General features: G+C 71.8%; 84 protein-coding genes and 1 pseudogene (1 of these 85 only partly in view). 58 read left to right on the top strand and 27 right to left on the bottom strand.

Annotated elements, in window-relative coordinates; genetic code table 11:
- A protein-coding gene (locus ACGFYV_RS17870; protein WP_393879330.1) for a DUF899 family protein crosses the window boundary here: on the bottom strand, nucleotides 1-645 show its 5' portion. The gene continues 138 nt to the left of window position 1, outside the view; only the first 645 of its 783 coding nucleotides appear in the window; its start codon is at nucleotides 643-645; the stop codon falls past the left edge of the window.
- A gap of 216 nt (nucleotides 646-861) precedes the next feature.
- Entirely contained in the window at nucleotides 862-1479 is a 618-nt protein-coding gene (locus ACGFYV_RS17865; RefSeq protein ID WP_393879329.1) for a TetR/AcrR family transcriptional regulator, read from the bottom strand.
- 177 nt (nucleotides 1480-1656) lie between these two features.
- Here ACGFYV_RS17865 and ACGFYV_RS17860 point away from each other — a divergent pair, with 177 nt between their 5' ends.
- The 7 genes from ACGFYV_RS17860 to ACGFYV_RS17830 all read left to right on the top strand — a co-directional run bounded on the left by ACGFYV_RS17860 (nucleotide 1657) and on the right by ACGFYV_RS17830 (nucleotide 11417).
- Nucleotides 1657-3117 carry an APC family permease gene (locus ACGFYV_RS17860; protein WP_393879328.1) on the top strand — a complete coding sequence of 487 codons (1461 nt, stop codon included), beginning with the start codon at nucleotides 1657-1659 and terminating at the stop codon, nucleotides 3115-3117.
- Nucleotides 3118-3166: 49 nt separating this feature from the next.
- Nucleotides 3167-4846 (top strand): amidohydrolase, encoded by a 1680-nt coding sequence (locus tag ACGFYV_RS17855; protein WP_393879327.1) that lies wholly within the window; start codon nucleotides 3167-3169, stop codon nucleotides 4844-4846.
- Nucleotides 4847-5033: 187 nt separating this feature from the next.
- Nucleotides 5034-6962 carry a maleylacetate reductase and hydroxyquinol 1,2-dioxygenase domain-containing protein gene (locus ACGFYV_RS17850; RefSeq protein WP_393879326.1) on the top strand — a complete coding sequence of 643 codons (1929 nt, stop codon included), beginning with the start codon at nucleotides 5034-5036 and terminating at the stop codon, nucleotides 6960-6962.
- Nucleotides 6963-6978: 16 nt separating this feature from the next.
- The gene (locus ACGFYV_RS17845; protein WP_393879325.1) at nucleotides 6979-8787 is read left to right on the top strand and encodes an FAD-dependent oxidoreductase; all 1809 of its coding nucleotides are present in this window, start codon (nucleotides 6979-6981) and stop codon (nucleotides 8785-8787) included.
- A 36-nt stretch (nucleotides 8788-8823) separates the two neighbouring features.
- Entirely contained in the window at nucleotides 8824-9582 is a 759-nt protein-coding gene (locus tag ACGFYV_RS17840) for a CoA transferase subunit A (RefSeq protein WP_393879324.1), read from the top strand.
- A complete protein-coding gene (locus ACGFYV_RS17835) occupies nucleotides 9579-10208 on the top strand; it encodes a CoA transferase subunit B (protein ID WP_393879323.1) in 630 nt (209 codons plus the stop codon). Before ACGFYV_RS17840 ends, ACGFYV_RS17835 begins: the two co-directional genes overlap by 4 nt.
- An 18-nt stretch (nucleotides 10209-10226) precedes the next feature.
- Nucleotides 10227-11417: a thiolase family protein gene (locus tag ACGFYV_RS17830; protein ID WP_393879322.1), complete on the top strand. Its 1191-nt coding sequence runs from the start codon at nucleotides 10227-10229 to the stop codon at nucleotides 11415-11417.
- 542 nt (nucleotides 11418-11959) lie between these two features.
- On the opposite strand, the gene ACGFYV_RS17825 is transcribed toward ACGFYV_RS17830, so the two are convergent.
- On the bottom strand, nucleotides 11960-12847 hold the full coding sequence (locus ACGFYV_RS17825; protein WP_393879321.1) for a helix-turn-helix domain-containing protein: 888 nt from the start codon (nucleotides 12845-12847) through the stop codon (nucleotides 11960-11962).
- 264 nt (nucleotides 12848-13111) lie between these two features.
- Here ACGFYV_RS17825 and lpdA point away from each other — a divergent pair, with 264 nt between their 5' ends.
- Nucleotides 13112-14524, top strand: a complete 1413-nt coding sequence (gene lpdA, locus ACGFYV_RS17820; protein ID WP_393879377.1) for a dihydrolipoyl dehydrogenase — start codon at nucleotides 13112-13114, stop codon at nucleotides 14522-14524.
- 267 nt (nucleotides 14525-14791) lie between these two features.
- Here lpdA and ACGFYV_RS17815 read toward each other — a convergent pair whose 3' ends face one another.
- Nucleotides 14792-16084, bottom strand: a complete 1293-nt coding sequence (locus ACGFYV_RS17815; RefSeq protein ID WP_393879376.1) for a hydrolytic protein — start codon at nucleotides 16082-16084, stop codon at nucleotides 14792-14794.
- Nucleotides 16085-16364: 280 nt separating this feature from the next.
- Between ACGFYV_RS17815 and ACGFYV_RS17810 the strand changes: the two genes are divergently transcribed.
- From ACGFYV_RS17810 to ACGFYV_RS17795, 4 genes are all read left to right on the top strand, one after another.
- Nucleotides 16365-17072 carry a response regulator transcription factor gene (locus tag ACGFYV_RS17810; protein ID WP_393879375.1) on the top strand — a complete coding sequence of 236 codons (708 nt, stop codon included), beginning with the start codon at nucleotides 16365-16367 and terminating at the stop codon, nucleotides 17070-17072.
- Nucleotides 17073-17211: 139 nt separating this feature from the next.
- Complete coding sequence (locus tag ACGFYV_RS17805) at nucleotides 17212-20379, top strand: hypothetical protein (RefSeq protein ID WP_393879320.1); 3168 nt, start codon at nucleotides 17212-17214, stop codon at nucleotides 20377-20379.
- Complete coding sequence (locus ACGFYV_RS17800) at nucleotides 20376-21080, top strand: DUF4255 domain-containing protein (protein WP_393879319.1); 705 nt, start codon at nucleotides 20376-20378, stop codon at nucleotides 21078-21080. The genes ACGFYV_RS17805 and ACGFYV_RS17800 overlap by 4 nt, the downstream gene beginning before the upstream one ends.
- The gene (locus tag ACGFYV_RS17795; protein ID WP_393879318.1) at nucleotides 21077-23278 is read left to right on the top strand and encodes an ATP-binding protein; all 2202 of its coding nucleotides are present in this window, start codon (nucleotides 21077-21079) and stop codon (nucleotides 23276-23278) included. The genes ACGFYV_RS17800 and ACGFYV_RS17795 overlap by 4 nt, the downstream gene beginning before the upstream one ends.
- Nucleotides 23279-23326: 48 nt before the next feature.
- On the opposite strand, the gene ACGFYV_RS17790 is transcribed toward ACGFYV_RS17795, so the two are convergent.
- On the bottom strand, nucleotides 23327-25630 hold the full coding sequence (locus ACGFYV_RS17790; protein ID WP_393879317.1) for a DUF4157 domain-containing protein: 2304 nt from the start codon (nucleotides 25628-25630) through the stop codon (nucleotides 23327-23329).
- A 263-nt stretch (nucleotides 25631-25893) separates the two neighbouring features.
- Here ACGFYV_RS17790 and ACGFYV_RS17785 point away from each other — a divergent pair, with 263 nt between their 5' ends.
- The 14 genes and pseudogenes from ACGFYV_RS17785 to ACGFYV_RS17720 all read left to right on the top strand — a co-directional run bounded on the left by ACGFYV_RS17785 (nucleotide 25894) and on the right by ACGFYV_RS17720 (nucleotide 39286).
- Nucleotides 25894-27444 (top strand): phage tail sheath family protein, encoded by a 1551-nt coding sequence (locus ACGFYV_RS17785; RefSeq protein ID WP_393879316.1) that lies wholly within the window; start codon nucleotides 25894-25896, stop codon nucleotides 27442-27444.
- A gap of 35 nt (nucleotides 27445-27479) precedes the next feature.
- Nucleotides 27480-27920, top strand: a complete 441-nt coding sequence (locus tag ACGFYV_RS17780) for a phage tail protein (RefSeq protein ID WP_393879315.1) — start codon at nucleotides 27480-27482, stop codon at nucleotides 27918-27920.
- Entirely contained in the window at nucleotides 27917-28438 is a 522-nt protein-coding gene (locus tag ACGFYV_RS17775; RefSeq protein WP_393879314.1) for a hypothetical protein, read from the top strand. Before ACGFYV_RS17780 ends, ACGFYV_RS17775 begins: the two co-directional genes overlap by 4 nt.
- On the top strand, nucleotides 28435-28593 hold the full coding sequence (locus ACGFYV_RS17770) for a DUF6760 family protein (RefSeq protein ID WP_393879313.1): 159 nt from the start codon (nucleotides 28435-28437) through the stop codon (nucleotides 28591-28593). Before ACGFYV_RS17775 ends, ACGFYV_RS17770 begins: the two co-directional genes overlap by 4 nt.
- A gap of 2011 nt (nucleotides 28594-30604) precedes the next feature.
- Nucleotides 30605-31444 (top strand): hypothetical protein, encoded by an 840-nt coding sequence (locus ACGFYV_RS17765; RefSeq protein WP_393879312.1) that lies wholly within the window; start codon nucleotides 30605-30607, stop codon nucleotides 31442-31444.
- A gap of 105 nt (nucleotides 31445-31549) precedes the next feature.
- Complete coding sequence (locus ACGFYV_RS17760; protein WP_393879311.1) at nucleotides 31550-31975, top strand: phage tail protein; 426 nt, start codon at nucleotides 31550-31552, stop codon at nucleotides 31973-31975.
- A complete protein-coding gene (locus ACGFYV_RS17755; RefSeq protein WP_393879310.1) occupies nucleotides 31975-32694 on the top strand; it encodes a LysM peptidoglycan-binding domain-containing protein in 720 nt (239 codons plus the stop codon). Before ACGFYV_RS17760 ends, ACGFYV_RS17755 begins: the two co-directional genes overlap by 1 nt.
- Nucleotides 32691-34517: a VgrG-related protein gene (locus ACGFYV_RS17750; RefSeq protein ID WP_393879309.1), complete on the top strand. Its 1827-nt coding sequence runs from the start codon at nucleotides 32691-32693 to the stop codon at nucleotides 34515-34517. The genes ACGFYV_RS17755 and ACGFYV_RS17750 overlap by 4 nt, the downstream gene beginning before the upstream one ends.
- Before the next feature lie 148 nt (nucleotides 34518-34665).
- Nucleotides 34666-34983 carry a PAAR domain-containing protein gene (locus ACGFYV_RS17745; protein WP_393879308.1) on the top strand — a complete coding sequence of 106 codons (318 nt, stop codon included), beginning with the start codon at nucleotides 34666-34668 and terminating at the stop codon, nucleotides 34981-34983.
- On the top strand, nucleotides 34983-35405 hold the full coding sequence (locus tag ACGFYV_RS17740) for a GPW/gp25 family protein (RefSeq protein ID WP_393879307.1): 423 nt from the start codon (nucleotides 34983-34985) through the stop codon (nucleotides 35403-35405). Before ACGFYV_RS17745 ends, ACGFYV_RS17740 begins: the two co-directional genes overlap by 1 nt.
- Nucleotides 35405-37489, top strand: coding sequence for a putative baseplate assembly protein (locus ACGFYV_RS17735; protein WP_393879306.1), 2085 nt, complete (start codon nucleotides 35405-35407; stop codon nucleotides 37487-37489). Before ACGFYV_RS17740 ends, ACGFYV_RS17735 begins: the two co-directional genes overlap by 1 nt.
- Nucleotides 37486-38073, top strand: a complete 588-nt coding sequence (locus ACGFYV_RS17730; protein ID WP_393879305.1) for a phage tail protein — start codon at nucleotides 37486-37488, stop codon at nucleotides 38071-38073. Before ACGFYV_RS17735 ends, ACGFYV_RS17730 begins: the two co-directional genes overlap by 4 nt.
- A 4-nt stretch (nucleotides 38074-38077) precedes the next feature.
- A pseudogene (locus tag ACGFYV_RS17725) lies at nucleotides 38078-38143 on the top strand (zinc-ribbon domain-containing protein); the annotation flags it as partial.
- A 423-nt stretch (nucleotides 38144-38566) separates the two neighbouring features.
- Nucleotides 38567-39286, top strand: coding sequence for an NADase-type glycan-binding domain-containing protein (locus ACGFYV_RS17720; RefSeq protein WP_393879374.1), 720 nt, complete (start codon nucleotides 38567-38569; stop codon nucleotides 39284-39286).
- 30 nt (nucleotides 39287-39316) lie between these two features.
- Here ACGFYV_RS17720 and ACGFYV_RS17715 read toward each other — a convergent pair whose 3' ends face one another.
- Nucleotides 39317-41701, bottom strand: coding sequence for an ATP-binding cassette domain-containing protein (locus ACGFYV_RS17715; RefSeq protein WP_393879304.1), 2385 nt, complete (start codon nucleotides 41699-41701; stop codon nucleotides 39317-39319).
- Nucleotides 41702-41939: 238 nt separating this feature from the next.
- On the opposite strand from ACGFYV_RS17715, the gene ACGFYV_RS17710 reads away from it, so the two are divergent.
- The 4 genes from ACGFYV_RS17710 to ACGFYV_RS17695 all read left to right on the top strand — a co-directional run bounded on the left by ACGFYV_RS17710 (nucleotide 41940) and on the right by ACGFYV_RS17695 (nucleotide 47000).
- Nucleotides 41940-42440: a helix-turn-helix transcriptional regulator gene (locus ACGFYV_RS17710; RefSeq protein WP_393879303.1), complete on the top strand. Its 501-nt coding sequence runs from the start codon at nucleotides 41940-41942 to the stop codon at nucleotides 42438-42440.
- 10 nt (nucleotides 42441-42450) lie between these two features.
- Nucleotides 42451-42882 carry a VOC family protein gene (locus ACGFYV_RS17705; protein ID WP_393879302.1) on the top strand — a complete coding sequence of 144 codons (432 nt, stop codon included), beginning with the start codon at nucleotides 42451-42453 and terminating at the stop codon, nucleotides 42880-42882.
- A 190-nt stretch (nucleotides 42883-43072) separates the two neighbouring features.
- Entirely contained in the window at nucleotides 43073-44617 is a 1545-nt protein-coding gene (locus ACGFYV_RS17700) for a M1 family metallopeptidase (protein ID WP_393879301.1), read from the top strand.
- 349 nt (nucleotides 44618-44966) lie between these two features.
- On the top strand, nucleotides 44967-47000 hold the full coding sequence (locus ACGFYV_RS17695; protein ID WP_393879300.1) for an N-acetylmuramoyl-L-alanine amidase: 2034 nt from the start codon (nucleotides 44967-44969) through the stop codon (nucleotides 46998-47000).
- A 216-nt stretch (nucleotides 47001-47216) separates the two neighbouring features.
- On the opposite strand, the gene ACGFYV_RS17690 is transcribed toward ACGFYV_RS17695, so the two are convergent.
- Entirely contained in the window at nucleotides 47217-48836 is a 1620-nt protein-coding gene (locus ACGFYV_RS17690; RefSeq protein WP_393879299.1) for an amidohydrolase, read from the bottom strand.
- 44 nt (nucleotides 48837-48880) lie between these two features.
- Nucleotides 48881-49516 carry a TetR/AcrR family transcriptional regulator gene (locus tag ACGFYV_RS17685; RefSeq protein WP_393879298.1) on the bottom strand — a complete coding sequence of 212 codons (636 nt, stop codon included), beginning with the start codon at nucleotides 49514-49516 and terminating at the stop codon, nucleotides 48881-48883.
- Between the two features lie 91 nt (nucleotides 49517-49607).
- Here ACGFYV_RS17685 and ACGFYV_RS17680 point away from each other — a divergent pair, with 91 nt between their 5' ends.
- From ACGFYV_RS17680 to ACGFYV_RS17670, 3 genes are all read left to right on the top strand, one after another.
- Nucleotides 49608-51131 (top strand): purine-cytosine permease family protein, encoded by a 1524-nt coding sequence (locus ACGFYV_RS17680; protein ID WP_393879297.1) that lies wholly within the window; start codon nucleotides 49608-49610, stop codon nucleotides 51129-51131.
- Between the two features lie 128 nt (nucleotides 51132-51259).
- Nucleotides 51260-51619 carry a DUF779 domain-containing protein gene (locus ACGFYV_RS17675; RefSeq protein ID WP_393879296.1) on the top strand — a complete coding sequence of 120 codons (360 nt, stop codon included), beginning with the start codon at nucleotides 51260-51262 and terminating at the stop codon, nucleotides 51617-51619.
- Between the two features lie 75 nt (nucleotides 51620-51694).
- Nucleotides 51695-52933 (top strand): phosphodiester glycosidase family protein, encoded by a 1239-nt coding sequence (locus ACGFYV_RS17670; protein WP_393879295.1) that lies wholly within the window; start codon nucleotides 51695-51697, stop codon nucleotides 52931-52933.
- Nucleotides 52934-52938: 5 nt separating this feature from the next.
- On the opposite strand, the gene ACGFYV_RS17665 is transcribed toward ACGFYV_RS17670, so the two are convergent.
- The 5 genes from ACGFYV_RS17665 to ACGFYV_RS17645 all read right to left on the bottom strand — a co-directional run bounded on the left by ACGFYV_RS17665 (nucleotide 52939) and on the right by ACGFYV_RS17645 (nucleotide 57281).
- Nucleotides 52939-53133, bottom strand: coding sequence for a hypothetical protein (locus ACGFYV_RS17665; RefSeq protein WP_393879294.1), 195 nt, complete (start codon nucleotides 53131-53133; stop codon nucleotides 52939-52941).
- A 135-nt stretch (nucleotides 53134-53268) separates the two neighbouring features.
- Complete coding sequence (locus tag ACGFYV_RS17660) at nucleotides 53269-54351, bottom strand: acyl-CoA dehydrogenase family protein (RefSeq protein ID WP_393879293.1); 1083 nt, start codon at nucleotides 54349-54351, stop codon at nucleotides 53269-53271.
- Entirely contained in the window at nucleotides 54348-55529 is a 1182-nt protein-coding gene (locus ACGFYV_RS17655) for an acyl-CoA dehydrogenase family protein (RefSeq protein ID WP_393879292.1), read from the bottom strand. The genes ACGFYV_RS17660 and ACGFYV_RS17655 overlap by 4 nt, the downstream gene beginning before the upstream one ends.
- A complete protein-coding gene (locus ACGFYV_RS17650) occupies nucleotides 55526-56497 on the bottom strand; it encodes an NADPH:quinone oxidoreductase family protein (RefSeq protein WP_393879291.1) in 972 nt (323 codons plus the stop codon). Before ACGFYV_RS17650 ends, ACGFYV_RS17655 begins: the two co-directional genes overlap by 4 nt.
- Before the next feature lie 199 nt (nucleotides 56498-56696).
- The gene (locus ACGFYV_RS17645; protein WP_393879290.1) at nucleotides 56697-57281 is read right to left on the bottom strand and encodes a helix-turn-helix domain-containing protein; all 585 of its coding nucleotides are present in this window, start codon (nucleotides 57279-57281) and stop codon (nucleotides 56697-56699) included.
- A 65-nt stretch (nucleotides 57282-57346) separates the two neighbouring features.
- On the opposite strand from ACGFYV_RS17645, the gene ACGFYV_RS17640 reads away from it, so the two are divergent.
- The 8 genes from ACGFYV_RS17640 to ACGFYV_RS17605 all read left to right on the top strand — a co-directional run bounded on the left by ACGFYV_RS17640 (nucleotide 57347) and on the right by ACGFYV_RS17605 (nucleotide 65218).
- Complete coding sequence (locus ACGFYV_RS17640; RefSeq protein WP_393879289.1) at nucleotides 57347-58309, top strand: NAD(P)/FAD-dependent oxidoreductase; 963 nt, start codon at nucleotides 57347-57349, stop codon at nucleotides 58307-58309.
- Between the two features lie 29 nt (nucleotides 58310-58338).
- Nucleotides 58339-59877 carry an ATP-dependent DNA ligase gene (locus ACGFYV_RS17635; RefSeq protein ID WP_393879288.1) on the top strand — a complete coding sequence of 513 codons (1539 nt, stop codon included), beginning with the start codon at nucleotides 58339-58341 and terminating at the stop codon, nucleotides 59875-59877.
- Entirely contained in the window at nucleotides 59874-60347 is a 474-nt protein-coding gene (locus tag ACGFYV_RS17630; protein WP_393879287.1) for an NUDIX domain-containing protein, read from the top strand. Before ACGFYV_RS17635 ends, ACGFYV_RS17630 begins: the two co-directional genes overlap by 4 nt.
- A 76-nt stretch (nucleotides 60348-60423) precedes the next feature.
- A complete protein-coding gene (locus ACGFYV_RS17625) occupies nucleotides 60424-61809 on the top strand; it encodes an NADP-dependent succinic semialdehyde dehydrogenase (protein ID WP_393879286.1) in 1386 nt (461 codons plus the stop codon).
- A gap of 25 nt (nucleotides 61810-61834) precedes the next feature.
- Nucleotides 61835-62068, top strand: coding sequence for a DUF6213 family protein (locus tag ACGFYV_RS17620; RefSeq protein WP_393879285.1), 234 nt, complete (start codon nucleotides 61835-61837; stop codon nucleotides 62066-62068).
- Nucleotides 62069-62248: 180 nt separating this feature from the next.
- Entirely contained in the window at nucleotides 62249-63313 is a 1065-nt protein-coding gene (locus tag ACGFYV_RS17615) for a type III polyketide synthase (RefSeq protein ID WP_393879284.1), read from the top strand.
- Nucleotides 63310-64596 carry a cytochrome P450 gene (locus ACGFYV_RS17610; protein WP_393879283.1) on the top strand — a complete coding sequence of 429 codons (1287 nt, stop codon included), beginning with the start codon at nucleotides 63310-63312 and terminating at the stop codon, nucleotides 64594-64596. The genes ACGFYV_RS17615 and ACGFYV_RS17610 overlap by 4 nt, the downstream gene beginning before the upstream one ends.
- A 7-nt stretch (nucleotides 64597-64603) precedes the next feature.
- On the top strand, nucleotides 64604-65218 hold the full coding sequence (locus ACGFYV_RS17605) for a cupin domain-containing protein (RefSeq protein ID WP_393879282.1): 615 nt from the start codon (nucleotides 64604-64606) through the stop codon (nucleotides 65216-65218).
- 84 nt (nucleotides 65219-65302) lie between these two features.
- Here ACGFYV_RS17605 and ACGFYV_RS17600 read toward each other — a convergent pair whose 3' ends face one another.
- Nucleotides 65303-66529 carry an acyl-CoA dehydrogenase family protein gene (locus tag ACGFYV_RS17600; protein ID WP_393879281.1) on the bottom strand — a complete coding sequence of 409 codons (1227 nt, stop codon included), beginning with the start codon at nucleotides 66527-66529 and terminating at the stop codon, nucleotides 65303-65305.
- A gap of 227 nt (nucleotides 66530-66756) precedes the next feature.
- On the opposite strand from ACGFYV_RS17600, the gene ACGFYV_RS17595 reads away from it, so the two are divergent.
- Complete coding sequence (locus ACGFYV_RS17595; RefSeq protein WP_393879280.1) at nucleotides 66757-67401, top strand: TetR family transcriptional regulator; 645 nt, start codon at nucleotides 66757-66759, stop codon at nucleotides 67399-67401.
- Nucleotides 67402-67557: 156 nt separating this feature from the next.
- Here the strand turns inward: ACGFYV_RS17595 and def are convergent, their stop codons facing one another.
- Nucleotides 67558-68112, bottom strand: coding sequence for a peptide deformylase (gene def, locus ACGFYV_RS17590; protein ID WP_393879279.1), 555 nt, complete (start codon nucleotides 68110-68112; stop codon nucleotides 67558-67560).
- Nucleotides 68113-68263: 151 nt separating this feature from the next.
- Between def and ACGFYV_RS17585 the strand changes: the two genes are divergently transcribed.
- From ACGFYV_RS17585 to rocD, 8 genes are all read left to right on the top strand, one after another.
- On the top strand, nucleotides 68264-69502 hold the full coding sequence (locus ACGFYV_RS17585) for a MurT ligase domain-containing protein (protein WP_393879278.1): 1239 nt from the start codon (nucleotides 68264-68266) through the stop codon (nucleotides 69500-69502).
- Nucleotides 69503-69523: 21 nt separating this feature from the next.
- The gene (locus tag ACGFYV_RS17580) at nucleotides 69524-70252 is read left to right on the top strand and encodes a type 1 glutamine amidotransferase (protein WP_393879277.1); all 729 of its coding nucleotides are present in this window, start codon (nucleotides 69524-69526) and stop codon (nucleotides 70250-70252) included.
- A gap of 181 nt (nucleotides 70253-70433) precedes the next feature.
- The gene (locus ACGFYV_RS17575; RefSeq protein ID WP_393879276.1) at nucleotides 70434-71459 is read left to right on the top strand and encodes a 6-phosphofructokinase; all 1026 of its coding nucleotides are present in this window, start codon (nucleotides 70434-70436) and stop codon (nucleotides 71457-71459) included.
- Between the two features lie 150 nt (nucleotides 71460-71609).
- Nucleotides 71610-72560, top strand: a complete 951-nt coding sequence (locus tag ACGFYV_RS17570) for a cytochrome c oxidase assembly protein (protein WP_393879275.1) — start codon at nucleotides 71610-71612, stop codon at nucleotides 72558-72560.
- A 71-nt stretch (nucleotides 72561-72631) separates the two neighbouring features.
- Complete coding sequence (locus ACGFYV_RS17565) at nucleotides 72632-72799, top strand: hypothetical protein (protein WP_107117972.1); 168 nt, start codon at nucleotides 72632-72634, stop codon at nucleotides 72797-72799.
- 145 nt (nucleotides 72800-72944) lie between these two features.
- Complete coding sequence (locus ACGFYV_RS17560) at nucleotides 72945-73430, top strand: Lrp/AsnC family transcriptional regulator (RefSeq protein WP_393879274.1); 486 nt, start codon at nucleotides 72945-72947, stop codon at nucleotides 73428-73430.
- Between the two features lie 165 nt (nucleotides 73431-73595).
- The gene (gene ddaH, locus ACGFYV_RS17555; RefSeq protein WP_393879273.1) at nucleotides 73596-74408 is read left to right on the top strand and encodes a dimethylargininase; all 813 of its coding nucleotides are present in this window, start codon (nucleotides 73596-73598) and stop codon (nucleotides 74406-74408) included.
- Nucleotides 74405-75625, top strand: coding sequence for an ornithine--oxo-acid transaminase (gene rocD, locus ACGFYV_RS17550; protein WP_393879272.1), 1221 nt, complete (start codon nucleotides 74405-74407; stop codon nucleotides 75623-75625). The genes ddaH and rocD overlap by 4 nt, the downstream gene beginning before the upstream one ends.
- A gap of 75 nt (nucleotides 75626-75700) precedes the next feature.
- Here the strand turns inward: rocD and hutH are convergent, their stop codons facing one another.
- Both hutH and ACGFYV_RS17540 read right to left on the bottom strand, forming a co-directional pair.
- A complete protein-coding gene (gene hutH, locus ACGFYV_RS17545; protein ID WP_393879271.1) occupies nucleotides 75701-77362 on the bottom strand; it encodes a histidine ammonia-lyase in 1662 nt (553 codons plus the stop codon).
- A gap of 247 nt (nucleotides 77363-77609) precedes the next feature.
- Nucleotides 77610-78563: a PDR/VanB family oxidoreductase gene (locus tag ACGFYV_RS17540; protein ID WP_393879270.1), complete on the bottom strand. Its 954-nt coding sequence runs from the start codon at nucleotides 78561-78563 to the stop codon at nucleotides 77610-77612.
- A gap of 278 nt (nucleotides 78564-78841) precedes the next feature.
- Here ACGFYV_RS17540 and ACGFYV_RS17535 point away from each other — a divergent pair, with 278 nt between their 5' ends.
- Complete coding sequence (locus ACGFYV_RS17535; RefSeq protein WP_393879269.1) at nucleotides 78842-80047, top strand: cytochrome P450; 1206 nt, start codon at nucleotides 78842-78844, stop codon at nucleotides 80045-80047.
- A 125-nt stretch (nucleotides 80048-80172) separates the two neighbouring features.
- Here the strand turns inward: ACGFYV_RS17535 and ACGFYV_RS17530 are convergent, their stop codons facing one another.
- Nucleotides 80173-80970, bottom strand: coding sequence for an IclR family transcriptional regulator (locus ACGFYV_RS17530; RefSeq protein WP_393879268.1), 798 nt, complete (start codon nucleotides 80968-80970; stop codon nucleotides 80173-80175).
- 481 nt (nucleotides 80971-81451) lie between these two features.
- On the opposite strand from ACGFYV_RS17530, the gene ACGFYV_RS17525 reads away from it, so the two are divergent.
- From ACGFYV_RS17525 to ACGFYV_RS17515, 3 genes are all read left to right on the top strand, one after another.
- A complete protein-coding gene (locus ACGFYV_RS17525) occupies nucleotides 81452-81982 on the top strand; it encodes an ATP-binding protein (protein WP_393879267.1) in 531 nt (176 codons plus the stop codon).
- Between the two features lie 8 nt (nucleotides 81983-81990).
- Nucleotides 81991-82974, top strand: a complete 984-nt coding sequence (locus ACGFYV_RS17520) for a sugar-binding transcriptional regulator (RefSeq protein WP_393879266.1) — start codon at nucleotides 81991-81993, stop codon at nucleotides 82972-82974.
- Between the two features lie 93 nt (nucleotides 82975-83067).
- Nucleotides 83068-83748, top strand: coding sequence for a LuxR C-terminal-related transcriptional regulator (locus ACGFYV_RS17515; protein ID WP_393879265.1), 681 nt, complete (start codon nucleotides 83068-83070; stop codon nucleotides 83746-83748).
- An 80-nt stretch (nucleotides 83749-83828) separates the two neighbouring features.
- Here ACGFYV_RS17515 and ACGFYV_RS17510 read toward each other — a convergent pair whose 3' ends face one another.
- A complete protein-coding gene (locus ACGFYV_RS17510) occupies nucleotides 83829-84374 on the bottom strand; it encodes a flavin reductase family protein (protein ID WP_393879264.1) in 546 nt (181 codons plus the stop codon).
- Nucleotides 84375-84455: 81 nt separating this feature from the next.
- Nucleotides 84456-87095, bottom strand: a complete 2640-nt coding sequence (locus ACGFYV_RS17505; RefSeq protein ID WP_393879263.1) for a tetratricopeptide repeat protein — start codon at nucleotides 87093-87095, stop codon at nucleotides 84456-84458.
- A gap of 326 nt (nucleotides 87096-87421) precedes the next feature.
- Here ACGFYV_RS17505 and ACGFYV_RS17500 point away from each other — a divergent pair, with 326 nt between their 5' ends.
- Nucleotides 87422-88666, top strand: a complete 1245-nt coding sequence (locus ACGFYV_RS17500) for a cytochrome P450 (RefSeq protein ID WP_393879262.1) — start codon at nucleotides 87422-87424, stop codon at nucleotides 88664-88666.
- 61 nt (nucleotides 88667-88727) lie between these two features.
- On the top strand, nucleotides 88728-89051 hold the full coding sequence (locus ACGFYV_RS17495) for a 2Fe-2S iron-sulfur cluster-binding protein (protein WP_393879261.1): 324 nt from the start codon (nucleotides 88728-88730) through the stop codon (nucleotides 89049-89051).
- A gap of 53 nt (nucleotides 89052-89104) precedes the next feature.
- Here ACGFYV_RS17495 and ACGFYV_RS17490 read toward each other — a convergent pair whose 3' ends face one another.
- The 6 genes from ACGFYV_RS17490 to ACGFYV_RS17465 all read right to left on the bottom strand — a co-directional run bounded on the left by ACGFYV_RS17490 (nucleotide 89105) and on the right by ACGFYV_RS17465 (nucleotide 94991).
- Complete coding sequence (locus tag ACGFYV_RS17490) at nucleotides 89105-90166, bottom strand: BTAD domain-containing putative transcriptional regulator (RefSeq protein ID WP_393879260.1); 1062 nt, start codon at nucleotides 90164-90166, stop codon at nucleotides 89105-89107.
- A 366-nt stretch (nucleotides 90167-90532) separates the two neighbouring features.
- Complete coding sequence (locus ACGFYV_RS17485; RefSeq protein WP_393879259.1) at nucleotides 90533-91285, bottom strand: class II glutamine amidotransferase; 753 nt, start codon at nucleotides 91283-91285, stop codon at nucleotides 90533-90535.
- Between the two features lie 122 nt (nucleotides 91286-91407).
- Entirely contained in the window at nucleotides 91408-92226 is an 819-nt protein-coding gene (locus ACGFYV_RS17480; RefSeq protein WP_393879258.1) for an amino acid ABC transporter permease, read from the bottom strand.
- Nucleotides 92227-92408: 182 nt separating this feature from the next.
- Nucleotides 92409-93056 (bottom strand): amino acid ABC transporter permease, encoded by a 648-nt coding sequence (locus ACGFYV_RS17475; RefSeq protein WP_393879257.1) that lies wholly within the window; start codon nucleotides 93054-93056, stop codon nucleotides 92409-92411.
- Between the two features lie 6 nt (nucleotides 93057-93062).
- Nucleotides 93063-94013 carry a glutamate ABC transporter substrate-binding protein gene (locus ACGFYV_RS17470; RefSeq protein ID WP_393879256.1) on the bottom strand — a complete coding sequence of 317 codons (951 nt, stop codon included), beginning with the start codon at nucleotides 94011-94013 and terminating at the stop codon, nucleotides 93063-93065.
- 186 nt (nucleotides 94014-94199) lie between these two features.
- Nucleotides 94200-94991 (bottom strand): amino acid ABC transporter ATP-binding protein, encoded by a 792-nt coding sequence (locus tag ACGFYV_RS17465; protein WP_393879255.1) that lies wholly within the window; start codon nucleotides 94989-94991, stop codon nucleotides 94200-94202.
- A gap of 125 nt (nucleotides 94992-95116) precedes the next feature.
- Between ACGFYV_RS17465 and ACGFYV_RS17460 the strand changes: the two genes are divergently transcribed.
- Complete coding sequence (locus ACGFYV_RS17460; RefSeq protein WP_393879254.1) at nucleotides 95117-96040, top strand: LysR family transcriptional regulator; 924 nt, start codon at nucleotides 95117-95119, stop codon at nucleotides 96038-96040.
- Between the two features lie 89 nt (nucleotides 96041-96129).
- Here ACGFYV_RS17460 and ACGFYV_RS17455 read toward each other — a convergent pair whose 3' ends face one another.
- The gene (locus ACGFYV_RS17455; protein ID WP_393879253.1) at nucleotides 96130-112830 is read right to left on the bottom strand and encodes a hypothetical protein; all 16701 of its coding nucleotides are present in this window, start codon (nucleotides 112828-112830) and stop codon (nucleotides 96130-96132) included.
- Between the two features lie 597 nt (nucleotides 112831-113427).
- Here ACGFYV_RS17455 and ACGFYV_RS17450 point away from each other — a divergent pair.
- Nucleotides 113428-114105, top strand: a complete 678-nt coding sequence (locus ACGFYV_RS17450) for a hypothetical protein (protein WP_393879252.1) — start codon at nucleotides 113428-113430, stop codon at nucleotides 114103-114105.
- The last annotated feature ends 1238 nt before the right edge of the window (nucleotides 114106-115343 follow it).

Raw genomic sequence — 115343 nt, 5'->3', positions numbered from 1 at the left:
GCCCTTGGGCCAGCCCTCGGGCGTGTCCTCCCATGCCTCGCCGCGCCCGTAGGGCGTCATGTCGAGCAGGCCGAGGGATCCGTTGACCCGCTCGCAGCCGCGTCCTGTCGTGGAGTAGGTGAGGAAGGCGCGGTCGCCCTCGCGCAGGAAGCAGGTGAGGTGACCCATTCCGTCGCCGACCGGCGCGTCCACGTCACGCACCGAGTACCAGGGCTGGGTGTAGCCCATGAACGCGACGTAGGAGGCCACCTCTTCCCAGCGGCCCGTGGTCAGGACGGCGAACGAGACGCCGCGGGCGTGGAGATAGTCCGCGTCCTTCAGGTGCCAGGCCGCGGTGGTGCAGCCCTCGCACTGGCCCTGGTGCGGCGCGCCGTCGTACCACATGTGCTTGTAGACCACGAGTTCGTCACGGCCCTCGAACAGGTCCAGGAACGGGACCGGGCCGTCGGGGCCGACGACCTCGACCGTCCCGTCGAACTCCACCATCGGCAGCCGGCGGCGGGCCGCGGCGATGGCGTCGCCCTCACGGGTGTGGGCCTTCTCCCGGACCAGCAGCTCGTCCCTGGCGGCCTGCCAGGTGGCCTGGTCGACCACGGGCGGGCGGCCGGGCAGCGGGGTGGTCGGGGCGTCCGGCGTGGTGGTCATGGTGTCCTCCGTGGCGTCTCGTGCCGGGCAACGTCTACGACGTTCTGCGACGGTCACGGGAAAGGACTGGCGACCCGGCCGAAACTCATCGCGGAGTTCCCTCCCGACGGCGCTACGGTCGCCGAGCGGGGTGAGCCCCCGCCCGGCCTCGGTGGGCGGTCCACGAGGTGTTCCGGCCCGGGGAGCCGCTCCGCCCCGTCACGGACGGCGCGCGGGTCACCGCGCCGGCAGCGTGATGCGCCGGACCGCCCGGCGGGCCGTGTCGAGGACCGTGTCGCGGGTCGCGCCGGCCAGGGAGAGGACGACGCGGGTGCTCAGGCCGTCCAGGAGGGCGAGGATCTCGTCGGCGGCGGCGGGGACGTCCTGTTCGGGGAGGGCGAAGCGGCCCTGGCGTGCGCCTCTGGTCAGGAGGGTCTCCAGGTCGCTCTGCCAGGCGCGGTCGATCGCCTCCTGGGCCTGGAGCAGCTCCGGGTTGCCGGCCGTGCGGGCCCAGAGTTCGACCCACAGCATCCACCTGGGGTCGCGGGGGCCCTCCGGGAGGTAGAGGGCGAGGAAGTCGTCGAGGCGGCGCACGGCGGTGGTGCGGCGGGCGAGGAGGGCCTCTCGTATCCCGCCGAGCCGGTCCTCGCTCCAGCGCAGCGCGTCGAGGAGGAGCCGGTCCTTGCTGCCGAAGTAGTACAGGATGTGCCCGCCCGAAGTGTCCAGGCGCTGGGCGAGTTTGGACATGGTGAGGGCGGCGAGACCGTTCTCGGCGATGGCCCGCATGGCCTCTTCCAGGATGCGTTCCTGGGCGATCTCTCCGTCGCGTCGTCTGCGTGTCACTTCTGCGGCCACGCATCGCAGCCTACCCAGTGATCGGCTCGTCGCCGCTCGCCCGTCCCCCTCCCCGGGGCCGCCGTTTCCCGCCGGGCTCTTGACACCGCCGGAGGGTTGCCGCATTTTGAATGGCGTTCAATCACTTTGAACGCCATACAAACTTCTCCTGCCTCGCCCAGCAAGGGACGCACGCCCATGACGCACCCCCCTGCATCACCTCCCGACAGAGCTGCCGGGTCCGCGGCCACCGCGCCACCGGCCGGACGTGAACGATCCGGCACCGCGGGAAGCGCGGAGCCGCCGTCGGCCGGCCTGGCCCGCGTGCTCGGTCCGGTGGGCGCCGTCCTGCTCACCCTGTCGTGCATCACCCCCGCCTCGTCCCTGTTCATCCTCGTCCCCGAACTGTTCGCGGGTCAGGGCACGGGCGCACCGCTCACGATCGCGGTCGGCATCGTCATCTCGATCGCGGTGGGCGCGTGCTACGCCGAGCTGGGCACGCTGACGCCGAGTTCCGGCGGTGAGTACGCGATGGTGGACGGCCTGCTCGGGCGCTTCCTGGGCTGGCTCACCTTCATGATGACCATCGCCATGCTCGTGGTCATCCCGCCGGTCATCGCGCTGGGCACCGCCGACTACCTGTCCGACATCGTGCACATCGACCCGCAGGTCGCCGGGTGCGCGGTGATGCTCGTGGCCACCGCGACCGCCGTCCTGGACATCAAGTCCAACGCCCTGGTCACCGGCGTCTTCCTCGCGCTGGAGCTGATCGCGGCGGCCGTGGTCGCGGTGTTCGGTTTCGCCCACACGCAGCGCCCCTGGTCGGTGCTGGTCCACCCGGAGGTGCACCAGGCCACGGCGGGGCAGTCCACGTTCACCGTCGCCGTGATGGTCTCCGGCCTGGCCGCCGCGATGTTCGTCGTCAACGGCTTCGGCACCGCGTCCTACCTCGCCGAGGAGATCCGCGACCCGCGCCGCAACGTCGCGCGCACCGTCTTCTGGTCGCTCTTCCTGGGCGCCGCGGTCATCATCGTGCCCTCGGTCGCCGCCGTGGTGGGCACCGGGTCCACCGCGGAACTGTCCACGTCGACCTTCCCCGACATGGTGCGCGCCTGGGCCGGCAGCACGCCCGCCACCCTCATCGACCTGTGCATCGCCCTGGCGATCCTGAACGCGGTGATCGTGATGGTGCTGCAGAACGCGCGCGTCGTGTACGCGTCCGGCCGTGACCTGGCCTGGCCCGCCGCGGCCAACCGCGCCCTGACCCGCCTCCACCCGCGGTTCGGCTCCCCCTGGGTGGCCACCCTCGCGATCAGCCTGCCCGGTGCCGCGCTGGCCTACTTCGCGGACCTGACGACGCTGTACGAGGCCACGGGCGCCATCCTCGCGGTGGTCTACGTGCTGATCGCGCTCGCCGCGCTGGCCGCACGCCGCGAGCGCCACCGCTCGAAGCCCGCGTGGCGCATGCCGCTGTGGCCGCTGGCGCCCGTCGTGGTGCTCGCCTCCGTGGGCTACGTGCTCTACGAACAGGCCGGACGCGACCTGGCCATCACCGCGGCAGTGATCGTGATCGCCGCCCTCTACTACGTCCTCTACCTGCGCAGGCGTCCGCACGACCGCTGGCGGGTGACCGCACCGGCACCCGAAGAGGACTGCTGAGTCCCGCCACCGCACGCCTGACCTTCCCCACGCATTGTCTGGAGAACCCGTGACCTCCCCCGCCCCCGCCCTCACCCCCGCCCCCGCCCCCGCCCCCGCCGACCTGGTGCTGCGCGCCGCCCGTGTCCACACCGTGGATCCCGGCCTGCCCGAGGCCGAGGCCCTCGCCGTGACGCGGGGCCGCATCGTCTGGGTCGGCGACGACGCCGGCGCGGACGCCTGGATCGGCCCGGACACCGAGGTGATCGACGCGGCCGGCCGGCGCGTCCTGCCGGGCTTCGTGGACGCGCACAACCATGTCCGTCTGGGTTCCGACGAGGCGTGCGTCCAGCTGGCCGGGGCCCGTTCCCTTGAGGAGATCGGCGCCCGGATCGCCGCCTGGCGCGAACAGCACCCGGACGCGCAGTGGATCGAGGCCGAGGCGTTCGACTACTCCGTGTTCCCCGAGGGCCGTATGCCACGGGCCGAGGACCTGGACGAACTCACCGGCGACACCCCGGCGTTCGTGCTGAGCTACGACGTGCACACCATGTGGGTCAACACCGCCGCCATGGCCCGCCTCGGCATCGACCGCACCTCTCACGAACTGCCGTTCGGCACCCCGGAGAAGGACCCGGTCACCGGTGAACCGACCGGTTTCGTCCGGGACTTCGCGGTGCGCGGCCTCTCCCGCGCGGGCCACCGGGCGCTGCGGGAGCTGGGCGTGCCGTGGGCCTCGCCCGAGCGGCAGTACGGCCGTCTGCTGCGCAGCCTCGACGACGCGACCCGCTTCGGCATCACGACCATCGTCGAGCCGCAGAACTCCCTTGACGACCTGGAGCTGTTCACCCGGGCCCGCACCGAGGGCAGGCTGCGTTCGCGTCTGGTGGCGGCGCTGTTCCATCCGCGCGGGACGAGCGACGCGGAGCTGGAGGAGTTCGCCGAGGCCGCGCGCCGCTTCGACGACGAGTGGCTGCGCGTGGGACCGCTCAAGCTGTACATCGACGACGTGGTGGAGCCGCGTACGGCCGCGATGCTCGAACCGTACTCCGGCTGCCACCGGCACAGCGGCGAGACCTTCTACCAGCCCGAGGAGTTCGCCGACCTGCTGGCGAAGCTCGACGCACGCGGGTTCCAGTGCTTCGTGCACGCCACGGGCGACCGGGGCATCCGTACCGTGCTGGACGCGGTGGCGCACGCCCGGGAGCTGGTCGGTCCCCGCGACGCCCGCCACCAGGTGGTGCACGTCGAGTGCTGCGACCCGCAGGACGTGCCGCGCTTCGCCGAGCTGGGCGTGGTGGCCTGCATGCAGCCGCGCCACTGCGCGCCGGAGATCGCCGGGCCGGGTCAGGACTGGGCGCACAACGTCGGCCCGGAGCGCTGGCACAAGGCCTGGCCGATGCGCAGCCTCCAGGAGAAGGGCGCGACCCTGGCGTTCTCCAGTGACTGGAACGTCGCGGAGATGGACCCGATGGTGGGCCTGTACACGGCCGTCACGCGGCGCCCGCTGGGCGGGGGCGAGGCGTGGATGCCCGAGGAGACCGTGGACGTCGAGACCGCGGTCCACGCGTACACGATGGGCTCGGCGTATGCCAACTTCCTTGAGGAGGAACGCGGTTCCCTCACGGTGGGCAAGGTCGCCGACCTGGTCGTGCTCTCCCGTGACGTGCTCGCCGTCGAGCCGGAGGAGATCCCGGGCACGGTGTGCGAGATCGTCATGGTCGGCGGTGAGGTGGTCCACCGCGCCTGACGTCACCCGGGCCGAAAACCCGGCCCTCTGAACCCGGCCCGCCCCTCGTCCGCAGGGGCGGGCTGCGGTGTACGCGTGTTTCGTGCAGCGCGGCGCGTGCTTCGTGCAGGAATTTCCGCGGGTGTCGTTCGCATACTCGGTGGTCAAGGATCGACCAGCCCCGGATGACACGCGGAGGCACAGTTCCATGCGGACGTTCGTCTACACATCCCACCCCTCGCGGGTGGTCTTCGGTGCCGGAACGGTCGGCCGCCTCGGCGAGGAGGCCGGGCGGCTCGGCTGCTCCCGGGTACTGCTGCTGTCGAGCCCGCCCCTCGCGGCGGCCTCCGCCAGGGTCCGCGAGGCGCTCGGCGACCTCGTGGTGGCGGAGTTCGACGGCGCGGCCATGCACACGCCGGTGGAGGTGACCGAGCGGGCTCTGCAGGTGCTGGGGGAGTCCGGGGCGGACGGTATCGTCGCCGTGGGCGGTGGCTCGACCACCGGCCTGTCGAAGGCGCTGGCCCTGCGCACGGGCCTGCCGCAGGTGATCCTGCCGACCACCTACGCCGGCTCCGAGGTGACCCCCGTGCTCGGCGAGACCCGCGACGGACGCAAGGTCACCCAGTCGTCCCCGGAGATCCTGCCCGAGACCGTCGTCTACGACGTCGACTTCACCCTCACGCTTCCGCTGCCCATGTCGGTCACGAGCGGCGTCAACGCGCTCGCCCACGCCGTCGAGGCCCTGTACTCCGCCGACGCCAACCCGGTCACCGACCAGCAGGCGCTCGACGCGATCTCCCGCATCGCGCGGGCGCTGCCGCGCCTCGCCGCCGACCCGGCCGATCCGGACGCCCGCGCCGACCTGCTGCACGCGGCCTGGCTGGCCGGTACGTGCCTGGCCACCGTCGGTATGGGCCTGCACCACAAGCTGTGCCACACCCTCGGCGGCAGCTTCGACCTGCCGCACGCCGAGACGCACACCGTCGTCCTGCCGCACGCCATGGCCTACAACGCGCCCGCGGTCCCCGACGTGATGCGCCGCATCGCCGACGCCCTGGGCGTGCCCGACGCGCCGAGCGGCGTGTACGACCTGGTGGCCTCCCTGGGCGGTCCCACCTCGCTGCGCGACCTCGGCATGCCCGAGTCCGGCCTCGCCCGTGCGACGGAGCTGGCCACCTCGACGCCGTACCCGAACCCGCGCGAGCTGACCACCGAGGGCATCGCGGAACTGCTGGCCGGCGCCTGGCACGGTCGCCGTCCCGAGGGTCCCCCCTCCACGGAGGCGAAGCTCGCCCGGCTCACCGAACAGGTCGTGGCGAGTTTCGCGCACGCCCCCGACCCGCGGGTGCGCACCCTGCTGAGCGATCTGGTCCGGCGTCTGCACCCCTTCGTCGCCGCCAACGACGTCACCGACGCCGAATGGCAGTACGCCATCGACTTCCTCACCCGGACCGGCCAGATCTGCGACCCGACGCGTCAGGAGTTCGTGCTGCTGTCGGACACGCTCGGTGTGTCGAGCGCCGTGGATCTGCTCACCAACTCCCGTACGCCCACCACCACTCCGTCCGCGGTGCTCGGTCCCTTCTACGTGGAGGGCCCGCCCGAGACCGCGCACGGCGACGACATCTCCGGCGGGCTGCCCGGCACTCCGCTGTGGGTGGACGTGCGGGTCACGGACACCGAGGGCGAGCCGATCAAGGACGCGGTCGTGGACGTGTGGCAGTCCAACAAGGACGGCTTCTACGACGTCCAGCTCCCGGAGCTGGAGGGGCCGGTGCTGCGCGGCAGGCTGCGCACCGACGCCGCGGGCCGGATCGCGTTCTGGTCCATCCTGCCCTCGGAATACCCGATCCCGGGCGACGGGCCGGTCGGGCAGATGCTCGACGCCGTCGGGCGCCACCCCTACCGGGCGCCCCACCTCCACTTCATGTTCGACGCGCCCGGCCACCGCAGGCTCGTCACCCAGCTGTTCGTGTCGGGCGGTGCCTACCTGGACAGCGACACCGTCTTCGGCGTGAAGGACGAACTCGTCGTCGACTTCGCGCCGGGGACCGGCCCCACCCCCGACGGCCGCACGGTCGAAGGCGAGTGGCGCCGTCTCGAATACACCTTCCGCCTCGCCCCCCTGGCCGGATGACCGAGGAGCGCCTCCTATGTCCATCACCGAAACGCATGACACGCATGACATGCACGACAAGCACGACGAGCACGACACGTACGACACCGACGTGCTCGTCGTCGGCAGCGGCCCCGCCGGCGGTTCCGCCGCGCTGCTGCTGGCCACCTACGGCATCCGCACCCTGCTGGTGACGAAGTACGGCTGGCTGGCCAACACCCCGCGGGCCCACATCACCAACCAGCGCACCATGGAGGTCCTGCGCGATCTCGGCGTGGAGTCCGAGGCTCTGGCCCACGGCAGCCCGTCCCACCTCATGGGCGACACGGTGCTGTGCACCGCGCTCACCGGGTACGAGATCGGCCGGATCCGCAGCTGGGGCACGGGACCGGAGACGGCGAGCGAGTACACGTCGAAGAGCCCCAGCGAGATGATCGACCTGCCGCAGACCTACCTGGAACCGATCCTGGTGAACAACGCGGCGGCCCGCGGCGCCAAGGTGCGCTTCGACACGGAGTTCCTCAGCTTCACCCAGGACGACAGCGGCGTCACGGCGCTGCTGCGCGACCGGGTCCGCGGCGACGAGTTCACCGTACGGGCCCGCTATCTGATCGGCGCGGACGGCGGGCGCAGCGCGGTCGCCGAGCAGCTCGGCCTGCCCTTCGAGGGCCGTATGGCCAAGGCCGGCAGCATGAACATCGTCTTCAAGGCCGACCTCGCCCAGTACTGCGCGCACCGGCCGAGCGTCCTGTACTGGGTGCTCCAGCCCGGGGCGGAGACCGGCGGCATCGGCATGGGCCTGGTCCGCATGGTCCGGCCGTGGAACGAATGGCTGCTGGTGTGGGGGTACGACATCGAGCAGCCGCCGCCGGAGGTGGACGAGGAGTCCGCGCGGAAGATCGTGCGCGACCTCGTCGGCGCCCCAGACCTGCCGGTGGAGATCACGTCGACGTCGTTGTGGACGGTCAACCACGCCTACGCCTCCGCCTATTCGTCGGGGAGGGTGTTCTGTGCGGGCGACGCCGTGCACCGTCATCCGCCGTCCAACGGGCTCGGCTCCAACACGTCCGTGCAGGACTCGTACAACCTCGCCTGGAAGCTCGCGATGGTGATCCGCGGTGAGGCCGGACCGGAGCTGCTCGACACCTACACCGCCGAACGGGCCCCCGTCGGGAGGCAGATCGTCGAGCGCGCCAACCTCAGCCGGGACCAGTTCGGCCCGATCTTCGAGGTGCTCGGCATCGGTGGCGGCGGGGGTCACGAGGACATCGCCGAGGGGATCGCGGCGATCGGCACGCCGACGCCCGAGGGCGCCAAGAAGCGGCGCCTGCTGGAAGAGGCGATCCACCTCAAGAACTACGAGTTCAACGCGCACGGCGTCGAGATGAACCAGCGCTACGCGTCCTCCGCAGTGATCCCCGACGACGGTCCGGCCGAAGTGTGGGAGCAGGACCGGGAGTTGGTGCAGCAGCCGACCACCCGGCCCGGAGCGAAGCTGCCGCACGCCTGGCTCGTCGACGAGCAGGGCGAGCGCCTGTCCACGCTGGACGTCGTCGGCGGCGGCAGGTTCACCGTGCTGACCGGGCTTGCGGGCGGCGTCTGGGAGACGGCCGCGACCGCGTGCGAGGCGGAACTCGGCGTGCCGCTGCGGGTGGTGCGCATCGGTGACGACAACTGCCGTGACGCGTACGGCGAGTGGAGCCGGGTCGGGGAGATCGCCGAGGACGGCGTGCTGCTGGTGCGCCCGGACGGCTGCGTGGCCTGGCGCCGCTCCGGCGCACCGGAGGACGCACACGCGGCGCAGGACGAACTGCTCGGCGCGCTGCGCCGGGTGCTGGCGCGGTAGCGGACAGCGGCAACAGCGGCAGGAGAGAGAAGCGGGATGGACAAGGTGATGGCCACGGCCGCGCAGGCCCTGGCGGACGTGACGGACGGACGGTCGTTCGCCGTCGGCGGCTTCGGGCTCAGCGGTGTCCCCGAGGTCCTCATCGGCGCCCTGCACGAGAACGGGGCGAGCGGCCTCACGGTCGTGTCGAACAACTGCGGTGTCGACGGCCGCGGCCTCGGCATCCTGCTGGCGGCGGGCCGTATCGCCCGGGTGACGGGCTCGTACATCGGCGAGAACAAGGAATTCGCCCGGCAGTACCTCGCGGGCGAGCTGGAGGTCGAACTGACGCCGCAGGGCACGCTGGCCGAGCGGCTGCGGGCGGGCGGTTCGGGGATCCCGGCGTTCTACACCACGGCCGGCGTCGGCACGCAGGTGGCCGAGGGCGGGCTGCCCTGGCGTTACGCGCCGGACGGATCGGTCGCCGTGGCCTCGCCGCCCAAGGAGGTGCGCAGCTTCGACGGCGTGGAGCACATCCTGGAACACGCCATCACCACCGACTACGCGCTGGTCAGGGCGGCGCGCGGGGACCGGCACGGCAATCTCGTCTTCCACCGTGCCGCCCGCAACTTCAACCCGCCGGCGGCCATGGCCGGCCGCATCACCGTGGCCGAGGTGGAGGAACTGGTCGAGCCGGGCGTGCTCGGTCCCGACGAGATCCATCTGCCCGGGGTGTTCGTGCAGCGGGTCGTGGCGCTGACCCCCGAACAGGCCGCCGACAAGGCGATCGAGAAGAGGACGGTGCGCGAGCGATGAGCTGGACCAGGAACGAGATGGCGCGGCGCGCCGCGAGCGAGCTGCGGGACGGCGACTACGTCAACCTCGGCATCGGACTGCCCACCCTCGTGGCCGACTTCCTGCCCCCGGGCATCGACGTCGTCCTGCACTCGGAGAACGGGCTGCTCGGCGTCGGGCCGTACCCGGCGCCCGACGAGGTCGACGCCGACCTCATCAACGCGGGCAAGGAGACCGTGACCGTCCTGCCCGGGGCGTCCTTCTTCGACTCCTCGCTCTCCTTCGGCATGATCCGCGGCGGTCACATCGACACCGCCGTCCTGGGCGCGTTCCAGGTATCGGTCCACGGTGACCTGGCCAACTGGGCGGTCCCCGGAAAGATGATCAAGGGGATGGGCGGGGCGATGGACCTCGTCCACGGCGCCGGGCGGGTCGTCGTCCTCATGGAGCACCTGACGAAGGACGGCACGTCCAAGGTCGTTCAGGAGTGCACGCTGCCGCTCACCGGGCGGCGCTGCGTGGACCGGATCATCACCGACCTGTGCGTCCTCGACATCACCCCCGACGGGCTCGAACTGGTCGAGACCGCACCGGGTGTGACGGTCGATCAGGTCGCCGCGCTGACCCCCCTCACCCTCTCTCGTTAGACCCGCTGGGAGCATCCGATGATCGAGCGACCCCGTGACGTGTACGTCGTCGACGCCGTCCGCACCCCCTTCGGCCGTTACGGCGGCGCCCTGGCCGGCGTACGCCCCGACGACCTCGCCGCCGGTGTGCTGCGCGCCCTCGTCGGGCGCAGCCCCGGCCTGGACCCGGCGCGCATCGACGACGTGCTGCTCGGCAACGCCAACGGAGCGGGCGAGGAGAACCGCGACGTGGCGCGTATGGCCCTGCTGCTCGCCGGGCTCCCGGTCACCGTGCCCGGCGCCACGGTCAACCGGCTGTGCGGATCCGGCATGGAAGCCGTCGTCCAGGCGGCCCGCGCCGTCGCGCTCGGTGACGCGTCCGTCGTCGTGGCGGGCGGTGTCGAGTCCATGAGCCGCGCGCCCTTCGTCCTGCCGAAGCCCGAGCGGGCCTTCCCGGCGAAGGACCAGCAGCTGTACTCGACCACGCTCGGCTGGCGCATGGTGAACCCGCGGATGCCGGCGGAGTGGACCATCCCGCTCGGCGAGAGCGCGGAGCTGGTGGGCGCCAAGTACGCCGTCACGCGCGCGGAACAGGACGCGTTCGCCCTGGCCAGCCACCGCAACGCCGCACGCGCCTGGCGCGAGGGCCTGTACGCGGGGGAGATCGTTCCCGTCGAGGGGGTGGACCTGGCCCGTGACGAGGGCATCCGGGACGACACCTCCCTGGAGGCCCTGGCCAAGCTCAGGCCGGCCTTCGTCCCGGACGGCACGATCACGGCCGGCAACGCCTCGCCGCTCAACGACGGGGCGGCGGCGCTGCTGCTCGCCGACGAGGACGGGCTCGCGGCGATCGGGCGCGAGCCCCTGGCCCGGATCCGGGCGGCCGCGGTGACGGGCATCGAGCCGCAGTACTTCGGGCTCGGCCCGGTCGACGCCGTCCGCAAGGTGCTCGACAAGGCGGCGGTCGCCCCCGGCGACCTGCACACCATCGAGCTGAACGAGGCCTACGCGGCCCAGGCGCTGGCCTGCCTCGCCGCCCTGCCGGAACTCGACCCCGGCGTGGTGAACCCCCGCGGCGGCGCCATCGCCATCGGCCACCCCCTGGGCGCCTCGGGCGCCCGCATCACCGGCGCCGTCGCCCACCAACTGGCCACCGCGGGCACCGGCACGGGCCTGGCGGCCCTGTGCATCGGAGTGGGGCAGGGGATGGCGCTGGTCCTGGAGCGGTGAGGTGGGCCCCGGGGGTGCCGGACCGGACGCTGGGGCCCCGAGGGCCCCAGGGCCTGGGGTACTCGGGCGCTCGGCGTTGGGGCACTCATGCACTCGGAGACCGGGGCACTCGGGCGCCGGGCCGCCGGCGACGCGAGGCCGCCGGGCCGCCGAGCGGGCGGCACACCGGGGACCGGAGCACCGAGCCGAGAGCAAGACACCGAACCGGGACCGGAGCACCAAACCGAGAGCAAGACACCGAACCGGGACCGGAGCACCAAACCGAGAGCAAGGCGCCGAACCGGGACCGGAGCGGCGAGTCCCGGCCCGGACACCAAGCCGCGACCCAAGACACCGAACCCCGGCCCGGACACCAAGCCGCGGCCCAGGACACCGAGCCCCGGCCTGGACACCGAGCCACGACCCAGACACCGAGCCGAGAGGCCAAGACATCGAGCCGGGGCCAGGACGTCGAGCCGGGGCCAGGGCGTCAAGCCAAGGCCCGTTTCCGGGGACCGTACCCCGGCGCAGCGCTTCGACAAGCTGGGCCGGGGCCGGCCTGCTCAGCCGGCGCGGCGCAGCGCGGCCGGGGTGGTGCCCAGGCGGGTGCGCATGACGCGGGTGAGGTGTTCCTGGTGGGAGAAACCACAGGCGGCGGCCACGTCGGCGATGGGTTCGGAGCCGGTGCGCAGCATCCGGCAGGCGCCTTCGAGGCGCAGGTTGAGCAGGAACTGGTGCGGTGAGCGGCCCGTGCTGGCCCGGAACCTGCGCGTGAACTGGCTCGGGCTCAGCGCGGCCGCGGCGGCGAGGTCGGCGATCGGCAGCGGCTCGGCGAGGCGCTGCTCCATCAGCTCGCGGACCGCGGCGAGCTGCCGCTCGGACAGCCCGGACAGCCCGGACAGCCCGGACGGGTCCGGCGCGGGCGCGCTCGCGTCGGCGCCGTGGCGGCGTACGAGCTGTGCGGCGAGCATCCCGGTCAGCTGGTCGGTGTACGTGCGGGCCGACGGCTCCCAGGTGCGCACGGTGCCCTCCAGGGCGAGCATGAGCTGTTCCGTGAGCGGATCGCTGGTCCCGAGTTCCTCGGACAGTTCCACGGGCCGCCCGTCGTTCGCCTCGCGCAGCGCCTCGTCGGCGAGGTAGGCGTGGATCGTCTCCAGCGGGCCGCCGAGCTCGACGTCCAGGGCCCGGCCGGCCGGCTGCAGGAAGAGGCCGCCGGACGGGACCGTCCGGGTGCGCTTGTCCGCGCCCTGCCCCCGGCCGACGGTGACGGGGCCACTGAGGTGCAGGATCACCAGGTGGGTGGGGGCGGGTCCGAAGGCCGCGTGGTAGGGCTGCTCCTCCTGCGCGGAGAGATACAGCCGGTCCCAGCCGAGTCCGGAGCTGCTGCGTCGGGTGCGGACACCGGGCCGTTTCAGCATGCCGACCGTGTCGGCCAGACCGAGTTCCGTCATGGTGCGACCTCCTCACGACACCCCACTTTGTTGAAGGATAAACCAGAAGGGAGGCGGACGAGAAGCGCCGGGAACCCGCCGGTTAAGATCACGCACGCCCAGGGGCCCGCTGTTTGCCGACGACGGCCGACGGGGAACCCTGGCCGGAGTCCGGACGCGACCGGGCCGTGACCCTCCGTACCCCTGCCCCACCCACGGCCCCGGCAGCGACACAGCCCGACGACACAGCCGAACGACACAGGCCAAAGGGAAGAGGCTTCCATGGTGGACGAGCTGAGCGACCGCTTCGACGTGGTGGTACTCGGTGCCGGCCCCGGCGGCTACGTCGCCGCGATCCGCGCCGCCCAGCTGGGCAAGCGCGTCGCCGTCGTCGAGCAGAAGTACTGGGGCGGCGTCTGCCTGAACGTGGGCTGCATCCCCACCAAGGCCCTGCTCCGCAATGCGGAGCTGGCGCACGTCTTCACCCGCGAGGCCAAGACCTTCGGGATCCGTGTCGACGGACAGGTGTCGTTCGACTACGGCGAGGCGTTCCGCCGCAGCCGCAAGGTCGCCGACGGCCGGGTCAAGGGCGTGCACTACCTGATGAAGAAGAACAAGATCACGGAGATCGACGGCCACGGCACCTTCCTCGACCCGCACACCCTCCAGGTGTCCGGCTTCGACGGCGAGACCCGCACCATCGGCTTCGACCACTGCGTGATCGCCACCGGCGCCACCCCCAAGCTGCTGCCCGGCACCCGCCGCACCTCCCGCGTGGTCACCTTCGAGGAGCAGATCCTCGCCGAGGAACTGCCGCGGTCGATCATCATCGCGGGCGCCGGCGCGATCGGCGTCGAGTTCGCCTACGTCCTGCACAACTACGGCGTGAAGGTCACCATCGTCGAGTTCCTGGACCGCCTCGCCCCGCTCGAAGATGCCGAGGTCTCCGCCGAACTCGCCAAGCAGTACCGCAGGCTGGGCATCGACGCGCTCACCTCCACCCGCGTCGACGCCATCGACGAGTCGGGGCCCCAGGTCCGCGTCACGGTCACCGGCAAGGACGGCTCCCAGCAGGTCCTGGAGGCCGACAAGGTCCTCCAGGCCATCGGCTTCGCCCCCAACGTGACCGGCTACGGCCTGGAGAACACCGGCGTGCGCGTCACCGAGCGCGGCGCGATCGACGTCGACGGCCGCTGCCGTACGAACGTCCCGCACCTCTACGCGATCGGTGACGTCACCGCGAAGCTGATGCTCGCGCACGCGGCGGAGGCGATGGGCGTGATCGCCGCCGAGACGCTCGCGGACGCGGAGACCATGGAACTCGACTACGCCATGATCCCGCGGGCCACCTTCTGCCAGCCCCAGATCGCCAGCTTCGGCTACACCGAGGAACAGGCCCGGGAGCTGGGCCACGACGTCAAGGTCGCGAAGTTCCCGTTCACCGCGAACGGCAAGGCGCACGGCCTGGGCGACGCCACGGGCTTCGTGAAGCTGATCAGCGACGCGACGTACGGCGAGCTGATCGGCGGTCATCTCATCGGCCCGGACGTCACCGAGCTGCTGCCCGAGCTGACCCTGGCCCAGCGGTGGGACCTCACCGTCCACGAGGTGGCCCGCAACGTGCACGCCCATCCGACGCTGGGCGAGGCGGTCCAGGAAGCGGTGCACGGCCTGGCGGGGCACATGATCAACCTGTGACGCGGGGCCGCCGTCGCCGCCCGGACCGAGCCGGTCCGGGCAGCTGGGCGCGCGGACCCTCGACCGACGCGGATGAGCCATTTCTGAATGGTCGTCAGACCCTGGACCACGCCGGTGCGTTCACCCGCGGAAGACGTCTTCCCTGGATCCCGCGGGCCGAACAGCGCCTTCGCCTCGCATACGCCGCCGGGTCGCCTTTCGGACAGATTGGAAGCCCCCTCTTTCCCTGGCGTCCCGCCCGGCCAACGATGTGGTGGAGACAGTCACTCACTGCTGGGCGTCGCTGAGCACTCCGCTCACGTTGAGGACCTCGTGGCATCTCCGTGCCTGCCGGCCGGTGGCCGGTGTGCCCGGCTTCGCACAGGTCACCTTGACCGTGACGGTGGCGTTCTCGGGGATCTTGATGGGGGTGACCCAGTGATAGTCCTGGTTGCGGAAGGTCTCCAGTGCGATCGTGGTGATCTTCCGGTCTCCGAAGGTGATGGTCATCACCCCTTCGTCGCCCTGGAAGTTGGCGACGACGATGTCGGTGACCCCGAAGATCGTGCCGGCCGGCACCACGTAGGTACCGGTCTTCGTCTGCCCGGCGTCGGACTGCAGATCGATCGTGGCCGAGCTCTGCTGCGCCCCGGCGAGTTCTCCGCCCCCGCCCCCACCGCCGCCGGATCCGGAGCCCCCGGGCGCAGCCGAGCTCTGGCCGCCCGGTTGGCTTCCCGTGCCCGTACCCTGGCCCGGTCCGGTCCCCGGCGTGGCACCGTTCTGGGATGCGCCGGGCGTGGGCCGCGGATGGACAACCTTGTCAGCCGCCTCCCTGGCCGCGCTGCGCACCGCCGGGCGGACCAGCGCGAACCAGGCCACCAGCAGCGCGATGACGGCCGCGAGCAGTGCCAGCAGCCACTTCGGGAAGACCGGGATCTGGACGAACTCGGCTTCCAGCGGCGGTCGTACGAGGATCTCGGGCCGCCCGGAGTCCTCCGTGGCTTCGGAGTCGGCGGCGCGGACGGTGAACGGCCAGACCACGGGCCTGCCGAACCAGACGGGTTTTCCGGTGCGCACCCGCAGCCGGGTCTGCGCCGACTCTCCTGGTTCCAGCGTGAGTTCGGCGGGCGCGAACCCGAACCGCAGTTCCTCGCCCGCCTGTTCAGGGGTGAAGGTCACCCGGGCGGGGGTGTTGCCCTCGTTGCGCACGGCCGTCCGGTAGCGGCCTCGCAGCCAGCCGCGCCGGCGGCGCGGGGCCAGTTCGGTGCGCAGTTCACTGAACGCCTCGACGTGCACGGTGGTCTCGGGCACCCGGACGGACTCGGGGTGCTCGGCGGGCAGCACCCGGACGCCCAGAGGCACGTCGCCCGCGCGGACCCGCGGGGAGCGCGGCGGGTTCAGGAGGACGGTCACCGTCTCGGAGGTGCCGGGATACAGGGAGACCCGCTCGGGTTCCACGGTGGCCCAGGCCGCGCAGTCGCCGACGACCTCAAGTGTGTAGGCCTCGACGATGTCGCTGTCGTTGCGGACGGTCAGGCTGGTCGAGGCCGTACCGCCCGGCGTCACCGTCACGGCCGGCATGTCGAGGCCGGGGGCTCCGGGGCCGAAAGGGGCTGCAGATGGCGTCACGCCACGACGGTAGAGCCGGGTACGGGGCGCGACGAGAGGTGCGAGGGCAACGCGCGGGCAGTCGCCGTGCCCCGAACGGTCGAGGCCGACTCCCCTGAGAGGACAGCCAGTTGATGCCGTCACGCACGGCGCGTGGCCCGCCGGCCGGGCGGCGGTCTCCTCACACCCCCTCTGCGGACTCTTCGAGAAATGGGAACCCAGCATGTCCGGCTCCGCGACAGAGACCCCGTTCATGTTCATCAGCGCCCCACGTCCCACCACGTCCGTCCGGGCGGCGTCCGTCCGGGCCGCGTCGGGGCGCGCTCCCGCCGCCGGCCCGCACCGGGTGACCGTGGCCGTCTACGCCCAGGACACGGTCCTGCACATCGGTGTCGTCCATCAGCTGCGCCAGCGCCCCGAGGTCGAACTGGTCGGTGACGGCGAGGCGGACCAGGCCCGTACGTCGCTCGTGGTCGTCGACGCCGTGGACGACGAAGTGATCGCCCTGCTGCAGCGGTTGCAGCGCAACTCGGCCACCCGCACGGGTCTGGTCGTCGGCACGTTCGACTCCGCGGCGCTGGAGCGGGTGATCGAGTGCGGTGTCGCGGCGGTGCTGCGGCGCGTCGAGGCGGACCAGGACCGGCTGCTCCACCTGGTGCTCGCGATGGCCAACGGTGAGGGTGTCCTGCCCGGTGACCTGCTCGGCAAGTTACTCACCCACGTCGGCAGCCTGCGGCGCTCGACGCTCGATCCGCGTGGTCTGTCGATGTCCACGCTGACCGCGCGCGAGGCGGACATGCTGCGCCTGGTCTCGAAAGGGCTCGACACGGCAGAGATCGCCCAGAAGACCTCGTACTCCGAACGGACCGTCAAGAACGTGCTGCACGAGGTCACCACGCGTCTCCAACTGCGCAACCGGGCGCACGCCGTCGGCTACGCGCTGCGCAACGGACTGATCTGAGGGCTGCCCGTCACCCGGGCGCTGCCCTAAAGCGCACCCCGCGCTTCCCCTGGCACGGCCCCGCCGCCCTGCCGCGCACCGCGCGTGCGCCGCATGGTGGCGGGGCACACCCCTGTGTTCCGAGACTGCGAGGTGGACCGTGAACGGCACCGCTGGCCCCGGCGGGCGACGCCGACCGGGAAGATTCGGCGCGTCGTTGCTCCTGCTGGTCCCGCTGCTCGCGGTGACGGCGGCCTCGGGGCCGGGCAGCGCCGCGCCAGGCCCCCGGGCCGCCGACGAGTCCGCCGGCCGGATCGCCTACGCGGGCACCGGGCACCGCAGTCTGGGCCGGGTGGCCACCACCACGTCCAGCGAGCCCCTGTTCGGGGCGGGCCCGGCGCACAACGACATCCAGCCGGCCGCGCTGGGGGACACGCTGGTGTTCGCGAGCCGCCGCGACGGCAAACGTCCGCAGATCTACCTGCGCGCCCCCGACGGGTCGGTGCGCAGGCTGACCGCCGACCGGGACGCCGCGCGTCCACGGCTGACCCCGGACGGCTCGGCGGTGGTGTTCGACTCGGCGGAGCCGGGCGGCCCGGACGGGAAGAAACAGCGCGACCTGTGGCTGGTGCGCACCGACGGCACCGGCCTGACCCGGCTGACGGACACCCCGTACGACGAGCAGAGCCCGACCGTCTCACCGGACGGACAGCGCCTCGCCTACTCCTGCGACGCCGATCCGTCGGCAGGGCCGCAGATCTATGTACGGCCGCTCGCCGGGGGCACCGCGGAACCGGTGACCGGCGCGCTCGGCGGCAGGGCGACCGAACCCGTGTGGAACCCGGTGGACGACGCGGCCCACCGGGACCTCATCGCGTACACGTACACCGCCACCGCCGACCCGGCGACGGGCCCCCGGCTGCGGGTGACGGGCGGGGCGGCCGGGGACGAGCCGCTGCTCGCGGGCGTCCAGGCGCAGTGGCGGACCCACGGGGCAGCCTGGCTGCCCGACGGGGACGGGGTGCTGTTCCTCAGCCCGGACGTCACCTGTGACTGCGAGGGCGACTGGGACCATGTGTTCCGGGTGCCGGCGCACTCCGGGGAACTCCCGCGGCTGGTGCTCAGCGAGGACCGCGCCGTCGGCTCTCCCACCTGGCTCGGATCGCTGGACGGCGGGCAGGCGGTGGTGGAGCGCACCTCGGCGTCCGGCCCGCACGTGGTGACGCTCCAGGACGTCCGGCCGGACGGCGGCGACCCGCGCGACCTCGGGCTGACGATCCTGAACGAGGACCCGGCCGCCGACACCGAGACGGATCCGACGAAGGATCCCCTGTTCAACCCGGCGCCCGGCTTCGACCCGTGGACCGAGCGGCAGAACTACACGCCCGACGGCCGCCGCATCGTGGTCACCCGGTTCGAGGACGGCCCGGCCGGGCGGATCGAGCGGATCTGGACGGTCGACGCCGACGGCTCGAACGCGGCGCCGATGCCGCTGGCCGGGCGCGGGCCAGGGGACTGGGACACCGACCCGACGTTCTCCCCGGACGGCAAGTACCTTGCCCTCACACGGACTTCGCCGGGCGGTGTCGGCTCCGCCTCGGGGCCCGGCCGTATCCTGATCGCCGATGTCGCCACCGGCGCGATCCTCCACGAGATCGTGCCGCCGGCCAGGCAGCAGACGGGCCGTGACGCCCAGCCCACCTGGTCCTCGGACGGCACCACGCTGGCGTTCACCCGCACCCAGGTGATCGACGGGGCAGGCGGCAACAAGCACATCTGGACCGTGCCGGTGGACGCCCTCGACCAGCAGCGCGACCTCAGCGCGGCGATCTGTCCGGGCCGGTGCACGGTCATCGACGACAGCCCCACGTTCTCCCCGGACGGCCGCCTCGTCGCGTTCAACCGGAAGAACGGCGCCGGCCTGGTCGACGAGCGCAACGGCCTGCTGCTCACCTCGGTGTCCGGCGCCGGCTGCCGGGTGCTGCTGCCCGAGGCGGCCCGGGGCACCGCCGACGGCTGCCACCAGGAGTTGCCCGACACGACGGTCACCGGCCCGCACCAGCCGCGCGACGCGGCCTGGGCGGCGGACGGCCGCACGATCGTCTACAGCGCCCGCGACGACCAGCCCGCCAACTGCCCTGAAAAGCTGTACCGGTTGAACGTCTCCACCGGTCATGTGTCCCCGCTCACCACGCAACTGCCGGGGCGTCAGAAGGAACCCAGTATCCAGCAGTCGGTCAACCTTGCCGTGCACGCCCCGGACGCGGTGCCCGCGGTCACCGTGGGCACCTCCCGGGACATCCGGGTCGACGTGGTCAACAACGGCCCGGCCGCCTCGCCGGGCACCCGGCTGACGATCGCTCCGCCGTCCGGCGTCACGATCACCGGGATCCGTCACCCCGCGGGCACCTGCGACGCCGCCTCCCTCCAGTGCGACATCGGGGTGGTCGCGCCCGGCGCCACCGTGCCGGTCACCGTCACCCTGACCGGGCTCACCCCCGGGAACCAGCCGGTGGACTGGACGGTCACCGGCAGCGTCGTCGACCCGGAACCCGGCGACAACAGCACCCGGACCGTGGTGCCGGTGCGCCCGGCCGCCCCGGCGCCCACTCCGAGCCCCACTCCGAGCCCCACCCCGCCGGCGCCCCCGCCTCCCCCGCCGCCCCCGCCTCCCGCGCCGAAGGCGGGCCCCGGCGTCCGGGTCAGCGCCCAGCCCGACCCCGGGTACGTCGGCGGCCGGGTCGTGGTGACCTACACCGTGCGCAACGGACAGGGCGCGCTCGCGACCGGGCTGCGGCTGCGCGTCGGGCTGCCCGCCGGCATCCCGGACGCCGGGCAGCCGCCGGGCTGCGACGCCCAGTGGGTGTGCGCGCTGCCGGACCTGGCACCGGGGTCCCGTGCCGTCGTACAGGTGGTGCTCTCCCCCGACCGGGCCACGACCGGCCGCGCCACCGGCGTCCTCACGACCACCGGGACGGACGCCGACCTGGGCGACAACACGGCACGCACGACGGTGCGCATCCTCCAGCCGCGGATCGTCGCCGTCCCGGCGATCGGCAAGCCCGGCTTCGTCACCTCGGTGCGCGGCAAGGACTTCCCACCCGGGGTGCCCGTGCGGTTCACCTGGAAGCCGGGGATCACCGCCGCCGCGGCGCCGACCGCGCCGAAGCCGGACGGCACCTTCATCGGCCAGTTGCTCATCCTGACCAAGGACCAGACCGGACCGCGCACCATCACCGCGCGCGGCCCCGGATTCTCCCCCGTGAAGACGGACTTCCTGGTGGTGACCGGCAGCGTGCAGCCGCCCGACGAGGTGACCCGCCGGTGATCCACGAGGTCGACGAGGCACTGCGCGGGCTGCTCGCCGGGTCCGGACTGGAGGCGTCCGGCGTCGAGATCGTCTTCGACGCGCCCACCCGCGACTGGGCGGCCCGCCGCAACGCCCCCACGGTCTGCGCCTTCCTGTACGACATCCGGGAGGACGTCACCCGGCGCGGCAGCGGCGCGGGCGAGGTCCACGACGCCGACGGGTACGTGGTGGCGCGGCGCACCCCGCCCCGCTGGTTCGAACTGACCTACCTGGTCACGGCGTGGGCGAGCCGCCCGCAGGACGAACACCGGTTGCTCTCGCAGGTGTTGTCCACGCTGGTCGCCACGGACGCGCTGCCCGCGCGGCTGCTCACCGGCACGCTCGCCGAACTCGGCCTGACCGTGTCCCTGGACACCGCGGGGGTCGGCGCCGACGCACCCACCGCGTCCGACGTGTGGTCGGCGCTCGGCGGTGAGCTGAAGGCGTCGCTCGGCGTGCGGGTGCGGGCGCCGCTCGCCGGGACGGGCAGCGCCGCCGCGCCGCCGGTGACCGAGGGGCTCGAGGTCCGCGCCGCCGACGCCCGGCAGGGCGGGGATCCGGCGCCGGGGCGCCGGCTGCGGTACCGGGAGGCCGGCGATCCGGGCCCGGACGGCTTCGCCGGTCCGCGCGAGCGGCCCCCGGCCCCCGCCCGCCGCCGCAGGGGAGGACGGCAGCCATGACGGACATCGCCGACGTCGTCACCGCCGCCCCGGCCGATCCCCTGTGGTCCCGGCTGCGGCGCGTCGAGGAGCGGGTGCGGTACGCGGTCGCGGCCCGCCGCGCAGTCGATCCCGACCCCGACGACCCCTACCGGGGCCAGTACCTCTCCCCCGAGGCGGTGCAGCGGATCCTGGACACGCCGGGCGGCCTGGATGCGTCGGGTGGCCTGGACGTGCCGGGCGGCCTGGACACGGCGGGCGGCCTGGACGTGCCGGGCCGCGATCCGCTGCCGGTGCCGGTGCCGGTGCCAATACCGGTGCCGTCCGGGTCCGTGCTCGGCACGCTCGCCGAACGGTTCGCCCTCTCCTCACTGGACACGGATCTGCTGCTGGTCGCGGTGGCCCCCGATCTCGACGCCCGGTTCGAGCGCCTCTACGGCTATCTCAACGACGATCTGACACGCCGTCGGGCCACCGTCGGGCTGGCCCTGGAACTGTGCGGGGCCCCCGCCGCGTCGGCGGCCCGGTTCCGGCTGGCCCCGGGGGCACCGCTGGTCGCGGGCGCTCTCCTGGAGGTCACCGAACCGGAACGGCCTTTGCTGTCACGGGTGTTGGCGGTCCCGGACCGGGTCACCGCCCATCTGCTGGGCGACGCGCGGCCGGACGCCCGGCTCGCCGGGGTGCTCGGCGAGGCCGCCGCCGACCCGACGGCCGAGCCGGCCGACGTCCGGCGGGCAGCGGCGGCGGCCCGCTCGGGCACGGGCCTGGTGCACCTGCCCGACCGGGGCGGCGACGCGCCGGGCCTCGCCGTCGCCGCCCTGCGCACGGCCGGGCTGCGTCCGCTGGTCCTCGACACGGCCGCACTCGCCCGGCGCTCCCGCGACGTTCCCGCGCTCGCCCGGGTGGCCGCGCTGGAGGCCCGGCTCACCGGGGCGGGCGTCGTCCTCGGCCCGCTGGAGGAGCTGCCCCCGGAGCCCGCCGAACGGGCCCGTGCCATGGGCGAGTTGTGCGACGCACTGCGCGGCATCCCCCTGTTCACGCACGGCACGGTCGGCTGGGATCCCGCCTGGTCCGCCGACTCCCCGGTCGTCCTGCCGGTCACCGCGCCCTCCCCCGCCCGGCGGACGGCACGCTGGCGGCACGCCCTCGACCTCGCCGGCGCCCACCCCCTCGCGGACGCGGACGGAGACAGAGACGCCGGTGCCCACGGGGACGGAGACGGGGACGCCGGCGCGCTCGCCGAGGCGGTCGCCGCGCACCGCCTCGACGGCGGCCAGTTGCGCCGCGCCGCCGGCGCCGCCGTGCGCGCCGCCGCGCTCGCGGGCCGCCCGGTCACCGCCGACGACCTGCGGTCCGCCGTACGGGCGCAGAACGGCGCCGGGCTCGCCCGGCTGGCCCGCAGGGTCGAGCCGGGCGTCGGCTGGGACGATCTGGTGCTTCCGCCGCCGACCCACCGCCGGCTGCGCGAGCTGGCGGTGCGGGCCCGCCACCGCGACCAGGTGCTCGGGCAGTGGCGGATGCGGCCGGGCGGCGGCCGGGGGCGCGGTGTGATCGCGCTGTTCGCGGGCGAGTCGGGGACGGGTAAGACCATGTCCGCGGAGGTGGTCGCGGCGGACCTCGGGATGGACCTGTACGTGGTCGACCTGTCCACGGTCGTCGACAAGTACATCGGGGAGACCGAGAAGAACCTGGAACGGATCTTCACCGAGGCGTCCGCGGTCAACGCGGTGCTGCTCTTCGACGAGGCCGACGCGATCTTCGGGAAGCGCTCGGAGGTCAGGGACGCGCACGACCGGCACGCCAACATCGAGTCGGCGTACCTGCTCCAGCGCATGGAGTCGTTCGACGGCATCGCCGTGCTGACCACCAATCTGCGGGCCAACCTGGACGAGGCGTTCACACGGCGGCTCGACGTCGTGGCGGACTTCCCGGTGCCCGACGCGAGTCGGCGGCTGGCCCTGTGGGAACGCTGTCTCGGGGACCGGCTGCCGCGCGCCGCCGACCTGGACCTCGGCTTCTGCGCCGAGCGCTTCGAACTGGCCGGCGGCTCCATCCGAGCCTGTGCGGTGAGTGCCGCCTACCTCACGGCGGAGTCCGGACAGCCGCTCACCATGCGGCAGTTGGTGACGGCGGTGGCCCAGGAGTACCGCAAGCTCGGACGCCTGGTCCTGGAGAGCGAGTTCGGCCCCTGGACGCGGGACGTGCTGAGCGAGGGGTGAACGGGCCTGTGCGGCACCCGAGTCGCCGCATGGCCGCCACCCGCGAGGTCAGCGGTCGAGGTCCATGGTCTCGGTGGCGGCGAGTGATCCATAGGTCATCGCGGCCGGTGTGGCGTTGAGGTCCTGCACGGCGTCCCAGATCTGCTTGCTGACGTCCGTGGGGACCGTCGCCAGGTTGGCCTTGCGAGCCTCGTCCATGACCGTCTTGAACATGGGCCACAGCTGCCCCTCGTGGGTGGCCCGGGTGGTGAGCCAGCGCATCTCGACCGGGGCGCCCTTCTGACCGCCGATGTGCGGGACGATCTCGGCGTTGGGCTCGTCCGGCGCCGGCAGCGCCTTGCCCGGCGCGATCACCGGGAAGTCCTCCTTGCCGTTCAGGAGGCTGTCCAGCATGTCGGCGGTGTTGTCCGCGCCCGTCTTTCCGGTGCCGTACACCGGGTGGTCCGGATTCGGCGTGTTACCGGGGTAATGTGCCATCCGCGCCGTCCAGTACGTGGGCCCGGTCTGCGGGATGTTGGTGTGCATCCATTGCGCGAGCGCCCTGACGCCCTCGACCGGGACGTCCCGCTCCCGCAGTTTCCCGGTGGTGGCCTGATTCCTGATCGTGCCGAGGTTCGCCAGCTTCAGCAGGAACGGAACGGCGTTCTTGGTGGTCGAGTTGGCACCGCGCATGCCGGACTCCACCAGGGCGCTGCCGATGGCGTACGACAGGCCGAGGGCCAGGGTGCCGGTCAGCGCCTCCTGGTCGCCGTTGTCCAGGCCGGGCAGGAGCGTGGGCACGATCTCGGAACGCAGTTGGGGCACCATTCGGTTGACGGTGTCGGCGGCCTCCTGCCAGGCGTCCGCCACGTGCGCGTTCTGGGGCTTGCGCCGGGACGCGTGGCTGACGCCCGTGGCCTGGAAGCTGTACAGCGAGGGCAGTCCGGAGGGCAGGACGCCCAGCGTGGCCTGGATGTACAGCTCCCACTTGACGTCGGACTGGTATCCCTCGATCGCTTCCCGCACCTGTGGGCTGTTGAACCTCTCGGGGCCGAGCCAGTCGGCGAGAGCCCTCAGCGGGGTGCCGGTCGCCGCCTTCCGTGCACCCGGCACCCTGAGGATCCGCTCCTTCGGCTGCTGGCGGAAGATCTCCGCGACGTGCGCCTCGATGCGTTCGGCGAGCTGCTTCGCGGCGGTGTCGGAACCGGGCGCCATCTCGTCGATGGGGTCGGTGACGTACTCCAGGTTGCTCATCGTCGACAAGGGGTGCCCGGTCACGACGGGAGCGCCGTCGCCGTCGGTGAGTCCGGCGAGAACGGCGTGCAGGGCCCGGACCCGGCGGCCCAGCGCGTTGTGGTCGGTGAGGATCCGCAGGTTCGGCTCGGTCATGACGGTCTCGCCGTAGGGCAGCCCGCCGTGGAAGAAGGCACCGAGGTCGCGGGCGGGCTGGCGCCCCTCGATCGGGTGGAGACCGGTGGGCTCGTGGTCGCCGTAGCTCGGCACGCTCAGCTCGGTCTCGAAGCCGACGAGGCGCTGGACGGCGGCCGTGTCCGCCACGCGGGCGGTCGGCGTCCGGTCCGGGACGGCCTCCGCCTCCGACTCCGCCTCCCGGGCGTGCTCGTCCACGGCGCGGGCGAGTCGGACCGGGCCGGACATCACCCGCCGTGCGTTGGCCTCGGCCTCCCGCTCGAAGCGGTCGGCGGGGTCGCTGACGCGCAGCCCGTCGCCGTGGTCGGTGCCCGCGACCGGGCCCTTGCTCTGCTGGACGACATGGGTCAACTCGTGGGCCAGGGTGAGCTTGTCGCCACCACCGGCGCCGATCACCACGTGACTGCCGGAGGTGTAGGCGCGGGCGCCGATGGCACGGGCCGAGCGGGCAGCGGCGGCCCCCGTGTGCACGCGCACACCGGAGAAGTCGGCGCCGAGCCGGGACTCCATCTCCTGCCGTACCGGCACGGCGAGCGGGGCGCCGGCGGAGCGCAGCACCTCGCGCACGCCGGCGGCGGACGGGTCGGACGCGGACGGGTCGGACGCGGACCGGTCGGACGCGGACCGGTCGGACGCGGACTGGATGACGGGGCGTTCGGGCGCGGAGTCGATGACGGCCCGTTCGGGCGCCGACTCGGTGGCGGGCCGTTCGGGCGCCGACCCGGTGACGGGCCGTTCGGGCGCCGACTCCATCGCGGTCCGGCGCCCGATCATGGCGGACGCGGCGGCGTTGCCCGCGGTCCGCTGTACGGCGCGCAGCACCTCCGCCGTGAGCGGCGGTGGCACGGCCGCACCGGCGGAGGGTGTCCGGCGGGGCACGGCACGGGCGCCCGGCGTGCCCTCCCGGGTGCCCGTACGGTCGGTGCGCTGCCTGGATGTCTGCACCCTGCCTCCTTCACGGCACCACCGCCGCGGCCCACGGCACGCCGGTCGTGTCCCTCCAGTGGACTGCGCCGGACGCAGGGGTGTCCAGGTTCGTGCGGGCAGGACGGGTCGCCGACGCGGGCGACCGTTCGGACCGTCCGGGCGCCCGTCGAGGCAGTCTGGTTGCCCCCGGGCAGGTCCCAACGCCCCTGTCGCCGCGCCCGACCCGCCTCGGACACTCGGCATCGACGCAGGTGACCCCCGTGGAACGTGAAGGAGCGAGCATGCCGACGTACCTCACCCCAGGCGTGTACGTGGAGGAGGTGCAGTCCGGTGCCCGCCCGATCGAGGGGGTCGGCACCGCCATCGCCGCGTTCGTCGGTTTCGCCCCGTCGGGGCCGTTCCACGAACCGACCCTGGTCACCAACTGGGACCAGTACAACCAGGTGTTCGGCGGCTTCACCGAGGGCACCTACCTCGCGCACGCCGTGTACGGCTACTTCTCCAACGGCGGCGGCGCGGCCTACGTGGTGCGGATCGGCGGCGACGGCGGGGCCTCCGCCACCGGCCGGGGGGATGCCCCCGAGGTGCGGGCCCCCGAAGCGGTGACGCTCGGCGGTCTCCGGATCACGGCCAGGCCCGGCGCCACGGGTGTGTCGGTGGAGATCGCCGACGCGGACGGCGAGACCCCGCCGGAGGACCGTTTCAAGCTGCTGGTCCGCCAGGGCGACCAGGTCGTCGAGACGTACGACGTCTCCACCCGCAAGAACGTCAAGGGCTACGTCGTCACGCAGTTGCGCGCCTCGAAGCTGATCGAGGTCACCGAGCTGCGCGACGCCTCCCACACCCGGCCCGCCGCCCAGACGGTCGCGGTGCCCGACGCGCCCGCCTCGCCCGCGCTGCCCGCGTCCGGCGCGGCGGCCCGGATCGACCCGGCCGAGTACGTCGGCGACGCCGCGGCCCGCACCGGCTTCGCCGGGCTGGAGGCCATCGACGAGGTCACCATGGTCGCGGTCCCCGACCTGATGGGCGCGTACCAGCGCGGTGACATCGACGCCGAGGGGGTGCGCACCGTCCAGCTCGCGGTGATCTCGCACTGCGAGCAGATGGGCGACCGGGTCGCCGTCCTGGACACCCCGCCCGGTCTCACCGCCCAGCAGGTGCGGACCTGGCGCAACGACGAGGCGGGCTACGACTCCCGGTACGCCACGCTCTACTACCCCTGGGTGCGGGTGTTCGACCCGGCGGCCGGCCACAACACCACGGTCCCGCCGAGCGGTCACATCGCCGGCGTGTGGGCGCGCACCGACGCCGAGCGCGGTGTGCACAAGGCGCCCGCCAACGAGGTGATCCGGGGCGCGGTGGACCTGGAGCTGCGGCTCAGCAAGGGCGAGCAGGATCTGCTCAACCCGATCGGCGTGAACTGCGTGCGCGCCTTCCCCGGGCGCGGCATCCGCGTCTGGGGTGCCCGCACCCTGTCCTCCGACCCGGCCTGGCGCTACCTGAACGTGCGGCGCCTGTTCAACTACCTTGAGGAATCCATCCTGTTGGGCACCCAGTGGGTGGTCTTCGAGCCCAACGACGACCGGCTGTGGTCCAGTATCCGGCGCAACGTCACCGCCTTCCTCACCGAGGAGTGGCGCCGGGGCGCGCTCTTCGGGCGCACCGCCGACGAGGCGTTCTACGTGAAGTGCGACCGCGACAACAACCCGCAGGAGTCCATCGACCAGGGCCGGGTCGTCTGCGAGATCGGCGTCTCGCCCGTGAAGCCCGCCGAGTTCGTGGTGTTCCGGCTGGCCCAGTTCTCCGACAGCACGAGCCTCATCGACGAGTGACCCGCGGGTCGGTCAAGGAAAGGTGACAGAGACTCATGGCAGAGGGCGATGCGCTTTCCACCCACGTCTTCGGCGTGCAGCTGGGCGGATACCTGGTCGAGTCGATCCAGGAGATCAGCGGGCTGAGCGTCGAGGAGGAGGTCGTCGAGGTCCGTCAGGTCAGCTCGGACGGCAAGCAGATCATCCGCAAGCAGCCCGGCGCCCGCCAGGCCGGTGAGATCACGATCACCCGGGGACTCGACCAGAGCAGCGAGTTCACCAAGTGGATCAAGGAGACGCTCAACAACGGTGCCGTCGACACCGCGCGGCAGAACCTGACCATCGAGATCAAGGACACCCAGGGCGAGACGGTCCGCCGTATCCAGCTGATGAACGGCTGGGCCTCCAAGTGGGAGGGCCCCTCCCTCAAGGCCGGCGAGTCCGCCGCGGCCACGGAGTCCGTCACCATCGTGTTCGAGGAGATCGTCGTCGAATGAGGCGCCGCACCGTCACGGCGGGCAACCTGGACGAGATCCTGGAGATGACCGCACCCGGACCCGCACCCGCCCAGGGGCTCGCGCGGGAGGCCGCGCAGCCGCCTGCCCCGGCCCCGACCGGCCGCCCCGCGACACCCCAGGACCACGGACTGCGCACGGAGTTCGAGTTCGAACTGCCGCGCGGGTACGTGGACGAGGCGGGCACGGTGCACCGGCACGGCGCGATGCGGCTCGCCACCGCCCGGGACGAACTGCGCCCGCAGATCGATCTCCGGGTCAAGGAGAACCCGGCGTATCTGAGCGTGGTGCTGCTGAGCCAGGTGATCACCCGGCTCGGCGCCGTCACCGACGTCCACGCCGGGATCGTGGAACGGATGTACGCCACCGATGTCGCGTTCCTCCAGGACTTCTACCGCCGTGTCAACAGCGAGGGGCACACCCGCGCGGCGGTGACCTGCCCGCACTGCGAGGGAGCCTTCGAGGTGGACCTCTCGGGTGGGCGCCTGGGGGAATCGTGACGTACGCGCTCCCCCGACTGCGGGAGGAGATCGCGTACGTCGCCTACCACTTCCACTGGCAGCGCGAGGAGATCCTGGACCTCACCCACGCCGAACGGCGGGAGTGGGTGGCCGAGATCGCCCGTATCAACACCCGGATGAACGAGGGCGGTTGAGTTCATGGCATGGCGGGACAGACTGCTGCGCCGGCGGTCCACCACGGCGAACCCGGCCGCCCGGCCCGCGCCGGGTGCGCCCGGCTCCCCGGGCGTGCCGGACTCCCCCACCGTGGCCGATTCCCCCGCCCCGCGTCCGTCCGTGCCGGCCGACTGGGACGGAGGCTGGCGCCGTACGCCGCCGCCGACGCTCACCGTGGCCCGCGCCCCGATCGGCGTCAGCGACGGCCTCGTGTTCCGGTCGGGCCTCGCCTCCTGGCAGAACCCGTCCTTCGACGCGGGCCTCGGCCACGCCCTGCTGCCCACCGCCCCCATCGGCCTGGTCCACGGCGTCACCCACCCGGCCACGGCCCACCCCGTGCAGCGCTCGGACGGCGGGCCCCTGCTTCTGCGGGCGGTGCGGCCGTATGCGGAGGAGACGGGCGCCGAGGCCGAGGAGATGGGCACCGAGGTCGCGCCCACGCGCGATCCGCGGTCACCCTCCGCTCCGTCCGCCACTTCTTCCGCCACTCCTCCCTCCGCAATGAACTCCGGTGCTCTAAAGGGCAGTTACGGCAGTCCGCAGGGCGGCGGCAGCCCGGTCCTCGTCGCCCGGCCGGCCTCCGCCGCGACTGCCACACCCGGTCCGGCCGCGGGGAGCGGTACGGCCACTCCTCCTTCGGTGCAGCGCTCGGGCCCGACTCCGCCCGGCCGTGCGGAGGGGGACGCCGGCCCGGTGGTCCGTCCCACCGACTCCGGGCGGCCGACGGCGGCACCGGAGATCCCGGTGGTACGGCGGATCGCCGTGGTCCCGAACTCCTCGGACGGCGGGGCTCCGGCCCGAGGCTCGGCCAGGGACGCGTCCGGCGTCCGTACGCCATCACAGGCCGGCGGCACCTCGCGCACGAGCGCCTCGGCGCCGAGCGGCGCCGCACTGCCGGGTGCCGCACGTCAACGCTCCACCGCGGCAGGCGAGTCGGGAGCCGTGCAGGCCCACGTCCAGCGGGCCCCTGCCGTCCGCCCCCGACCGTTGAGCCCCTCGCTGACGGTCGCCCGGCGGACGACCGGTCCGGCACGCCGCATCACGGTCCTGCGCCCCGACGTCCGATCCGGCGGTTCCCCGGACGTCCCCTCCGGCACAGGACCCGTACGACACACAGAACCCTCGGAACCCACGACCGCCACGACCGCCACGACCGCCACGACCGCCACGACCGCCACGACCGCCGCGACCGCCGCGACCGCCGCGGGAGCCTCTCCGACGTCCCCGCCACCCGCACAACGCGCCCTCTCCCGGACACAACCGGCCACCCGGGCACCCCTGGGCGCGCCCATGACCGAACTCCCGCCCACTGCACGACCGTTGGCTCCCAGTGGCCCCCCGGCGCCCGAGGCCACAGCCGACGCTCGACGCACGACGGGACCGGCGCTGCCCATCATCCAGCGTCAGGCGGCGGTCCCCGGCTCGGGGGAATCCCGCGATGCGGGCACGGCGGCACCTCCAAGGAGCGGGGCGAGACCGGCATCGCCGACCGTTCCCGCGCCGACGCGCCGGGACACAGCACACGGCACGTCCGGAGCCCGCGCCCGTGGCGGCCTGGGGGCACCTCTTCCCGCGCTGCCACCGACCGCGCTGCCACCGACTGCGGGACCACCAGCCCCGGGGCCACCTCCCGGGAGGGCCCCCGACGTCCAGCGCACGTCAGACGTCCGGGACGCACGGACACGCGCGGACGGTACGGCCGCGACAGGTACAGGTCCGCTCGACGGGTCCGCCCGTACCGCACCCCTGCTCGGCGCGACGAACTCGGCGCGCCCCGGACCAGCGGTCAACTCCGCTGTTCCCCCGGGGAGTTCCGCGTCCACCGAAGCAACCCCGACCGCCCAGTCAGGCATCTCACCCGCCGCCGTACAACGCCTGCCCCTGCACGAGCACCCGGCGCCGGCGGCGCCCACCAGCACGCAGGCCGACAAGGCCGTATCCAAGGACCGAGGCGCACCGGACCCGGTCACGATCGCCCGCACGATCACCGTGTCCGACGGACGGCCCGGCGTCATCAGCGCGCACACACCCACCGCCGGCAACCAGCCGATGCCACCCCGCACCCTCGCGCTGCTCGCCGCGCGCCCTCTCCTCATCCGGACCCGTGCCCAGGAGGGCATCACTGCGCCGGCCGGCGCCCGCGCCTCCGCACCTCCCGTCGTACCCGCCTCCTGGCGCCGCGTGTCCGACCCGGGCCCCGATGTGCGGCGCACACCACCGGTCGCCCCCTCCTCGCGCCCGGCCACCTCGGACCCGAAGGTGTCGCTCCCTTCCGGCCATCCCCCAGGCCACCCCTCCGGCAACCCCTCAGGCAAGGCCGATCACAGCACCGGTTCCGGCCCGGCCCGCCCTCGACCGGCGGTGCCCGTCGTACGGCCGGATCGCCCCGTCACTCCCCCGGTCCAGCGGGGGGCATCCGGCGGCGCCGCACCCGCGCGTCTGCCCGCGCTACCGCTGTCCGAGCCGCTGAAGTCCCCGCTCCAGGACCGCCCGTCTCCCCAGGCGGCGCCCACTCCCCCTGTCCCGGTCGTCCGCGCCGTCCGCACGGGCGACACCCCGGCGACGACCGTACAGACGGCCGGCAGGCAGCGTTCGGCCTCCGCACCACCCGCCCCCGCCAGGACCCGAGCACCCGCCGCGGACCGGTCGCCGCGGACACCGGAGACACAGGCGCCGGCGCCGGCGCCGGCACAGGCACAGGCACAGGCACCCGGACTCGACCTGGACGACCTGGCGCGACGCCTGTTGGAACCGATGACCCGGCTGCTCCGGGCCGATCTGCGGCGCGGCCGGGAACGGACGGGCCGCCCCTATGACGGACGCCGCTGAGGACGCGGAAGAGGCTCAAGACGCTGAGGACGCTGAGGACGCTGAGGACGCTGAGCGCACGGAAGACGCTGAAGACACGGAAGACACGGAACGGACGGTCTACGGGTGACGGACAACATCTTCGCGACGAGCGTGTTCTTCCAGCTCGCGATCGGCGGCAGCGATCTGGGGGCCTTCCACACCTGTTCCGGCATGGGGGCGGAGGTGGAGATGGAGAGTTACGCGGAGGGCGGCAACAACGGCTTCACCTGGCAGCTGCCCGGCCGGGTCACCTGGTCGAACATCACGCTGACGCGTCCGGTCACCGCCGACACGGCGAAGATCGGCCGCTGGCTCGACGAGACGCTGCGCCGGGTGGAGCCGAAGGACGGGGAGATCGTGGCGCTGCGGCCGGATCTGAGCCGGATCATCAGCTGGCAGGTGCTCGGCATCGTGCCGGTGCGCTGGCAGGGGCCGTCGTTCGACCCGTCCTCCTCGGAGCCCGCGGTGGAGACGCTGGAGATCGCCCACGAGGGATTGAGGCCCTCCTGATGGCGGCCGTCCGCACCAGCCGGGCCAGGGCCCAGCTGACGCTGAAGGAACCGCCGGCGGCGGTGGGCGCGAAGCCCGGCGGGACGATCGCACGGCTGGACCTCCAGTTCAACCCGACCACGCTCCAGTTGAGCAAGGCCACCGAGTGGCGGCGCACTCCCTCGCGGATGGCCGGGCAGTCGGCGTTGCCGGAGTTCGTGGGCAGCGGCCCGCGGGAGCTGAGCCTTGAGGTCTTCCTCGACGCGACCTCGACCCACGACAACTCGGTCGAGCAGGCGGTGGAGAAGCTGATGAAGGCGTGCGTGCCGACGCCGGCGAGTCTCGCGCGGAAGAAGCCGGCCAGCCCGTGGGTGCGGTTCGAGTGGGGCTCGGCGCGGACGACGTCGTTCGACGGGGTGCTGTCGAGCCTGTCGGTGACGTACACGCTGTTCGACGTGGACGGCAAGCCGCTGCGGGCGACCTGCGCGCTGTCGGTCGAGGAGGCGAGCGTCGACCCGCCGGGCCAGAACCCGACCTCCGGTGCGCGCACGGCCCGGCGTACGCACACGGTGGTGGCCGGGGACAGCCTGGCGCTGCTGGCCTGGCGGGAGTACGGCGACGCGACGGCCTGGCGGGCCATCGCGGAGGCGAACGGGATCGACGACCCGATGGCCCTCGTACCCGGCACCGACCTGGTGGTGCCGGCGCTGGGGGACGCGGGCGGTGAGGAGGAGCGGTGAGCACTCCGGAGGCGCGGGGCGGCCGGTCGTTCGCGGCGGACCCCGTCGTGGAGGCGCCCGGCGAGCTGCCCCCCATCTGGGCGGCGCAGCTGGTGAGTTGTGTGGTGGACGAGAACGTGGGGCTGCCGGACTCCGCCGTGCTGGTCTACCGCGATCCCGACCACGAGTTCCTGAAGTCGACCGGTATCACGCTCGGTACACCGCTGAAGGTGTCCGTGGTGACGGTCGCCGGGCAGGCGCGGGAGCGGCTGTTCAACGGCGAGGTGACGGGGGTGGAGATCGACCGGGACAGCACCGGTTCGTTCACGGTGGTGCGCGCCTACTCGACCACGCACCGGCTGCAGCGGGGCCGGAAGGTGGTGGCGTACCGGAACATGACGGCTGCCGCCATCGTCCGCAAGGTGGCGGCCGGGGCGGGCCTTTCCTGCGGGAAGGTGGAGGCGGCGCCGGTCACCTACCGGCAGCTGTCGCAGGCCAACGTCTCCGACTGGGACTTCCTGCAGTTCCTGGCGGGTGAGAGCGGTGCGCGGGTGCGGGTCGACGACAAGGGGGTGCTGCAGTTCACCCGGCCCGAGAAGGCGTCGGGCGCGCCCGCGCCCTCGACCCCGGCGACGCAGAACCCGATGGTGCTGGAGTACGGGCGCAACCTGCTGGCGCTGCGGGCCTCCCTGTCGGGTGCGGACGGGGCGAACTCGGTGGAGGTGCGGGGCTGGGACGTCACCACCAAGACGCCGCTGGTGGCGCGGCAGCCGTCCGTGAGGAGCGACACCGTGCTGCCGGGGCTCAGCCCGTCGCTCGCCTCCGCGTTCGGGGCGTCGGCGAAGCTGACCGTGACGGACACCCCGTACCGCACACAGGCCGAGACGACGGCGGCGGCGGGGGCGATCGCCGCCGAAGTCGGAGCCGGGTTCGGCGAGTTGGAGGCGGTGGCCGAGGGGAATCCGCGGCTGCGCGCGGGCCGGCCGGTCGCGCTCGGCAACGTGGGTCCCGCGTTCTCCGGGCGGTACACGGCGACGGCGGTGCAGCACAGCCTGGACCCGCACGGCGGGTACCGGACCACGGTGTGGGTCAGCGCCAGCCCGGACCGGTCCCTCACGGGCCTGGTGACGGGTGCGAACGCGCCGGGCCGCGGTCCGCGCATGCCGGGGCTGGCGATCGGCGTGGTGACGGACGTGCGGGAGCCCGGAGGCGCCCGGACCGGCGCGGTCCGGCTGAAGTTCCCCTGGCTGGACGACACGTACGTGACCGACTGGGTGCGCACGGTGCAGTGGGGCGGCAAGGGCGGCGGGGGTGTGGTGAGCCCCGAGGTCAACGACGAGGTGCTGGTCGGCTTCGAACAGGGGCTGCTGGACAGCCCGTACGTCATCGGCGGCCTGTACAACGGCGTGGACCGGCCCTCACCGCACGACGTCCCGCTGGTGGACGCGACCAGCGGCAAGGTCAACCGCCGTTCCGTGGTGTCGCGTTCGGGTCATCGGGTGGAGCTGCTGGACGCTCCGGCGCCGGGCCCGTCCGGGGTGCGGCTGCGCACCGCGGACGAACGGCTGCAGGTGATGCTGGACGACCGTGGCAACGCGATCGAGGTGACGGTGTTCGCGGCCGGCGGCCGGCGCCCGCTGTCCTCGGTGCGGCTGGACGAGCGGGGCATCACGCTCGACGCGGGCACCGGGACGGTCAGTGTGAAGGGCGGCAGCGTGGACATCGACGCCACCACGGCGGTCCGCGTCGGCGGCCGGTCCGTGAGTGTCACCGGCCGGACGGACGTCACGGTCGACGGCGGACTGCTGGGGGTGCTGAAGGCGAACCTCGTACGCATCAACTGACACAGCGATCTGACGCAGCGATCTGACGCATCAACTGACGCAGCGAACTGACACATCGACTGACGCCACCCCGCCAACCCGCCAACCCGCCAACCCGCCTGATTCTCACGGCCGTTGCGGTTCGTGACCCGACCTTGAGGAGCCCGGCATGCCCGCCGCAGCCCGTACCGGCGACCCCACCAGCCACGGCGGCGTGATCGCCACCCCGCCGCCCGGCGCCGCCGCGGCGGTGGCGCGTGTGCTGATCGGTGGCCGCCCCGCCGCCGTCGTGGGCAGCCTGCACACCTGTGTGATGCCCCCGCACGCGGCCCTGGGACCGGCCAACGTGATCATGCCCAGCCCGGCCGCGCTCGTCTCCGGTCAGGTCCTCATCGGCGGACTGCCGGCCGCACGGGCGGGCGACAGGACCGCGTGCGGCGCGACGGTCATGATCGGCGCGCTGAACGTCCAGATCGGAGGCGTGTGATGAGCGATCGGTTCATCGGGCGCGGCTGGGCGTTCCCGCTGCGGGTCGGGCCCACCGGCGGGATCGCCATGGTGGAGCGGGAGCGGGAGATCGAGGAGGCGATCCGGCTGGTGCTGGGCACGGCCCCCGGCGAACGCCCGATGCGGCCCGAGTTCGGCTGCGGCATCCACGAGTACGTCTTCGCGCCCGGCGACGGCGCCACGGCGGGGCGGATCGCCCAGCAGGTGCGCGAGGCGCTGGAGCGGTGGGAGCCGAGGATCGGGGTGGACGACGTGGTGGTGGCCTTCGACGAGGTGGACGCCGGGACCCTCTACATCGACGTGCGCTACACGGTGCGCTCCACCAACGACCGGCGCAATCTGGTGTTTCCCTTCTACACGATCCCCTCCGAGGAGGGGGCCGAGGAAGCGGTCGCGGACTGATGGCCCTGCCCTCCCCCAACCTGGACGACCGGCGGTTCCAGCAACTCGTCGACGAGGCGAAGCGGTACGTGCGCCGGCGCGCCCCGGAGTGGACCGACCACAACGTCTCCGACCCGGGCGTCACCCTGATCGAGACGTTCGCGTACCTCGTGGACCAGTTGCTGTACCGGCTGAACCGGGTGCCGGACAAGAACTACACCGCTTTCCTCGACCTGTTGGGCATCCGGTTGTTCCCGCCCGCGGCGGCGGGTGCGGAGGTCGACTTCTGGCTGTCGGCGCCGCAGAGCGACACGGTGACGCTGCCCGCCGGGACCGAGGTGACCACCGCGGACGGCGATGCGGAGGAGCCCGTGGTGTTCGCGACCAGGGACGAACTGCGCATTGTGCCGAGCGAGTTGAACCGGCTACTGACCGCCCCCCGCGGCGGTGCGCCGGCGGACCGGACCGGGCAGCTCGCGGAGGGCGGTGACGTGCCGTGCTTCCAGGCGTCCCCCGAGCCGGGTGACGCCCTGCTGTTCGGGCTGCCCGCTGCGGTGCCGCGCTGTGTGCTCGCGGTGCGGCTGGACAGCCGCGTGGAGGGTGTCGGCGTGGACCCGCGGCAGCCGCCGCTGGTGTGGGAGGCGTGGGTCGGCGGGCGCTGGCAGGCGTGCGAGACCGGTCCGGACACCACCGGCGGTCTGAACCGGCCCGGCGAGGTGATCGTGTACGTGCCGGCCGGGCACACGGCGTCCGTGATCGGCGCGTCCCGGGCGGGCTGGCTGCGCTGCCGGGTCACCGAGCCGGAACCGGGGCAGCCGTTCTACTCGGAGTCCCCGACGGTCCGGGAGGCGTCGGTGTTCACGGTGGGCGGCACCGCCTCCGTCGAGCACGCCGAGACCGTCACCGACGTCCCGCTCGGCACCTCGGAGGGGGTCGCGGGCCAGACGTTCCGGCTCGGCCGGCCGCCCGTGCTGCTGGACGGCGAGCCGCCGGTGGTGGAGGTCTCCTCGGCCGACGGCTGGCAGCGCTGGGAGGTGGTCGAGCACTTCGGCCGCTCGGGACCCGCCGACCGGCACGTCCGGGTGGACGCCACCGCCGGCGAGTTCGTGTTCCCGCCGGCGCTGCGCGAACCCGACGGGTCGGTGCGGCTGTGCGGCGCGGTGCCCGAGAAGGGCGCCCGGATCCGGGTGTCCCGCTACCGCACCGGCGGCGGCCCGGCCGGCAACGTGGCCCGCGGCGCGATCTCGGTGCTGCGCAGCTCCGTGCCGTACGTCGCGCGCGTCACCAACCGGGAGGCGGCGCGCGGCGGGGTGGACGGGGAGAGCGTCGCCAATGCCAAGCTGCGGGCCCCGGAGGCGCTGCGGACGCAGGAGCGCGCGGTCACCGCCGAGGACTACGAGATCATCAGCCGGCAGGCGGCGCCCTCGGTGCGCCGGGTGCGCTGCCTGCCCGCGGCGGACGTGGCCGGCGGGGCGGACGGGTCCGGCGGGACCGGCGGGGCGGGTGGGTCCGGCGGGACCGGCGGGGCGGGTGGGTCCGGCGGGACCGGCGGGGCGGGTGGGTCCGGCGGGGCGGGTGGGTCCGGCGGGGCGGGCGCCGTGCGGGTGCTCGTCGTACCGGACGCGGTGGCCGACGACGGCGACCGGCTCCGCTTCGAGCAGTTGATCCCCTCGGACCAGGTGCTCCGGGCGATCACCGCGAGCCTGGACGAGCGCCGGCTGATCGGGACCCGGCTGGTGGTGGAACCGCCGGTCTACCAGGGCGTCACCGTGGTCGCCCGGCTCGCGACGGCGCCCGGCGACGTCGACCGGGTGCGGGAGGCGGCGCTCGCCGCGCTGTTCCGGCACTTCAATCCGCTGGACGGCGGGCCGGACGGCACGGGGTGGCCGTTCGGGCGGCCGGTGCAGTACGGGGAGGTGTTCGGGGTGTTGCAGCAAGCCACCGGCAACGCGCTGGTGGAGGAGGTCCGGCTGTTCGCCGCCGACCCGATCACCGGGCGGCGCGGCGCACCCGTGGAGCGCATCGACCTGGGCCCCGGCGCGCTGGTGTTCTCCTACCAGCACCAGGTCGTCGTCCAGCCGGTCGAGCCGGCGGCCCGGTCATGACCCGCGCCGCCGTTCCCGGCCTGCCGAGCCGGCATCCGATCGGCGGGCAGCTGCCCGCGCTGTACGCCGACGACGACTTCGCCCAGCGGTTCACCGCGGGCCTGGACACCGTCCTCGCGCCGGTGTTCTCGACCCTCGACAACCTGCCCGCGTATCTCGACCCCCGGGTGGCGCCGCTCGACTTCGTGACCTGGCTGACGTCGTGGGTCGGCACCGAGGACGATCCCGGCCTGCCCGTGGAACTGCGTCGCGAGGCGGTCGTACGGGCGATGGAGCTGCACCGCCGGCGGGGCACCCGGCGCGGACTCGTCGAACGGCTGCGGCTCACGCTCGGCGTGAACGCGGACGTCACCGGCGACGGCGGGGCGGTGTGGTCCAGCACGGCGGGCGCCGACCTGCCTCCGGGGCCGTCCGGTGAGGTGGTGGTCCGGGTGTGGCCGGGCCGCGATCCGCGAGTGGACGAGGCGCGGGTCCGCGAGATCGTCCGGGACCTGTGCCCGGTCCACGTCGCGTGCCGCGTGGAGGTCCTGCCCGGCCCGCCCGACGACGAAGCAGGCCGGGCCGACGACGAAACAGGGAGGTGACGGGGTGCGCGTCTGCCCCGTGTGCGGGACGTCCAACGATCCCGGCGACGACTTCTGCCGCAACTGCGGCTCGTACCTGGGCTGGTCCGAGGGCGCGTCCGACGCGCCGCCCCGCTCCGCTGGACAGGAGCGGGAGACTCCGCCGGCCGGGGAGACGGGCCCTGGGGACAACTCCCCCGACTCCCAGGATCAGGGCCGAAGTTCGGATGCCGATGAAGCGGCCCCCTCCCACTCCACGACACCGCCGACCGTCACGCCACCACCGATCACATCGCCACCGGTCGCATCGCCACCCGTCACATCGCCACCCGTCGCTCCGTCCCCCGTCGCACCCGTTCCCCGCACCCCGATCGCGTCCGAGCCTGCCCAACCGAACGAACCTGCCGACGCGAACGAACCTGCCGAACTCGCCGATCCGAACAAACCCGCCGAGCCGCAGCCCGCGCCCGTGCTGCCGGGCAGGCCCGTCGCACCGCGTCCTGTCGTGCGGCCCGTGGCGGCACGGGAGCAGGAGGGCGGGCGGCCCTGCCCCGCGTGCGGGACGCCCAACCCGCCGGACCGCGCGTTCTGCCGCCGCTGCGGCACCCGGCTGGCCCCGGTGCGGGAGCGCGCTCCGCTGCCGTGGTGGCGGACCGTGTGGCCGTTCCGCCGCAGGGTGCGGGCGTGGTCAGGACGGGGGATCCGGCTGCTGGTGATCCTGGCCGTGGTCCTGGCCCTGTGCGTGGCCGGGTTCCTGCTGCTGCCCGCCGGGCGCGCCCTGTTCGAGGACACCCGGGACAAGCTCGGCGGCGCCAAGGCCGTCACGCCGGTGAAGGTCCGCGCGAGCGCCGAGGTGGCCGGGCACCCGGCGGCGAACACCACGGACGGCCTCAGCAACCGGTACTGGGGCGCGCCCGGCGCGGGCGCGTCGGTGACGTACACCTTCGGCAAGCCGTTCCGGATGGTCGACCTGATCATCACGAACGGCGCGTCCACGGAGCCGGAGGCCTACGCGCGCGAGGCCCGTGCGCTGGAGATGGACATGGAGGCCACGTCGGCGGACGGCACGGTGCACCGCAAGGCCGTCGCCCTCAGCGACAAGCCGGGGGCGCAGACGGTCTCCACCGGGATCGGCGACGTGGTCTCCGTGCGGCTGGTGCTGCGGTCGGTCACGAAGCTCGCGCCGGGGCGCCATGTCGCCGTCGCCGAGGTGGAGTTCTTCCAGCGGAGCTGACCGGTACACCCGTGCCACCGGTCACCCGGATCACCCGCCGACGTACGTCGACAGGTGTTCGCCGGTCAGGGTGGAGCGGGCGGCGACGAGGTCGGCGGGGGTGCCCTCGAAGACGATACGGCCGCCGTCGTGCCCCGCGCCGGGGCCGAGGTCGATGATCCAGTCGGCGTGCGCCATGACCGCCTGGTGGTGCTCGACGACGATGACGGACTTGCCCGAGTCGACCAGTCGGTCGAGCAGGCCGAGCAGCTGCTCGACGTCGGCGAGGTGGAGGCCGGCGGTCGGCTCGTCGAGGACGTAGACACCGCCCTTGTCGGCCATGTGCGTGGCCAGCTTGAGCCGCTGCCGCTCGCCGCCGGACAGCGTGGTGAGGGGCTGCCCGATGGTGAGGTAGCCGAGCCCGACGTCGGCGAGCCGCTGGAGGATGCGGTGCGCGGCCGGGACGTGCGCCTCGCCGGAGCCGAAGAACTCCTCGGCCTCGGTCACCGGCATCGCGAGCACCTCGCTGATGTCACGGCCGCCGAAGTGGTGGTCGAGCACGGACGCCTCGAACCGCTTGCCGTCGCACTCCTCGCAGGTGGTGGAGACGCCGGCCATGATCGCGAGGTCGGTGTAGACGACGCCGGCGCCGTTGCAGATGGGGCAGGCGCCCTCGGAGTTGGCGCTGAACAGGGCCGGCTTGACGCCGTTGGCCTTGGCGAAGGCCTTGCGGATCGGTTCGAGCAGCCCGGTGTAGGTGGCCGGGTTGCTGCGCCGTGAGCCGCGGATCGCGCCCTGGTCGACGGAGACCACGCCCGCGTCGGCGGGGATCGAGCCGTGGACGAGCGAGCTCTTGCCGGAACCGGCGACGCCGGTGATGACGGTGAGCACGCCGAGCGGCACGTCCACGTCGACGTCGCGCAGGTTGTGCGTAGCCGCGCCGCGGATCTCCAGGGTGCCGGTGGGCTTGCGCACGCTGTCCTTGAGGGAGGCCCGGTCGTCGAAGTGGCGGCCGGTGAGGGTGCCGCCGGCCCGCAGCCCCTCGACGGTGCCCTCGAAGCAGACGGTGCCGCCTCCCGCGCCGGCGCCGGGGCCGAGGTCGACGACGTGGTCGGCGATCGCGATCACCTCCGGCTTGTGCTCCACGACCAGCACCGTGTTGCCCTTGTCCCGCAGGCGCAGCAGCAGGTCGTTCATCCGCTGGATGTCGTGCGGGTGCAGGCCGGTGGTCGGCTCGTCGAAGACGTAGGTGACGTCGGTGAGCGAGGAGCCGAGGTGGCGGATCATCTTGACGCGCTGTGCCTCGCCGCCGGACAGCGTGCCCGCCGGCCGGTCCAGGGAGAGGTAGCCGAGGCCGATCTCCACGAAGGAGTCGAGGGTGTGCTGAAGCGCGGTGAGCAGCGGCGCCACCGACGGCTCGGCGAGCGCGCGCACCCAGCCGGCCAGGTCGCTGATCTGCATCGCGCAGGCGTCCGCGATGCTGATCCCGTCGATCTTCGAGGACCGGGCGCCCTCGTTCAGCCGGGTTCCGTCGCAGTCGGGGCAGGTGGTGAAGGTGACGGCACGGTCCACGAACTCGCGGATGTGCGGCTGCATCGACTCCTTGTCCTTGGAGAGCATCGACTTCTGGATCCGCGGGATCAGACCCTCGTAGGTCATGTTGATGCCCGCGATCTTCATCCTGGTCGGCTCGCGGTGCAGGAAGTCGTGCAGTTCCTTCTTGGTGAACCGGCGGATCGGTTTGTCCGCGTCGTAGAAGCCGGACTCGGCGTACAGACGCGAGTTCCAGCCGCCGCCCTTGTAGCCGGGGACGGTGATCGCGCCCTCGTTGAGCGACTTGGAGTCGTCGTAGAGCTGGGTCAGGTCGAGGTCGGTGACCGAGCCGCGGCCCTCGCAGCGCGGGCACATTCCGCCGGTGATGCTGAAGCTGCGGCGCTCCTTCACCTTCTGTCCGGCGCGCTCGACGGTGACGGCGCCCGCTCCGCTGATGGAGGCGACGTTGAAGGAGAACGCCTTGGGCGAGCCGATGTGCGGCGTGCCGAGCCGGCTGAAGAGGATGCGCAGCATCGCGTTGGCGTCGGTGGCGGTGCCGACCGTGGAGCGCGGGTCGGCGCCCATCCGCTGCTGGTCGACGGTGATCACGGTCGTCAGCCCGTCGAGCACGTCGACCTCGGGCCGCGCCAGCGTCGGCATGAAGCCCTGCAGGAAGGCGCTGTACGTCTCGTTGATGAGCCTCTGCGACTCCGCCGCGATGGTGTCGAACACCAGGGAACTCTTGCCCGAACCGGAGACGCCGGTGAACACGGTCAGCCGGCGCTTGGGGATCTCGACGCTGACGTCCTTGAGATTGTTCTCACGCGCGCCGTGCACACGGATCAGCTCGTGACTGTCGGCAGCGTGCGGCGCGGGCGACTGCGGATCCGTCTTCTCGGCCATGCTCTTCGGTCTCCATCTGTCGGGCGGGGCGGGGGCCCGGCGGGCAGGGTGTCTGTTCTTGTCTGTTTGTCGTCCGCCGCCACCCTAGGGACAACTCGGCGCTCCGCGCTTCTCCGATCCTGATCGCCTTCGTCGTCCCAGGTCACAGATCACCGGCTCAGGTCACAGGCGCAGGCCATAGGCGCAGGTCAGGGCGCGGGTCAGGGGCGTTGTCAGTGGTCGGTGTTAGCTTCGACCCATGGACCCGCAAGACCTCGCCAACCTCGCGCACCTGCGCCGGGCACGCGACCTGATCGACCGGGAGTACGCCCGCCCGCTCGACGTGCCGACGATGGCCCGGCACGCCCACATGTCGCCTGCGCACTTCTCCAGACAGTTCCGGGCGACCTACGGCGAGACGCCGTACAGCTATCTCATGACGCGCCGGATCGAGCGGGCCATGGCGTTGCTGCGGGGCGGTACGAGCGTGACCGAGGCGTGCATGACGGTCGGCTGTACGTCGCTGGGTTCCTTCAGCTCGCGCTTCACCGAGGTGGTGGGTGAGACACCGAGTGCGTACCGCGGCCGGGAGCACAGTGCCGTGACGGCGATGCCCGCGTGCGTGGCGAAGCTGCACACCCGCCCGACCAGGACCGCGCCGAGCCGCATCGAGCCGGCCAGGACCATACCCGGCGGGGGCGCCCCCGGCGGGAGCGCGCCCGGCAGGAGCGAGGAGGCGGCGGGGAGGGCGGCGGCCTAACGTTGGCCGCATGAGCATCGCGCTGCAGTACTGCCACATCACCGTCAACGACCCGGACGAGTCGCTCGGCTTCTACCGCGACGCCCTCGGCCTGGAGGTGCGCAACGACGTCGCCTCGGGCGGCTTCCGCTGGGTCACCCTCGGCAGCCGGGACCAGCCGGGCCTCGAGATCGTGCTGTCGGAGCCGCACGCGGGCCGCTCCGCGGCCGACGGCGACGCGCTGCAGGAACTGCTGACCAAGGGTGTCCTGCCGAACGTCGTCTTCCAGGTCGGCGACCTCGACGCGGCCTTCGAGAAGGTCCGGGCGTCCGGCGCCGAGGTGATGCAGGAGCCCATGGAGCAGCCCTGGGGCCCCCGCGACTGCGCCTTCCGTGACCCCTCCGGCAACATGGTCCGCCTCAACGAGGCCCCGAAGGACAAGCAGGCCTCCTCCTCCACCTGACACCCGCGCACCGGCACACGTGAACCGGCACACGCGCACCACCACACGCGTGACACCCGCCGTCGGACCCGCCGCCGGACCAGCCGACGCGGCGGACCAGCCGCCGGACCAGCCGACGAACCCCCGCCACCCGAGCGTACAAACACGGACAAACATCACATAAATCACATCTTGCTGACATAGTGCCGCCATGGACACCACGCCTGCCGTCCGTCGGCCGCTCCGTGCTGCCCTCGCGCTGACCGGTGCGGCCGGTGTCGCGGGGGCCGCCGTCTTCGCCGTCACCGTCCTGTCCGGCGAGGACCGTGCACCGGTCCGCCCCGGACACCCGGCACCCGGCGCCTCCGCCCACCCGGCCGGCGAGGCGCCTGCTCCCGGTGCCCGGGGCATCGGCGACCCGCTCTTCCCGCTCGACGGCAACGGCGGCTACACGGTCCGCCGTTACACGCTGGACTTCGACTGGCGCGCTCCCCGTACGCCGTTCCCCGCGACCGCCACCATCAGCGCCACCGCGACGCAGGCCCTCTCCCGCTTCGACCTCGACTTCGCGGGCAACACGCTGCGCTCGGTCACCGTCGACGGCGCCCCCGCGAGGACCGTGCGCGACGGCGACGAACTGGTGGTGACACCGGCCCGGCCCCTCGCCCGAGGGCGTGCGTTCACGGTCCGGGTCGCCTACACCGCCGATCCGACCCAGCGACGGCATCGCGACGACGCCATCCAGGACTACGGCTGGGTGCCCACCGCCGACGGCACCCTGCTGTCCCCGCAGCCCGACGGCGCCAAGATGATCTTCCCGGTGGACGACCATCCCAGCCTGCGGGCACCGTTCACCTTCCACGTGACGACGCCCCCCGGCCTGACGGCGGCGGCGAACGGCCGGCTCGTCGAGCGCGTCCGGCAGCCGGACGGCCGCACCCGGTGGACGTACGACTCCGAACAACCCCTGGCGGCCCAGCTGGTCCAGCTGGCCATCGGGAAGTTCACCCTGACGCGGAGCACGGGTCCGCACGGACTGCCCGTCAGGGACGTGGTGCCGACCGACCTGGTCGGCGACACCGAGGCGTACCGCTCGCTCACCCCGGACCATCTGGCCTGGCTGGAGCAGCGGCTCGGGCCGTACCCGTTCCGCCGGTACGGCGTGCTCGTCGGGGAGAGCGACCTGCCGGTGGCGCTGGAGACGCAGTCGCTGTCCGTCCTGCCGAGCGCCGACCTGCTGGGCGACCGGGTCGCCGCCGAACGCAACCTCGTCCACGAACTCACCCACCACTGGACCGGCGACAGCGTCGCGATCCGGCGGTGGTCCGACCTGTGGCTGAGTGAGGGTCACGCCCGTTTCTACGAGCTGCTCTACTCCGACACCCACGGCGGTGTCGACATGGAGGGCATGATGCGGTCCGCGTACGAGCAGCACGACCAATGGCGCCACGACGACGGCGCGCCCGCCGAGCCGACCGCTTCGAGCCTGTTCCGGCAGATGCGCTACGACGGCTCGGCGCTGGTGCTCTACGCCCTGCGGGAGAAGGTGGGCGAGGGCACCTTCGAGCGGATCGAGCGGTCCTGGGTGACCACCTATCAGGGCCGGGTGGCCGGTACCCGAGACTTCGTCAGACTCGCCTCCAAGGTGGCCGGTGAGGACCTGACGCCCTTTCTGACGCCGTGGCTGTACGGGGCGCACACTCCCCCGATGCCGGGGCACCCCGACTGGCAGGTGGACCCGGTCGAAGAGGACTGAGCAGGACCGACAAGGACTGAGGAGGAGAGGACCGAGGAGGGCTGAGGAGGAGAGGATCGAGGAGGGCTGAGGAGGAGAGGATCGAGGAGGGCTGAGGGGGAGAGGACCGAGGAGGGCTGAGGGGGAGAGGACCGAGGAGGGCTGAGGGGGGCTCAGGCCTCCCCCGGCGGGCGGGACGGGCTGCCGCCGACCGGGTGGCCTGTGCCCGGGTGCTGGTCCACGCGGTTGACGCTCGGCGCGCAGGGCCGGGCGAGGCAAGGAAACGTACGAGGGGTGACGTGAGGGGCAGCGGCCCTCGGTGCCCCGGTCGCATGTTCCTGCCCACGCCAACCCCGTTGGAGACACCCGTATGAGAAAACGCGTCGCCCCCCGCGTCTCCAGTGCCGTACGCGGGCACCGGCGGATCATCTGCGTGACCGCTTCGGCGGCGCTCCTGGTGCCGTTGCTGATCGACCGCTCGGGCGATGTCGGTGCGCCGTCCGACCAGCGCCTGCAGGACGACTACACCGCCGCGGCGGACGAGTTCCATGTGCCCAGAAGCGTCCTGATGGGGGTGTCCTATCTGCAGTCGCGCTGGGACTCCCACGCGGGCACCCCGAGCGTCGTCGGCGGCTACGGGCCGATGCACCTGGTGGACAGCCTCGCGGTCAAGGCGAAGAAACCCCCGAGCCACCCGAACACCCTGCCCGGCGCGACGACCGCCTCGCCGCCCGCCGCACAGACGCGCGTCTCCCCCCAGGCGGCGAACCTGCGCCGGGCCGCGAGCCTGCTCGGCCTCCCGGCCGAACGGCTGCGCAACGACGACAAGGCCAACGTACGCGGCGGCGCGGCCCTCCTCGCCGCGGCCCAGCGCCGGCTCGGCAAGCCGTTCAGCGCCAACCCGGCGGACTGGTGGGACGCCGTCTCGCGCTTCCCGGGCACGAACGACGCCACGACGGCGACGACCTACGCCAACGACGTCTTCGACGTGATCCGCCAGGGCGCGCACCGCACCACCGACGCGGGGCAGCGCGTCGTCCTGCTCGCGAACCCCCAGCTGCGCCCGCACGCGCCGGGCACGCAGGGCGCGCTCCGCTCGAAGAACGCCGAGTGCCCGCCGGAGCTGGCCTGCTCGTGGCTCAGCGCGCCGTACGTCGAGTACGACGACGGCGACGCGTACGGCAACCACGACCTGGCCGACCGGCCCAAGGACCAGAAGATCGACTACATCGTCATCCACGACACCGAGGCCCCCCTCGCCTCGATGCTCCAGACCATCCAGGACCCGGAGGAGGCGTCCTGGCACTACTCCATCCGCTCCAGCGACGGCCAGGTCACCCAGCACATCAAGCTGAAGGACTCCGCCTGGCACTCCGGCAACCAGTTCGTGAACGGCCGCTCGATCGGTGTCGAGCATGAAGGTTTCCTCAGGCAGCCCGACGCCTGGTACACCGAGCAGATGTACCGGAACTCGGCCCGGCTGGTCGGGTACTTGGCGAAGAAGTACCAGGTCCCGCTCGACCGGCAGCACATCTTCGGCCACGACAACGTGCCGTCCCCGACCGAGAGCTCCATCCCGGACATGCACGACGACCCGGGTCCCTTCTGGGACTGGCGGCACTACTTCGACCTGCTCGGCGCGCCGCTGAAGGCCACGGCCGGACCGGACAGCGACGTCGTGATGATCCTGCCGGACTACAACCGCAACAAGCCGAAGTTCACAGGGTGCACGTCGAGCGGCACGCCGTGCGCGCCGCACGGCTCCAGCGCCGTCCGGCTCTACACGGAACCGTCCGAGGCCGCCCCGCTCATCCAGGACCCGGGCCGGCACCCCGACGGCGACGACTCCACGGTGGACGTCAACGACCTGGGATCGCGGGCCTCCGCGGGCCAGATGTTCGCGGTCGCCGACCGGCAGAACGAGTGGACGGCGATCTGGTACCAGGGGCACAAGGCCTGGTTCAAGAACGCGCAGAACAACCAGACGGCCGTCGGCGCGCGGGCCCGCACGGTGACCCCGAAGGCGGGCCTGGACGAGGTCGAGGTGTTCGGCCGCGCGCTGCCGGAGGGGGAGGCCTATCCGGAGGGCGTGGACGCGGAGGAGCAGGCGCCGCTGCCGTACACCCTCAGCGCGGGCCAGCGGTACGTGACGACGTCCCGGGTGCGCGGTACCTATGTCGACAGGTCGACCTTCGAGCCCACGCCGGCCCCGGTGGTCAAGGGCGAGGAGAGGTACTACGAGATCCAGCTCGGCCACCGGCTCGCCTACGTCCGGGCGAGCGACGTGGACGTCCAGGACCCGCCGGCCGCGGCCGGCCAGTCCGGTGACACGGCGACGGGCAGCCCGTCCGGGGGCACGGCTGCGGGCAGCCCCGGGCAGACGGCGGGCACCGGCATGCACTGATCCGGCGTGAGGCCGGCCCGGTCCAGGTGCCGGGGCCGGCCTCTGCCATGTCCGCCAAAGGCGCGCCACGTTCATCAAGCCGGTCGCGTCGTCCGTCAAAGACGCGCCACGTTCATCAAGCCGGTCGCGTCGTCCGTCAAAGACGCGCCACGTCCGTCAAAGCCGCGCCATGTCGGTCAAAGGCGAGCCGCATCCGTCACAGCCGCGCCGCGTCCGTCACACTCCGGCGGCCCGGTACGTGGGCCGGCCGCCCACCACCGTCAGCACGACCGGCACGTCGGCCAGTTCGGTGTCGGGGACGTCCAGCGGGTTGCCGGCCAGGACCGTGAGGTCGGCGCGGTGACCGACCGCGAGCCGGCCGGCGACGTCCTCCTCACCGGCGGCCCAGGCCGCGTTCAGGGTGATGCCCCGCAGCGCCTGGAGCGGGGTGAGGGCCTGCTCCGGGCCGTGCGGGGGCAGGGACAGGTCGGCCGGGCGGCGGTGGCGGGCGCCGGCCATGACCTGGAGCGGCGGGAACGGGGCGATGGGCCAGTCCGAGCCGAGGACGACCCGCGCGCCGGCCTCCCACAGGTCACGGCAGCGGAACGCGCGCCCGGCACGCTCCTCGCCGAGCCGGCGCGACCAGTTGTCGGTGTGGTCGGCCCGGGTGAACTCGCAGCAGTGGGTGGGCTGCATGGACGCGGCCACGCCGAGCCGCGCGAACCGGGTCACGGTGTCGTCGGGCACGGTCTCGATGTGCTCGACGCGGTGCCGTACGGGCGCCGGGTGCTCCGCCTGGGCCTTCTCGACGGAGTCGAGCACATGGCGGACCGCGGCGTCGCCGATCGCGTGGGTCGCGGTGGGCACGCCGGCCCGGTGCAGGGCCGTGATCACCTCGGTGTAGCACTGCGGGTCGGGCCAGAAGGCGTGGCCCGACTCGCCGTGGCAGTCGGGGACCTCCAGCCAGGCGGTGCCGTTGTCGATGGTGCCGTCCATGAACAGCTTCGCGCCGTCGACCCGCCACCGCGCGCCGCCGGTGCCCTGGAGCCGGGTGAGCGCGGCGACGGCCTCGTCGTCGGCCTCCGGGCGGACCCAGGGGGCGACCCGCAGCCGCAGGGGCAGCGCGTCCTCGGCCTCCAGCGCCGCGTGGACGGCGAGGCTGTCGCCGCCCGCGTCCATGGCGTGGCCGCCGGTCAGGCCCGCCGCGGCCATGGTGCGCAGCACCTCGGCGGTGCGGGCCCGCACCTCGCCCTCGGTGGGCCGGGGCGCGACGGCCTCGACGAGTTCGCAGGCCGCGTCCTCCAGCAGCAGGCCGGTGGGCCGCCCGTCGGCGTCGCAGACGATCTCGGATCCCTGGTCGAAGGTGCGCGGGCCGTCCACGCCGGACAGTTCCAGCGCCCGCGCGCTGGCCAGCGCCGAGTGGGCGTCGAACAGGTCGATGAGGGCGGGTACGCCGTCCAGGACCGGGCCGAGCGCGGCGGATCCGACACGCTCGCCGCCGAAGGCGTTGGGGTCAAGGCCCCAGCCGCGCAGCCAGGCTCCGGGCCGCAGCGACTTCACGGCGTCGGCGAGGGCGGCGCGTACGGCGCCCAGGTCGCGGCAGCCGGACAGGTCGACACCCATGGTGCGTTCGGCGCCGGACACCGGATGCAGATGCCCGTCGGTGAAACCGGCGGTGACCACGGCTCCGCGCAGGTCGACGACCGTGGTGCCGGGTCCGGCGAGGGTGCGGGCCTCCCGGTCGTCGCCGAGGAAGCTGATCCGTCCGTCCTGCGCGGCGAGCGCGGTGTGCGCGAGGAGCCCGCCCGTGCCGGGATCGAGCAGCCGGGCGGAGAGCAGGACGAGATCGGCGGGCACGGGGGCTCCTTCGTGCGTGGTGCGGTGGTCGTACGGGTGGGGCGTCAGCCGGAGACGGGGTCCAGCGCCCCGGTGGGCAGGCCGAGTTCGCGCTCGGCGAGGGTGACGGCCATGCGGCTCGCGGCCGGGGGCCGGTCGGGGGTCGGGGTGTTGGCGTGGGCGCCGAGTCCGTCGAGGACGACGAGTATGTGGATGGCGGTCACCAGGGGGTCCTCGGTGCGGAACTCGCCCGCCGTGACGCCGTCCTGGACGAGGGCTTCCAGGCGTCCGCGCCAGGCGCCCTCCTGCTCGGCGACCCGGTCGCGCAGGGTGGTCCGGTAGCGGCTGAGGTGGCGGGCGTTGATCCACAGCCGGCTGAGGGTGTCGTAGGCGTCCCCGGAGGTGCGGGCGAGGAAGCGGGCCATGCGCCGCGTGGGCGTGTCCTCGGGGCCGCCGGCCGGGAGCATGGCGTCCAGTTCGCCGGTCGCGGCGCTGCCGAAGGCCTCGGCGACGAGATCCTCGACCGAGGGGAAGTAGTGGCTGATCAGTCCCGGACGCACGTCGAGTTCCTCGGCGATCCGGCGCAGGGTGACGCACTCCAGCCCCTCGGCCAGGGCGACGGCGGCGGCCGCGTCGACGATCTCCGCCCGCCGGGCGGCCGGGTCCTTTCGGATCCTTTTTCGCTGAACGCTTGACGACATACCCGGGATGCTATTGAGTGTGCGACCAATAAGCAACTGGTCACGTGCCCAATAAGCGACCAGGCAGTTCGCACCGCTCCCGGAGGGCCTCATGGCGTCCACGCTCCCCGACCCGTACCCCGATGCGCAGCTCACCGCTCACGACGCGCGGCGCACCGCCACCGACGGGATCGCGGCCGCTTCCCCGGCTCCCGAGCGGTCCGGCGGCGGCGAGTCGCACGGACTCGAATCGCACGGCACCGAATCGCACGGCATCGAGTCCCACGGCATCGACCACATCCCCGACTCCGAGCGCCGGGGCCGCCCGCGCGAGCTGTTCTCGGTGTGGGCCGCGGCCAACGTGAACTACCTCAGCCTGGTCGTCGGCGGCGCGCTGGTGCTGGTGGGCCTGAGCCTGTGGCAGGCGATCGGGGTGATCGTCGTGGGCAACGCCTTCTGGCTGCTCACCGGTCTGCTCGCGGTGTCTGGCCCGGCGGCGGGCGCGCCCAGCGAGGTCGTCACCCGGGCGATGTACGGCGTCATCGGCAACCGCGTGAACAACGCCGTCGTCGGCTGGATGATCTCCGTCTGCTACTTCGCGCTGAGCCTGGCCGCGGCGGCCACCGCCGCGTTCGCCCTCGTCGCGCGGACGGGCCTGCCGGTGAACTCCGCTGTGAAGGCGCTCGTCGTGGTGGTCATCGCCGCGGTCACCCTGGCCATCAGCGTCTGGGGCCACTCCGCGATCGTCCGGCTCTACGTGCCGATCACGCTCGCGCTGACGGCCGTGTTCGCGGTGGTGGCCGTGGCCGTCGTGCGGCACACCGACTTCGGGTACGTCCCCGAGCACCGGCTGACCGGCGGCGCCCTGTGGGCGACCGTCCTGGGCGGCGTCGCGCTGATCGCCTCGGGTCCCCTGTCGTACACCACGAGCGCCGACTTCTCCCGCTACCTGCCGCGCACCGCGTCCCCGAAGGCGGTGGCCGGGTGGACCGCGCTCGGCGGGTTCCTGCCGGGCACCGTGGTCTGCTCCCTGGGCGCGTTCGCCGCGACCACCGTCGACATGAGCGACCCGCAGAGCGCGCTGCTGGGCCTGCTGCCCGGCTGGTTCGGCCCGGTCTTCCTGCTCGCGCTGATCCTGGGCACCGTCGCCCTGAACGCGCTGACCGCCTACAGTGCCGGCCTCGCCCTCCAGGCCGTCGGCCTGCGCATCAAGCGCTCGCGCAGCGTGCTGGTCGACGGCACCGCCTCCGTCTCGCTGACCCTGTACGCCCTGCTCGTGTCCAACTTCCTGGACACCGTCGCCAACGTGCTGCAGCTGACCGTCGTCCTGCTCGGCCCCAGCATGGCCCTGTACGCCACCGACATCGTCCTGCGCCGCAACCGGTACGACGGCATCGCCCTCGGCGACGAGAGCCCGAACAGCCCCTTCTGGTACACCGGCGGCGTCAACTGGGCCGGCGCGCTGTCGCTCGCCGCGGGCGTCACCGCGGCAGCCCTCTGCGTCGACACCGCGTACACGGGCCCGATCGCCGCCGCCCTGGGCGACGTCGACCTCGCCCTCCCGGCGGGCCTGATCGTGACGTCGGCGCTGTACGCGCTGACGATGCGCGGAACACGGATGCGCGGCACCGCCTGAGCGCCCCGCCCACTCCCCCCTCCGTCCCTCGCCCCCGGCCCCTCGCGGGTGCCGGGGGCCTCCTGGACGCGCGGCTGACGAGCCGTGAGACTGGACGCCTCGCACGCCCCCTCGCCAGGACGGTGCCCATGGAAGAGGAAGTCCCGCGCGTCGAACCCACCCCGCAGGCCGCCGACGTGCTGCGCAAGCTGCGCGCCGAGCACGGGCCGCTGATGTTCCACCAGTCCGGCGGGTGCTGCGACGGCAGCGCGCCGATGTGCTACCCGGACGGCGAGTTCCGCACCGGCGGCTCCGACGTGCTGCTGGCCGAACTCACCGTGGAGGGCGTGGCCGAGCCGGTGACGTTCTGGATGTCGCGGAGTCAGTACGAGGCCTGGAGTCACACCCGCTTGATCGTGGACGTGGTACCCGGACGAGGGAGCGGGTTCTCGCTGGAGGCACCCGAGGGGGTACGTTTTCTCACCCGTTCTCGCGTAGTCGACGCCTAGCCACCCCGCGGGCCCGCGCCGTCTGCTGCACTTCCCCTGAGTCGCAGGACAGTTGACGAGACATCAGGGGGCGCAGTGACGCGACGTCAGCGGCATCTCGCAGCGGGCAGATCGGTTCTCACCGTACTCACGGCGTTCGGCGCGCTGACCGGCGCGGCCCTGTCGGGTGCGGCGCCGGCCGGTGCCGCACCGGCGGGCAGACACATCGCGCCGGGCGTCTCCTACCGGCAGTTCGACGTGCCGACGGCGGCGGGCACGGCGCACGCCCATCTGCTCACCGTGGAGCTGGGCAATCCGCACGTCCGCCTCGACCTGCTGCACCCGGGTGCGGTGGCCGCCCGCGCGACCGTCTCGAAGCTCGCCGACTCGGCCGGCGCGATCGCGGGCGTCAACGGTGACTTCTTCGACATCACCGAGACCCAGCACCCGGGCGTCGAGGCCACCGGCGCGACCGTGGGACCCGCGATCGCGCACGGGCAGGTGCTCAAGGCGGCGGTGCCCAAGGGCCAGCGGTTCGGACCCTCGCTGCCGCCGGGCACGACCACGCAGGACGTGCTCGGCGTCGGCACCGACCGGCGGGCCCGGCTGGACCGGCTCAGCCTGGTGGGCTCGGTCGGTACGCCGGACGGGGAACTGCCGCTCAAGGGCCTCAACCAGTACGCGCTGCCGGTGAACTCCGTCGGTGCCTTCACCGCGCACTGGGGCAGCGTCTCCCGCGTCCGCGCCACCTGCGGCACCGACACCGACCGCGGGGCGCCGTGCAGCACGGACACCCACGAGGTGACGGTGCGGGACGGCCGGGTGGTGGCCGCCGCCGACAAGCCGGGCAGCGGGGCGATCGGCGCCGGCACGACGGTCCTCGTGGGACGCGAGGCCGGCGCCCAGCGGTTGCGCAAGCTGTCGGTGGGCGACCCGGTGACGGTCACGCACGACCTGGTGGCCGCGTCGTCCGGCGTCGCCTACGAGTTCGCGCTCGGCGGCTACCCGGTGCTGCGGGACGGCGCGCCCCTGTCCGGGCTCGACGACAAGACCTCGGCCGTGCGCACCTGCGTCGGATTCACGCAGGACGGACGCCAGATGCTGCTCCTCGCCCTGGACGGCGCCGTCGCCTACCGCACGGGAATGACCACCGCGGAGGAGGCGGCCACGATGCGGGGCCTCGGCGCCGCGAACGCGTTCAACCTCGACGGCGGCGGGTCCACGGAGATGGTCACCCGGGCGTCGGGCGCGAGCGCCGTGTCGGTGCTCAACCACCCGAGCGGCGGCGCCGAACGCCCGGTGCCGAACGGCATCGGGGTCTTCTCGACCCCGTGAGCCTCTCAGGGTTTCAGACCGCCCATCAGCTGGGCCGTCGCGGTCAGCCCGCTCTGGATGGTGGGCGCCATGCTGGTGCTGGCCATGAAGAAGCCGAACAGCATGCAGACCACGGCGTGCGAGATCTTCAGCGCGCCGTTGCGCATGAAGATCACGGCGATCACCAGGAGCAGCAGCACCACGGACATGGAAACGGCCATCGGGAACCTCCTCCGCCACGCCCCTTGAGCGGCGTTCGGCCGCAAGTGTGGCGTAGCGGAGGGGTTGCCCGGGTGGCTGACGTGTCCCCCGATCGTGTGGTGTCCCGCCTGGGGGCGGGCCGCATGCGCGGTGGGTCAGGGCGCCTGGAGATCGACCAGTCCGGCCAGCGCGGAGCGGTGCGCGCCCGCGGTGCCGTAGGCGATCGAGTCGGCCTTGGCCCGCTTCAGGTACAGATGGACGGGGTGCTCCCAGGTCATGCCGATCCCGCCGTGCAGTTGCAGCGCCTCTTCGGCGGCGTGGACGGCGACGGGCGCGGCGTAGGCCTGGGCGACGGCCACCGTGATGTCGGCGTCCTCGCCGGTGGCCAGCGCGTCGGCGGCGGCGCGGGCGGCGGCGCGCAGGTTCACGACCTCCAGCCACAGCTGGGCGAGGCGGTGCTTGACCGCCTGGAAGCCGCCGACGGGCCGGTTGAACTGCTTGCGCTCCTTCAGGTACCGGACCGTCTCCGTCAACGCCCATTCGGCAAGGCCCAGTTGCTCGGAGGCGAGGAGTCCGGCCCCGGCGCGCAGGGCCCGTCGTACGGCGGGTTCGGCGTCGCCCAGCCGGCGGGCCCTCGCTCCGTCCAGGACGACCCGTGCCACCGGCCGGGTCAGGTCCAGGGACGTCTGCGGGACGACGTCGGCCCGGGAGGCGGCGAGCCCGTACAGCGCGCCGTCGCTCGCGGGCACGAGGAGCGTGTCGGCGAACGCCGCGTCCGCGATGCCGGCCAACTCCCCGTGCAGGGCGCCGTCCTCGACCCGGACGGTCGGGAAGCCGGCACCCGGGGCGGTGTGCAGGGGGACGCAGAGAGCGGCCACGTCGTGTCCGGCGGCCAGTGCCGACAGCAGGTCGTCCGCTCCGCACTCCAGGAGCGCCTCGGTGGCGACCACCGCGCTCGTCAGGAAGGGAACGGCAGCCGCCGTCCTCCCCAACTCCTCCAGTACTACGGCGACTTCGCGGAAGGTGGCGCCCTGGCCGTCCAGTTCCTCGGGCACCAGCAGTCCGGCCAGCCCCATGCCGTCGGTCAGGGCCTTCCACAACGCGACGTCGTGCGGCGCGTCCGACTCCGTACGGGCGATGGCCGCGCCCGGGTCCGCGTGGTCACCGATGAGGCCCCGCACGGCCGCCCGCAGCGCCTCTTCCTCCTGCGAGTACAGCAGGTCGGGCTGTGTGCTCATCGGGCCAGGTCCTTCCATGCGACGTCCTTGTCGGTGCGCGGCTCGGCGGGGAGGCCGAGGACGCGCTCGGCGACGATGTTCAGCAGGATCTCGCTGGTCCCGCCCTCGATGCTGTTGCCCTTGGAACGCAGGTAGCGGTAGCCGGCGTCGCGGCCGGTGAAGTCGACCAGTTCGGGGCGGCGCATGGTCCAGTCGTCGTACAACAGGCCCTCCTCGCCGCGTAGTTCGACCTCCAGGCCGCTGATCTCCTGGTTGAGGCGGGCGAAGCCGAGTTTCATGCCGGCGCCCTCGGGTCCGGGCTGGCCGGCGACGAGTTGCTGGCGCAGGCGCTCGGCGGTGAGCCGGGAGACCTCGGCCTCGACCCACAGCTTCAGCAGCCGCTGGTGCAGGTCGTGGGTGCGCAGTCCGGGGCGTTCCCGCCAGGTCTTCGAGACGGGGCCGATCATGCCGCCCTCGCGGGGCAGCCGCATGCCGCCGATGGCGACGCGTTCGTTGTTGAGCGTGGTCTGCGCGACCCGCCAGCCGTCGCCGACCTCGCCGAGGCGGCGGGAGTCGGGGATGCGTACGCCGGTGAGGAAGACCTCGTTGAACTCGGCCTCGCCGGTGATCTGGCGCAGCGGCCGTACCTCGACGCCCGGGTCGGTCATGTCGCAGATGAAGTAGGTGATGCCCGCGTGCTTGGGCACGTCCGGGTCGGTGCGGGCGATGAGGATGGCCCAGCGGGCGAGGTGGGCGCTGGAGGTCCACACCTTCTGCCCGTTGACGATCCAGTCCTCGCCCTCACACACGGCACGGGTGCCCAGTGCGGCCAGGTCGGAGCCGGCGCCGGGCTCGCTGAACAGCTGGCACCAGACCTCCTCGCCCGTCCACAGTGGCCGCAGATGGCGCCGCTTCTGCTCGTCGGTGCCGTAGCGCAGGATGGTCGGGGCGGCCATGCCGAGGCCGATACCGATGCGCCGGGGGTCGTTGTCGGGGGCGCCCGCGGCCTCCAGTTCGGCGTCCACGACGACCTGGAGGGAGCGTGGGGCGCCGAGTCCGCCGAGGCCCTCGGGGTAGTGCACCCAGGCGAGTCCGGCGTCGAAGCGGGCCCGCAGGAAGTCGAGGGGGTCGGTGCTCGCGGGCGGGTGCGCGGCGAGCAACACGCGGGTGCGGCGGGTGAGTTCGGCGGCGTCCGTCATGCGCCGGCTCCCTTCTGTGCCAGTACGGCCACCCGGCCGGTGGTCACGCCGTCGGCGACGCGCTGCACGGCGCCGGCGGCGTCCTCCAGCGGGACCCGCTCGCTCACCAGCGGCTTGATCGCGCCGCGTGCGGCCAGTTCGGTGAGCTGTTCGTGGCAGCGCAGGACCAGCGCGGGGTTCTTGGTGTTGTACAGACCCCAGTGGAGGCCGACGATCGAGTAGTTCTTCACCAGCGCGTGGTTGAGCGCGGGGCTCGGGATGGTACCGCTCGCGAAGCCGACGACCACGATGCGGCCCTCGAAGGCGACCACCTTGGCGGACTGGGTGTAGGCCTCGCCGCCGACCGGGTCGTAGATCACGTCGGCGCCGCGTCCGCCGGTGGCCTCCTTCACGGCGGCGACGACGTCCTCGGCGCGCCGGTCGATCACCACGTCACAGCCCAGCTCGCGGGCGACGGCGGCCTTGCCGGCGCCGCCCACGACGCCGATGACGCGGGCCCCGGCGGCCTTGCCGAGTTGGACGGCCGCGCTGCCGACACCGCCGGCGGCTGCGTGCACGAGCAGGGTCTCCCCCGCCTGGAGGTCCGCCCGGCGGTGCAGGCCGAACCAGCCGGTCTGGTAGCCGATGTGCAGCGCGGCGGCCTCGGCGTCGTCCAGCGACTCGGGCGCGGGCAGCAGGGCGCGGGCGTCGGCGACGGCGTACTCGGCGAAGCCGCCGTACGGCAGCGCGGGGTTGGCGATCACCCGGCGGCCGTCCTCGGTCTCGCCGCAGATCTCCACGCCGGGGGTGAAGGGCAGCGGCGGCCGTATCTGGTACTGACCCCGGCACAGCAGGGCGTCCGGGAAGTTGACGTTGGCGGCACGCACGCGCAGCAGCACCTGGCCGTCGCCGGGCGTGGGCCGCTCCACCTCCGCGAGACGCATCACCTCGCTCGGCTCGCCGTTCTCGTGCACTTGCCATGCCTGCATGCGGGGCCTCCACGGGACTGGACCTGCGTCGTCTGACCGGGCTCCACGGCATACTAAGCGGTCGCTTCGCCTCCCGGGAACAGGAGGCGTCATTCGGCTTCGGGGAACCGCAGGCGCCATTCCCCCCTCAGGGAACCAGCGGACGCCGCTCGCCTCCAAGGAACAGCGGACGCCATCCGCCTCCTCAGAACAGCGGGCGTCATTCGCTCTGCCCGCGCCGCGCCGGCCGCGCCCGCACATGCATCCGCTCCCCCTGCGCCCCGAACAGGCTCAGGAACTCCACGGGCCCCTCCCCCGTCGACCCGAACCAGTGCGGCACCCGCGTGTCGAACTCGGCCGCCTCCCCCGCCGAGAGCACCACGTCATGCTCGCCGAGGACCAGCCGCAGCCGCCCCGAGAGCACGTAGAGCCACTCGTAGCCCTCGTGGGTGCGCGGGTCCGGCTCCTGTCTGCGCTGGGGTTCGACGACCTTGAAGGCCTGCAGGCCGCCGGGCTGGCGGGTCAGCGGCCAGAAGGTGCGGCCCTGGCGCCGCAGGGGCTTGGCCCGCACCCGGGGGTCGCCGACCGGCGGGGCGCCGACCAGCTCGTCCAGCGGGACCTGATGGGCCTGGGCGATCGGCAGCAGCAGCTCCAGGCTGGGCCTGCGCAGCCCGGACTCCAGCCGGGACAGCGTGCTGACGGAGATGCCGGTGGCCTCGGACAGCGCGGCCAAGGTCACCTCCCGCTCCTTGCGCACCCGCCGCAGCCGGGGACCCACGTCCGCCAGCACGTCTTCGGTACTCATGACTCCTATTGCAGAAGTGGCAAACTTGTTTGTCAATCCGGCAGGCTCCGGGTGACCGTCTCACCATGACTGACAAGAACACGTACGAAGTGGTCGTCGTCGGGGGCGGCGCGGCCGGGCTGTCCGCCGCGCTGGTGCTGGGCCGGGCCCGGCGCCGCACGCTGGTCGTCGACGCGGGCGAGCCGCGCAACGCGCCGTCCGCGCACATGCAGGGCTATCTGTCCCGGGACGGGATGCCGCCCGCCGAGTTCCTGGCCGTCGGGCGCGAGGAGATCGCCCGGTACGGCGTGGACCTGGTGCGTGACCGGGTCGTCGGGGCGAGCCGCGAGGAGGACGGCACGGGCTTCGCCGTCGTCCTCGCCGGCGGCCGGACGGTACGGGCCCGGCAGCTGGTCGTGGCCACGGGCCTGAAGGACGAGCTGCCGCCGGTCCCGGGCCTGGCCGCACGCTTCGGGCGGGACGTGGTGCACTGCCCGTACTGCCACGGCTGGGAGGTCCGCGACCTGGCGACCGGTGTGCTCGCCACGAGCCCGCTGAGCGTCCACCAGGCCCTGATGGTCACCCAGTGGTCCAAGGACGTGCGGCTCTTCCTGCACCAGGTCCCGCGGTCGGAGCTGACCGGCGACGACCTGCGCAGGCTGGCCGCCGCCGGGGTGGCCGTCGTGCCCGGGGAGGTCGCGGAGGTGGTGGTCGCCGAGGACCGGCTCACCGGGGTCCGCCTGGCTGGGGGCACCCCCTCCGGGGGAGGCACGGTCCACGACTGCGAGGTGCTGTACGCCGCCCCGCGCGCCGTGCCGCGAAGCGAGCTGCTGCTCCAGCTGGGCGCCGAGATGCGCGAGACGCCCTTCGGCGGCTACCCGGTGATCGACGAGCGGGGCCTGACGAGCGTGCCCGGACTGTGGGCGGCGGGCAACGCGAGCGGCTTCGCCGAGCAGGTGGTGAACGCGGTCAGCCGTGGCTACCGGGCCGGGGCGGCGATCAACGGGGAACTGCTCTTCGCCGATCTGGATGCGGCCGTGCGGGTGTAAGGGCCCCGTGCGCGGTGCACGATGACTGCATGCTGCTGAGCCGGCTCGCCGAGGTGTCCCGGGAGGTCGCCGCCACGGCGGCCCGGTCCCGCAAGACCGCCCTGCTCGCGGAGTTGTTCCGTGAGGCGGAGGCGGACGACGTACCGATCGTCATCCCGTATCTCGCGGGGCGGCTGCCGCAGGGGCGGCTCGGCGTGGGCTGGAAGGTGCTGAGCCGCCCGGTCCCGCCGGCCGCCGGGCCGTCCCTGACCGTGCGGGAGGTCGACGCCCGGCTCACCGGGCTGGGCGCGGTGTCCGGACCCGGCTCGCAGGCGGAGCGGACGCGGATCGTCGGCGAGCTGATGGGCGCGGCCACCGAGGACGAGCAGCGCTTTTTGCGGGGGCTGCTCCTCGGCGAGGTCCGCCAGGGCGCCCTGGACGCGGTCGCGGCGGAGGGCCTCGCCGAGGCGACCGGCGCGGACCCGGCGGCCGTGCGGCGGGCGGTGATGCTCGCCGGGTCGCTGCAGACGGTGGCGCGGGCGCTGCTCGCCGAGGGACCGGAGGCGCTGGCCTGCTTCCGGCTCACCGTGGGCCGTCCGGTGCTGCCGATGCTGGCGCAGACCGCCTCCTCGGTCGGTGAGGCGGTGGAGAAGCTCCACCCGTGCGCGGTCGAGGAGAAACTGGACGGCATCCGGGTGCAGGTGCACCGGGAGGGCAGCACGGTGCGGATCCACACCCGGACCCTGGACGACATCACCGACCGGCTGCCCGAAGTGACACGCGCGGCTCTGGGGCTGGCGTGCGAGCGGTTCGTCCTGGACGGCGAGGTGATCTCCTTCGACGCGTACGGCAGGCCCCGCTCCTTCCAGGAGACGGCGGGCCGGGTCGGCTCCCGTACCGACGTGTCGAAGGCAGCCCGGGAGGTGCCCGTCACCCCTGTCTTCTTCGACACGCTCCTGATCGGCGATCAGGACCTGCTCGACCTGCCGTTCTCGGAGCGGCACGCGCTGCTGGCGGACCTGGTGCCCGCCCCGATGCGGGTGCGCCGCACCGTGGCGTCGGGGCCGCAGCACGTCCCGGAGGCGGAGCGCTTCCTCGCCGGGGCCCTGGCCCGGGGCCACGAGGGCGTGGTCGTCAAGGCGCTGGACGCCCCCTACAGCGCGGGCCGGCGTGGCGCGTCCTGGCTCAAGGTGAAGCCGGTGCACACGCTCGACCTGGTCGTGCTGGCCGCCGAGTGGGGCCACGGCCGCCGCACCGGCAGGCTCTCCAACCTCCACCTCGGCGCCCGTACCGCCGACGGCGGCTACGCCATGCTCGGCAAGACGTTCAAGGGCATGACCGACGTGATGCTCGCCTGGCAGACCGAGAAGCTCCGGGAACTGGCGATCCGGGACGACGGCTGGACGGTCACCGTCCGCCCCGAACTCGTGGTCGAGATCGCCTACGACGGCCTGCAGCGCTCCTCCCGCTATCCGGCCGGCGTCACCCTCCGCTTCGCCCGCGTGGTCCGCTACCGCGAGGACAAGCGCCCCGAGGACGCGGATACCGTGGAAGCCCTGCTGGCGGCCCACCCGGAGGTCACACCGTGACGGTACGCACGACGAGGCGCAGCGCGGGACTGCTGTTGTTCCGGCGCACCGGCGACGGCCTGGAGGTGCTGCTCGGCCACATGGGCGGCCCGTTCTTCGCGAAGAAGGAGAGCGGGGCGTGGACGGTGGTCAAGGGCGAGTACGGGCCGGACGAGCCCGCCTGGGAGGCGGCCCGGCGGGAGTTCCGGGAGGAACTGGGGCTGGCGCCGCCCGAGGGGGAGGCCGTAGCGCTGGGCGAGGTCGCGCAGGCGGGCGGCAAGGTCGTCACGGCCTGGGCGGTCGAAGCCGATCTTGACCCGGAGACGATCACGCCCGGCACGTTCACGATGGAGTGGCCTCCGCGCTCCGGGCGGACGCGGGAGTTCCCGGAGCTGGACCGGGTGGCGTGGTTCGCGGTGGAGCGGGCCCGCGAGCTGATCGTCGCCGCGCAGGCCACGTTCCTCGACCGACTGGCCGAGCACGCGGACTGAAAAGGCGATCACACGTTGCGTTCGGCGGCGTGGCGCGCGAAGGTCGGAACACAGCCCGTTTCCAGGGGAGGCAGCCATGCCCATCGCGACGGTCAACCCGGCGAATGGCGAGACGCTCAAGACGTACGAGGCCATGGGCGAGGAGGAGCTGGAGCGCCGGCTCCAGCTCGCCGAGGCCACGTTCCGCACGTACCGGACGACCACGTTCGCCGAGCGCGCCCGCCTGCTGAACAAGGCGGCCGATCTGCTCGACGAGGACCTTCCGGAGATCGCGCGGGTCATGACCACCGAGATGGGCAAGCCGGTGAAGCAGGCCCGCGCGGAGGCCGCCAAGTGCGCCAAGGCCATGCGCTGGTACGCGGAGCGTGCCGAGGGGCTGCTCGCCGACGAGACGCCGGCCGAGTCGGACGTGCGTGACTCCGGCGCCTCCAGGGTGCGGGTCAGCTATCGCCCGCTGGGCCCGGTGCTCGCGGTGATGCCCTGGAACTTCCCGCTGTGGCAGGTGGTCCGCTTCGCCGCGCCCGCGCTCATGGCGGGCAACGTCGGTCTGCTCAAGCACGCCTCGAACGTCCCGCAGACCGCCCTGTACCTGGAGGACCTGTTCCACCGGGCGGGCTTCCCCGAGGGCGCCTTCCAGACCCTGCTGATCGGGGCGGGCGCGGTCGACGACATCCTGCGCGACGAGCGGGTGCGGGCCGCGACGCTCACCGGCAGCGAGCCCGCCGGGCGCGCGGTCGCCTCCACCGCCGGCGAGATGATCAAGAAGACGGTGCTGGAGCTGGGCGGCAGCGACCCCTATGTCGTCATGCCCTCCGCCGACCTCGACCGGGCCGCCCGGGTCGCCGTGACCGCGCGGGTGCAGAACAACGGGCAGTCCTGCATCGCGGCGAAGCGGTTCATCGTGCACACCGACGTGTACGACGCCTTCACCGAGAAGTTCGTCGCGGGCATGAAGGCGCTCACGGTCGGTGACCCGCTGGAGGAGGACACCGAGGTCGGGCCGCTCTCCAGCGAGCAGGGGCGGGCCGACGTGGAGGAACTGGTGGACGACGCCCGGCGCAGCGGCGCCGAGGTGCTGTGCGGCGGGACGCGTCCGGAGGGGCCGGGCTGGTACTACCCGCCGACGGTGCTCGCGGGCATCACCCGGCAGATGCGCATCCACCGCGAGGAGGCGTTCGGTCCGGTCGCCACACTGTACCGGGTGGACGACCTGGACGAGGCGATCCTGATCGCCAACGACTCGCCGTTCGGCCTGAGTTCGAACGTGTGGACACGTGACGAGAGCGAGGTCGAGCGGTTCGCGCACGACCTGGAGGCCGGGGCCGTGTACGTGAACGGGATGACGGCCTCTCATCCGGCCTTCCCCTTCGGCGGGGTGAAGCGCTCGGGCTACGGACGTGAGCTGTCCGAGCACGGAATCCGCGAGTTCTGCAACATCACCACGGTTTGGCAGGGTGCGTGAGCGCCGCACGGCTAGCATCCGGTCTGTGAACCGCGAAGTGACTCTGCCCCTGATCGTGGACGACCGTGGGGTCCTGCAGGTGGCCGCGGCCGATGTCAGCAAGCTGCTGCGCACGGTGGGGGCCCGGTGGCTGCATCTCGTCGAGGACGGCGATCAGCGGCTGGACGAGGACACCGTCGCCGCGCTGACCATCGAGCTGGCGAAGCTGGCGGATCGCATCGACGTGGCGTGCATCGCCCACAGCAGTGGAGCGCCGTAGAAGTCCCTCAACTGGCCGTTGGCCTGCGGGAACAGGGAGCGCACGGCTCTTGGTCGCTCTGTGTCGTCCCCGATTCGGAGTAATCCGAATCGAGATCGTCGCCCTCCCGGGTGAGTCTGAATGGACCACCTTCTGACCGGCGGGCGAAGGCCTGCCGGACGGCGAAAGCAGGGACGGCTCATGGCGACTTTGTGCAGACCCTCGGTGTCCGTACCGGAACACGTGATCACGATGGAGGAGACGCTCGAGCTGGCACGCTCCCGTCACGCGGACCACCCGCAGCTTCCCCTCGCCCTCCGGTTGATCGAGAACACCGGAGTACGCACTCGGCACATCGTGCAGCCCATCGAAGAGACCCTGAAGCACCCCGGGTTCGAGCAGCGCAACAAGCTCTACGAGGCGGAGGCCAAGGCCCGCGTCCCGGCGGTCATCCAGCGGGCGCTGGACGACGCCGAACTCCTCACCTCGGACATCGACGTCCTCATCTACGTGTCGTGCACGGGCTTCATGATGCCCTCGCTCACCGCGTGGCTGATCAACGAGATGGACTTCCCGAGCAACACCCGGCAGCTCCCCATCGCGCAGCTGGGCTGTGCGGCCGGCGGCGCGGCCATCAACCGGGCGCACGACTTCTGTTCGGCCTATCCGGACGCCAACGCACTCATCGTGGCCTGCGAGTTCTGCTCGCTGTGCTACCAGCCCACCGACCTCGGCGTCGGCTCGCTGCTCTCCAACGGCCTGTTCGGCGACGGCATCGCGGCCGCCGTGGTGCGGGGCAAGGGCGGCACGGGAGTCCACCTGGAGCGCAACAGCTCGTACCTGATCCCCAAGACCGACGACTGGATCGCGTACGACGTCCGGGACACCGGCTTCCACTTCCTGCTGGACAAGCGGGTGCCCGCCACCATGGAGCCGCTCGCCCCGGCGCTCCAGGAACTCGCCGGCTCGCACGGCTGGGACGCGTCCGACCTGGATTTCTACATCATCCACGCGGGCGGACCCCGAATACTCGACGACCTCAGCAAGTTCCTGCGGGTCGAGCCCGAGGCCTTCCGGTTCAGCCGGGCCACGCTCACCGAGTACGGGAACATCGCGAGCGCCGTCGTCCTGGACGCGCTGCGTCGGCTGTTCGACGAGGGCGGTGCCGAGGAGCGGGCCCGCGGACTGCTGGCCGGCTTCGGTCCCGGCATCACCGCCGAGATGACGGTGGGCAGCTGGGTGCGGAACGGCGAGCCGGCACGATGAGCGAGGAGACCCTCCCCGAGACCGGGCCCGGCGGGCCCGGGGCCGGCGGGCCCGGGCCCGGCACCGGTCCCGCGTCCGCGGCCGGGTCCGGGGCCCTGTCCCCGATCCGGCAGTGGCCGGCGCTCGACCTGGCCGGGACGGACTTTGACCCGGTGCTGGGCGAGCTGATGCGCGAGGGCCCGGTCAGCCGTGTCGCCCTGCCCAACGGCGAGGGCTGGGCCTGGCTGGTCACCCGGTACGAGGACGTACGGGCGGTGGCCAACGACCCCCGGTTCAGCCGCGAGGCGGTCATGGACCACCCGGTCACCCGGCTCGCCCCGCACTTCATTCCCGACCGGGGCGCGGTCGGCTTCCTCGATCCGCCCGATCACACGCGGCTGCGCCGCGCGGTCGCGCCCGCCTTCACCGCGAAGGGCGTGGAACGGGTCCGGGACAGGGCCCGGGTCATGCTGGACGAGCTCGTGGACGAACTCGTCCGGGGCGGGCCGCCCGCCGACCTCACCCATGCGGTGCTCAGCCCCTTCCCCATCGCGGTGATCTGCGAGCTGATGGGCGTGCCGACGGCCGACCGGCACGACATGCACACATGGACCCAGGTGATCCTGTCCTCCGCGCACGGCAAGGAGGCCAGCGAGAAGGCCAAGCGCGAGATGGGCGCCTACTTCGCCGAGCTCGTGGAACTGCGCGAGGGCAGCACGGGCGAGGACGTCGCCTCACTGCTCGGCGCCGCCGTCGGCCAGGGCGAGGTGGCGCTGGAGGAGGCCGTCGGTCTCTGCGTCCTCCTCCAGATCGGCGGCGAGGCGGTCACCAACAACAGCGGGCAGATGTTCTACCTGCTGCTGACCCGCCCCGACCTGGCCGAGCACCTGCGCTACCACCCCGCCGCGCGTCCCCGGGCCATCGACGAACTGCTGCGGTACATCCCGCACCGCAACGCCGTCGGCCTGTCCCGGATCGCGACACGGGACGTGGAGATCGCGGGCCGGCGGATCCGGGCGGGCGAGGCGGTCTATGTGTCCTATCTCGCCGCCAACCGCGACCCGGACGTCTTCCCCGACCCGGAGACGATCGACCTCTCCCGCAGCCCGAACCCGCATGTGGCGTTCGGCTTCGGCCCGCACTACTGTCCGGGCGGCCAGCTCGCCCGGCTGGAGTCGGAGCTGCTGGTCGACGCGCTGCTGGACCGGGTGCCGGGTCTGAAGCTGGCCGTCCCGCCCCATCAAGTGCCCTTCAGGAAGGGCGCGCTGATCCGTGGCCCCGAGTCCCTGCCCGTGACGTGGTGAGCGACCCATGACGACGACGGAAGGACTGGCGGTACCCGAAGGGCCGGCGGAACGCACGGCCCGCGGAGTGGCGCCGCCCCAACCCCACCCACCCTCCCTGGAGACGGCACCCGAAGGGCTGCTGGTCCCGCCGGGGCACGGCCGCGTGGTCGAGACGGCGGCCCAGCGGGTCACCTTCAAGGTCACCGGCACCCACTCGCGGATGGCCTCCACCTTCGAGGTGCAGGTACCGCCCGGGTTCGACGTGGGCGCCCATCTGCACACCCGCAGCGAGGAGTTGTTCTACGTCCTCGAAGGCGAACTGGACGTCCTCGCCTTCGAACCGCTGATCCGCACCCCTGACAACTGGCAGAGGTGGGAGTCGAGTTCGGGCTCCCGGGTGGTCCGCGCCACCCCCGGCACGGTCATCGTCGTACCGCCCGGCTGCCCGCACGCGTTCTCGAATCCGACGGACACGCCCGCGAAGATGTTCTTCCAGGCGTCTCCGCCACCGGATCACGAACGCTACTTCGAGGAACTCCTGCAGATCCTCGACAACGGCGGCCCACCGGACCAGGAGGCGATAGAGGAGCTGCGGGCCAAGTACGACATCGAGCAGCTCACCCCGCTGAAACACCGTTGAGCGGACGGTTGAACGGGCCTGCCCGGGGGCTCCGGGCCGGGGGCGCTGGGCCGCGGCGGGCCCGGCGCCCCCACACACGCGGCGCTACCGGATCGGCATCCCCGACAGCGTGCGCGCGATGACCAGCCGCTGGATCTCGCTCGTGCCCTCGAAGATCGTGTAGATCGCCGAGTCGCGGTGCATCCGCTCGACGGGGTACTCACGGGTGTACCCGTTGCCACCGAGGATCTGGATGGCCTGCGCGGTCACCTTCTTGGCCGTCTCGCTGGCGTACAGCTTCGACATCGACCCCTCGGCCGCGGTGAACGGCCTGCCGTTGACGGCCATCCACGAGGCCCGCCACACCAGCAGCCGCGCCGCGTCGACCTGGGTGCGCATGTCCGCCAGCTGGAAGGCCACGCCCTGGTTGTCGATGATGGGCCGCCCGAACTGCTCGCGGGTCATGGCGTAGTCGAGGGCGACCTCGTAGGCGGCCCGAGCGGTGCCGACCGCCATCGCGCCCACCGCCGGCCGCGAGGCCTCGAACGTGGCCATCGCCGCGTTCTTCACACGCTCTCCACCGGTCTTCGCCCTCTCCCGGGCGCGGGCGAGGCGCTCGTCCAGCTTGTCCTTGCCGCCGAGCAGGCAGGAGCCCGGCACGCGGACGTCGTCGAGGACGACCTCGGCGGTGTGCGAGGCGCGGATGCCGTGCTTCTTGAACTTCTGGCCCTGGGCGAGACCCTTCGTGCCGGGCGGGACGATGAAGGAGGCGTGGCCCTTGGAGCCCAGCTCGGGGTCGACGCTCGCGACGACGACGTGCACGCCCGCGATGCCGCCGTTGGTCGCCCAGGTCTTCGTGCCGTTGATCACCCACTCGTCCGTGGCCTCGTCGTAGACGGCACGCGTGCGCAGGGAGGCCACGTCGGAGCCGGCGTCGGGCTCGGAGGAGCAGAAGGCGGCGACCTTGACGTCGTTCTGGTCACCGTACATCTGCGGGATCCAGGTGCCGATCTGTTCCTCGGTGCCGTTGGCGAGAACGCCCACGGCGGCCAGACCCGTGCCCACAATGGAGAGGGCGATGCCCGCGTCGCCCCAGAACAGCTCCTCCATGGCCATCGGTATGCCGAGGCCGGTGGGGTCGAAGTACTGCTGCGCGTAGAAGTCGAGGGAGTAGATGCCGACCTTCGCGGCCTCCTGGATGACCGGCCAGGGAGTCTCCTCACGCTCGTCCCATTCGGCGGCCGCGGGGCGGATCACGTCGGCCGCGAAGCCGTGCAGCCAGTCCCGGACCTCCTTCTGTTCGTCGTTGAGCTCCATGGTGAACTCGGCCATGTCCCCTCCAGCGGCGGAACGTGCGGTGCTACTTGCGGTGTTACTTGCGGTGTTACTTGCGGTGTTACTTGCGGTAACCCGAGTCTGTTACTCACCAGTAGGAAAAGTCAACTCCTGATGACGCCCCGGCATCCCGCCCGACGGCTCGGCATCCCGTTCGATGCCACCGGCATGGTCAGTGTTAGTTTGCGCAGGCGTCACCGAATCAGCACGGGTGGGGAGATCTCATGGACACCACGCAGCGGACCGATCAGCAGCGGCCCGCCGACCGCCGACGGCGCGAGCTGCTGGAGGCCGCCGACAGGGTGGTGCTGCGCGACGGCCCGCAGGCGTCGATGAACGCGATCGCGGCGGAGGCGGGCATCACGAAGCCGATCCTCTACCGGCACTTCGGCGACAAGGGCGGCCTTTACGCGGCCTTGGCCAAGCGGCACACCGACGCGCTCCTCGGCTCCCTGCGGGCAGCGCTGGACGCTCCGGCCGAACGGCGCGAGCGGGTCGAATCCACCCTGGACACCTACCTCGCGGCGATCGAGGCCCGGCCCCAGGTCTACCGGTTCCTGATGCACCCCTCGGAGGGGAGCCAGTCCGGCGACCACGGCTTCGACGTCGGCAAGCACAGCGCTCCGCTGCTGCGGCGGATGGGCGAGGAACTGGCCCGGGTCATCGAGGAGCGGGTGGATCTCGGACCCGGCGGCCAGCAGCTCGCCCGGGTGTGGGGCCACGGCATCGTCGGCATGATGCACGCGGCCGGTGACTGGTGGCTCGGCGAACGGCCGTGCTCCCGGGCCGAACTGGTCAGATCGCTCGCCGATCTGCTGTGGGGCCGGCTCGCGGCGGCCGGGGACAAGGTCGGCGGCCCGGGGTTCTGACCGTTCGCGTCACGGGCGCGGGTGCGGGCGCGTGCGGGCCGGTCGCGCCCGCGCGGCGGAGCCGCACATCGCACACGACCCCGCGCCCCTCAAGCCGGTCAGGTCGGTCAGGTCGGTCAGGTCGGTCAGGTCGGTCAGGTCGGCAGGCCGAGCCGGTCAGGTCGGTGCACCGCCCCGGCGCCATGAGGCCCGCTCCACCTGCCGCGTGAGCCTTCGCTTGCGCAGACCCGTGAGACGGTCGGCGTAGACCCGGCCCTCCAAGTGGTCGCTCTCGTGCTGCAGGCAGCGCGCGAAGAAACCCGTGCCGTGCACGGTGACCGGCTCCCCCGTCATCGTGAAGCCCTCGACCACCGCGTGGTCGTACCGCTCCGTACCCGCTTCCAGACCCGGCAGGGACAGGCAGCCCTCCGGGCCCCGGATCACCACACCGTCCGCCTCCACCAGCCGCGGATTCACGACATGTCCGAGATGCCGCACGTCCTCGTCGTCGGGGCAGTCGTAGACGAACACCCGCAAAGGGACACCGATCTGGTTCGCGGCCAGGCCGACGCCCTGGGCCGCGTACATGGTGGCGAACAAGTTCTCCACGAGGGCCGCGAGTTCGGGGCCGAAGTCGGTGACCTCCTCGCAGGGCCCGTGCAGAACGGGGTCGCCGAGCAGGGAAAGGGGCCGGACGCGCCCGCGGGCGCCCGGGATCGAGCCGTGTCGCATGGCGGCAAGGGTACGGTTCGTTCATGCTCATGCTCGCCGCGTGGCGTGGGCCGGGATTCGGGTGTGCGAATGGATCTCGATAGGCTGAGGTTCACACCACGTTGCCGGATGGCCCCAGGCGCGGCGCGTACGCAAGGAGGATCGAGAACTGATGGCAGGCAACTCGGACCCGCTCACGCCGCGGGCCAAGCTGGCCGTGACCGCGGGCAAGGCGGTCGCTGCGGCCTCTCGTGCCGCAGGGCGCGGAAGCGGGTCGGTGATCGGTGGCCGGGTCGCGCTGAAACTCGACCCCGATCTGCTCGCCCGGCTCGCCCAGAACCTGGACGTGACCCTGGTCTCGGCGACCAACGGCAAGACGACGACGACCCGGCTGATCGCCGAGGCGCTGGGCGCCGCGGGCCCGGTCGTGTCGAACGCGCTCGGCGCCAACATGCCGGCCGGCATCACCTCCGCCCTCGCGGGCGGCTCGGACGCGAAGTTCGGCGTCATCGAGGTCGACGAGAAGTACCTCGCCGGTGTGGCGCGGGACACCAGCCCGAAGTGCATCGCGCTGCTGAACCTCTCCCGTGACCAGCTGGACCGCGCCGCCGAGACCCGCATGCTCGCGGAGAACTGGCGCGAGGGCCTGGCCGGCTCCAAGGCGGTCGTCGTCGCCAACTGCGACGACCCGCTGGTGGTGTGGGCCGCCTCCTCCTCCCCGAACGTGATCTGGGTCGCGGCCGGGCAGATGTGGAAGGACGACGCCTGGTCGTGCCCGTCCTGCGGCGGCGTGATGCAGCGCCCCGGCGACGACTGGTTCTGCAACGAGTGCGGCTTCCGCAGGCCGACGCCGAGCTGGGCGCTGTCCAACGACCACGTCCTCGACCCGCACGGCTCCGCCTGGCCGATCCACCTCCAGCTGCCGGGCCGCGCCAACAAGGCGAACGCGGCCAGCTCCGCGGCCGTCGCCGCCGTGTTCGGGGTGCCGCCGCAGGTCGCCCTGGAGCGGATGTACCAGGTGCAGGCCGTCGCCGGCCGGTACGACGTCGTCCAGTTCCAGAACCGGGACCTGCGGCTGCTGCTGGCCAAGAACCCGGCCGGCTGGCTGGAGACGTTCTCCCTGATCGACCCGCCGCCCACCCCGGTGGTCCTGTCCGTGAACGCGCGCGGGGCCGACGGCACCGACACCTCCTGGCTGTGGGACGTCGACTACACGCGGCTGACCGGCCACCCGATCTTCGTCATCGGTGACCGCAAGCTGGACCTCGCCGTCCGCCTGGAGGTCGCTAACCAGCAGTTCCAGGTCTGCGAGAGCCTCGACCAGGCCGTCCAGGCGGCCCCGCCGGGACGCATCGAGGTCATCGCGAACTACACCGCGTTCCAGGACCTGCGCCGCCGCGTCGGCAACTGATCATCGAAGGGCGATCACCTCATGAGCGACAACCAACTGCGGCTGGTGTGGATCTACCCGGACCTGCTGAGCACGTACGGCGACCAGGGCAACGCGCTCGTCGTGGAGCGCCGGGCGCGCCAGCGCGGCCTGGACGTGGCCCGGCTGGACGTGCGCAGCGACCAGCCGATCCCGACCTCCGGTGACATCTACCTCATCGGCGGCGGCGAGGACCGGCCGCAGCGGCTGGCGGCCGAGCGGCTGCGCCGCGACGGCCATCTGCACCGGGCGGTGGAGAACGGCGCGATCGTGTTCTCCGTGTGCGCCGGCTACCAGATCCTCGGCCACGAGTTCATCAACGACCTCGGCCAGCGTGAGCCGGGCCTCGGCCTGCTCGACGTGGTGTCGGTGCGCGGCGAGGGCGAGCGGTGCGTCGGCGACGTCCTCGCGGACATCGACCCGCAGCTCGGCCTGCCGCAGCTGACCGGGTTCGAGAACCACCAGGGTGTGACCCACCTCGGCCCGACGGCCCGCCCCCTCGCCCAGGTGAAGATCGGCCGGGGCAACGGCACCGGGGACGGCACGGAGGGCGCGTACAACGGGACCGTGTTCGGCACGTACATGCACGGGCCGGTCCTCGCGCGCAACCCGCTGATCGCCGACCTGCTGCTGAAGCTGGCGCTCGACGTGAACGCGCTGCCGCCGGTCGACGACCGCTGGTACGAGGCGCTGCGCACCGAGCGCATCGACTCCGCGCAGCAGCCCGCGTGACCCTGGCGTCGTGCGCGCCGTCACGGGCCCGCCTGACGGTCCGTCCGCTCACATGTGCGGGCGCGTCCAGCAGGCGGACGCCCGCTACGGCGTGACCCCCTCGCGCCGGTAGGCTGGCCCGGAATCCCGCCGGACGACGTGGTCCGGTTCCCCGGCCCACGTTGAGAAGGTAATTCGGGCTATGCGCATTGGTGTCCTCACGTCAGGCGGCGACTGCCCCGGCCTGAACGCCGTCATCCGGTCCGTCGTGCACCGTGCCGTCGCCGACCACGGCGACGAGGTCATCGGCTTCCGGGACGGCTGGAAGGGCCTCCTGGAGTGCGACTACACGAAGCTCGACCTCGACGCCGTCGGCGGCATCCTGGCCCGCGGCGGCACCATCCTCGGCTCCTCCCGGGTCCGCCCGGAGCATCTGCGTGACGGTGTGGAGCGGGCCCGGGGTCATGTCGCGGAACTCGGTCTTGACGCGATCATCCCGATCGGCGGCGAGGGCACGCTGAAGGCGGCCCAGTTGCTGTCGGCGGGCGGGCTGCCCATCGTGGGTGTGCCCAAGACCATCGACAACGACATCGCCGTCACCGATGTCACCTTCGGCTTCGACACGGCCGTCACCGTCGCCACCGAGGCCCTCGACCGGCTGAAGACCACCGCGGAGTCGCACCAGCGGGTGCTGATCGTGGAGGTCATGGGCCGGCACACCGGCTGGATCGCCCTGCACTCGGGCATGGCGGCCGGCGCCCACGCGATCGTCGTGCCGGAACGGCCCTTCGACATCGACGAGTTGACCCGCCAGGTCGGCGCGCGGTTCGAGGCGGGCAAGCGGTTCGCCATCGTGGTCGCCGCGGAGGGCGCCAAGCCGCGGCCCGGCTCCATGGAGTTCGACGAGGGCGGCAAGGACGTCTACGGCCACGAGCGCTTCGCGGGCATCGCCCGGCAGCTGTCCGTCGAGCTGGAGCACCGGCTCGGCAAGGAGGCGCGGCCGGTCATCCTCGGGCACGTCCAGCGGGGCGGCACGCCGACGGCGTACGACCGGGTGCTGGCGACCCGTTTCGGGTGGCATGCGGTGGAGGCCGTGCACCGGGGCGAGTTCGGCACGATGACGGCTCTTCGGGGGACCGACATCGTGACGGTGTCGCTGGCCGAGGCCGTCGAGACTCTGAAGACGGTGCCCACGGAGCGGTACGACGAGGCGGAGTGCGTCCTGTAGTCCGCGTGCGTCCTGTAGTCCGCGTGCGTGCGCGTGCATCCGCGTGCGTCCCTGTGCGGACAACCGCCCCCGGTCACAGCCGTGACCGGGGGCGGTTCTACTCTTGGGGGCGGACAACCCGCACAACCCCCACGAAACAGGAGCCGCCGGATGGATCACAGCGGACACGGCATGATGACGGATCTGCCGCCGTTCACGCTGGGGCGGGGACTTGAGTGGTCGGCGGATCCCTTCTTCCTCGTCGCCTGTCTCGCCGGGCTGGCCCTGTACGGCTGGGGTGTCGTGCGGCTGCGGCGGCGCGGGGACGACTGGCCCGTGGCCCGTACGGTGTCGTACGTCGTCGGCGTGCTGACCGTCATGCTCGTGATGTGCACCAGGCTGAACGACTACGGCATGGTGATGTTCAGTGTCCACATGGTGCAGCACATGGTGATCAGCATGCTGTCGCCGATCCTGCTCCTGCTGGGCGCGCCCGTCACGCTCGCGCTGCGGGCGCTGCCGGCCGCCGGCCGGGGCCGCAAGGGGCCGCGGGAACTGCTGCTGGCGCTGCTGCACAGCCGGTACATGAGGATCATCACCCACCCGGCGTTCACCATCCCGCTGTTCATCGCGAGCCTGTACGCGCTGTACTTCACCCCGATCTTCGACTTCCTGATGGGGTCCATGGCCGGGCACATCGCGATGATGGTGCACTTCCTCGCCGTGGGCGTGGTGTTCTTCTGGCCGATCATCGGGGTCGACCCGGGGCCGCACCGCCCTGGTCATCTGATGCGGATGCTGGAGCTGTTCGCGGGCATGCCGTTCCACGCGTTCTTCGGCATCGCGTTGATGATGGCGTCGGAGCCGATGGTGACCACGTTCCTGCACCCGCCCGCCTCGCTCGGCATCGACCCGCTCTCCGACCAGAACGCGGCGGGCGGCATCGCCTGGGCGTTCAGCGAGGTCCCCTCGGTGCTGGTGCTGATCGCGCTGCTGTTCCAGTGGTACGGCTCCGAACAGCGGCAGGCCAGGCGCAAGGACCGGGCCGCCGACCGGGACGGTGACAAGGAGCTGGAGGCGTACAACGCCTATCTGGCCTCTCTCAACGCGCGCGAGGGCTGAGTCCGCGGTATGCCGCTCGGGCCGGATCCGGGGCACCATGGGGGTGGACGGACCATGAGGAGGGTGCCGCGATGCCCGGTTCCACGAACGGTTCCACCAAGGCGATGGGGGCGCTGACCGTCGGCGGACTCGTCCTCGTGACGGCGTACACGGTCGCGCTCGGCAGCAACGGCTGGCTGTGGTTCGGATGGGTGGTCCTGGGCCTGCTGACCCTCGCCCTGGTCGTGACCCAGTCCTAGGACCGCTCCGGCGGATCCTTGCGCGGACGCGGGGCCTGGAGCGGGCCGGACGCGGGGCTTGGCGTGGTTCGGCCGCGGGCCCGGCGCGGGTCGGCCGCCGGGCCTGGTCGCGCGTCCTGCGTGCGCGTCTGATTACAGTGCCCGCATGAACAGCAGGGCCGCTTCCTTCGACGACCTCGACCGCAAGATCATCACCGCGCTGATGGCGAACGCCCGGACCAGTTTCGCCGAGATAGGCGCGGCGATCGGGCTGTCGGCCACGGCGGTCAAGCGGCGCGTGGACCGGCTGCGCGAGACCGGGGTGATCACCGGGTTCACGGCGACGGTCAAGCCATCCGCGCTCGGCTGGCGCACGGAGGCGTACGTCGAGGTGTACTGCGAGGGCGCGGCCCCGCCCCGGCGCCTGGCGGAGGTCGTCCGCAACCATCCGGAGATCACGGCGGCCATGACCGTGACCGGGGGTGCCGACGCACTGCTCCATGTGCGCGCACGCGATGTCGAGCACTTCGAGGAGGTGCTCGAACGGTTCCGCGCGGAACCGTTCATCCGGAAGACGGTCAGTGTGATGGTGCTGTCCCACCTTCTCCCGGAAAGCCCGGAAGCGGGCGCCACCCAGGCAGCACCCGAGTGACCCGCGCCCAAACCTCGTATGGGCGCAGGGGTCGTGCGTCGTCGCAGGTGAGAACGCAACGATGCTGCGCGTACACGCAGCTTTTCTCGCTTGTCGAGTCCCGGTCTCGCTTTCTACCGTTGTCTCACCCCCAAGTGACTCACCGATAAGCGGAGGAAACCCTCTGTGGCCGAAAGTCGTGTGGCGCGCCCCCGGCGCTTCCTCGTCTGCGAACCCAGGCATTTCGCGGTCCAGTACGCGATCAATCCCTGGATGCATCCCGACACACCCGTCGATGTGGACCTGGCCCAGGAGCAGTGGCAGGCGCTGATCCACGCCTACCGTGCCCACGGCCACACCGTGGACTCCCTCGATCCGGTCCCGGGCCTGCCCGACATGGTCTTCTCCGCGAACGCCGCGTTCGTGGTCGGCGGCCGGGTCTTCGGCTCCCTGTTCCACGCGCCGGAGCGGCGCGCCGAGTCCGTCCACTACGACACGTGGTTCAAGGCGGCGGGCTACGACGTGTACCGCCCCGAGGCGGTCACCGAGGGCGAGGGCGACCTCGTGTGGACCGGCCGGTACGTGCTGGCGGGCACCGGTTTCCGCACCACCCGCGAGGCCCACCGGGAGGCGCAGGAGTTCCTCGGCCACCCGGTGATCGCGCTGACGCTGGTGGACCCGTACTTCTACCACCTGGACACGGCGCTGTTCGTGCTGGACGACGACAACGTCGCCTACTACCCGCAGGCCTTCTCGGAGGGCAGCCTTGAGGTGCTCAAGCGCCTGTTCCCGGACGCGGTGCTCGCCACCCGCGAGGACGCGATGGCGTTCGGGCTGAACTCCGTGTCGGACGGCCGGCACGTCTTCATCGCACCCCAGGCCGAGGTGCTGGCCGAGCGCCTGGCCACCCACGGTTACGACCCCGTCCCCGTCGACCTGTCCGAGTTCCACAAGGCCGGCGGAGGCATCAAGTGCTGCACCCAGGAGATCCGCTCATGACCGCACCCGCGTACCCGCGCACGTCCGACGACCTGATCCGGGCGGAGGAGCCGGTACTCGCGCACAACTACCACCCGCTGCCCGTGGTGGTGGCGCGGGCCGAGGGCACCTGGGTGGAGGACGTCGAGGGCCGCCGTTACCTGGACATGCTGGCCGGCTACTCGGCGCTGAACTTCGGCCACCGCCACCCCGGCCTGATCGAGGCCGCGCACCGCCAGCTGGACCGGCTGACCCTCACCTCCCGAGCCTTCCACAACGACCGGCTCGCCGAGTTCGCCGAGCGGCTCGCGGAGCTGACCGGTCTGGACATGGTGCTGCCGATGAACACCGGCGCCGAGGCAGTGGAGAGCGGCATCAAGCTGGCCCGCAAGTGGGCGTACGACGTCAAGGGCGTCCCCGCCGACCGGGCGACGATCGTGGTCGCGGCGGACAACTTCCACGGCCGTACGACGACCATCGTCAGCTTCTCCACGGACGAGACGGCCCGCGCCGGGTTCGGCCCCTTCACGCCCGGCTTCCGGATCGTGCCGTACAACGACCTGGCCGCGCTGGAGGAGGCGGTCGACGAGACGACGGCCGCGGTGCTGATCGAGCCCATCCAGGGCGAGGCCGGCGTGATCATCCCGGACGAGGGCTACCTGTCCGGTGTCCGTGAGCTGACCCGCCGCAAGGGCTGCCTGTTCATCGCGGACGAGATCCAGTCCGGCCTCGGCCGCACCGGCCGGACCCTCGCCGTCGAGCACGAGGCCGTCGTCCCGGACGTGCTGCTGCTCGGCAAGGCGCTCGGCGGCGGCATCGTGCCGGTGTCGGCGGTGGTGGCCCGGCGCGAGGTCATGCGGGTGCTGCACCCGGGCGAGCACGGCTCCACGTTCGGCGGGAACCCGCTGGCGGCGGCGGTCGGCACGGCGGTGGTCGAGCTGCTGGAGACCGGCGAGTTCCAGCGCCGCGCCACCGAGCTGGGCGTGGTCCTGCGTGACGGCCTGGCCGCACTGGAGGGCAAGGGCGTGACCGGGTTCCGGGCGCGCGGCCTGTGGGCGGGCGTCGACGTCGACCCGGCGCTGGGCACCGGCCGGGAGATCAGCGAGCGGCTGATGCGGGAGGGGGTCCTGGTCAAGGACACCCACGGTTCCACGATCCGGATCGCTCCCCCGCTGACCATCACCGCGGACGAGCTGCGCTCGGCGCTGGGGTCGCTGGAGAAGGTGCTGGGTTCCTGACGAGGAGGCCTGGCGGACAGGGAAGAGGGTGGGACGGCGTCGGGCCGTCCCACCCTCTTCCCTGTGCACCCTCGATCACGCCGGTTCGTCCGGGTGCACGGCCCGGACCGCCTCGACGACGGCGCCGCTGTGCACGAGGTCGATGGCGGTGCGGACCCTCGGGTACATGACGACGTCCTGGGTGATGTGGTCGACGGGCCGCCCGTCCGCGGACCGGGTCGTGCGCACCATGTCCAGGACCGCCCGGGAGGCGGCGGACAGCGCCGAGTGGTCGGCGCCCTGTTCGGCCAGGCGCAGTTCGAGCGCCTGGGCGGCCATCAGCAGCTCGATCCCGATGACGGCCTCGATGTTGGCGACCACCTGCCGGGCGTGCCGGCCGGCGTTGTTCGCCATCGAGACGTGGTCCTCCTGGTTCGCGCAGGTCGGGATCGAGTCGACGCTGTCGGGGTGGGCCAGCGTCTTGCAGTCCGACACGAGCGCCGCCGCCAGGTACTGCGGCAGCATGTATCCGCAGTCCATGCCCACCTGCCGGCTCGCGACGAGCATGTCCGGCAGCCCGCGGTTGAGCGAGCCGTCGTCGAGCCGGAACAACCGGCGCTCCGCGATGCTGCCGATCTCGGTGACGGCGATGGAGAGGAAGTCCGCGGCGAACGCGAGGTACTCGGCGTGGAAGTTGCCGCCGGAGACGGCCTTGAGGGTGCGCCCTGCGGGCAGGTCGGGGAAGACCAGGGGGTTGTCGGTGGCCGCGTTGATCTCGGTCTCGACGATGCCGCGCACGAACCGCAGGGTGTCGCGGACGGGGCCGAGCACCTGGGGGGTGCAGCGCAGCGAGTAGGCGTCCTGGGGCGGGCGCCTGACGGGGTCGCGGTCCATGTCGCCGTCGATGAGGGCGCTGTCGCCGAGCAGTTGCCGGATGCGGGCGGCGGCTTCGATCTGGCCCTGGTGCCCGCGGGCCTCGTGGATCTGTGGGAGGAACGCGTCACCGAAGCCCATGAGCGCCTCGATGGACATCGCCGCGGTGATCTCGGCGGTGGCGAGCAGGTTCTGCGCGTCCGCGAGGGCGAGGGCGACCTGTGCGGTGGAGAACGAGGTGCCGTTGGTGAGGGCGAGTCCCTCCTTGGCGCGCAGCGTGATCCGCTCAAGACCGGCGCGGCGCATGGCCTCGACGCCGCTCATCAGCTCGCCGTTCCAGAACGCCTCGCCGCTGTCGAGTTCCTCGTCCTTGCCCGCCGGGCGGGACAGCACGATGGCCAGGTGGGCGAGCGGGATGAGGTCACCGCTGGCGCCGAGCGAGCCGTACTCCGGGACCGCCGGGTGCACGCCGGCGTCGAGCATGCGCGTGAGGGCCTCGGGGAGTTCGGGCCGGACCGCCGAGTATCCCCGGGTCAGGCTCGCGGCCCGGATCAGCATGGCGGCACGGACGACCTCCTGGTCCAGGTAGCGGCCCACGCCGCTGGCGTTGGAGACGATCAGCCTGCGGGACAGCTCGGCGGCGTCCTCGGCGGTGCCGAACGCCTGCCGGCCGGCCAGCGAACCGAATCCGGTGTTGATGCTGTAGATCGGCTCCACCGGTTTGCCGGCGGCCATGTCCTCGATGATCGAGCCGACCCACTGCTCACTGGCGCGCATGGCCTGGGCGGCGGCCTCGCCGACGTCGACCCGGCGGCCGGCGCGCGCGACGGCGACGAGGTCGTCGAGCGAGACGGGCGATGCGCCCAGGGTCACAGGCTCGGTCATGGGTTCCTCCTGACATTCGTTGCACGAGACGCCACTCGGGGCGGCCTCGTCTGTGCACATGATGACGACCACTGCCGGGCCGCGGCGACCAGTGCCGGACCGCTGCGACCAGTGCCGGACCTCGGCGATCACGGCCGCGTCGGCGGGGGCCTGCCGTTGTTCCGGCGGATGAGAGACATGAGCGGCTCCTGACCGAAGTCCCGGTGTGCGCGGTCCGCTCGCCGCGCGCACAGAGGGTCCCGGAGCGTCACACGTCGAGGACCAGCCGCTCCCCGCGGCACCGCGAGACGCAGATCATCATGGTGTCGCCCGCGGCGCGTTCCTCGTCGCTCAGCACCCGGTCACGGTGGTCGGGCTCGCCCGCGAGCACCCCGGTCTCGCAGGTCCCGCACACGCCTTCCCGGCAGGAGCTGAGCGACCGTACGCCTGCCGCCGACAGCGCGTCGAGGACCGACTGACCGGCGCCGACGGAGATCTCACGGCCGTCGCGGGTCTCCACGGTGAACGGCCGGTCGTCCGCCCGTCCCTGGGCGTCGGGGGCGGCGGTGAAGTGTTCGAGCACCAGCCGGCTGCCGGGGCGGGCCGCGGCGTAGCCCTCGACGGCCGCGAGCAGTCCGGCCGGACCGCAGGCGTACACGCCGGCGTCCGCCGCTCCCCGCCGGTCGAGTTCGGCCGTGATGTCGACGATGCCCGACTCGTCGTCGCGGTGGAACGTCACCTTGTCCCCGTACCGGGCCAGTTCCCCGGTGAACGCCATGGTGTCGGCGGCGCGCCCCAGATACAGCAGGCTCCACCGCCGTCCGGCGGCTTCGAGCGCGGCTGCCATCGGCAGCAGGGGTGTGATGCCGATGCCCCCGGCGACCAGGACGTAGCGTTCGGCACCGAGATCCAGCGGGAAGGTGTTGCGGGGGGTGCTCACCAGCAGGTTGTCCCCGGCGCGGACACGGTCGTGCAGATGGGCCGAGCCGCCACGCCCGTCGGGTTCGCGCAGGACCGCGATCCGCCAGCGTGCCTCGTCCGGGGCCGACGACAGGGAGTACTGCCGGACCAGATCCCGGGAGAGCACGACGTCGATGTGGGCCCCCGGTGTCCACCGGGGCAGGGCCCGGCCGTCGCGGGCCGCCAGGACGAGGGAGACGACACCCGTCGCCTCCGCCGTCACCTCCTCGACCGTGACGGTCACGAACTGCTGCGTCGACATGGCTCCTCCGTCCTCGCGCTCGGCCTGTGCCGGGCGCCTCGTGCGGCGCCCTGATCACCCGCATCGTGCGGAGGCCGCCCGGGGCGCGGCAACGGCCGTTCTCAGCAGGTGATAACGGCCGTGTCCGGGATCCCCGGCGCCGCCCTACGGTTCCCGGGCGGACCGGGCCGGCGCACCCGGCCCGCCCGCGCACACGGTCACCGCGTGTCCGCCTGACCCGTGTGTCCGCCTGGCTCATGTGTCCGCGCCGACCATCCGCACTCACCCGAGGGGCCCCGATGACCAGCACCGCCGACGCCGTCGTCACATCCGTCCCGGACGACCCGTACGACGACGCCAACCTGACCGATCCCTATCCGCTGTTCGCCCGTATGCGCGACGCCGGGCCGGCGGTGTGGCTGGACACGTACGAGGTGCACGCGTTCACGCGGTTCGAGGAGTGCCGGCGGATCCTGGCCGATCACGAGACGTTCATCTCCGGTGCCGGGGTCGGGCCGCGCAACTACCACCACCAGCCGCCGTGGCGCCCCGCGGGCATCCTCGACTCCGACCCGCCCATGCACACCCCGCTGCGGACGACGATGGCCGGGGTGATCTCCCCCCGCAACGTCCGGGTGCTGCGGGCCGCGTTCCAGGAGTTCGCGGTGCAACTCGTGGACCGGCTGCTGGACCAGCGCGAGTTCGACGCGATCACGGATCTGGCCGAGCTGTTCCCGATCGAGGTGTTCGGCGACGCGGTCGGCATCCCCCGGGACGGGCGCGCCGAGAACCTCCTTCCGCACGGTGCCATGAACTTCTCCGCGTTCGGCCCCGAGGACGCCCGCTACGACGCGTACTTCGCGGCCGGTGAGGGGACCGTGGAGTGGGTGATGAGCAACTGCGCCCGCGAGAACCTGACCCCGGACGGCCTCGGCGCCCGGATCTGGGACTACGCCGACCAGGGCGTGATCACCCCGGACGAGGCCACCCGGCTGGTGCGCGCGCTGCTCTCGGCGGGCCTGGACACGACCGTGCTGGCCATCGGCAACACGATGAAGTGCCTGGTCACCAACCCCTCCGAGTGGGCCGCGCTGCACCAGGACCCCGCGCTCGCGCGGTTCGCCGTCGATGAGGCGCTGCGCTTCGAGTCCCCGTTCCAGTCGTTCTTCCGGACCAGCGCCCGGGAGACGGACGTCGACGGGGTGCGCCTGGCCGAGGACACGAAGATCGCGCTGTTCATGGGGGCGGCCAACCGCGATCCGCGCCGGTTCGGCGACGACGCCGACGCGTACCGGATCGAGCGGGACGCGTCCGGGCACCTGGCGTTCGGCATCGGCATCCACCAGTGCGTGGGGCAGCCGATCTCCCGGCTCGAGATGGACGTGCTGTTCAGCGAACTGGCCCGGCGGGTCCGCACGGTGGAACTCACGGGTGAGCCGGTGCCGTTCCTGCACAACACGCTCCGGGGCTGGAAGCACCTGCCGGTGCGGATCACCCCGGCCTGAGACGCTGTCGGGTCAGTGCCCCGCACGCGCGGCGCCGCTGCTCCCCCGACGGGCGGCGGCGCGACGTGATGCTGCCCCGTGGGCGGCGCGGCGGGTTGCTCAACCTGTGGGCAGTGGGGCGATGCTCAACCTGTGGTCGGCGGCGCCGCGCGATGCTCCAGGATCTCGCCGAGTCTCTGCCCGGCCGCCTGGAGCCGGCTCCGGGCGTGCCGGCGCCAGGCCGGGCCGCACCGGTTCTCCGGCCCGGCCACGGTCAGCGCGCACAGCACCTCCCCGCCCGCGACGACGGGCATCGCCACCGCCACCGCGCCCTCGCTCAGCTCGCCCCGGGTGACGAGGAAGCCGCGCTTGCGGATCTGTTCGATCTCGCCGGCCAACTGGGCGCGTCCCAGGGTGCGTTCGGTGATGCTGCGCAGCGGCTGCTGCAGGACGTGGTCGATGACGGTGCGCGGCGCGTGGGACAGCAGCACGCGCTGACCGGCTCCCGCGTACAGCGGCAGCAGCTGGTTGATGCGGAACGCCATCCGGATCGGGTGGGCGGACTGGGTCTGGCGCAGACACATGGCCTGGGTGCCGACCCGTACCGTCAGCACGGCGGTCTCGCCGGTCGTGTCCGTCAGCTCCTGGAGCACCGCGTGGCCCAGCTCGACCAGGCGGGTGTGGGTGAGGTGCTGGCCGGAGAGTTCCAGCAGCCGCCAGCCGGGCGCGTAGGTGCCCGCGCGCTCCTCCACGAGGTCCAGCTCGCGCAGCGTGCGCAGATACCGGTAGACGGTGCTCACCGGGATGCCGACGTCCTCGGCGATCTTCTCGACCCGGGCCTCGCCCGACTCGGCGACGGTGATCAGCACGTTGAGACCACGCTGGAACGAGACTCCCGGCGACGCGCCGGACCGGCCCGTGCCAGAGGGGATCGCTGTTGCCACGAAGCCTCCCTCGGCCTGTCCACACTGGTTCAGCGGTTCCCTCGCGCAAACGGCACACGCCGGACGCACACGCCGGACGCGGGTGCCGGCGTGGACGGCCTTCCCGCCTCGCACGAGACCACGACCGTGCCGTATCGGCGCCTCCCGCGCATACCCCCTTCTCATCCTGTGAGAAGCGGCGCACCCGCGCGGCCGGTGACAGCCCTGCCCTCCGACCCGCCCCCCTTCTGCTCAACTGAGCAATAATTGCTCGTATATCAAGTCGCCTCCCCTCATCCCATTGACGTCGATCGCACGCGGCCTTTAATAGATGTACCTGCATCACGTGAGTTCTAATTGCTCATCTGAGCGGAAACTCGCAGAGGCGACTGCCCAGGACCCTTCGCTCTCGGGCTCCGTACTGCAGCACCAGCCAGACCGCGGTGGAGTCGGAGCAGCCCCCAGGGGCGATCCGGACTCTTCTGAAAGATCGGAAGACGCCATGAACGCTGTCGCTGAACGCGACGCTGTGCGCGCTGACGCCGAAGTCGCCTCCGCCTCCGTCGAGTTACCGGCCGTCCTGACCGCGCCCCGGGAGGCCCGAGCCTTCACCAGGAGGTCTCTGCGTCACTGGGGGGCGGCGGAGGACCTCGTCGACGCGGCGGTCCTGGTCGTATGCGAACTGGTCACGAACGCCGTCTGCCACGGTTCGCGGGCGCCGGTGGACGGACACCGGCATGTCACGCACCCCGACGAGCGCGAACCGGAGCCGTCCGTCACACTCAGACTGCGGCTGATACCCGACGCGCTCCACGCCGAAGTGCATGACCAGTCCCCGGAACTGCCCGTCCCGCACTCGGCGGGGCACGACGACGACTACGGGCGCGGGCTCGCCATCGTCGGCGCGCTCTCCGGGTCCTGGACGTCCGGACGGGCGCCGGGAGGCGGCAAGTGGGTCCGGGCCTGCCTGCCGCGGGAGGCAGCCGCTACCGTCACGCCGGTACGTCGAAGCGCACTCTTGGAACACAGGTGACGGACCGCATGAGCATGCAGCGCAAGCCACGAGTCGGCAGGCCTCCGCACCACACGGGGCCGGAGGAGTTGGTCCAGACCGCTGCCATGGCCCGTCGCTTCTATCTCGAAGGCACGTCGAAGACCGAGATCGCCGACGAGTTCGGCATCAGCCGCTTCAAGGTCGCCCGCATGCTGGAGACCGCCCTGCACAACGGCCTGATCCGACTCGAAGTCCGGCTGCCCGCGGAACTTGACGCCGAACGCTCCGACGCCCTGCGCACCCAGTACGGCCTGCGCCACTGCGTCGTCTTCGCCTCGGCGGAGCAGGACCCGGGCAGTGCGGTGCCGGCCACTCAGCGCCTGGGCTCGGTCGCCGCGCGGCTGCTCCCCGAGATCGTCACGGAAACCGATGTCCTCGGGCTCGTGTGGGGCCCCGAGGTCGAGGCACTCGGTCGCGAACTGACCATGCTGGCCCGCTGCAAGGTGGTCCAGTTGTGCGGGGTGACCCCACTGCGGCCCGTGGACCACAACGCGCTGGAAGCCGTGCGCCGCGCCGCCTCCATCGCGCGAGGCCCCGTGTACCCGATCCACGCGCCCCTGCTCCTTCCCGACGGTGCGACAGCCCAGACCCTGCGTGGGCAGCCGGGCATCGCCGAAGCGGTCAACCAGTTCGCTCACCTCACCAAGGCGATCGTCACCGTCGGCGCATGGGCGCCGGGGCTGTCCACCATCTACGACGCACTCGGCGACGACGAGCGCGAGGAGTACCGCAGCCGAGGCACCTGCGCCGAGGTCGTCGGCCAACTGCTGGACGCGGACGGGCAACCCATCGCCCCGGAGCTCACCGAGCGGATCATCGCGATCAACTTCGCCGAACTGCGCCGCGTACCCGATGTGATCCTCCTCGCCGACGGTGAGGAGAGGGCCGCCGCCACCTCGGCGGCGCTGAAGACCGGTCTGTTCAACGGCATCGTCACCAACACGGCCGTGGCAGAGCACCTCCTTCGATGACCCATGAGCCGGCTCAGGATCGACTGGCCGGCAGCGCTGCCCCGGCCGGCCACCACCCGCCTGAGCAGATGTGAACACAACAGGGGAATGCAGATGGAAACACTCGGAACCCAGCCCCGCGGCGCTGCTGTCATACGCACGGCGACGCACAGACGAGTGATCACGGTCAGGCTGCATGCCGACGACGAGATCACCCTGACTGGCCTTTCGCACTGCTTGGCAGGGTCGTTGCGTTTCACCGTGGTCGACCACGACTCGGACGCGGAACCGGACGTCTTCGTGGTCTCCGTGGAGAGTGCCGACGCGGCGACCCTGAAACTGCTGGAAGGCCTGTCACCGACCGGTACGGGCCGCTTCGTCCTCATCGTCGACAAGAGCTGGCAGACCGACGTCTACGCGGCGGTGGAGAAGGGAGTGCGCTCGGTGTTGTGGCGCTCGAATTTCTCGACCGCGGTCATGGCGCGCACCATCAACGCGGTCGTGCAGGGGGAGGGTTCCTTCCCGTCGAAGCTGCAGGGCGCCCTGATGCAGCAGGTGCAACTGGTCCACCGAGACGTACTGGCCCCTCGTGGTCTCACTTCTTCGGCCTTCTCCGACCGTGAGATCGATGTCCTCCGCTTCATCTCCGAAGGCCTGGACCTCGATCAGGTGTCCCAGAGGATGGGGTACTCCGAGCGGACCATAAAGAGCATTCTCTACAACGTGATGAAGCGTCACGACTTCCACAACAGGACGCAGGCTGTTTCGCACGCCATACGCTCGGGACTCATCTGAGCGGACCGGGGGGCGGCATGGGCAGCCATCGTGCGCTTCGCGGGCACGGCATCATCCCGCCCGCACCCAGAACGGCGGGCTCAGACAAGGGTGTCGAGCCCTGCGTAGGTACGGCGGTGGTACACGAGCGGCGATGCCGAGGGATCGGAGTCTCCGGCGACGATGAGGCCGATGACGATCTCGTGGTCGCCGCCGGGGACGACCTGGTACAACTCGCAGACCGCGTGCGCGGTCGTGCCCGTGGACAGGACCGGCAGACCGCCCGGCCCCGGCCGCCAGTCGACGCCGGTGAACCTGTCACCGCCCGCGGACGCGAACCGCTGCGAGATCGCGTCCGCCCCTGACGCCAGCACGTTGACGCAGAAACCCCGCCGGCGCTTGATCTCCCCCAGCGTCCGCGAACCCCTCGTGATGCAAGTGAGCACGAGCGGCGGTTCGCAGGACAGGCCGCACACCGCGCCCGACGTCATGCCGACCGGCGCGCCGTCCGCCGTCAGCGTGGTGACGACGGTGACGCCCGTCGGAAGCGCGGCGGCCAGCGACCGGAAATGGTCGGCCTCAATTCCGTGACCGGTGAGATCAACCATGGGGGACATCGCCATGCGGTCGGTGGACGCCGTGCTCATTCGGACTCCCGGGATGTCATGGCAGAGACGTATCGCCGTTTCGGCGAAGGCCTCGATCGCGCCGAGTCCCGGCGCACGTCCTCAGCCCGCGGTCGCCACCATCGGCCACGCCTTCTGGCGAGCCGTCCATGCCGCGACCACATCGGAGTCGGACCCGAGTGCGCGCCTGGTCACCAGGCCGTGCAGTCGCCGCACGGGCGACAGGCCGGCCGGCCAGTACTGCAGCGACCGGCGGTAGCATTCGGCGGCCTCGTCGACCTGGCCCAACTCCTCATGGCACTGTCCTGCGTTGAACCATGACAGACGGCCGTAGGGGAACTGGAGATGAGCGGCTCGCAGGTAGGCCGACAGAGCCGCCCGCACATCCCCTGCCTGGTAGTAGAGCTCGCCCGCGGTCAGCCAGGTCTTCGGGTCGACGGAGTCGACTTCGAAGGCCAGTTCCTCGACGAGTCGCAGTGCTGCCGGCATGTCCCCCAGATACACGTGGGTACGGACCGCCGTCTCGACCGCCGGGAAGTAGTTGTCCGCCGCGATGATCCGGGTGTGGTCGTCGTGGCCCTTCAGCTCGGCGGCGATCCCCAGCCACTGGTCCATGTCCGCGACCAGCAGTTCGCGGTCACCGGTGAGATACGGCAGGAAACCCATCGCCCGGTACCACCGGCTGGTCATCAACGCGCCGTTGAACTCGTCCACTTCGGGCAGGGCCACATAGCGCGCCAGCGCGCTCTCCCCCTCGGTCCGCCAGTAGGCGATGACATCGGGGCGTCGCCGCCGTGCCGCGTTCACCGTCGCGTTGATCGTCGCCACGACCCTCATCCGGGCGTAGCGGTCGTCGTCGCCCAACTGTCCGTAGAGTCGCCTGAACTCCGGATCGAGATCGATGTCCGAGCCGGTTGTGTGCATCTGCTGGGCGTACAGCCAGGTCGCCAGCGCGAAGGCGGATTCGGGATCGGTCACCGGAGCCGTCGGATCAGGCAGTACCTGCATGGCACGGGTGTAGAAACCCAGCGAGGCCAGCAGCCTGCCGACCATGGCGCGTTCGAGCATCGGCAACTCGGCCGCGCCTTCCAGTCTGTCGCGCAGCGCGAGCGGGCAACCGTCGGGAGCGTTGAGCCAGTCGACGAAGTCGGTGCTCGCGGCCTGCGTCGGATGACCCACGACCCGCGTCAGTTCCGCCAGTTCGGTTCGGAACATCGCTGCCGTCGCGCGCTGCGGATGGACTTCGCTGAACCACGGCTCCAGGCCCTCGGTGACCGCACGCAGGGACATCAGCGGCATGTGGATCGCCACTGGCGGAATGTTCGCCTTTTCGATGTTCTGCGGATGGGCGAGGTCGAAGTACGGCCGGTATCGCTCCATCGGCAACGGCAGCGACGACGGCCGCGTTCCGGACGTCTCGCTTCCGGCTCGTCCGCTCGCCCAGGCCACGGTGTCCGCGGCAGCGGTGCGCTCCAGCACCTGGCGGCGTTCCACCAGCCGGGCCAGGCGGACGCGTTCGGCGGCCGGATCGATGGTCAGCAGGTCGTTGACCGCACCGAGGAAGGAGGTGCCGGCCACGTGGTCCCTGACGAGGCGGTCCCTGCGCGTGGTGTCACGCGGCTCGCCGTGTCCCTGATCGGCCGAGTCCGCGGAGCTGCCGCGAGAGTTGGGCCCTTCGCCGGTATCAGCGGCACAAGCGTCCAGGTCCAGCATGCCCGCCAGGGCGGGTCCGCGTTCGACGAGACCGTGCCGGGCGGCACTGCGGTAGTGGACTCGGGCCTTGTCGTCGTGGCCGCATGCCTGCGCGATCCGCGCGGTCACCAGATGGGTTCCCGCACCGTGCGGGTCAAGTCGTAGCGCGGTGGCCGCGTGCGAGGCCGCCGGTGACAGATCGCCCAGCCGGACGTGGTTCTCGGCGACGGCCAGGTGAAGGCGCAGCAGCGCCTCGTGGACGAGGAAGCCCTCGTCCGGGGCCGCGTCCTGGGCGAAGTCGCCGAGCCGGCCCGTGGCAGGCGTGGTACGGGGCGCGTGTGACGGCGTGAGAGGAGCATCTGGATGAGCATGATGAGCCGTCAACTCGGCCAGCAGTGGCCCGAGGTCCCGCTCGGCCGCCTCCCGGGCACCGTGCCGCAAGGCCACCGCCCAAGTCTGTGCCTCTGCCACACAGCCCAGCCGTTGGTCTTTCGCCCGTATCGCCGCCGCGGCCTGAACAGCGCCGGCGAGCGGGTCCGCGGTTTCCTCCACGGCCCCGGAATACCTCGCGCGCTCCCAGGCGTCGAGAGCGTGCATCCATCGCAGTACGGGGCTGTGGTCCGGCGACGGGCGCACGGGCCGTGCCGTCGCCCACACCTCGGTGTCCGCCGCTCTGGCCATCAGCAGGTCGGCCCAGCACCGCTCCTCGTCGTCGGCGACGCGCCCGGCACTCTCGGCGAACCGGAGTGCGAGGTCGTAGCGGCCCAGATGCGTGGCGAGACGCGATGCCCACAGCAGATCGGCAGCCGTGTGCGAGGCGGTGAGGCGCTGCCACACCCCGTGGAGCGGATCGTCCGCGACCGGACCGGCGCGCAGCATCATCTCCCGCAGGTCACGTGCCGGCGTCTGCCACGGCGACAGCCCGAACGGATCGTCGGAACCCGCCCAGTAGAGTGCCGCCTCGGCCAGGCGACTCGGCCTGATCTTCGGATCCCGGCTCAAGTCGACAAACGGCTTCAATGCAAACGAGGCCGTGTCCAGGTTCTGCATCTTTCCGCTCCCGACCTGTAGTTTCGGTACAGCCCGACCGAGAAAAAGAGTTCCGGGGGGATTTCTCGGTCGGGCCGCGGAATCCGAAGTTAGTTGACGACCGGGTTGATGAGGCCGACTGCCGTTCCCTCAAGGTCCTCGTAGCGCTCCACGACGTTCTCCCTTCTGGTTTTCCTAACAGCACGGCGGGGGGTTCGCCGTCACAAAAAAAGTAAGGCTCGTAACAACCCGTGTCAATATCCGAATTAAATCTACTGAAGTGAGATTCGACTGCGACTTCCGTGACGCACCCTGCGGATGTGATGCCGCTTTCCAGAGGAGACAAGATGGCCGACGACGCCCAGTCCTTCGCCGACACCGTGAACAGTTGCCCGTACGCGTTCTACGACGACCTGCGATCGGCCGGCGTTGTCACGTGGGAAGCCTCCAGCGACACATGGATGGCCAGTCGGTACGAGGCGGCCAGAAAGATTTTCCTCGACCGCACGAGGTTTGCCCCTATTCCTCCTGCGGAAGCCGTCCCCGACCCCCGGTACGTGCGGATCTACGGCGAACGGCATCCCTCCGCACTGCACGGCAAAGAGCACGCGGAACACCACAGATGGTGGTTGCGCATGCTGTCCACGAAGGCTGTGGCCGGATGGCGGGACGGCCTGATCCCGGCCGTCGTGGACGCCCACGTGGCGCGGCTGGCCGACCGCGGCAGCGCGGAGCTGATCAGCGACTTCTGCGGTCAGGTTCCGATCCGGATCATCGCCGGCGTCATCGGACTCCCCTGGGAGGACGAGTCGCTGATGAACGAGATCACGGAATGTGTCGACGTCATCGACACGTTCAAGGACGCGGCCGCATACATAGGTTCCAAGGACGCGGATCTCGCGGACCGGGCATTGCAGGCCACTTACGACATCGACAAACTCATCAGCCCCTACGTCGAAGCCGGGCGCTCCACCGATGGGCCTACGATCCTGCACAACATCTGGCGGGACGAGGCCCTGTCCGGATGGAGCGAGGAACAGCTCTACTGCCTGCTGCGCGGTTTCTTCGGCGCGGTGACCCGTTCGGCGCTGACCAACGGCCTGTACCTCGCCCTGAGCACTCCGGGACTGTGGGACCGTCTCCGCGCGGCGGACGAGACCCGAAGAGCCACGTTCGTCGAGGAAGCACTGAGGATCTACGGCGTGGTCCACTACCGCACCCGGATCGTCACACGCGACGGCGAGTTCGACGGGGCGCAGCTGGAATCGGGCCAGACCATCGCGGCGCTGATGGCGGCGGCCGGTCGCGATCCGGCGCGGTTCCCGGACCCCGACGAGGTCGATCTCGACCGCGCCAACGCGCGCCGGCATCTGGCGTTCGGCCTCGGGCCGGCCGCGTGCGCGGGGGCGGGGCTCGTCCGGGCGATCCTGCACAGGTGCATCGGCCGTCTGGCCGACGAGTTCCCGGACATGAGGCTCGACGGCGACGCCGAACCCCCGCGGCTCGAAGGTTTCGGCTTCCGCGTCATGCGCCCGCTCCACGTCACGTACACGCCCGCCGGGCGCCATGCCATGCCGTCCAGCGCCCAGTAGCCCGCCACACCGACGGCGCGCCGGCCACTCACACGTCCGTTCACCCGGAAGGGAGATCTTCTTGCCCACCATCGTCTTCCGGCAGCCCGACGGTACCGAGCGCACGGTGCACGCGGTCGACGGGGCGAGCGTGATGGAGGCCGCCCTGATGGAGGATGTCGACGGAATCCTCGGCGAGTGCGGCGGGCACACGATGTGCGGGACCTGCCATGTGTACGTGCACGACGCGTTCCTGGACCGGCTCGCGCCCGTGACGTCCGACGAGGACGAGATGCTGGACGCCACGGCAGCGCCACGGCGCCACAACAGCCGGCTCTCCTGCCGTCTCCAGGTCGGCGCCGTGCCGTGCCACCTGGTGGTGGACGTGCCCGAGCGGCAGGTCTGAGCCGGGCACCCGCGGGCCCGAAGAGGGTTCCGTCGGACTTCGAGGATCTGTCGTCATCCCACGCGGGAAAGCCCGCTGGATGACGACTCCGCAGCGGCGGCCCGGGGCACCACCTCACCGGATCCCGGCGCCACCGGCTCGGAGCGAAAGTCGGCGCCGCCCACCGTGGCGGTCACCAGGCACGTGAGACGGGCGACCTGCTCCGAAATATGGGCGACAGCCTGTCTGAGTTCTCCGAACGCCTCATAGAACAAGGTCAGTTCGCCACTGCCTTCACCGTGGCCGGCCTCCGGTGCCCGAGCGCCGGGGCCTGCCCCGGCGCCGACACCGGCTCGGGTGCCCACGCCTTGCGACTGGCCGTCGTGGAGGGCCGGATCCGCCGTCAGGATCCGCTGGTGCAACTCCTGGAGCCGAGCCCCGGGTGCCAGGCCCAGTTCCTCCCGGAGTCGCCGGCAGGTACGCCGGTAGACCTCCAGGGCTTCGGCTTGGCGGTTCGACCGGTACAGGGCGATCACGAACAATTCGCAGAACCGTTCATGCAGCGGATGTTCCTCCACCAGCACCGCGAGCTCGGCCGTCCGCTCGATGTGCTGACCAAGGTCCAGGGCCAGCGACAGGCGTTGTTCGAGCGCGCCGAGCCGCATCTCGCCCAAGGCGGTGCGCCAGCCCTGCAGGCCCGTGCCGGTACCGGCCAGCGGGACACCGGTCCACAGGTCGAGCGCCTGGTCGATACAGGTCATCGCCGTGGCCGGCTGTCCCGCGCTGCTGAATCGTTCCGCCTCGCGAACCTTGACCTTGAACTCCCGCAGGTCGAACTGATGCCGGTCCAGCGGCAGACCATAACCACCGCCGACACTACTCACCACGCGATGCGCACCGACCGCGGACAGCGAACGGCGGAGTCGGTAGATGTACGTCTGAACGGCATGCCGCGCGTTGGAAGGCGCCGCGCCGCCCCAGACCACATCGATCATCTGCTCGACCGAAACCTGTTCACCTTCGCGCAACAGCAGCAGAGCGAGAATGGTGCGCTCATGGGTCGAGCCCAGTGCCACTCCGACACCTTCGCAGGACGCGTGCAGAGGACCGAGTACCGAAAATCGAAGTTCCTTCATGAGCTAACCTCCGCTGCGCACTCTTGGTCAGATTTCCGCGAATTCTGCAAAGCGTGGACGGAATTAGCCGATATACCCACGTGGGCATGAGTTAATAACGAGTTCGGACAGCCGGAGTACATTTCATGACCGCCATGGGTAACATGCGTGCGACACCCGATGGAACTACGCCGTAATATCTCTCGTCACCACCCGCCGACGCCGCACTTAAATTTCTGACAAAGTACCTCTGCGTACTGGGCGGATCAAGCCATAGTGACGGGGCTTCCCATGCATGCACGACCCAGCGTACAGAAGGGCATCGCGCCGTTACCGATGCCCCAAAATATGCCTTTTGTGACGGCCGGAAGAGGTGACCGCTCCGGCTCACGCGCCGTGCGTCACGGTCCCCAGGTCGTCGCGGCGGATCTCCAGAAGGTGTCGTTCGGGGAGCAGGGTCCAGCGCGGCTCGGGCTGTGCCCATCCGGTGGAGGCCACCACGACCTTGCCGTTCTCCCGGCGGTAGTGCAGCCCGAAGTAGCCGGTTCCCCGGCGCTGTATGACTTCGGAGCGCGGGTCGTGCTCGGTGTAGGCGTACAGGGCGGACGGGGTGAGCAGGAGGCAGTTCAGGGCGACGAACCGGGTCGCTCGGGCGCGTATGTCGTCGGCGACCTGGAGGAGCGCCTTGGCTGGTTCCAGGCCGTCGTCCATGCGCCGTCGGACAGCGAGGTGGAACCGCTCGCTGTCGGTGGCGCCCTGGGCGGTGGCCAGCAGGTCGGGGCCGATCGTGTCGTCCAGACAGGTGACCGGGGTGAAGTCGCCGTTGTGGGCGAAGGCGGCCCGCGCGTCGCCGAACGGGTGGGTGTTGGCCGGCGTGACCGGGATCCCCGGGGTCGCCATCCGCAGGTGCAGCAGTGCCGTGTCCGTCGTGCATCGGTCGAGCAGCGGACGCAGACCGGGGCTGAGGTCGGCCCGTTCCGGCTCCTTCACGGTCTCGACGGAGCCCGCCGGGGCGCGGGACGCCAAGCCCCAGCCGTCGCCATGCTCGCAGGCCAGCGCGAGGAACGGGTCGAGGTCGTCGGCGAGCAGGTCGCTGACGGTGGCGGCCTCACCGGCCACGACACCGAGAAGTCGGCACATGAGGGGACTCCTTTCTGGGCGCGGTGGACCGCGGGACGGTGTGCACCGGCAGGGGGAAAGCGACTCAAGAGGGCCCGGGGCCCCGCCTCCTGCAGACGGAGCCCCGGGCATCAGCCGGGCAGTCAGCCGCTTCGGGGAGGGCGGCCTGTGACCCGGCGTTCGACCTGGCCCGCCGCGGAGGCAAGCGCGACGTTGACCAGGACGTAGATGAACCCGACCACCAGGTAGCCCTGGACGACCGTGTGGTTGTACTCCCCCAGGGTCTTGGCCGAGTTGAGGAGTTCCAGGAAGCTGACGACGTAGCCGAGCGTGCTGTCCTTCAGCAGGCGGATCAGCTGGCTGATCAAGGAAGGCGCGGACTGCCTGACGGCCTGGGGCAGGACGATCTTCCGCATCGTCAGCCAGTGGCCGAGGCCCAGCGCGTGTCCGGCCTCCGTCTGCCCGGTCGGCAGGGCTCGGACCGCCGAACGGAAGATCTCCGCGAAGACGGCGGCGTTGTTGAGCACGATCGGCCAGGCGAGCTGCCAGAACAGCGGCAGCCTGAGGCCGGCACCGGGCAGGCCGAACAGGAAGACGTAGATCAGCAGCAGCAGCGGTACGGCGCGCATCACCTCGACGTAGAGCGCGGCGGGCGCGCGCACCAGTCGGCTGCGGGAGAGCCGGGCCAGCGACAGCAGCGCGCCGAACGGCAACGCGATCGCGCCGCTGACCAGGGTGACGCGAACGGTCTGCCACAGTCCCTGGAGCAGGTAGTGGATCACCGGCCACTGCGTGAACAGACGCCATTTGCCGGCATCCAACTGGCCGTTCACCGCGAACTGGTGGAGCCCGGCCCAGGTGAGCGCGGCCATCACCAGCAGCGAGCCTGCGGTGGCCACGGCGATCCGCCGCCGCCCGCGCGGTCCGGGTGCGTCGAAGAGCGCGTCGTCCGCCGGCACCATCCACGCCTGCACCATCCACGCCGGCGGCGAGAAACGGCCGCGGGCACGACGGCTCCCGCCGGCGCTTTCGATCAGGGCCGGTACCGCTCCGCCCGCTGTGGTGCCGGTCGAAGGCGCCCCGGACGACGGCCGGGGAGCGTCCGCCGTCCAGGGGCCGGTCTGTGGAGTCTTTTCGAGGGGCTTCATCGCAGCACCACCAGCCTGCGTTCCAGTACGGCGGCCAGTCGTCCGATCGCCAGCGTGAAGGCGACGTAGCACGCGGCTGCCGCGCCGAAGACGAGCAGCGGCTGGGCGTATCGCTGATCGAGCAACGCGGTCTGCCCGGTGAGTTCCTGTGTGACGCCGACCGCCGCGGCCAGCGAGGAGTTCAGCGTCAACGCGATCAGCAGGGAGGCCAGCGGCTGGATCATGGACCGCACGGCCTGCGGCAGCACGATCAGCCGCAGGATCTGTCCGAAGGTGAGACCCAGCGCCCTGCCTGCCTCGATCTGCCCCCTGGGGACCGTCCGTACGCCGGAGCGGATGGCCTCGCAGAAGAAGGCCGCCCAGTACAGGCTCATGGCCGTCACCGCGGTCCAGAACAGCGAGTAGACCAGTCCGACTTCAGGCAGTCCGAAGACGAAGAGGGTCAGCAGGACCAGCAAGGGCACACCGCGCACGGCGGACACGTACAGCCGGCCGAACAGCCGCAGCGGGACCACCGGGCTGATCCGGAACACCGCGAGCAGGAGCCCGAGAAGACCGGCCAGCGCGAAGGTGCACCCGCTGATCTCCAGTGAGACCAGGAAGCCGTTCCCGAACACGCCGAGGTTCGATGCGATGACGCCCATCGGTGCTCAGCCGATCCGCGGCGGCGCCGGAACCGCGCCTGGCACCTGGGTACCGAGAGTGGCCTTCCACACCTTGGCCCAGGTGCCGTCCGCCTCGATCTTGGCCAGCCAGTCGTTGACGAACTTCTTGAAGTCCGGCTTGTCGAGGGGCAGTCCGATGCCGTACGGCTCCTTGCTGAAGGTGCTGGGGAGCACCTTCACGTCGGAGTTGGTCGACGCGTTGCCCGCGAGCAGGCTCTGGTCGAGGACGTAGGCGTCGGCCCGGCCCTGCTGAAGGGCCTGCAGGCACTCGATGTTGGTGTCGAAGAGCTGGATCCTGGCAGTCGGCGCCGCGGCCTTGATGGCGGGGGCAGCGACGGAACCGGACTCGGTGACCACGGTCTTGCCGGCCAGGTCCTTCAGCGAGGTGATCGTGTCGTTGTCCTTCTTCACCTCGATCCCCAGGCCGTCGACGAAGTACGGGCCGGCGAAGCCGACCACCTTCGCCCGCTCCGGGGTGATGGTGTAGGTGGCGAACACGGCGTCCACCGAGTGGTTCTTCAGCAGGGCCTCGCGGGTGGCCGCGGTGACCTGGACGAGCTGGGTCTTCGGCGTGCCGATGATGTACTTCGCCAGCAGTTGGGACAGGGCCGCGTCGAAGCCGGTGAGCTTGCCGGTGGTCGGGTTGAGCAGGGAGAAGAGGGCCGCCGTCTGTGTTCCGCCGACCAGGAGCTTGCCGCGGCTCTTGATCTCGGCGGCGGTGGAGCCGGCCGGCATCGCGGAGGCGTCCGCGGGCTTCTCGGCGGCGATGAGCTGATCGACGGACGTGCCTCCGGCCACCGCACCGGCGGCGGGAGCCGCCACGTCGCTCGACGGGCTTCCGGAGCAGGCGCTGATGAGGGCCGTCGCGGCGACGAGCGCGACGGCGGCGCCGATCCGGCGACGGGCGGGCGTGCGCTGTACGGTCGTGGGTGTCATGGCTTCTCCTGCGGGGCGGGGTGCGTGAGTGCACGGGTGGGGACGGCCGTGCGGAAGCGTGGTGGGCGCGGAGCCGCGGTACGTGCGAAAGCGCGGTGAACGCGGGTGCGGGTGCTTGCGGGACGGGTGCCTGCGGGTACGGATTCCGCGGGTACTTGCGGGTGCTTGCGGGGTCGCCCCGGGGATTCAGTGGTGGAGCACCTTGGACAGGAAGTCCGCGGCGCGCTCGTTCTTCGGACCCGCGAAGAAGTCGGCCGGGGCGGCGGTCTCCACGATCCGGCCGGCGTCCATGAACACGACGCGATCGGCGGCCCGCCGCGCGAATCCCATCTCGTGTGTCACGACGATCATGGTCATGCCGTCCGCCGCCAACTCGACCAGGACGTCCAGGACTTCCTGGATCATCTCCGGGTCGAGGGCCGAGGTCGGCTCGTCGAACAGCAGCACCTTCGGTTCCATCGCGAGGGCCCGGGCGATGGCCACGCGCTGCTGCTGGCCGCCGGACAGCTGCGCCGGATACGTGTCGGCCTTGTCCGCGAGGCCCACCCGGGCCAGCAACTGCCGTCCCCGTTCGCGGGCTTCGGCGCGCGGCACTCCCCGGACCTTGACGGGAGCAAGGGTGATGTTCTGCAGCACGGTGAGATGCGGGAAGAGGTTGAACGACTGGAATACCATGCCGGCGTCCGCCCGCAGCCTCGCGAGTTCGCGCCCCTCGGACGGCAGCGCCCTGCCATTCAGTGCGATGGTGCCGGACGAGATCGTCTCCAGCCTGTTGACGCACCGGCAGAGGGTGGACTTCCCCGAGCCGGAGGGCCCGATGATCACGGTCACCTCCCCGGCGTGGACGTCCAGGCAGACGTCGTGCAGGACCTGGACATCTCCGAAGTGCTTGTTGACACCGCTGATGCTGACCAGCGGCTGCGCTCCGGCGCCCTCGCCGTAGCGTGGGCTCACACCGGTCTCAGTCGTACTGGTCACGTGAAACTCCTGCGGGCGACGAGGTCGAGCGGTTGCCTGTGCACTCCTATTGGACCGAAACCCGTTCACCCGCGTCCAACGAGGATTTTTTCGTGGACTCATCAAGACCTCTTATGCTTCATGTCGTGTTGGACGTACACCAGTTGCAGGTTCTGGCCGAGGTCGCGCGTACGGGGTCCTACACGGCGGCCGCCGCGTCGCTCGGCTACACACAGCCCGCAGTGAGCTACCAGATGCGCCGTCTCCAGCAGGCCGTGGGCGCCCCGTTGGTGGTCCGCGTCGGGCGCGGTCTTCAGTTGACCGAGACCGGCCGCCTGCTGGTCAGGCACACGGACGCCATCTTCTCGGTGCTGCGCGCCGCGGACCAGGAGGTCTCCTCGGTCGTGGCGCGCGGTGGCGGGCTGGTGCGGATGGTCGCCTTCCAGAGCAGTTGCGTCACGATCGTCCCCGAAGTGCTGGCGCGGCTGCGGCAGTCGGACCCCGATGTGCACATCACGCTGACCCAGGCCGAGCCGGTGGAGGCACGCCGCCTGGTCAGGACCGGAGAGGCGGATCTCGGCCTCCTGTGCAACTGGGAGAGCGAGGACCTCCCGGAGGGCGAGACGGCCATGCTCCGGGTACCGCTGCTGGACGACCGCCGCTGCGTACTCATGCGCGACGACCATCCGCTGGCCGGCCGCGCGGAGGTCGACCTCGCCGAACTCGCCCACGACGACTGGGTGATGGAGAGCATCCGGGACCGGTTCCTGGCCGCCTGCACCAACCTGGGTTTCCAGCCGCACATCGCCGCCACCGCCGACGACCTGCTCGTCATCCAGTCCCTCGTGACCGCCGGGCTCGGGGTCAGCCTGATGAACGAACTGGCGCTGTACACACACGTCTCACCCCATCTGGTCCACCCCCCGCTGCGGAACTGGCCGGTGCGCCGCACCTACGCGCTGATGTGGCCCGACATGGCCGGGGTTCCCGCGGTGGCGACCGTGCTGCGCGAGATCCGCAGGACCACCCGCGCGATGGGCGCGAACTTCACCGGCGGCTCCGCGTCCTGAACGTGGTCGCGGGTGCGGACCGGTGGTCGGCGCCCGCGGTTGACGCCACCACACCCGCGACTGTGCGACCCGCGGCAACTCGCCTGTCACTACTGGCCGTCCGTCTCGCGTACGACGTCCTCGGGGCCCGCCGAAAACTCCCCGCCGGGCCGCACGTCCAGCCCCAGCGGATCGTGGAGCCCCAACTCGTCGATGTCCTCCGTGCCATCCGGCACGTCCGCCGTGGTCGCCGTCCGCTCGGGCGGCCCGGCAGGCTCGGAGAGCATGTCCGGCTCGGAGAGCACGTCCAGCTCTGAAAGCACGTGCGGCTCGGAGAGCACGTCCGGCTCTGAAAGCACATGCGGCTCGGAGAGCACGTCCGGCTCTGAAAGCACATGCGGCTCTGAAAGCACGTGCGGCTCGGAGAGCACGTCCGGCTCTGAAAGCACATGCGGCTCGGAGAGCACGTCCAGCTCTGAAAGCACATGCGGCTCGGAGAGCACGTCCGGCTCTGAAAGCACATGCGGCTCTGAAAGCACATGCGGCTCTGAAAGCACATGCGGCTCTGAAAGCACATGCGGCTCTGAAAGCACGTCCGGCTCTGAAAGCACATGCGGCTCGGAGAGCACGTCCGGCTGCTCAGGACCGGACGGCGACGGGGTGTCGGCCTGACGCGTCGCGTCCAGGTCGCCCGGCGTGAGGGAGATGTCGAGGACGGGATCCTGCTGCGCCTCGGGCTCGTCCTGGCCCAAGCCCTCCGCGGGCAACTCTCCCTGGCCCACCTCCTCCTGCTCTTCCTGGAGCGGGGTGGTGGTCCGGCCGTCGCCCGGGGGTTCCTCCTGGTGGGCGGGCTGCTCCCGGACCGGCTGCACAGCCGGCTCCACGGCCGGTTCCGGCGGTGCCTCCGTCGTGCGCATGATGACGTTGGCCGTGACCCAGCGGGTGCCCCGGGGGCCCACGACCTTCAGCAGGCCGACTGCCCGAACCTGGTGGCCCGGGGCGCCGTCGGGCCCGCCCGCGGTCGGGGTACCGAAGCGCACCATCTCGCGGCGGGGGGCGCCGTACGTGAACGTCTGTCCACTGGTGACGCGTTCGCCCGCGAGCGGGACCGTCGGGCCGAGACGGTCGGTCCCCGAGGCCTGCAACGGGCCGCTGTAGCCGAAGGTCAGCGCCGGGTTCATCACCAGGTCGCCCTGCGTGGACGAGCCGTCGTTGGAGATCTCCACCCGGTCGATCGCGGTGTCCGTACTCGTCGCCACGCTGCGTGGAGCGTAGATCGTCATCTGGACGAAGGTGCGGGCCGCGCCCGGCTGTCCCAGGTACGGCGCGGCGGCCGCGGGGTGCAGCAGCGTGAGGCGGCCGGTCGCGGCCAGCTGGGTCAGCCGGATGAACATGCCCTCCGACGACGTGGAGGTGAGCAGCTCGCGTTCGCCGCCCAGTGCCGGATCGACAGCGCGCAGCGCCTCGGCCAGCTGGTCGGTTCCGTCGTACTGGTAGATCTCGAAGGGACGGCCGGGTACCCACGGCGAGCCGTTCAGCGTCGCGCGGACCTCGGCGGGGACCTGCATGTCGATGACGACCTGGTCCGGCTGCGCTTCCAGGGCCAGGGTCGGGTCATCGGTGTAGACCGCGGGCGTGACCTGGCGCGGAGGCTGCGGCGTCCCGGCCGGTGTCCGCGACCCGTCGGGCCCGGCGGGGGCCTGCGCCGCGGCAGGTGTCTCCGACCCGTTGAAGCGAAGGACCGCGCGTGCCGGCACGCTGTCGCTCGCCTGCCGCAAGGGCCGCAGGCCGGACAGTGCCTGGAACGTGGTGTCCATCAGCCCCGTGAGCCCGGCGTAATGGGCGATCCGTCGGGCTCCGGCCGCCAGGTAGAGGGGCACGGCGACCGCCAGCACTTGTGCCATCGGCCTCGCGGTGACGGTCACGTCGTAGTTGTAGTCGAGGTCGAACTCGGAGGTGTCCCGCATGCTGCGCTGCCAGGCACGCTGTTCACGGGTCGAGATCGCCGACTCCATGACGTCGGTCTGCCGGGTCATCGACACGGTGGGCCGGAACCGGTGTCCGTTGTGCTGCACCAGCGGTGAGAAGTCCAGTTCGTTGGCGACCGAGGTGACGCGGGTCTGGCGGGTGGTGCCGGGGACGGGCAGGGCACTGCCGTCGCCGTTGGAGTGGCCGAGGACGTTGTCCAGGCCGGCGTTCTGCAGGGCCGACCGGCCGTGTACCTCGCCGAGGTCTCCGGTGGGCCGCGCGCGCAGCGCCACCTCCACCATCGTCGGGCCCAGCCACGAGCGGTGCACGAAGTGGAAGGCGGTGTGACCGGCCGGGCCCGCGTTGACCAGGGCGCGCAGGCCGAGCGAGGTGGCGTGCTCGTTGATGCGGGACAGGACGCCGGGCAGATAGGTGGCGCTGCCGGGCACGGTCGCGCCGGTGGCGATCCGCTCGACCAGTTCCCCGACCCGGTCGGCGAAGGCGGACCTGCCGCCTTCGGGGTGGAGTTCGGCCACGGCACCGAATCCGAGCTGACCGCCGCTCTCGACGAACCAGGGCGGCAGCAGCCGGTCGGCGGGACCGGCGTCCTGCGGCTCCGGCACATCCTGGAGCCTGAACTCCGGGTGGTTGTTCAGGTCGTTGTCGGAGAGCAGGAACTCCACGGCGTCCGGGACCTCGACGATCCTGGTGTGCTCGCGGCTCGGTCCGCCGACCAGCAGGCCCGTCACGACGTTGCGCAGGCCGGTCCTGACGGTGACCTTGTAGGTGGCCGTACCGCTGAAGCGGTGCGGGAGTACGTCGTTCTCGCTCGTGACGCGGTAGGCCGTGGCGTTGTCGTTGACGGTGGAGCTGTCCGTGGTGCTCGTGCGTGTCAAGAGACGGCCGGAGGGGGCGAACGTGCGGCCCGGGTCGCCGTAGTCGGCGGCGAGGGAGAGGCCGCCCGCGTGGCTTCGGGTGTCGCCGCGGGTCTCGGCGGAGGCGTCGACGGACTGGATCCACCGCTCGTAGTCCATGACACCGGGGCGCGGCAGTGCGCGCACATCGGTGAGGTATCCCTCGACCTCAACGGTGACGTCGGTGCCCGCGAGGACTCCCGACGTGCCGGCGCCCTCCACCACGTAGGAGTCGCGGAAGATCCGGTGGACGTTGGCCACCATGTGGTGCGGTGACAGACCCGCCTCCACCACCTCCTGGGCGACGCTCTCCGGCGCGAGAAGGTCCTCCCCCACGCTGAGGCGCTTGGTCCAGCGCCAGCCCCCGGCGACCTGTCCGGCGGCCCAGCGCACGGTGCCCAGGCCGCTGTCCAGCGCGCCCACCGCGGACCGGTGCAGCAGCGTCGCCAGGCCAGTGGCAGGCGCTTCGGCGGCGTCCGCCTGCTCGCCGACAGAACGCGCTTCGCCGGCATCCGTGCGCCGTGCGGTGACCGCGCCCTCGTCCGGTTCCGTGGTCGCGGAGTCCGCGCCCCTCTGCTGCTCCGTCAGCTCGAACGCGCCCGGCATCGGGCCCGGTCCGGAGCCGTCGTCGCTGTCCACCTCCGCCGTCTGGTGCTCCGGGGTGTCGGCGGTGGCCGTCGGCACCCAACTGCCGGGCATCGTCCTGGTGTCCGCGTCCTCCAGGTGGGCGGGCGTGGCGTCGGCCAGGGAGCCGAGCATCTCGTTCACCGCGGTGCGCACGGCCCAGCTGCCCTCGGCCCGGTCGATCACGGCCGTCTCCGGCAACCCCAGTGCGCCGGCGAGCATGTCGGCGTCGGCGTCGGTGAGCGCGCGCGGCCGGGGCATGGCCGACGTCTCCTGGGCGCCGGGTTGCGTCAGGGTGCGGTAGGTGGGCAGCGCCACACTGACCGTTCCCTCGGCCGAGCCCGGCTCCGGGGCGGGGCCGTGGCTCCAGGAGATCTCCGTGCGGTAGGTGACGGGCAGCGTGAAGAGGTGGATGCCGTCCTCGGTGGGGGTGAGGACGTAGTACTCGTGGCCGGTACCCGCGCTGGAACCCGTCGTGACGGAGTTCTGCCGGCTGTAGGTGTACTCGGGTGTGAGGCCTTGGAGCCACAGGTTGCCGCGGTCGTCGAACGGGTTGGTCATCGACGCCTGAGCGGTGCCGCTGATCGTCCAGGGCGCGCGCGTCAACTGCTCGTCCCCGGAGATCGTGGAACCCGTGTAGTTGTTCGTCTGGATGTCGTTCAGGTGGCGGTCGAGGGTGACACCGCCGTCCGGGCCTTCCGCGTAGCGGCGCTCGGCCGTCATCCGGAACGACACGCGCTGGGTTCCCTCAAGGGTGGTGCGCTCGAACCAGACGGTGTGGCCGCCCTCGACCATCTCGTCCAGTGTCGCGCGCAGCCCCATGCTGGAGCGGATCTGTTCCAGTTTGCGGACGTTGGTGAGCCGCTGGAGATGGTGTGCCTGGTCGACCGGGCCTCGGTACGAGTCGTCGGCGGGCGGCAGGAAGCCGTGGTCGCGCAGCCAGGTCTCAAGGCCGTCGTGGAGCGCCCGGGTCCCCTCGACGGCCAGCGGCGTGGCGGACACGCCGAGCGAGCGCAGGTGCAGGACCTCGGGCGGCAGGAACCGCGGGGTCTGCGGCGTCCCGGAGACGGTCGCGACGGACGGCACCCGCAGAATCAGCGGATACGTGTGGTCGGTTGCCGCCAGGGGCGTGCCGCCGGCCGGGCGGCGCTCGCGTCCGCTCGGCCGCACCAGCGTGATGTGGTAGCGCGCGTCCACCCGTTCCCGCAGCAACGGCTTGGCGGTGCGCAGCGCGTGCGAGGTTCTGGCGCTGCCGCCGGAGGCGAGGGTGTGGGTCACCTGGTGCTGGACGGCGCCCGATACGGACAGGTTGAACCCGATCGGCTCGGTGCCGGTCACGGGGTCGGGCAGGCCGGCGGCGAGTCCGGTGCTGACGCCGAGTCCCACGCCGGAGGCGTTGGCGACCGACGCGGTTCCGGTGAGCCGGATGGAGCGCAGGACGTGGGAATCGAGGGCGGAGTTGCGGGTCGGCGGGCCGGCGATGCTGCCGGGGCCGGTCCGTTCCTTGAGTTCGACGTGGACGCGCAGCAGGCCGATGACCGAGCCGTCCTTGGCGAACAGGGTCGGCGACGTGTGGGAGCCGCTGTACATCAGCGGCAGGTTGCCGCGGAGGTTGCCCTCGCCGAAGAACTGCCGCAGTTCGTCGAGCGACGCCTCGGAGATGCCGGCCAGGTCCCGCCGGAAGGACACGAGCACGTCGGAGAAGATGGCGTCCGCGCGTGGCACGCTCTCGACCGCGAACAGCGGGACCTCGTGGAGCAGCGTCTCCAACGGCGCCGGACGCCCCTCGGGGCTGTCCGGATCGATCGGCCCGGCAGGGTCCGTCCCGGCCTCGATCAGGTGCTCGGGGAACCACACCGTGAGCGCGGAAGGCGCCGCGCTGCCCGGCGTGTGCCACCGGTCGGCGGGCTGAACGGTGGTCGTGGCCTGCGTCAGACCGGTCGTGGTCCGCACCTGCCAGGTCATGTCGTACTCGTACGGCCAGGACCGCTCCTTGCTGCGCAGCTGGACCAACGGCTGCACCGTCGCGCCCGCCGAGACCGTGGTGGTCGTCTGGTTGTGCGTGTACGTCAGCTGCGGGGAGAGCGTCACCCTCCGCAGCCAGTCGGCGTGCGGGGTCTGCCAGGTGTGCGCGTGGCTCAGGTTCATCGAGCGCAGGTCGGCGATGCTGCTGGTGCTACCGGTCTCGCTCACGCCGAAGTCCCAGCGTTGGATGCCGACCGGCGGCCCGTCCGGCATCTCGTGGATCCCCGGGTCCACCCTCCGCGGCGAGGACAGTTCGAGGCGCACCGCGACCTGATACGTCCGCCCGCGGTACGGCGCCCGCACCGGGAAGCCGTGCTCGCTGAACAGGCGCGCCCATTCACTGCTCAGCGCGCGGGAGGTGAGCGTTTGGCGGACGACCGTACGGAACGCCTCGTTCGCGCCGCGATCACCCTCGACCTGTGCGAACACCTGCTCCTGGAGCCAGTGGACGGTCGCCTCGGGGACCGGCTCGACGTAGATCAGCTCCTGCGAACCGTCCCTCGTGGAGCCGAACTTCCGGATGGCGGCGCTGAGTTCGGCCGGCACCTCCTCGATCGAGGCCGCCGGCACCACCGCGGACTCCTCCGGTACGACGGCCTGGTCGTCCGGGCTCCGCGGCCGGTCGGACCGCGCCGAACGGGCGTCGTCCGACGAGTCCTCGCCGGAGGTCTGCGCGGCTGGGACATCCTGGTCGCTTCCGTCCAGGGCATCCGCGGCCTGGGGGAGTTCATCGCGCTCGGCGGCATGGTGCGGTTCGTCCGGTGTCGCCGCTCCCTGGTCAAGCTCTGGCCCGACGTACCGGCCCAGGGTCGCTTCCGCCTGCCGCGGGGTGCCCGCCGAGAACTCCTCATCGCCGGCCGGGTCGTCCGACAGGTGATCGCGGGCCCGGACCGGAGGCGGTTCCGCCACGTCGTCCTGCTGACCCCCTGGGACCGTCCCGTCCGTGGCACCGGGGGGTGCGGGGTCGACGTCGGTGTGCCGGCTGGGTCCGGGAGTGGGCCCGGCCTGCGGGGAGGCATCGGGCGAATCGTCGCCGAGACCGTCGAGGGGCGTGTTCCGGCGACTGGCGCCGCCCCGCAGACGGGGCGGCGCCTGCCCGCGAGCGGCCTGGGCGATGCGCGCGGCCTGTTCCCGGAGGTCGAGGCGCCGCCAGATGCCCTCACCGCCCGCCTCGTCCACAGCGCGACGACGGGCCTGCTCGAACGAGGCGTGGTCCGTGATGCCTGCTCGTTGCCGTAGGTCCTCGTCGCGGTCCAGCGTCTCGTAGCGGGGCGGACGGTGGTCCGGGCGCGGCGGGGCGGCCTCCGGGCGGGGCTGCGCGGTGGCGGGAGCCGACGGCGTGAAGGTGTGCCAGCCCAGGTTCTTGCGGCTTCCGAGTCCCAGCTCGTCGTCGATGTTGATGATGTTGAACCCGTTACGGAGCTTGCCCACGGGCGCGTGGACCGTGCGTCCGGTCCTGTCCGCCAGGAGCTGTGCCAGCGGTACGTTCTCCGCGGTCCGCGGTCCGGGCGGCCGGGTCCCGGCGTGGTCGAGGATCAGGGCCAGCGGTCCGGTGTCCGACGGCTGGGTGGCACGCAGGTCTTCGGCCACGAAGCGGACGAACTCACTTGCCTGCACGGTGACGTTCGTGTCCTTCGTCCTGTCGTGAAGGGTGACGTATCCGCGCTCCGGGGCGGAGACCTCGATGAAGTAGGGGCGGTTCTGAGCGCCCGACCGGTGCCAGGGGAAGGTCCGCTGCTGTCGGTCGTACCTCGGGATCCCCGGGTCGGACAGATCGAGAACGTTCTGGTACTCCCGCGTCTCCAGCAGGTCCCGGTGGTACCCCGATCGGTAGTTCGGCTTCCCGTAGGAGAGGCCGAACGGCCGGTGGTGACCGTCCACGAGGGGATGCTGGGTGATGGCGTCCACCGGGAGGGGCGCCCCCCTTGTGGGCGAGACGGCGTGCAGGACCGGTTCGTCGGGCGCGGTGCCGAGATCCTCCGGACGGCTGAGCGCCCAGTCGCCGTAGTCGCCGTTGCGGGGGCCGGGGTGGGTGACGGCCAGGGAGTCGCCCCGCCGGATGAGCGTCACCGTACCGCTGTAGGACCACACCGGCCGGCCGGTCCTGGCGGCGATCAGCTGGGCGCTGTGCAGCCCCAGGGAACGGCCCGACCAGAGCAGCACCAGGGGAGCACCGTCCGGGACGTCCGACAGTCGAGCGGCGACGTCCTGCGAGAAGTGCCACCGGTTCAGGTCGGGCACGGCGCCGCCCGCGCCGACGACGAGGGCGTCGTCGGGGAGCCTGACGAAGAACGGCTCCCTGTCGTTCCCGGCCCACGGTGCCCGGACCGGGGTCACGTCGGCGTCCGGCCGCGCGTCCTGGCGGCGGAAGATGGCGTCGTGCACGATCCCCGTGGCCGGGGTGACGGCCTGGGAGGTGTAGTCCAGGCCCCACGGACCCTGCCCGCGGCCTCCGGTGCCGGTGAACCGGCTCAGGTGTGCCTCGACATGGGCCCGGAGGCGGTCGATATCCGGCTTCCGGCTGCTGGTGCTTCCGCCGTCGTTCCGCTGCCGCTCCCAGTCCGTGATCCTGTCCAGGACCGACGACAGCATGGTCCGGTGCTCGGTGCCGATGCCGTTCCGGGTCGCCAGCTCCAGGAGCTTGACCTCGTCGTCGATGCGCTTGAGCGCCGTGGAGCGCGAGGACCGGGGCCGGCTGGACTCGGTCATCCAGTCGGTGAGGATGGCGCGGTCGTACTCGGCGGAGCGGGCCCTGCGCCCCGACAGGGCGGAACTGTGCAGCGGTGTCCGGGGCGGCAGTCGCAGGTCCACGGCCGCCGCCGTGCTCTGGGGCAGGAACTCCCGCCAGCCGTTCAGCTCCGGGTTGTCGGACCTGGCCATCGAGATCTGGAGCGCGACGTCGACCGTGCCCGCCGACGCGTACACCGTGCGGCCGGCCGTGTCGGCGACCATCTGCGCGAGCGACGGCTGCGTCGCGGAGCTGCGTCCGGCCCCGCTGACGAGCAGGACCAGCGCGGTGCCCCGGGGCAGGTGCTCGGACGCCAGGTGGTCGGCGACCAGCCGCGAGAACTGCGCCTTCGGCACCTTGACGCGGCTGTTCGAGCCGTCCGCACGGGAGAACAGGGCCACCGACCCGTCGGGGTACGCGGGTGCCTCGACGAAGTACGGGATCCGGCCTTGCCGGGCGGCTCTACGCCAGGGCACCCGCAGGGTGGAGGGGTCCCTGCTGTCGTCGAACAACACCTCGTAGTCGGTCCTGTCCGCCAGCGCACGGTAGTCCGCCGGTCGGAGACGGTCCGAGGTCCCCATGAAGTCGGCACTCAGGTAGGACAGGCCCCTGATGCCGTGCTGCCGGTCGACGATGAGCTGCTGATGGAAACCGTCCCCCGGGACCGTGCCGTCCGCGGGCCCCGTGAGGTGCGCGGCGTTCAGCGCGTCGGGGCGGCTGACCGTCCAGGAGGCCAGCGGGGTGCGTGCCGAGTCGATGCCGGTGATGCGGAGCAGCCCGCGGTCGTTCAGCACGGCCGCACCCGTGAACCACCAGACCGGGCGGCCGGTCCTGGCGGCGAGCAGCCGGGGGGCGTGCGCGGTCAGGCCGACGCCCTGCCGCAGCAGCACCAGCGGGCCGTTCCCGGGCAGGGCCGTCAGCTTCGACGCCACGTCATCGGCGAAATCGCCCGCGTTCACGTCGTTCCGGGCGACGATCACGACGGGCGCGGATGTCGTACCGCTGTCGGCCCAGGGCGCTGTCTCCGGCCGCCCGCGGTCCACGACGGAGCCGTCGCGCATGCTGCCGGTGTACACCGTGTCGGTGACGACGTCCCCCTCCCGCACGGCACTCGTGTAGTCCAGGCCCCACGGCAGCCGGCGCTGCTCCGGAGGCTGGGCGAGCCAGCGCTGCAGGGAGTGCACATGGGTCTTGAGGTCACGGACGTCCCGCTCACGCGTGCTCATGACCCCCGCGCCGCCGGCCTGCTTGCCCTGCTCCCACTCCCCGATCGTCTCCAGGACCAGCTGCAGCAGACCCGCGTGTTGCTGGGTGAGGCCGCCCCGGACCGCTTGCTCCAGCCTGCCGACCGCGGCGTCGACGGCCTGGAGGCGCGACGAACGCGACAGCCCCGGCCGCGACGAGTCGTCCTTCCACGCGGTGAGGACCGTGTGGTCGAGTTCGACGGCGCCGGCGGCCCTTCCCCTCAGATGCCTGCCGGGCGGCACGGCGGCCACCTCCGCCGCGTACTCGGGCAGCCGCTCGGGCTGCCGCCGCGCCCCGGCCCGGGAGGACCCGCCCGCCCGGGAGGACTCACCCGCCCGGGAGCTGCCGCCCCGCAGGCCCTGCCACTGCCGGCCGAGGGCGGCGAGCGCAACACGTTCGGCCTGGTGGCGAGAGTTCATCCGCTGCCACGGGCCCGGGCCACCGGCGTCCGCCACGGCACGGTGGTGTGCGTCCTCGAAGGAGACGGGGGCGCCGTCCAGGGCAATCCTGTACCGCCGCCGCAGATGCCTGTCCACGTCGGCCCGCAGGGCGGCCACGCCCGGGGTTCCCGCGTCCTCGGCCAGCGATGTGCCGGGCCGGGAGAGCGCGGAGTTGTGCTCGGTGCGGGGGTCGCCGGGCAGCAGAGCGCGGACGTGGTCCAGCGCCTGCCTCAGGACGGGTGGAAAGGGCCCGGATGCCTCTGCGGCCGAGATGCGGTCGTTGATCGTCGCGAGCGTGACGCTCACCGACGGGGGCAGGGGCGCACCCCTCAGTACGTGGTGGGCAACGGCCTCGCTGAGCGTGCGGACCTCCTCGGCCCGGATCACCGGGGTGCTTTCGCCGGACGGAGTCTGCACGCGGATCCAGCGGATCGGCCCGAAGAGGTGGGCCATGCCGGCCACGAGCGGGTGGTCGCGAAGGGCCCTGACCTCGTCGGCGTCGAGAGCGTGTTCCAGGGGGCGTTCGGCCGCCGCGTAGGCGTTCCGCTCGACACCCGCGACCTCTTCCAGCGCGGCGACGAACTGGTCATCGGTCATCCTGGTGGGAGCGCCGCCGAAGTGCCGCAACTCCAGGAGCGCCATGGGGTGGGCGAGGGCACCGCCGGCGTCGTCCAACTCGGGGTAGTCGTGCATGTCGACCGCTTCGTACTGGCTCACCTGGCGGCCGTCGGCCGTCTGGCCCATCAGGGCCGTGGCCAGGTAGTCCCGTTGGAACACATTCCACGGGGCGACCACCATGTCGAGCGGGTGGTCGAACTCGCCGGGCGCGAACTCGCGTCGCACAGCGAAGGATTCGGGGCGGGTCAGCAGGAAGCGAAGTGAGTCCTCGATGTTCTGCTCGATCCGCTCGTGGTGTCGCGCCAGGAACTCCCTCACATCGCGGCTCAGTGCCCCCCTCACCGTGAAGAACGGCGTCCGGGAAGCCGCGGGCAGCATGTTCTTGATCAGATTCTGCGGCCAGTGATGGCGGTTCAGCGGCGCCGCGGCCACATGGCTGAACACCAACCGCAGGTAGCCGTGCAGTTCCTCCGCCCCCGGCACGTCACGCAGGAACGAGAGCATGTGCGGCGGGACGGCGTGTCCTGTGCGCTCCTGGACATAGCCGGCCGTCACCGCGTCGGCCAGCTGGTGTCCCGAAGTCATGGCCACGACGAACTGCGGCATCGTCAAACGCTCGTGAACGGCGTCGAGGGCGACGGACAGGCCCCTGGGCGGCACCCCGACGGTGAACTGCACCATGGCGGCGTGCCCCGGACCCGACGGGGAGGGCGCCACGACGACGTCCTGGCCCACCTCGCTGAACTGCCACCCCTCCGCGGCCGGGAAGAGCTTCGCCAGAAAAACAGCCCGACCCGACCTGTCAGGTTCCGCAAGACGCTGCCGTATCTCCCTGTAGAGCTCGACCGCCTGCTCGCGCGGCAAGCGCCCCTCTTCGCCGGGCAGCACCGCCATCGGCGGCAGGACGATCTCCGGAATGGCGTGCGCCTCCATCACTGGCGCATGCCCGCCGCCCGCCGCGACCGCGTGCCGCAAGGTCGGGTGCAGTACGCCGTCGGCGGCGCGGTAGAAGGGAAATGTGTCCACGACCAGTTGCACGCCCGAGGGGTGCTCGGCCAGCTGCATGCGCTGCTGCAGCTCCCGGCCGGGGGGAACGGTCAGCAGGGGGCGCTGGTCCTCGGTCTCCGTTCCCACCGCCCCACCGACCATCGTCTGCGGAGGTTCGCCGTTCCCGCCGTCACCGAGAGCACGGTGGTCATCGTGCAGGCGGCGGACATCGGCGAGGTCCAGATCGGGGACGATCTCCCGCGCCGCGCGCCAGACCTGGTCGACCGCGAGCCGCGCGTCCTGGACCCGCTGCTCGTGACCCTCGTCGGGACGGGCGGCCGTCTCAGCATGCGCATGCGCCTGCACCTGTGCCTGTGCCTGTGCCTGTGCCTGTGCCTGGTCGAGATTCGCCAGCGCCTGGCCCACGTCGCGCAGGCGCGCCACCAGCAGGGCGTCCCGTTCACCGGTCGGCCCCTCGGCGCGGCCCTTGCCCTTGGCGCCGGCCGGCAACGGCTCGTCCCGCGCCACCGTCACCGCCGCGACGACACGGCGCAACGCCTCCCGATAACCCACCTCGCGAGCGTCATGACCGATCACCGGCCGATAACCCAGCGCCCGGCCCACCAGACCCGAAGCCCCGCTGAACGCCCCACGAACCGACTCCGCCGAGAACCCGTTCTCCCGCGCCCACTCCGCCAGGAACCCCGGCTCCAACACCTCCTCGCCGGCCTCGAAGACCGCGGACTCCTCCGGCGACGGCACAACGTGCTCGCCGTCCCCCGTCCTGTCGGCGAGCCCACTACCGGGCCGGAAGCCCCTCACGGACGCACCATGACGGGCCGCCGGGCCGAGCCCGATTCCCGAAGCGCGGGGCAGCAGGCCACGGACGTGTTCCAGCGCCTCCACCGCCAGCCGCAGAGCTGGTGACGGCTCCGGGGACGACTCGATCGCCGACCGGACACGGGCGCCGACCGTCGCAAGCGTCGCCTCCACGGAAGGGGACAACGGCGCACCGCTGCGCACATGACGTGCGACGGCCTCGCCGAGCAGCCGCACCTCCTCGGCCCCCATCACCCGGGCCGACCCGCCAGCCGTAGTCGGCACAGTATTCCATCGGGTCCGCTCGAAAAGGCGCGCCAAGCCGTCCACCAGCGGGTGCTCGATGACCGTCTTCACTCCGCCCGCGTCCATAGCCTGCTCCACAGAACGCTCAGCCACCGCGTAGGCGTCCCGCTCAACACGCGCGACCTCTTCCAGCATGGCAACGAACCGGTCATCGGTCATCACACTGGGAACGCCGCCGTAGTGGCGCAACTCCAGCAGCGCCATGGGATGAGCCAGAGCACCGCCGAAATCGTCCAGCTCGTGGTAGTCGGTCATGCCGACCGCTTCGGTCTGACTCACCTGGCGCCCGTCGGCCGTCTGTCCCATCAAGGCCGTGGCCAGGTACTCCCGCGGGGAGACGTTCCACGGGGACACCTCGTCCAGCGGATGGTCGAACTCGCCCGGTGCGAAATCGCTTCGCATGTTGACGGAGACGGGATGGGACAACAGGTTACGAAGTGACCTCTCCGTGCGCTCCTCAATCCGCTGGTACTGCGTCTCCAGGAACCTTCTCACCCTGGGGCTCAGGGCCTTCCTGACCTCGGACAGCGGCGTCCGGGAAGCCGCCGGCAGCATGTTCTTGGTCAGCGCGTCCGGCCAGTGGTGACGCTGCAGGGGCACCGCCGCCACATGGCTGAACACCAGCCGCAGGTAACCGTGCAGCTCCTCCACCCCCGGCACCGCGCCCAGGAACGGCAGCGTGCCCGGCGGGACGGCGTGGCCCGTGCGCAGCCGAACGTAGCCCGCCGTCACCGAGTCGGCGAACTGATGCCCGACCATCATGGCAGCTACGAACTGCGGCAACGGCAGGCGGTCAAGAACGGTGTCGAGGACGAGGGACAGGCCCTTCGGCGGGACACCCACAGTCAGCTGCACCATGGCGGCATGCCCCGGACCCGACGGGGAGGGCCCGACGGCAACGTCCTGACCCACCTCGCTGAGCTGCCATCCCTCCGCGGCGGGGAACAGCTCTGCGAGCCGAGTGGGTCGGCCCGAGCTGTCGGGGAGCCCGAGCTGCTGCCGTATCGCCCTGTACAGCTCGATCGCCTGCTCGCGCGGCAGGAGCCCCTCCTCGCCGGGCAGCACGGCCATCGGCGGCAGGACGATCTCCGGAATGGCGTGCGCCTCCATCACTGGCGCATGCCCGCCGCTCACCGCGGCCGCCGCCTGATACGACGGGTGCAGTACGCCCCCGGCATCACGGAAGAAGGACATGTGGTCCACGACCAGTTGCACGCCCGACCGGTGCTTGGCCAGCAGCGTGGCATAGTCCAGCGGCTGGCCGTTGACGGCCAGCAGGGGGTGCTGGTCCTCGGTCTCCGTTCCCACCGCCCCACCGACCATCGTCTGCGGAGGTTCGCCGTTCCCGCCGTCACCGAGAGCACGGTGGGCATCATGCAGGTAGCGGACGTCCGCGAGATCAAGATGAGGGACTAGCTCATGGGCCGCATACACCGCCTCCTCAACCATGAAAGCCATGTCCTCGACCCGCTGCCCGTGACCCGCCTCCGGGTAAGCCGCCGCCTCGGCCCGCGCATGATCGAGACTCACCAGCGCCTGACCCACGTCAGTCAGACGCGCCACCAGCAGGGCGTCCCGTTCACCGGTCGGCCCCTCGGCGCGGCCCTTGCCCTTGGCGCCGGCCGGCAACGGCTCGTCCCGCGCCACCGTCACCGCCGCGACGACACGGCGCAACGCCTCCCGATAACCCACCTCGCGAGCGTCATGACCGATCACCAGCCGATAACCCAGCGCCCGGCCCACCAGACCCGAAGCCCCGCTGAACGCCCCACGAACCGACTCCGCCGAGAACCCGTTCTCCCGCGCCCACTCCGCCAGGAACCCCGGCTCCAACACCTCCTCGCCGGCCTCGAAGACTGCGGACTCCTCCGGCGACGGCACAACGTGCTCGCCGTCCCCCGTCCTGTCGGCGAGCCCACCACCGGGCCGGAAGCCCCTCACGGACCCACCATGACGGGCCGCCGGGCCGGGCCCGAATCCCGAAGCGCGGGGCAGCAGGCCGCGGACGTGGGCAAGCGTTCTCACCACTTGCCGCAGCGGTGGTGACGGCTCCGGGGACGACTCGATCGCCGACCGGACACGGGCGCCGATCCTCGTGAGCGTCGCCTCCACGGCAGAGGGCAGCGGCGCGGCGCTCCGCACATGGTGCGCGACGGCCTCGCCGAGCATCCGCACCTCCTCGGCCCGGATCACCGGATTCGGGCCACCAGCCGCGGTCGGCACGCGGGTCCAGCGATCTCCCATGAGGCGCGCCAGGGCACCCACCAGCGGGTGCTCTATGACCGCTCTCACCCCGCGGGCGTCGAGATCGTGCGCCACCGAGCGCTGAGCCACCGCGTAGGCCCGTTGCTCGACGCGGGCGACCTCTTCCAGCGCGGCGGCGAACCGTTCGTCGGTCATCACACTGGGAACGCCGCCGTAGTGCCTCAGCTCCAACAGCGCCATGGGATGGGCCAGGGCGCCACCAGCGTCGTCAAGCTCGTGGTAGTCGCGCATGCCGACCGCATCGAACTGGGTCACCTGGTGCCCGTCGGCAGTCTGTCCCATCAGGGCCGTGGCCAGGTAATCCCGCTGGGGACGTTCCGACTCGGTGACCACGCTGTCCAGCGGACGGTCGAACGCGCCGGGCTGGAACTCCCTTCGTATGGCAAGGGAGTCAGGGTGGGACAACAGGTAGACAATCGAGTTCTCGGTGTGCTGCTCGATCCGGTCGTGATACCTCTCCAGGAACTCCCTCACCTCGGGGCTCAGTGCCCTCCTGACCACGAAAAGCGGCGTCCTGGAAGCCGCCGGCAGCATGTTCTTGGCCAAGCGGCCCGGCCAGTGGTGGATCTGCATGGGCGACGCCGCCACATGGCTGAACACCAGCCGCAGATAGCCGTGCAGCTCCTCCAGCCCCGGCATGGTGCCGAGGAAGGGCAGCCTGTCGTGCGGGACAGCGAAGCCGGTGCGCTGCTGAACGTAGTCGGCCGTCACCGAGTCGGCGAACTGATGCCCGACCATCATCGCAGCTCCGAACTGCGGCAGCGTCAAACGCTCGTACACGGCGTCGAGGACGACAGACAGTGCCTTCGGCGGCACCCCCACGGTCAGCTGCACCAGAGCCGCGTGCCCCGGGCCCGACGGGGAGGGCCCGACGGAAGTGTCCTGGCCCAGCTCGCTGACCCGCCAACCCTCCACGGCAGGGAACAGCTGCTCCAGCCGAACTGTCCGGCCCGAGCGGTCAGGGATCGTGAGTTGCTGCCGTATCGCCCGGTAGAACTCGACCACCCGCTCGCGCGGCAAGCGCCGCCCCTCTTCGCCTGCCAGCACCGCCATCGGCGGCAGGACAATCTCCGGAATGGCGTGCACTTCCCGCCTCGGCGCACGCCCGCCACCCGCCACGGTCGCAGCCTGACTCGTCGGGTGCAGTACGCCGGTGGCGTCGCGGAAGAACGCGTGGTGGTCCACGACGAGTTCGACACCGGACCGGTGCTCGGCCAGCCGCGTACCCGACGCCAGCTCTCTGCCCGGGGGAACGATCAGCAGGGGGTGCTGGTCCTCGGTCTCCGTTCCCACCGCCCCACCGACCATCGTCTGCGGAGGTTCGCCGTTCCCGCCGTCACCGAGAGCACGGTGGGCATCATGCAGGTAGCGGACGTCCGCGAGATCCAGATCGGGGACGATCTCCCGCGCCGCGCGCCAGACCTGGTCGACCGCGAGCCGCGCGTCCTGGACCCGCTGCTCGTGACCCTCGTCGGGACGGGCGGCCGTCTCAACCTGCGCCTGCGCCTGATCGAGATTCACCAGCGCCTGGCCCACATCGCGCAGACGCGCCACCAGCAGGGCGTCCCGTTCACCGGTCGGCCCCTCGGCACGACCCTTGCCCTTGGCGCCGGCCGGCAACGGCTCGTCCCGCGCCACCGTCACCGCCGCGACAACACGGCGCAACGCATCCCTATATCCCACCTCGCGAGCGTCATGGCCGATCACCGGCAGATAAACCAGCGCCCGGTGCACCAGACCCGAAGCCTGAACGTACGCCCCACGAACCGACTCCGCCGAGAACCCGTTGTCCCGCGCCCACTCCGCCAGGAACTCCGGTTCCAACGCCTCCTCGCCCACCGCGAAGACCGCGGACTCCGCCTCAAGCGACACACCACGCTCACGATCCGCCCCACCGCCGAGCCTGCCGGCACCGGAATGCGAACGCGCCGGACCGCCATTCCGGGTGGCAGCCGCCTGCGACGAATGGCGCGAGACCGGTGGTCGGCCCTGGCCGGGCTGAGCACCTGTGACATCCAACGCCCTTCGCAGTGCCGCCGCGGCCCCGGTGAGACGGGTGCGGTCCTGGACTGACAGACGAGACATGGAGGGTTGTGAACCGATTGCATCCTGAACGGTTCTGAGGAGCTTCCTCAGTTCGGCCGGCAGAGCCGGGGGAAGCCGACCGCCCTCCACGGCAAAACGCATAGTTTTCTGAGCGAGCCTGTTTCGATCCGAATTTCTCAGAACAGGCCGGTTTCCATCGCCCTGCTGCGGTACCGACAGGCCGCTGACCGCGGCGAGCACTCTCCCCATCGCGGCCACAAGCGGATGAGAGAGTGCACCGTACGCCGCGACGGGAGAGATCTGGCCGGTCCGATCTCCGCTGAACCGGTTCGCCTGGGCGTAGCTGTTCTTGGATGCCTCCTTGAAATCGCGTACGAGTGAGGCCACTTCGGGATCCGTCACAGGCCGCTGCTTACTGCTGACGTGCCGAAGCTCAAGGAGGATCAAAGGAATGGCGATCCGTCCCTCGTTGGTATCGGGTTCGGGGAAGTCCCTCATCCCCACCATGTCTTCCTGGCCTACCTTGATACCGTGCTCGGTAGCACCTTGGAGGCCTGTCATCAGGTAGTCACGGTAGGTGAATCCCGACCAGGAAGATTCCCCCAGCACGTTCAAACCGTCACTGCCTCCGTAGCGACGAAGAACTTTCTGAAATTCCGCTTCGACATCCTGGGCAATCTTTTCCCTGAATTGCTCCAGATGTGCGCGGACTTGGGGCAGCAATGTGGAGCGGATGGCCTCGAACGGCGTACGCGACGCGGCAGGCAGCATGTTCTTGACCAGCCCGTCACGGAACAATCGAGATTGGAACGGGCCTGCAGTCACGTGACTGAACAGCAGCCACGCATATCCGTGGATCTCATCCACTCCGGCCACATCGGTAAGGAACGGAATATGTTGAGGCGTGACGTCCTGATGAACTACCGCTCTGGCATAATCCAGTGCGACCATGTCGGCGAAATTACGCGCCCCCGCAAAAAGAGCGCCGACACTTCGGAATGCGAGTCGCTCTTGGACCAGATCGAGCATTGCACTCAGGCCGCCTGCCGGGACCCCGACAGTGATCTGCGTGTACGTAGGATGATCCGCGCCCTCCGGTGAAGGTTCGATCTGCACCCGGTGGCCGTCCTCGGTCAACTCCCATCCATGGTCGCCCCCCAGGGCAGCCTTGAGATCCATTGGCCGGCCCGAGGCGTCGGCCTTTGCCAGGGCCGTTCGAGTCGCATGATGCAGCGCCAGTCCGTCCTCGACCGACGTCCGATACCTGTCTCCGGGGAGAGCCGCCAAGGGCGGAAGAACGATCTCCGGAATCAGACGCTTCTGCTTGGTGACAGGTTCTCCATTGGCTGCCCCGGGCGTTGAGTACAGGGCACCGTCCTGGCCCTGGAAGAACGACCGGTCGTCCACGACGATGCGAGCCCCGGAAGGATGCTCGGCCAGGACATCACCCAGTGTGATTGGCGGCCTGCCGATGAGGCGTAGCGGGCGCAGATCCTCCGTTTCGATGCCGATGGCGCCACCGCGCAGTCGCAGCGGCTCGCCCCGGTTGGCGATGGCACCCGCGATCTCCTGGGCCACGGCGCGCTGGTGGCGGCCGATCAGGAGGGGGGCCATTTTCTCGTACTGCGCTGAGACCATGGCCTCGTCGGCCGGACCGTAGGGCCAGCCCAGGTCCCGCAGTCCGCGGTTGACCTCAGCAAGCAGATCGGGCGTGACCGTACCGGGAGGCGGGGCTGCCACGGGCTGTTCGGAAGCCAGGACCTCGGCGCTGTCGCCGTCGGCATGATTCGGCCCCTGTGCGGCGGGACGGTCATCCACCGGTGTGCCTTCGAGGAGAACGGGGGCGTCGGGGGCGACGGTCCGCTCCAGCCTCTCGGCCAGTTTCCGGGACAGTTCCGGGTCGAGTTCGGGATGCTCGGCCAGCAGCAGCAGCTCGTCATACGGGTCGAGACCGAGGTCACGAACGGCGACCTTCGTCACGCTGCCGTCCAGCAGAATCCTGGTGCGGGAGTCCACCGGCAGATGGTCGCCCACGGTGGCACCGTCGACTTCCGCGCTGCGCAGGGCGGACCCGTACAGCAGCTTCAGAGTCTCCTCATCGAGCGGCAGCCGAACGGCGTCCCGCTGAGCGGACCCGTGCGCGGCCCCTTCCTCGGGCGTCGAAGGCGTGACCTCTGCCGGCGCTGCCGGATCCGTGCCCTCCTCGCGGGACACCGGCGTGACCTCCGCCTCCGCTGCCGGATCCGTGCCCTCCTCGCGGGACACCGGCGTGACCTCCGCCTCCGCTGCCGGATCCGTGCCCTCCTCGCGGGACACCGGCGTGACCTCCGCCTCCGCTG

It is taken from the genome of Streptomyces sp. NPDC048297, from assembly GCF_043201585.1.
Taxonomy (GTDB): Bacteria; Actinomycetota; Actinomycetes; order Streptomycetales; family Streptomycetaceae; genus Streptomyces.
This window is presented reverse-complemented; position numbering and strand designations above follow the sequence as displayed.

Bases quoted from the DNA above. Each gene is read 5' to 3' on its own strand.
- ACGFYV_RS17705 (WP_393879302.1), top strand. From the start codon at position 42,451: ATGAGCATCGCGCTGCAGTACTGCCACATCACCGTCAACGACCCGGAC.
- ACGFYV_RS17470 (WP_393879256.1), bottom strand. From the start codon at position 94,013: ATGACACCCACGACCGTACAGCGCACGCCCGCCCGTCGCCGGATCGGC.
- ACGFYV_RS17500 (WP_393879262.1), top strand. From the start codon at position 87,422: ATGGCCGACGACGCCCAGTCCTTCGCCGACACCGTGAACAGTTGCCCG.
- ACGFYV_RS17825 (WP_393879321.1), bottom strand. From the start codon at position 12,847: ATGACGGAACTCGGTCTGGCCGACACGGTCGGCATGCTGAAACGGCCC.
- ACGFYV_RS17745 (WP_393879308.1), top strand. From the start codon at position 34,666: ATGCCCGCCGCAGCCCGTACCGGCGACCCCACCAGCCACGGCGGCGTG.
- ACGFYV_RS17830 (WP_393879322.1), top strand. From the start codon at position 10,227: ATGATCGAGCGACCCCGTGACGTGTACGTCGTCGACGCCGTCCGCACC.
- ACGFYV_RS17565 (WP_107117972.1), top strand. From the start codon at position 72,632: ATGCCCGGTTCCACGAACGGTTCCACCAAGGCGATGGGGGCGCTGACC.
- ACGFYV_RS17835 (WP_393879323.1), top strand. From the start codon at position 9,579: ATGAGCTGGACCAGGAACGAGATGGCGCGGCGCGCCGCGAGCGAGCTG.
- ACGFYV_RS17695 (WP_393879300.1), top strand. From the start codon at position 44,967: ATGAGAAAACGCGTCGCCCCCCGCGTCTCCAGTGCCGTACGCGGGCAC.
- ACGFYV_RS17665 (WP_393879294.1), bottom strand. From the start codon at position 53,133: ATGGCCGTTTCCATGTCCGTGGTGCTGCTGCTCCTGGTGATCGCCGTG.
- ACGFYV_RS17475 (WP_393879257.1), bottom strand. From the start codon at position 93,056: ATGGGCGTCATCGCATCGAACCTCGGCGTGTTCGGGAACGGCTTCCTG.
- ACGFYV_RS17860 (WP_393879328.1), top strand. From the start codon at position 1,657: ATGACGCACCCCCCTGCATCACCTCCCGACAGAGCTGCCGGGTCCGCG.
- ACGFYV_RS17775 (WP_393879314.1), top strand. From the start codon at position 27,917: ATGAGGCGCCGCACCGTCACGGCGGGCAACCTGGACGAGATCCTGGAG.
- ACGFYV_RS17655 (WP_393879292.1), bottom strand. From the start codon at position 55,529: ATGACGGACGCCGCCGAACTCACCCGCCGCACCCGCGTGTTGCTCGCC.
- ACGFYV_RS17615 (WP_393879284.1), top strand. From the start codon at position 62,249: ATGGCGACTTTGTGCAGACCCTCGGTGTCCGTACCGGAACACGTGATC.
- ACGFYV_RS17580 (WP_393879277.1), top strand. From the start codon at position 69,524: ATGAGCGACAACCAACTGCGGCTGGTGTGGATCTACCCGGACCTGCTG.
- ACGFYV_RS17600 (WP_393879281.1), bottom strand. From the start codon at position 66,529: ATGGCCGAGTTCACCATGGAGCTCAACGACGAACAGAAGGAGGTCCGG.
- ACGFYV_RS17510 (WP_393879264.1), bottom strand. From the start codon at position 84,374: ATGAGCACGGCGTCCACCGACCGCATGGCGATGTCCCCCATGGTTGAT.
- ACGFYV_RS17480 (WP_393879258.1), bottom strand. From the start codon at position 92,226: ATGGTGCCGGCGGACGACGCGCTCTTCGACGCACCCGGACCGCGCGGG.
- ACGFYV_RS17520 (WP_393879266.1), top strand. From the start codon at position 81,991: ATGAGCATGCAGCGCAAGCCACGAGTCGGCAGGCCTCCGCACCACACG.
- ACGFYV_RS17850 (WP_393879326.1), top strand. From the start codon at position 5,034: ATGCGGACGTTCGTCTACACATCCCACCCCTCGCGGGTGGTCTTCGGT.
- ACGFYV_RS17585 (WP_393879278.1), top strand. From the start codon at position 68,264: ATGGCAGGCAACTCGGACCCGCTCACGCCGCGGGCCAAGCTGGCCGTG.
- ACGFYV_RS17575 (WP_393879276.1), top strand. From the start codon at position 70,434: ATGCGCATTGGTGTCCTCACGTCAGGCGGCGACTGCCCCGGCCTGAAC.
- ACGFYV_RS17715 (WP_393879304.1), bottom strand. From the start codon at position 41,701: ATGGCCGAGAAGACGGATCCGCAGTCGCCCGCGCCGCACGCTGCCGAC.
- ACGFYV_RS17525 (WP_393879267.1), top strand. From the start codon at position 81,452: ATGAACGCTGTCGCTGAACGCGACGCTGTGCGCGCTGACGCCGAAGTC.
- ACGFYV_RS17560 (WP_393879274.1), top strand. From the start codon at position 72,945: ATGAACAGCAGGGCCGCTTCCTTCGACGACCTCGACCGCAAGATCATC.
- def (WP_393879279.1), bottom strand. From the start codon at position 68,112: ATGCGACACGGCTCGATCCCGGGCGCCCGCGGGCGCGTCCGGCCCCTT.
- hutH (WP_393879271.1), bottom strand. From the start codon at position 77,362: ATGACCGAGCCTGTGACCCTGGGCGCATCGCCCGTCTCGCTCGACGAC.
- ACGFYV_RS17505 (WP_393879263.1), bottom strand. From the start codon at position 87,095: ATGCAGAACCTGGACACGGCCTCGTTTGCATTGAAGCCGTTTGTCGAC.
- ACGFYV_RS17755 (WP_393879310.1), top strand. From the start codon at position 31,975: ATGGCGGCCGTCCGCACCAGCCGGGCCAGGGCCCAGCTGACGCTGAAG.
- ACGFYV_RS17645 (WP_393879290.1), bottom strand. From the start codon at position 57,281: ATGAGTACCGAAGACGTGCTGGCGGACGTGGGTCCCCGGCTGCGGCGG.
- ACGFYV_RS17485 (WP_393879259.1), bottom strand. From the start codon at position 91,285: ATGTGCCGACTTCTCGGTGTCGTGGCCGGTGAGGCCGCCACCGTCAGC.
- ACGFYV_RS17680 (WP_393879297.1), top strand. From the start codon at position 49,608: ATGGCGTCCACGCTCCCCGACCCGTACCCCGATGCGCAGCTCACCGCT.
- ACGFYV_RS17685 (WP_393879298.1), bottom strand. From the start codon at position 49,516: ATGTCGTCAAGCGTTCAGCGAAAAAGGATCCGAAAGGACCCGGCCGCC.
- ACGFYV_RS17740 (WP_393879307.1), top strand. From the start codon at position 34,983: ATGAGCGATCGGTTCATCGGGCGCGGCTGGGCGTTCCCGCTGCGGGTC.
- ACGFYV_RS17605 (WP_393879282.1), top strand. From the start codon at position 64,604: ATGACGACGACGGAAGGACTGGCGGTACCCGAAGGGCCGGCGGAACGC.
- ACGFYV_RS17730 (WP_393879305.1), top strand. From the start codon at position 37,486: ATGACCCGCGCCGCCGTTCCCGGCCTGCCGAGCCGGCATCCGATCGGC.
- ACGFYV_RS17610 (WP_393879283.1), top strand. From the start codon at position 63,310: ATGAGCGAGGAGACCCTCCCCGAGACCGGGCCCGGCGGGCCCGGGGCC.
- ACGFYV_RS17660 (WP_393879293.1), bottom strand. From the start codon at position 54,351: ATGAGCACACAGCCCGACCTGCTGTACTCGCAGGAGGAAGAGGCGCTG.
- ACGFYV_RS17710 (WP_393879303.1), top strand. From the start codon at position 41,940: ATGGACCCGCAAGACCTCGCCAACCTCGCGCACCTGCGCCGGGCACGC.
- ACGFYV_RS17540 (WP_393879270.1), bottom strand. From the start codon at position 78,563: ATGTCGACGCAGCAGTTCGTGACCGTCACGGTCGAGGAGGTGACGGCG.
- ACGFYV_RS17845 (WP_393879325.1), top strand. From the start codon at position 6,979: ATGTCCATCACCGAAACGCATGACACGCATGACATGCACGACAAGCAC.
- ACGFYV_RS17840 (WP_393879324.1), top strand. From the start codon at position 8,824: ATGGACAAGGTGATGGCCACGGCCGCGCAGGCCCTGGCGGACGTGACG.
- ACGFYV_RS17515 (WP_393879265.1), top strand. From the start codon at position 83,068: ATGGAAACACTCGGAACCCAGCCCCGCGGCGCTGCTGTCATACGCACG.
- ACGFYV_RS17810 (WP_393879375.1), top strand. From the start codon at position 16,365: ATGTTCATCAGCGCCCCACGTCCCACCACGTCCGTCCGGGCGGCGTCC.
- ACGFYV_RS17625 (WP_393879286.1), top strand. From the start codon at position 60,424: ATGCCCATCGCGACGGTCAACCCGGCGAATGGCGAGACGCTCAAGACG.
- ACGFYV_RS17570 (WP_393879275.1), top strand. From the start codon at position 71,610: ATGGATCACAGCGGACACGGCATGATGACGGATCTGCCGCCGTTCACG.
- ACGFYV_RS17795 (WP_393879318.1), top strand. From the start codon at position 21,077: ATGACGGACATCGCCGACGTCGTCACCGCCGCCCCGGCCGATCCCCTG.
- ACGFYV_RS17735 (WP_393879306.1), top strand. From the start codon at position 35,405: ATGGCCCTGCCCTCCCCCAACCTGGACGACCGGCGGTTCCAGCAACTC.
- ACGFYV_RS17815 (WP_393879376.1), bottom strand. From the start codon at position 16,084: ATGCCGGCCGTGACGGTGACGCCGGGCGGTACGGCCTCGACCAGCCTG.
- ACGFYV_RS17780 (WP_393879315.1), top strand. From the start codon at position 27,480: ATGGCAGAGGGCGATGCGCTTTCCACCCACGTCTTCGGCGTGCAGCTG.
- rocD (WP_393879272.1), top strand. From the start codon at position 74,405: ATGACCGCACCCGCGTACCCGCGCACGTCCGACGACCTGATCCGGGCG.
- ACGFYV_RS17595 (WP_393879280.1), top strand. From the start codon at position 66,757: ATGGACACCACGCAGCGGACCGATCAGCAGCGGCCCGCCGACCGCCGA.
- ACGFYV_RS17650 (WP_393879291.1), bottom strand. From the start codon at position 56,497: ATGCAGGCATGGCAAGTGCACGAGAACGGCGAGCCGAGCGAGGTGATG.
- ACGFYV_RS17675 (WP_393879296.1), top strand. From the start codon at position 51,260: ATGGAAGAGGAAGTCCCGCGCGTCGAACCCACCCCGCAGGCCGCCGAC.
- ACGFYV_RS17785 (WP_393879316.1), top strand. From the start codon at position 25,894: ATGCCGACGTACCTCACCCCAGGCGTGTACGTGGAGGAGGTGCAGTCC.
- ACGFYV_RS17700 (WP_393879301.1), top strand. From the start codon at position 43,073: ATGGACACCACGCCTGCCGTCCGTCGGCCGCTCCGTGCTGCCCTCGCG.
- ACGFYV_RS17640 (WP_393879289.1), top strand. From the start codon at position 57,347: ATGACTGACAAGAACACGTACGAAGTGGTCGTCGTCGGGGGCGGCGCG.
- ACGFYV_RS17490 (WP_393879260.1), bottom strand. From the start codon at position 90,166: ATGAAGGAACTTCGATTTTCGGTACTCGGTCCTCTGCACGCGTCCTGC.
- ACGFYV_RS17535 (WP_393879269.1), top strand. From the start codon at position 78,842: ATGACCAGCACCGCCGACGCCGTCGTCACATCCGTCCCGGACGACCCG.
- ACGFYV_RS17635 (WP_393879288.1), top strand. From the start codon at position 58,339: ATGCTGCTGAGCCGGCTCGCCGAGGTGTCCCGGGAGGTCGCCGCCACG.